The sequence below is a fragment of the Streptomyces sp. NPDC006487 genome (assembly GCF_042870555.1).
Taxonomy (GTDB): domain Bacteria; phylum Actinomycetota; class Actinomycetes; order Streptomycetales; family Streptomycetaceae; genus Streptomyces.
Genome location: NZ_JBIAHN010000006.1, coordinates 280077 through 394492, shown reverse-complemented (window position 1 = coordinate 394492; position 114416 = coordinate 280077). Strand labels below are relative to the sequence as shown.

The 114416-nt window shown below is 70.7% G+C and carries 97 protein-coding genes and 4 pseudogenes (2 of these 101 cut by a window edge); 50 read left to right on the top strand and 51 right to left on the bottom strand.

From position 1 onward, the window contains the following. On the bottom strand, window positions 1-470 hold the 5' portion of the coding sequence (locus ACFYM0_RS13010) for a glycoside hydrolase family 6 protein (protein WP_388500149.1). 502 nt of this gene lie to the left of the window's left edge; the window shows 470 of its 972 coding nt (coding positions 1-470); it begins with the start codon at window positions 468-470; its stop codon lies beyond the left edge, outside the window. A gap of 308 nt (window positions 471-778) precedes the next feature. Here ACFYM0_RS13010 and ACFYM0_RS13005 point away from each other — a divergent pair, with 308 nt between their 5' ends. Further along, window positions 779-1810, top strand: coding sequence for a LacI family DNA-binding transcriptional regulator (locus ACFYM0_RS13005; protein ID WP_388500146.1), 1032 nt, complete (start codon window positions 779-781; stop codon window positions 1808-1810). A 123-nt stretch (window positions 1811-1933) separates the two neighbouring features. Here the strand turns inward: ACFYM0_RS13005 and ACFYM0_RS13000 are convergent, their stop codons facing one another. The 4 genes from ACFYM0_RS13000 to ACFYM0_RS12985 form a co-directional block, all read right to left on the bottom strand. Further along, a complete protein-coding gene (locus tag ACFYM0_RS13000) occupies window positions 1934-4660 on the bottom strand; it encodes a beta-L-arabinofuranosidase domain-containing protein (protein ID WP_388500144.1) in 2727 nt (908 codons plus the stop codon). 323 nt (window positions 4661-4983) lie between these two features. Then, window positions 4984-6507, bottom strand: a complete 1524-nt coding sequence (locus ACFYM0_RS12995) for a glycoside hydrolase family 43 protein (protein WP_388500141.1) — start codon at window positions 6505-6507, stop codon at window positions 4984-4986. After that, complete coding sequence (locus ACFYM0_RS12990; protein WP_388500140.1) at window positions 6504-8723, bottom strand: glycoside hydrolase family 3 N-terminal domain-containing protein; 2220 nt, start codon at window positions 8721-8723, stop codon at window positions 6504-6506. The genes ACFYM0_RS12995 and ACFYM0_RS12990 overlap by 4 nt, the downstream gene beginning before the upstream one ends. 9 nt (window positions 8724-8732) lie before the next feature. Beyond that, a complete protein-coding gene (locus tag ACFYM0_RS12985; protein WP_363178598.1) occupies window positions 8733-9746 on the bottom strand; it encodes a LacI family DNA-binding transcriptional regulator in 1014 nt (337 codons plus the stop codon). A gap of 228 nt (window positions 9747-9974) precedes the next feature. Here ACFYM0_RS12985 and ACFYM0_RS12980 point away from each other — a divergent pair, with 228 nt between their 5' ends. The 10 genes and pseudogenes from ACFYM0_RS12980 to ACFYM0_RS12935 all read left to right on the top strand — a co-directional run. Next, the gene (locus ACFYM0_RS12980) at window positions 9975-11267 is read left to right on the top strand and encodes an extracellular solute-binding protein (RefSeq protein ID WP_388500137.1); all 1293 of its coding nucleotides are present in this window, start codon (window positions 9975-9977) and stop codon (window positions 11265-11267) included. A 4-nt stretch (window positions 11268-11271) separates the two neighbouring features. Further along, complete coding sequence (locus ACFYM0_RS12975; protein WP_388500135.1) at window positions 11272-12252, top strand: carbohydrate ABC transporter permease; 981 nt, start codon at window positions 11272-11274, stop codon at window positions 12250-12252. Then, window positions 12249-13079: a carbohydrate ABC transporter permease gene (locus tag ACFYM0_RS12970; protein WP_388500134.1), complete on the top strand. Its 831-nt coding sequence runs from the start codon at window positions 12249-12251 to the stop codon at window positions 13077-13079. Before ACFYM0_RS12975 ends, ACFYM0_RS12970 begins: the two co-directional genes overlap by 4 nt. A gap of 272 nt (window positions 13080-13351) precedes the next feature. Continuing rightward, complete coding sequence (locus ACFYM0_RS12965; protein WP_388500131.1) at window positions 13352-14833, top strand: non-reducing end alpha-L-arabinofuranosidase family hydrolase; 1482 nt, start codon at window positions 13352-13354, stop codon at window positions 14831-14833. Between the two features lie 111 nt (window positions 14834-14944). Further along, a complete protein-coding gene (locus ACFYM0_RS12960) occupies window positions 14945-16588 on the top strand; it encodes a glycoside hydrolase family 27 protein (RefSeq protein ID WP_388500128.1) in 1644 nt (547 codons plus the stop codon). A gap of 46 nt (window positions 16589-16634) precedes the next feature. After that, the gene (locus ACFYM0_RS12955; RefSeq protein ID WP_388500126.1) at window positions 16635-16970 is read left to right on the top strand and encodes a DUF4158 domain-containing protein; all 336 of its coding nucleotides are present in this window, start codon (window positions 16635-16637) and stop codon (window positions 16968-16970) included. Continuing rightward, entirely contained in the window at window positions 16948-17382 is a 435-nt protein-coding gene (locus tag ACFYM0_RS12950; protein ID WP_388500123.1) for an SDR family NAD(P)-dependent oxidoreductase, read from the top strand. The genes ACFYM0_RS12955 and ACFYM0_RS12950 overlap by 23 nt, the downstream gene beginning before the upstream one ends. A gap of 18 nt (window positions 17383-17400) precedes the next feature. Continuing rightward, window positions 17401-17502: pseudogene (locus ACFYM0_RS12945) on the top strand (SDR family oxidoreductase); the annotation flags it as partial. A gap of 30 nt (window positions 17503-17532) precedes the next feature. Then, window positions 17533-17970: an NUDIX domain-containing protein gene (locus ACFYM0_RS12940; protein ID WP_388500120.1), complete on the top strand. Its 438-nt coding sequence runs from the start codon at window positions 17533-17535 to the stop codon at window positions 17968-17970. A gap of 133 nt (window positions 17971-18103) precedes the next feature. Continuing rightward, window positions 18104-18208 (top strand): annotated as a pseudogene (locus tag ACFYM0_RS12935) (pirin family protein); the annotation flags it as partial. 322 nt (window positions 18209-18530) lie between these two features. On the opposite strand, the gene ACFYM0_RS12930 reads toward ACFYM0_RS12935, so the two are convergent. Continuing rightward, the gene (locus ACFYM0_RS12930; protein ID WP_388500118.1) at window positions 18531-19232 is read right to left on the bottom strand and encodes a CBS domain-containing protein; all 702 of its coding nucleotides are present in this window, start codon (window positions 19230-19232) and stop codon (window positions 18531-18533) included. Between the two features lie 230 nt (window positions 19233-19462). Between ACFYM0_RS12930 and ACFYM0_RS12925 the strand changes: the two genes are divergently transcribed. Then, window positions 19463-20551, top strand: coding sequence for a zinc-dependent alcohol dehydrogenase family protein (locus ACFYM0_RS12925; protein WP_388500116.1), 1089 nt, complete (start codon window positions 19463-19465; stop codon window positions 20549-20551). 481 nt (window positions 20552-21032) lie between these two features. Here the strand turns inward: ACFYM0_RS12925 and ACFYM0_RS12920 are convergent, their stop codons facing one another. Both ACFYM0_RS12920 and ACFYM0_RS12915 read right to left on the bottom strand, forming a co-directional pair. After that, on the bottom strand, window positions 21033-21896 hold the full coding sequence (locus ACFYM0_RS12920; protein WP_388500113.1) for a slipin family protein: 864 nt from the start codon (window positions 21894-21896) through the stop codon (window positions 21033-21035). A 160-nt stretch (window positions 21897-22056) separates the two neighbouring features. Then, window positions 22057-22686, bottom strand: coding sequence for a CBS domain-containing protein (locus ACFYM0_RS12915; RefSeq protein WP_388500110.1), 630 nt, complete (start codon window positions 22684-22686; stop codon window positions 22057-22059). A 268-nt stretch (window positions 22687-22954) separates the two neighbouring features. Between ACFYM0_RS12915 and ACFYM0_RS12910 the strand changes: the two genes are divergently transcribed. Further along, window positions 22955-23863 carry a universal stress protein gene (locus tag ACFYM0_RS12910; RefSeq protein ID WP_388500108.1) on the top strand — a complete coding sequence of 303 codons (909 nt, stop codon included), beginning with the start codon at window positions 22955-22957 and terminating at the stop codon, window positions 23861-23863. A 135-nt stretch (window positions 23864-23998) separates the two neighbouring features. Beyond that, complete coding sequence (locus ACFYM0_RS12905) at window positions 23999-25714, top strand: GAF domain-containing sensor histidine kinase (protein WP_388500107.1); 1716 nt, start codon at window positions 23999-24001, stop codon at window positions 25712-25714. Window positions 25715-25723: 9 nt separating this feature from the next. Here ACFYM0_RS12905 and ACFYM0_RS12900 read toward each other — a convergent pair whose 3' ends face one another. The 3 genes from ACFYM0_RS12900 to ACFYM0_RS12890 all read right to left on the bottom strand — a co-directional run bounded on the left by ACFYM0_RS12900 (window position 25724) and on the right by ACFYM0_RS12890 (window position 29423). After that, window positions 25724-26413, bottom strand: coding sequence for a response regulator (locus ACFYM0_RS12900; RefSeq protein ID WP_388500105.1), 690 nt, complete (start codon window positions 26411-26413; stop codon window positions 25724-25726). Window positions 26414-26456: 43 nt separating this feature from the next. Then, entirely contained in the window at window positions 26457-26942 is a 486-nt protein-coding gene (locus tag ACFYM0_RS12895) for a Crp/Fnr family transcriptional regulator (RefSeq protein WP_388500103.1), read from the bottom strand. 117 nt (window positions 26943-27059) lie between these two features. After that, a complete protein-coding gene (locus ACFYM0_RS12890; RefSeq protein WP_388500101.1) occupies window positions 27060-29423 on the bottom strand; it encodes a phosphoketolase in 2364 nt (787 codons plus the stop codon). Between the two features lie 288 nt (window positions 29424-29711). On the opposite strand from ACFYM0_RS12890, the gene ACFYM0_RS12885 reads away from it, so the two are divergent. The 4 genes from ACFYM0_RS12885 to ACFYM0_RS12870 all read left to right on the top strand — a co-directional run bounded on the left by ACFYM0_RS12885 (window position 29712) and on the right by ACFYM0_RS12870 (window position 34326). Continuing rightward, a complete protein-coding gene (locus tag ACFYM0_RS12885) occupies window positions 29712-30134 on the top strand; it encodes a DUF1003 domain-containing protein (protein ID WP_388500098.1) in 423 nt (140 codons plus the stop codon). Between the two features lie 279 nt (window positions 30135-30413). Further along, window positions 30414-31094, top strand: a complete 681-nt coding sequence (locus ACFYM0_RS12880; RefSeq protein WP_388500096.1) for a helix-turn-helix domain-containing protein — start codon at window positions 30414-30416, stop codon at window positions 31092-31094. Window positions 31095-31111: 17 nt separating this feature from the next. Continuing rightward, window positions 31112-31846: an HAD-IA family hydrolase gene (locus tag ACFYM0_RS12875; protein WP_388500093.1), complete on the top strand. Its 735-nt coding sequence runs from the start codon at window positions 31112-31114 to the stop codon at window positions 31844-31846. Next, a complete protein-coding gene (locus ACFYM0_RS12870) occupies window positions 31843-34326 on the top strand; it encodes a glycoside hydrolase family 65 protein (RefSeq protein ID WP_388500091.1) in 2484 nt (827 codons plus the stop codon). Before ACFYM0_RS12875 ends, ACFYM0_RS12870 begins: the two co-directional genes overlap by 4 nt. A 99-nt stretch (window positions 34327-34425) precedes the next feature. On the opposite strand, the gene ACFYM0_RS12865 is transcribed toward ACFYM0_RS12870, so the two are convergent. Together ACFYM0_RS12865 and ACFYM0_RS12860 are read right to left on the bottom strand one after the other, a co-directional pair. Beyond that, entirely contained in the window at window positions 34426-35298 is an 873-nt protein-coding gene (locus ACFYM0_RS12865) for a universal stress protein (RefSeq protein ID WP_388500088.1), read from the bottom strand. 38 nt (window positions 35299-35336) lie between these two features. Then, window positions 35337-35960, bottom strand: a complete 624-nt coding sequence (locus ACFYM0_RS12860; RefSeq protein ID WP_388500085.1) for a CBS domain-containing protein — start codon at window positions 35958-35960, stop codon at window positions 35337-35339. 272 nt (window positions 35961-36232) lie between these two features. On the opposite strand from ACFYM0_RS12860, the gene ACFYM0_RS12855 reads away from it, so the two are divergent. Genes ACFYM0_RS12855 through ACFYM0_RS12845 form a run of 3 tightly spaced genes read left to right on the top strand, consistent with a single transcriptional unit; the run spans window position 36233 to window position 40610 of the window. Then, window positions 36233-37135 carry a universal stress protein gene (locus ACFYM0_RS12855; RefSeq protein WP_388500083.1) on the top strand — a complete coding sequence of 301 codons (903 nt, stop codon included), beginning with the start codon at window positions 36233-36235 and terminating at the stop codon, window positions 37133-37135. A gap of 8 nt (window positions 37136-37143) precedes the next feature. After that, window positions 37144-38001: a universal stress protein gene (locus ACFYM0_RS12850; RefSeq protein WP_388500081.1), complete on the top strand. Its 858-nt coding sequence runs from the start codon at window positions 37144-37146 to the stop codon at window positions 37999-38001. Next, window positions 38001-40610 (top strand): cation-translocating P-type ATPase, encoded by a 2610-nt coding sequence (locus tag ACFYM0_RS12845; protein WP_388500078.1) that lies wholly within the window; start codon window positions 38001-38003, stop codon window positions 40608-40610. Before ACFYM0_RS12850 ends, ACFYM0_RS12845 begins: the two co-directional genes overlap by 1 nt. A 120-nt stretch (window positions 40611-40730) precedes the next feature. Here the strand turns inward: ACFYM0_RS12845 and ACFYM0_RS12840 are convergent, their stop codons facing one another. Both ACFYM0_RS12840 and ACFYM0_RS12835 read right to left on the bottom strand, forming a co-directional pair. Beyond that, entirely contained in the window at window positions 40731-41000 is a 270-nt protein-coding gene (locus ACFYM0_RS12840) for a hypothetical protein (RefSeq protein ID WP_388500075.1), read from the bottom strand. Window positions 41001-41137: 137 nt separating this feature from the next. Beyond that, window positions 41138-41734, bottom strand: coding sequence for a hypothetical protein (locus ACFYM0_RS12835; protein ID WP_388500073.1), 597 nt, complete (start codon window positions 41732-41734; stop codon window positions 41138-41140). Window positions 41735-42100: 366 nt separating this feature from the next. On the opposite strand from ACFYM0_RS12835, the gene ACFYM0_RS12830 reads away from it, so the two are divergent. Continuing rightward, the gene (locus ACFYM0_RS12830; protein WP_388500070.1) at window positions 42101-42412 is read left to right on the top strand and encodes a hypothetical protein; all 312 of its coding nucleotides are present in this window, start codon (window positions 42101-42103) and stop codon (window positions 42410-42412) included. Window positions 42413-42415: 3 nt separating this feature from the next. Here the strand turns inward: ACFYM0_RS12830 and ACFYM0_RS12825 are convergent, their stop codons facing one another. From ACFYM0_RS12825 to ACFYM0_RS12810, 4 genes are all read right to left on the bottom strand, one after another. Then, a complete protein-coding gene (locus ACFYM0_RS12825) occupies window positions 42416-43132 on the bottom strand; it encodes a GAF and ANTAR domain-containing protein (RefSeq protein WP_388500068.1) in 717 nt (238 codons plus the stop codon). A gap of 18 nt (window positions 43133-43150) precedes the next feature. Then, a complete protein-coding gene (locus ACFYM0_RS12820) occupies window positions 43151-43747 on the bottom strand; it encodes a GAF and ANTAR domain-containing protein (protein ID WP_388500066.1) in 597 nt (198 codons plus the stop codon). Between the two features lie 134 nt (window positions 43748-43881). Continuing rightward, on the bottom strand, window positions 43882-44481 hold the full coding sequence (locus ACFYM0_RS12815) for a hypothetical protein (RefSeq protein WP_388500064.1): 600 nt from the start codon (window positions 44479-44481) through the stop codon (window positions 43882-43884). Window positions 44482-44546: 65 nt separating this feature from the next. Then, window positions 44547-44930: an STAS domain-containing protein gene (locus ACFYM0_RS12810; RefSeq protein ID WP_388500062.1), complete on the bottom strand. Its 384-nt coding sequence runs from the start codon at window positions 44928-44930 to the stop codon at window positions 44547-44549. Between the two features lie 1138 nt (window positions 44931-46068). Between ACFYM0_RS12810 and ACFYM0_RS12805 the strand changes: the two genes are divergently transcribed. The 5 genes from ACFYM0_RS12805 (at window position 46069) to ACFYM0_RS12785 (ending at window position 51069) form a co-directional block, all read left to right on the top strand. Continuing rightward, on the top strand, window positions 46069-46275 hold the full coding sequence (locus ACFYM0_RS12805; RefSeq protein WP_388500061.1) for a hypothetical protein: 207 nt from the start codon (window positions 46069-46071) through the stop codon (window positions 46273-46275). Window positions 46276-46955: 680 nt separating this feature from the next. Then, window positions 46956-47402 carry a hypothetical protein gene (locus tag ACFYM0_RS12800; RefSeq protein WP_388500059.1) on the top strand — a complete coding sequence of 149 codons (447 nt, stop codon included), beginning with the start codon at window positions 46956-46958 and terminating at the stop codon, window positions 47400-47402. 1151 nt (window positions 47403-48553) lie between these two features. Beyond that, a complete protein-coding gene (locus tag ACFYM0_RS12795; protein WP_388500057.1) occupies window positions 48554-49027 on the top strand; it encodes an ATP-binding protein in 474 nt (157 codons plus the stop codon). A gap of 1117 nt (window positions 49028-50144) precedes the next feature. Further along, entirely contained in the window at window positions 50145-50462 is a 318-nt protein-coding gene (locus ACFYM0_RS12790; RefSeq protein ID WP_388500055.1) for an STAS domain-containing protein, read from the top strand. A 424-nt stretch (window positions 50463-50886) separates the two neighbouring features. Then, the gene (locus tag ACFYM0_RS12785) at window positions 50887-51069 is read left to right on the top strand and encodes a hypothetical protein (protein ID WP_388500053.1); all 183 of its coding nucleotides are present in this window, start codon (window positions 50887-50889) and stop codon (window positions 51067-51069) included. A 26-nt stretch (window positions 51070-51095) separates the two neighbouring features. On the opposite strand, the gene ACFYM0_RS12780 is transcribed toward ACFYM0_RS12785, so the two are convergent. Continuing rightward, entirely contained in the window at window positions 51096-51587 is a 492-nt protein-coding gene (locus ACFYM0_RS12780) for a DUF1269 domain-containing protein (protein ID WP_388500051.1), read from the bottom strand. Between the two features lie 250 nt (window positions 51588-51837). On the opposite strand from ACFYM0_RS12780, the gene ACFYM0_RS12775 reads away from it, so the two are divergent. Further along, window positions 51838-52284, top strand: coding sequence for a hypothetical protein (locus ACFYM0_RS12775; protein ID WP_388500050.1), 447 nt, complete (start codon window positions 51838-51840; stop codon window positions 52282-52284). An 81-nt stretch (window positions 52285-52365) separates the two neighbouring features. On the opposite strand, the gene ACFYM0_RS12770 is transcribed toward ACFYM0_RS12775, so the two are convergent. The 5 genes and pseudogenes from ACFYM0_RS12770 to ACFYM0_RS12750 all read right to left on the bottom strand — a co-directional run bounded on the left by ACFYM0_RS12770 (window position 52366) and on the right by ACFYM0_RS12750 (window position 57613). Further along, complete coding sequence (locus ACFYM0_RS12770) at window positions 52366-53625, bottom strand: arginine deiminase (protein WP_388500049.1); 1260 nt, start codon at window positions 53623-53625, stop codon at window positions 52366-52368. A 76-nt stretch (window positions 53626-53701) separates the two neighbouring features. Then, window positions 53702-55162, bottom strand: coding sequence for a basic amino acid/polyamine antiporter (locus ACFYM0_RS12765; protein ID WP_388500044.1), 1461 nt, complete (start codon window positions 55160-55162; stop codon window positions 53702-53704). 41 nt (window positions 55163-55203) lie between these two features. Beyond that, complete coding sequence (gene nhaC, locus ACFYM0_RS12760) at window positions 55204-56751, bottom strand: Na+/H+ antiporter NhaC (protein ID WP_388500041.1); 1548 nt, start codon at window positions 56749-56751, stop codon at window positions 55204-55206. 72 nt (window positions 56752-56823) lie between these two features. Then, a pseudogene (locus tag ACFYM0_RS12755) lies at window positions 56824-57000 on the bottom strand (MerR family transcriptional regulator); the annotation flags it as partial. A gap of 58 nt (window positions 57001-57058) precedes the next feature. Continuing rightward, the gene (locus tag ACFYM0_RS12750; protein WP_388500039.1) at window positions 57059-57613 is read right to left on the bottom strand and encodes a TIGR00730 family Rossman fold protein; all 555 of its coding nucleotides are present in this window, start codon (window positions 57611-57613) and stop codon (window positions 57059-57061) included. A gap of 221 nt (window positions 57614-57834) precedes the next feature. Here ACFYM0_RS12750 and ACFYM0_RS12745 point away from each other — a divergent pair, with 221 nt between their 5' ends. Further along, entirely contained in the window at window positions 57835-59256 is a 1422-nt protein-coding gene (locus ACFYM0_RS12745; RefSeq protein ID WP_388500037.1) for a KamA family radical SAM protein, read from the top strand. Here the strand turns inward: ACFYM0_RS12745 and ACFYM0_RS12740 are convergent. The 8 genes from ACFYM0_RS12740 to ACFYM0_RS12705 all read right to left on the bottom strand — a co-directional run bounded on the left by ACFYM0_RS12740 (window position 59191) and on the right by ACFYM0_RS12705 (window position 69142). Continuing rightward, entirely contained in the window at window positions 59191-60201 is a 1011-nt protein-coding gene (locus ACFYM0_RS12740; protein ID WP_388500035.1) for a hypothetical protein, read from the bottom strand. The two genes, ACFYM0_RS12745 and ACFYM0_RS12740, sit on opposite strands and share 66 nt — an antisense overlap. Before the next feature lie 96 nt (window positions 60202-60297). Further along, window positions 60298-61911 (bottom strand): phospholipase, encoded by a 1614-nt coding sequence (locus ACFYM0_RS12735; RefSeq protein WP_388500032.1) that lies wholly within the window; start codon window positions 61909-61911, stop codon window positions 60298-60300. Window positions 61912-62012: 101 nt separating this feature from the next. Beyond that, window positions 62013-62294, bottom strand: a complete 282-nt coding sequence (locus ACFYM0_RS12730) for a hypothetical protein (RefSeq protein WP_388500029.1) — start codon at window positions 62292-62294, stop codon at window positions 62013-62015. Window positions 62295-62303: 9 nt separating this feature from the next. Next, the gene (locus tag ACFYM0_RS12725) at window positions 62304-62843 is read right to left on the bottom strand and encodes an NUDIX domain-containing protein (protein WP_388500027.1); all 540 of its coding nucleotides are present in this window, start codon (window positions 62841-62843) and stop codon (window positions 62304-62306) included. Between the two features lie 94 nt (window positions 62844-62937). Next, on the bottom strand, window positions 62938-64941 hold the full coding sequence (locus ACFYM0_RS12720; protein ID WP_388500225.1) for an ATP-binding cassette domain-containing protein: 2004 nt from the start codon (window positions 64939-64941) through the stop codon (window positions 62938-62940). Window positions 64942-65397: 456 nt separating this feature from the next. After that, entirely contained in the window at window positions 65398-66555 is a 1158-nt protein-coding gene (locus ACFYM0_RS12715; protein WP_388500025.1) for a homoserine O-acetyltransferase, read from the bottom strand. 26 nt (window positions 66556-66581) lie between these two features. Then, window positions 66582-67943 carry a bifunctional o-acetylhomoserine/o-acetylserine sulfhydrylase gene (locus ACFYM0_RS12710; RefSeq protein ID WP_388500023.1) on the bottom strand — a complete coding sequence of 454 codons (1362 nt, stop codon included), beginning with the start codon at window positions 67941-67943 and terminating at the stop codon, window positions 66582-66584. Between the two features lie 632 nt (window positions 67944-68575). Continuing rightward, the gene (locus tag ACFYM0_RS12705; protein WP_388500022.1) at window positions 68576-69142 is read right to left on the bottom strand and encodes a TetR/AcrR family transcriptional regulator; all 567 of its coding nucleotides are present in this window, start codon (window positions 69140-69142) and stop codon (window positions 68576-68578) included. 101 nt (window positions 69143-69243) lie between these two features. Between ACFYM0_RS12705 and ACFYM0_RS12700 the strand changes: the two genes are divergently transcribed. Genes ACFYM0_RS12700 through ACFYM0_RS12680 form a run of 5 tightly spaced genes read left to right on the top strand, consistent with a single transcriptional unit; the run spans window position 69244 to window position 74548 of the window. After that, window positions 69244-70971: a CocE/NonD family hydrolase gene (locus ACFYM0_RS12700; protein WP_388500021.1), complete on the top strand. Its 1728-nt coding sequence runs from the start codon at window positions 69244-69246 to the stop codon at window positions 70969-70971. Then, window positions 70968-71918 (top strand): ABC transporter permease, encoded by a 951-nt coding sequence (locus ACFYM0_RS12695; RefSeq protein WP_388500018.1) that lies wholly within the window; start codon window positions 70968-70970, stop codon window positions 71916-71918. Before ACFYM0_RS12700 ends, ACFYM0_RS12695 begins: the two co-directional genes overlap by 4 nt. Next, complete coding sequence (locus ACFYM0_RS12690) at window positions 71915-72772, top strand: ABC transporter permease (RefSeq protein ID WP_388500015.1); 858 nt, start codon at window positions 71915-71917, stop codon at window positions 72770-72772. The genes ACFYM0_RS12695 and ACFYM0_RS12690 overlap by 4 nt, the downstream gene beginning before the upstream one ends. After that, window positions 72769-73764, top strand: coding sequence for an ABC transporter ATP-binding protein (locus ACFYM0_RS12685; protein ID WP_388500012.1), 996 nt, complete (start codon window positions 72769-72771; stop codon window positions 73762-73764). The genes ACFYM0_RS12690 and ACFYM0_RS12685 overlap by 4 nt, the downstream gene beginning before the upstream one ends. Further along, a complete protein-coding gene (locus ACFYM0_RS12680) occupies window positions 73757-74548 on the top strand; it encodes an ABC transporter ATP-binding protein (RefSeq protein WP_388500009.1) in 792 nt (263 codons plus the stop codon). The genes ACFYM0_RS12685 and ACFYM0_RS12680 overlap by 8 nt, the downstream gene beginning before the upstream one ends. Before the next feature lie 228 nt (window positions 74549-74776). Here ACFYM0_RS12680 and ACFYM0_RS12675 read toward each other — a convergent pair whose 3' ends face one another. Together ACFYM0_RS12675 and ACFYM0_RS12670 are read right to left on the bottom strand one after the other, a co-directional pair. Next, the gene (locus tag ACFYM0_RS12675; protein WP_388500007.1) at window positions 74777-76225 is read right to left on the bottom strand and encodes an amidase; all 1449 of its coding nucleotides are present in this window, start codon (window positions 76223-76225) and stop codon (window positions 74777-74779) included. 29 nt (window positions 76226-76254) lie between these two features. Further along, window positions 76255-77907 carry an ABC transporter substrate-binding protein gene (locus ACFYM0_RS12670; protein WP_388500004.1) on the bottom strand — a complete coding sequence of 551 codons (1653 nt, stop codon included), beginning with the start codon at window positions 77905-77907 and terminating at the stop codon, window positions 76255-76257. A gap of 303 nt (window positions 77908-78210) precedes the next feature. Between ACFYM0_RS12670 and ACFYM0_RS12665 the strand changes: the two genes are divergently transcribed. Next, window positions 78211-78672, top strand: coding sequence for a DUF3237 domain-containing protein (locus tag ACFYM0_RS12665; RefSeq protein WP_388500001.1), 462 nt, complete (start codon window positions 78211-78213; stop codon window positions 78670-78672). 83 nt (window positions 78673-78755) lie between these two features. Here the strand turns inward: ACFYM0_RS12665 and ACFYM0_RS12660 are convergent, their stop codons facing one another. Next, a complete protein-coding gene (locus ACFYM0_RS12660; protein ID WP_388499999.1) occupies window positions 78756-79169 on the bottom strand; it encodes a MarR family winged helix-turn-helix transcriptional regulator in 414 nt (137 codons plus the stop codon). A gap of 166 nt (window positions 79170-79335) precedes the next feature. Here ACFYM0_RS12660 and ACFYM0_RS12655 point away from each other — a divergent pair, with 166 nt between their 5' ends. The 4 genes from ACFYM0_RS12655 to ACFYM0_RS12640 all read left to right on the top strand — a co-directional run bounded on the left by ACFYM0_RS12655 (window position 79336) and on the right by ACFYM0_RS12640 (window position 83239). After that, a complete protein-coding gene (locus tag ACFYM0_RS12655; RefSeq protein WP_388499997.1) occupies window positions 79336-80247 on the top strand; it encodes an SDR family oxidoreductase in 912 nt (303 codons plus the stop codon). Between the two features lie 16 nt (window positions 80248-80263). Next, window positions 80264-81136 carry an amidohydrolase family protein gene (locus tag ACFYM0_RS12650; RefSeq protein WP_388500223.1) on the top strand — a complete coding sequence of 291 codons (873 nt, stop codon included), beginning with the start codon at window positions 80264-80266 and terminating at the stop codon, window positions 81134-81136. A gap of 11 nt (window positions 81137-81147) precedes the next feature. Continuing rightward, entirely contained in the window at window positions 81148-82713 is a 1566-nt protein-coding gene (locus ACFYM0_RS12645) for a long-chain fatty acid--CoA ligase (RefSeq protein ID WP_388499994.1), read from the top strand. 67 nt (window positions 82714-82780) lie between these two features. Beyond that, window positions 82781-83239 carry a MaoC family dehydratase gene (locus ACFYM0_RS12640; RefSeq protein ID WP_388499992.1) on the top strand — a complete coding sequence of 153 codons (459 nt, stop codon included), beginning with the start codon at window positions 82781-82783 and terminating at the stop codon, window positions 83237-83239. A gap of 69 nt (window positions 83240-83308) precedes the next feature. Here the strand turns inward: ACFYM0_RS12640 and ACFYM0_RS12635 are convergent, their stop codons facing one another. From ACFYM0_RS12635 to ACFYM0_RS12605, 7 genes are all read right to left on the bottom strand, one after another. After that, window positions 83309-84289 (bottom strand): Gfo/Idh/MocA family oxidoreductase, encoded by a 981-nt coding sequence (locus ACFYM0_RS12635; RefSeq protein WP_388499990.1) that lies wholly within the window; start codon window positions 84287-84289, stop codon window positions 83309-83311. Between the two features lies 1 nt (window position 84290). Then, window positions 84291-85598, bottom strand: a complete 1308-nt coding sequence (gene ligA, locus ACFYM0_RS12630; RefSeq protein ID WP_388499987.1) for a protocatechuate 4,5-dioxygenase subunit alpha — start codon at window positions 85596-85598, stop codon at window positions 84291-84293. A gap of 23 nt (window positions 85599-85621) precedes the next feature. Further along, window positions 85622-86539 carry an amidohydrolase family protein gene (locus ACFYM0_RS12625; protein WP_388499984.1) on the bottom strand — a complete coding sequence of 306 codons (918 nt, stop codon included), beginning with the start codon at window positions 86537-86539 and terminating at the stop codon, window positions 85622-85624. Window positions 86540-86541: 2 nt separating this feature from the next. Continuing rightward, window positions 86542-87231: a 4-carboxy-4-hydroxy-2-oxoadipate aldolase/oxaloacetate decarboxylase gene (ligK, locus tag ACFYM0_RS12620; RefSeq protein ID WP_388499981.1), complete on the bottom strand. Its 690-nt coding sequence runs from the start codon at window positions 87229-87231 to the stop codon at window positions 86542-86544. 19 nt (window positions 87232-87250) lie between these two features. Further along, the gene (locus ACFYM0_RS12615; RefSeq protein ID WP_388499978.1) at window positions 87251-88276 is read right to left on the bottom strand and encodes an amidohydrolase family protein; all 1026 of its coding nucleotides are present in this window, start codon (window positions 88274-88276) and stop codon (window positions 87251-87253) included. A 28-nt stretch (window positions 88277-88304) separates the two neighbouring features. After that, a complete protein-coding gene (locus ACFYM0_RS12610) occupies window positions 88305-89516 on the bottom strand; it encodes a 4-hydroxybenzoate 3-monooxygenase (protein ID WP_388499975.1) in 1212 nt (403 codons plus the stop codon). Window positions 89517-89619: 103 nt separating this feature from the next. Further along, entirely contained in the window at window positions 89620-90387 is a 768-nt protein-coding gene (locus ACFYM0_RS12605; RefSeq protein WP_388499972.1) for an IclR family transcriptional regulator, read from the bottom strand. A gap of 86 nt (window positions 90388-90473) precedes the next feature. Here ACFYM0_RS12605 and ACFYM0_RS12600 point away from each other — a divergent pair, with 86 nt between their 5' ends. Continuing rightward, entirely contained in the window at window positions 90474-91172 is a 699-nt protein-coding gene (locus tag ACFYM0_RS12600) for a substrate-binding domain-containing protein (protein WP_388499969.1), read from the top strand. Here the strand turns inward: ACFYM0_RS12600 and ACFYM0_RS12595 are convergent, their stop codons facing one another. Then, window positions 91173-93323 carry a SpoIIE family protein phosphatase gene (locus ACFYM0_RS12595; protein ID WP_388499967.1) on the bottom strand — a complete coding sequence of 717 codons (2151 nt, stop codon included), beginning with the start codon at window positions 93321-93323 and terminating at the stop codon, window positions 91173-91175. A gap of 311 nt (window positions 93324-93634) precedes the next feature. Here ACFYM0_RS12595 and ACFYM0_RS12590 point away from each other — a divergent pair, with 311 nt between their 5' ends. From ACFYM0_RS12590 to ACFYM0_RS12545, 10 genes and pseudogenes are all read left to right on the top strand, one after another. Then, on the top strand, window positions 93635-93838 hold the full coding sequence (locus tag ACFYM0_RS12590; RefSeq protein ID WP_114041062.1) for a cold-shock protein: 204 nt from the start codon (window positions 93635-93637) through the stop codon (window positions 93836-93838). A 690-nt stretch (window positions 93839-94528) separates the two neighbouring features. Then, window positions 94529-94606: pseudogene (locus ACFYM0_RS12585) on the top strand (GNAT family N-acetyltransferase); the annotation flags it as partial. Window positions 94607-95265: 659 nt separating this feature from the next. After that, window positions 95266-96519, top strand: a complete 1254-nt coding sequence (locus ACFYM0_RS12580) for an ROK family protein (RefSeq protein ID WP_388499964.1) — start codon at window positions 95266-95268, stop codon at window positions 96517-96519. A 400-nt stretch (window positions 96520-96919) separates the two neighbouring features. Continuing rightward, complete coding sequence (locus tag ACFYM0_RS12575) at window positions 96920-97426, top strand: flavin reductase family protein (protein ID WP_388499961.1); 507 nt, start codon at window positions 96920-96922, stop codon at window positions 97424-97426. Between the two features lie 44 nt (window positions 97427-97470). Continuing rightward, window positions 97471-98535, top strand: coding sequence for an ABC transporter substrate-binding protein (locus ACFYM0_RS12570; RefSeq protein WP_388499958.1), 1065 nt, complete (start codon window positions 97471-97473; stop codon window positions 98533-98535). Then, window positions 98532-99488, top strand: a complete 957-nt coding sequence (locus ACFYM0_RS12565) for an ABC transporter permease (protein ID WP_388499955.1) — start codon at window positions 98532-98534, stop codon at window positions 99486-99488. The genes ACFYM0_RS12570 and ACFYM0_RS12565 overlap by 4 nt, the downstream gene beginning before the upstream one ends. After that, complete coding sequence (locus tag ACFYM0_RS12560; protein ID WP_388499952.1) at window positions 99464-100285, top strand: ABC transporter ATP-binding protein; 822 nt, start codon at window positions 99464-99466, stop codon at window positions 100283-100285. Before ACFYM0_RS12565 ends, ACFYM0_RS12560 begins: the two co-directional genes overlap by 25 nt. Further along, entirely contained in the window at window positions 100269-101654 is a 1386-nt protein-coding gene (locus ACFYM0_RS12555) for an LLM class flavin-dependent oxidoreductase (protein WP_388499949.1), read from the top strand. Before ACFYM0_RS12560 ends, ACFYM0_RS12555 begins: the two co-directional genes overlap by 17 nt. Next, the gene (locus ACFYM0_RS12550; RefSeq protein WP_388499947.1) at window positions 101651-105562 is read left to right on the top strand and encodes an ABC transporter ATP-binding protein; all 3912 of its coding nucleotides are present in this window, start codon (window positions 101651-101653) and stop codon (window positions 105560-105562) included. Before ACFYM0_RS12555 ends, ACFYM0_RS12550 begins: the two co-directional genes overlap by 4 nt. After that, window positions 105559-106596 carry an aldo/keto reductase gene (locus tag ACFYM0_RS12545; RefSeq protein ID WP_388499945.1) on the top strand — a complete coding sequence of 346 codons (1038 nt, stop codon included), beginning with the start codon at window positions 105559-105561 and terminating at the stop codon, window positions 106594-106596. The genes ACFYM0_RS12550 and ACFYM0_RS12545 overlap by 4 nt, the downstream gene beginning before the upstream one ends. 62 nt (window positions 106597-106658) lie before the next feature. Here the strand turns inward: ACFYM0_RS12545 and ACFYM0_RS12540 are convergent, their stop codons facing one another. The 7 genes from ACFYM0_RS12540 to ACFYM0_RS12510 form a co-directional block, all read right to left on the bottom strand. Beyond that, window positions 106659-107321 carry a methionine ABC transporter permease gene (locus ACFYM0_RS12540; RefSeq protein ID WP_388499942.1) on the bottom strand — a complete coding sequence of 221 codons (663 nt, stop codon included), beginning with the start codon at window positions 107319-107321 and terminating at the stop codon, window positions 106659-106661. Continuing rightward, window positions 107318-108334, bottom strand: coding sequence for a methionine ABC transporter ATP-binding protein (locus ACFYM0_RS12535; protein WP_388499939.1), 1017 nt, complete (start codon window positions 108332-108334; stop codon window positions 107318-107320). Before ACFYM0_RS12535 ends, ACFYM0_RS12540 begins: the two co-directional genes overlap by 4 nt. After that, a complete protein-coding gene (locus ACFYM0_RS12530; protein ID WP_388499936.1) occupies window positions 108331-109209 on the bottom strand; it encodes a MetQ/NlpA family ABC transporter substrate-binding protein in 879 nt (292 codons plus the stop codon). The genes ACFYM0_RS12535 and ACFYM0_RS12530 overlap by 4 nt, the downstream gene beginning before the upstream one ends. Before the next feature lie 130 nt (window positions 109210-109339). After that, complete coding sequence (locus ACFYM0_RS12525) at window positions 109340-110008, bottom strand: hypothetical protein (RefSeq protein ID WP_388499935.1); 669 nt, start codon at window positions 110006-110008, stop codon at window positions 109340-109342. 243 nt (window positions 110009-110251) lie between these two features. Beyond that, window positions 110252-111346, bottom strand: coding sequence for a hypothetical protein (locus ACFYM0_RS12520; RefSeq protein ID WP_388499932.1), 1095 nt, complete (start codon window positions 111344-111346; stop codon window positions 110252-110254). Window positions 111347-111505: 159 nt separating this feature from the next. Continuing rightward, the gene (locus ACFYM0_RS12515; RefSeq protein WP_388499929.1) at window positions 111506-112927 is read right to left on the bottom strand and encodes a hypothetical protein; all 1422 of its coding nucleotides are present in this window, start codon (window positions 112925-112927) and stop codon (window positions 111506-111508) included. Between the two features lie 38 nt (window positions 112928-112965). Next, window positions 112966-114416, bottom strand: partial view of a hypothetical protein gene (locus tag ACFYM0_RS12510; RefSeq protein WP_388499926.1) — the end only. It continues 4360 nt past the right edge of the window; 1451 of the gene's 5811 nt are visible here — the last part of the coding sequence; its start codon lies off the right edge, out of view — the gene reads right to left on this strand; the stop codon is at window positions 112966-112968.

The window sequence follows — 114416 nt, the reverse complement described above, 5'->3', positions numbered from 1 at the left end:
TCGTGGCCGAGCGCGTCGGGTTCGAGGACGACGACGGCCGGGCGGCTGCCGATGCCGCTGGCGAAGGCGGCGATCCAGGCGTCGTACGCGGCGCGGCTCCTGGCGCCGCCGCCGGACTGGCCGGCGCAGATGTCCCGGTTGGGGATGTTGTATGCGACCAGGACCGGCAACTTGTCGTAGGAGTCCGCGCGGCCGACGTAGGCGCCGGTGGCCGCGCCGATGTCTCCGCTCCAGTTGCCGAACCAGCGGGCCGCGGGGGTGTTGGCGATGGACGCCCGGATCGCCGCCGCCCGCCCGTCGCCGGGGTTCGCGTTGGTCCACCGCAGGGCGGAGTTGTCGGGGTCGGTGTAGAAGCCGCTGGTCATGGTGGTGGGGTCGGCGGCGTACGCCGGACCGGCGTTGAGCAGGGCGAGACCGGCGGTGAGGGCAGCGGCCAGTAGGGCGGACGCGGCTCGGGCGGACTTGCGCATGGTTCTTCCTCCGGTGGGGGTGGGGAAGTGGAAGCGCTTCCAGTTTGGGTGAGGGGTCGGATCGCGCTGATGGGATGATTGGGGTCCTTACCGGGGTGTGTCAAGTGGTTGAACGCGGAATTACCGGCGTGGCCGGTATGGCGTCATTTGTTGGAAGCGCTACCAGATCGAGACCAAGGGCGGTACCCGAGAGCAGGTCCGAAGCCGGACGGCGCGTGGAATCATGGCCGCTGTTCGCGTCCGCTGTTCGCGTCCGCTGTTCGCGTCCGCTGTTCGACGTCCGAGTGAGCCCGAGGAGCAGTTCTTCGATGGAGCCGTCACCCAAGCGCATGCCCACCCTCGACGAGGTGGCCGCACGCGCCGGCGTGTCGCGCACCGCGGCCTCCCGGGTGATCAACAACGCCCCGCACGTCAGCCGCGCCAAGCGGGAGGCCGTCCAAAGGGCGGTACGCGAACTGGATTTCGTGCCCAATCCGTCCGCGCAGGCCCTGGCGAGCCGCAGGGTCGGAGCGGTGGTCCTGGCGGTCTCCAGTGACGAACCGGGGCTGTTCGCGGACCCGTTCTTCGCCGAGGTCATCGTCGGCGTCAGCGCGGCGCTGGAGCAGACCGAACTGGAACTGATCCTGCTGCTGGCCAACACCCCGCGCGGCCGGGAGAGGTTCGAGCGGTTGCTCCGCTCCCGCCGGGCCGACGGCGTCATGCTGATGGCGCTGCGGGGCGACGATCCGCTGGGACGCCTGGGAGAGGAGGTCGATCTCCCCGTCGTCTTCGGCGGGCTCCCGCTCACCGGCGAACCCACGTGGTACGTGGACGCCGACAACCGGGGCGGTGCCCGACTGGCCGCCGAGCACTTCGCGCGCACGGGCCGCCGACGGCCCGTCATGATCACCGGCCAGGTGGACGCCAGGGCCGCAGTTGCGCGGGAGCAGGGGTTCACCGAGGGTCTGGTCTTGTCCGGCCTGCCGCTTCTCGGGGTCGAGCCCGGGCAGTTCACCGAGGACGGCGGCGCGGAAGCCATGGAGCGACTGCTCCGGGCGCACCCCGATCCCGACGCGGTGTTCGCGGCCTCCGACGCGATGGCCATCGGCGCTCTGCGCACCTTGAGGGAACGGGGACTCCGGGTGCCCGAGGACGTCGCGGTGATCGGCTTCAACGACCTGGCGAGCGCCCGGCACACCAGCCCGCCGCTGACCACGGTCCATCAGCCGGTACGGGCGCTGGGCCAGGAGATGGCCAGGATGCTCGTCAGTGCCATCGAAGGACACCGCCCCACCCCGCTGATCCTCCCGACCCGCCTGACCGTGCGCGAGTCCGCCCCCGATCTGCCCGCGTCCGCCTGACCGGTGGGCGCTCCCGGGAGGGTCGGCCCGATCTGATACGAGCGCCTCGCACTCGAATTCCCTTCGCGCGAGCGGCCCGTGGCGATCGGGGATCCGACTGCGGGGGCAGCGGGGCCAGCGGGGTCAGATGAATCGCCACAGGTGGTCGTTGGTGCCGTTGTCGTCCCAGAGGACGGCCTGTGCTCCCTGGGCGGTGGAGGCGCCCGAGATGCCGAGGACACGGCTGCTGTTGGCGCACTGGATCTTGAAGGTGTCGCCGCCGCCGTGGCGCAGGCGCCACCGGCGATCGGCGGTGCCGTTGGCCGCCCACTGGACGATCCGGGCGCCGTTGGCGGTGCCGCCGTTCTCCACGCCGAGGACCTTGCCGCTGTGGGAGTTGCGTAGGCGCAGGTATCCGCCGGTGTCGACGACTGCCGTCCAGAGGTGGTCGGCGGTGCCGTTGTCGTCCCACTGGACGGCGAGGCCGCCGTCGGCGGTGGACATGTCCCGCACGCCGAGTACCCGCCCGCTGGCGACGTTCTGGATGCGCTTGGCGCCGTCGGGGACGAACTGCCACTGGCCGGCGGAGGCTCCGGTGTCGGGCACCTGTACGGCCGCGGCGCCGTTGGCGGTGGAGCCGCCTTCGATGCCCAGCAGCTTGCCGGTGTGGACGTTTTGAAGCTTGTGGTAGCCGTTGCCGGCGTCGACGACGGTCCAACGGTGGTCGGCGGTGCCGGTGTCGGTCCACTGGAGGACCGGGGCGTTGTCGGCGGTGGACATGTCCTTCACGCCGAGGACCTTGCCGCTGTTGAGGTTGCGCAGCCGCAGTGCGGTGCCGTCGGCGAGGAGGGTCCAGACGTGGTCGGCGGTGCCGGAGTCGGTCCACTGCAGGGCGAGGCCCCCGTCGGCGGTCGACATGTTCCGGATGCCGAGGACGAGTCCGCTGGCCGCGTTGACGAGACGGAAGCTGGGACTGTCGGTCCGCCAGTAGACGCTGTAGTTGAAGCCCTGGGCGTCGTGGAAGGGGGCGAGGTCGACCTTCGTCCCGTTGGCGGTGGCCGTGAAGGCGAGGGCGGTGCCGCTGGTTCGGGTGATCGAAGAGGGGTCCAGGGCCGGGAGGGAGGACAGCGTGGTGCTGCCGTGGTTGCCGGCGAGGACGGCGGGGCCGTACGTGATCGCCGCGACACCGGGGCTGTCGTTGGCGGCCTGGAGGGCCACGCGCATTGGGAGCTTCACGGTGACGGTGTCGCCCGAGGTCCAGGACCGGGTGAGCGTGGCGTAGCTGCCCGGACTGGCCGTGACGGCCTGGGCCACGCCGTTGACGCTGAGGGTGGCGCCCGAAGTCCATCCGGGGATGCGGACGCGCATCGACCAGTTCCCGCCGACGCCGCCGGTGACCTTCAGCGTCGTGGTGTCCTCGGCCGGGTAGGAGGTGGTCTGGGTGACGGTGATGCCTCGCTGGGTCCAGTCCAGGACGGAGGGGAGGAACAGGTTCACCGTGAGGGTGGTGCTGCCGTCGTGGAAGTAGATGGAGTCCATCAGCTTCGTGTTGGACTCGATGCCCGTTCCCTGGCAGCACCAGAACGTGTCGTAGTCGGTGCTCCATGTGCCGCCGCCCCACGCCGGGCCCTTGCCGCGGCGGCCGCCCGGGTTGAGGGGGGTGAAGTAGGTGACGTGCCCGTGCGGGTCGGCCGGGTTCTGGGCGCCGATGACGTGGTTGAGCAGTGCCTTCTCGTAGAAGTCGAAGTACGAGGCCCGGCCGGGGTCCAGCTGCCACAGTTCCCGGGTCAGCTTGAGCATGTTGTAGGAGTTGCAGAGCTCGCAGGTGTCGGCGACGAGGAATCCGGAGACGGCGTTCGCGGCCCGGAAGTGTTCCGCCTGGCTGTTGCCGCCGATGGCGTAGGTGTGGGAAGTGGTGCAGATCGTCCATGCGTTGGCGGCGATGTCTCGGTAGCGGGTCGTCCCGGTGGCCTTGTACTCGCGGACGGCTCCGATCCACTTGGGTACCTGCGTGTTGGCGTGCAGACCGTTCAGCTGGTCCAGGTTCGCGGCGAGGGGGTCGAAGACCGCCGCGTGGTCGAACCGCTGGGCGGTGGTCAACCAGCGTGCGTCACCGGTCTGTTGGTGGAGGTCGGCCAGCACCTCGTTCATGCCGCCGAACTCGACGCCCATCAACGACTGCATCCTGCTCTGGCTGAGCGCGCCGGTGCGCCGGTCGACCCAGTCGGCGAGCGCGAGGAGCACGTCGCGGGCCTGCGTGTTGCCGATGAGGCGCCACGCGTCGAGCAGGCCGGCCATGGTCTTGTGGACGCAGTAGTACGGGACGTTCCCGTTTTTCAGCGTGCCCGCTTCGAGGCTGGTGAAGTCGGCCTCGGGGAAGCCCGACAGGTAGCCGGCGGAGAAGCCCGCGGTGGAGTTGTTGGCCTGGCACTTGGCGAGTTCGGCCACCATGCGGTCGGCCTTGTCGCGGCAGGTGGTGTCCCCGACCGCGGCGTAGGCCTGGGCCCATGCCGTGAGGAAGTGGCCCTGCACGTGGGTGCGGAAGGGGAACGCCGGATCGTCCCATCCTCCGGTCGGGGCCGCGGCGTTGGTGGAGAGCCGGTGGTTGGAGCGGAAGTTGTACAGCAGGCGGTCGACGTCGATGAAGCGGAGATAGGCCAGGGTGCGGTTCTGATTGTCGAGCCAGCGGCTGCTGGTGAGCCGGACCTGACCCAGGTCGAACGGGAACGTCGACACTCCGAAGTCGGACCTGGCCGGGGGTGTCTGCGCCGCCGCGGAGACGGTGCCCAGTGCGGGGCCGACAGCAGCGGCCACGGCCGCGACGCCGGTCGCCTTGATCATGGCGCGGCGACTGAAGGGCGGAACCGGCATGGCGAACTCCATGGTCCGTGGGGGATGGGGGCGCCGCGCACATGGCCTGTCGGGCCTCGACCGGGGGCTGCGAGGACGGCGCGGCGGCTGCCTGCTGCGCACGAGTGTTAACGCTCACAATTGACGTGTCAATACTTTCGACGGGCGGCGGCGGCAGGGCCGTCCCGCGCACCGCGCGCAGCTGGTCCGGGCGATCGATCCGCTCCGGCGGCGTACATCGCGGCCACGTCCACCGAGGTCAACGGGGTTCGTCCGGGCGGACGCGAGGCGCGAACGGGCAGGTGGCGGAGGCTGACCACCACCTGCCCGCGGCGCCGGCGATGTCAGCGCCCGCCCGGCGGTTCCGGTGGGGCCGGGTACGTGATGTCGAAGGACGTGAAATGGGCTTGGCTGGTGGAGGGACGGCCGTTGGATGTGGCGTAGAGGCCGAGCTGGATGCTGGTGAACAGCGGGGTCAGGAAGGTGGCTTCGACGGTGGTCAGGTCCTGCCAGGCCCCATCGGGCGCCGAGTGGGTGAAGGTGTGGCTGAGCCCGCGGATGCGGACCCCCAGGCGAACGGGGCCCGGGGGGATCCGAACGCCGGCCAGGACCTCGGCCCCGCGGCGGAGGCTGAGTCCTTCCGCGGTGCGGAGGAAGAGGAGATGGGCGTCGTCGTCCAGGACCACGGCGAGGCCCGCCTGCTCCTCCGGTGCGGCGGGGGCGAAGCGCAGCTCGGTGGAGACGTCGCAGTCGGGCTGCTCCTGTGGGCGGGCCAGCAGGGAAGGGGTGGTGCGCTCGCCCAGGCGTTCGGGGCGGAGCTGGAGGCGGAGCCCGTCACCGGTGGTCCAGAACCGTTCCGGCGGCGTGCGCAGGCTGCTCCAGTCCGCGCCGAGCGTGGCGAAGCCGTCGTGGACGGGGCGGCGGAGGTCCGTGTGGGCGACGGGGGAGAAGACCGGCCAGCCCGCGTCCCAGGTGATCCGGCTGAGGAAGGTCTCGCGGCCGAGGGCGGAGCCGGGGCGGACGCCCAGGAGGACGGCCCGCCAGTCGCCGTTCGGGGTTTGGACGAGGTCGGCGTGCCCGGTGCAGGTGACCGGACCCTTGGCGGGCGGTAGCACCGGATTGCCGGGGGCGCCCTCGTAGGGGCCGGTCACGCGGGTGGAGCGGGCGGCCACCACGCTGTGGTCCACATCGGTGCCGCCCTCGGCGGTGACCAATAGGTAGGTGCCGCCGGTCTTGTAGAGGTGCGGGGCCTCCGACCATCGGGCGCCGGGGTGGCTCCCCGACCACAGGACGTACTCGGGTCCCGTCAGCCGTCGTTCCCGGGGGAGGTATGCGCGCATCCAGATCTCGGTGCGGCCCGCGGCCTCGTCCACGACTCGTGCGGCCGTGAACCAGGCCCGGTCGCCGTCTCCCTCCCCCTCCCCGTCCCCCTCCCCGTCCCCCTGCCCTTCGCCCTCGTCCGGTCCGTCGTCGAAGAACAGCGAAGGGTCGAAGCCCTCGCCCTCCAACCATTGGGGTTCCGACCACGGACCCGCCGGGTCGGTCGCGGTGACGACGAAATGACCCGGGCCGTCCATCAGCGTGCAGACGAGGTGGAAGACTCCGTCATGGTGCCGGATCGTCGGCGCGAACAGACCCCGGGAGGGCTCGCACCCGTCGAGGTCGAGCTGGGAGGCCCGGTCGAGCGCGGAGCCGATGCGCCGCCAGTTCACGAGGTCGCGGCTGTGGAAAACAGGAAGGCCCGGGAACCATTCGAAGCTGGACGTCACCAGGTAGTAGTCCGCTCCCACCCGGCAGACGGACGGGTCGGGCCGGAACCCGGGCAGCACGGGATCACCGAAGACGGGATCATCGAACAACATGGTCATGGCGCCGGGACGATCTCGACCGGAACGGACAGCACCCGGTCGGCCGCGGGGTGGCGTACGGGGCCCTCCAGAGTGAAGGAGCCGTGGAGCGGAAGATCGCCGCTGGACCGTCCGACGGCCACGCCGATCTCCCCGGGCTCCACTCTTCTGCGCAGGTCCAGCCCGGTGAAAGAGGTCCGGTCGGCATGGACCGAGAAGGTGACCCGGGCGGCTGCGCCCGGCCGCAGCTCGACCCTGGCGAATCCGGCGAGCCACCGCTGCGGCCGGACGACGGAGGCCACTGGGTCGGAGAGGTACAGCTGGACCACTTCGGTCCCGGCCACCTCGCCGACGTTGCGTACGGTGACCGAAACGGCGACGGTCCCGTCCGTCTCGGCGACGGGATCCACGGAGAGCTCCGAGCAGGTGAAGCTGGTCCAGCTCAGCCCGTGGCCGAACGGGAACAGCGGGGTCGGGTCCACCGAGCTCCAGTCGGTGTGCCCGCCTAGCCGGGCGTGCAGGTAAGTGCCGGGCTGGCCGCCGGCCTGGCGGGGGATGGAGACGGGCAGCCGCCCGGACGGTTCCGCGGCCCCGCTGATGATCCGGGCCAGCGCCGTCCCGCCCTCCTCGCCGGGGAAGAAGGCCTGCACCACGGCCGATGCGCGCTCGGCCAGCGTGCCGAGCGCGTAGGGCCGTCCGGAGACGAGGACCAGGACGGTCGGCACCCCGGAGTCCAGAACGGTGGAGGCGAGTGCGGCCTGGTCGCCGGGCAGGTCGAGGGTCTCGGCGTCGCAGCCCTCTCCGGAGGTGCCCCGGCCGAACATGCCGGCCCGGTCCCCGAGCACCGTGACGTTCACGTCCGGATCGTCCGCGGTGACCGTGAACCCGGCAGCGGTGAGCGCCTCGCCGAGCGTCGGGATGTGCAGTCCGAGGTCGCCGGGCAGCGCGACGTGGTTGGGGAAGGAGTAGCAGCCGAGGAAGGACTGGGGGTCGTCGGCGTACGGCCCGCTGATCGCCACGCGGCACGGCCGCAGCGGCAGGATGCCGTCGTTGGCGAGCAGGACGGTGGACCGTTCGGCCAGGAGCCTGGCCAGTGCCCGGTTTTCCGGCGGGTCGAGGTCGACCGGCTCGGGCTTGACGGGTTCCCAGTCGGGGTCGAGCAGGCCGAGCTCGGCCTTCTGGAGCAGGACCCGTTCCGCGGCCCGGTCGATGAGCTCCTCGGGAATGCTTCCCGCCCGTACGAATTCGGTCAGCGGCTCGCCGTAGCACCGGGCGGTGGGCAGCTCGACGTCGATTCCGGCGGTCAGCGCCAGCGCGCCGGCCGCGCCCCGCGATCCGGCGACACCGTGCCGGGACTCCAGGAAGGAGACGGCGTAGTAGTCGGCGACGACCACACCGCTGAACCCCAGCTCGCCCCTGAGCAGTTCGGTCAGCAGCCGTTCGTCGGCGGCCACCGGAACGCCGTCCACGTCGGTGTAGCTGTTCATCACCGACCGGGCGCCCCCCTCGCGCAGTGCCCGTACGAAGGGCTCGACCAGTACGTCGGCGAACTCGCGCGGCCCCGAGGAGACGGGGGCCATGTTCCGACCGCCGCGCGAGGCCGAGTACCCGGCGAAGTGTTTGAGCGTCGCCACGATCCCGGCGCCCTCCAAGCCCTGCACGTAGGCGGTGCCGATCGCTCCGACGAGATAGGGATCTTCGCCGATGCACTCCTCGGTCCTGCCCCACCGGTAGTCGCGGACCACGTCGAGCACCGGAGCCAGCCCTTGGTGGACGCCGACCTGCCGCATCCCCGCCCCGATGGCAGCGGCCATCCGGCGCACGAGCCCGGGATCGAAGGAGGCTCCCCAGGCCAGCGGCCCGGGGAAGACCGTCGCCCCGAACGTCATGAACCCGGTCAGGCACTCCTCGTGAGCGACCGCCGGTATCCCGAACCGGCCGGATCCGGTCACCTGCCGCTGGAGCGAGGCGAGCCGCTCCATCCCGGCCTCCGAGGTGATGGACGCGGTGCCGTACACCCGGGTGAGCTGGCCGAGGCCGTGGGCGGCGATGTCGTCGAGGCCGGGCGCGGATTCGCCGGAATCATCCTCCATCGGAGCGACGGGTGCGCCCGGATCCGAGGGCAGCGCCCAGAAGCCGGCGAGCTGACCCGCCTTCTCCTCCAGCGTCATCCGTTGCAGCAGATCGGCGACTCGTATGGACACGGGCAGGAGGGGGTCACGCCAGGGCTCGGTCAAGGAGTTCTCCTAGGAACGGGGCGGGGCGGTGGAGAGCCGGACCTTGAGCTCGGTCGAGAGCTCCATCCGGGGGCTGACCAGGGGCTGGCCGTCCAGAAGCTGGAAGAGTGTTCGGGCGGCGAGCCGGCCCATCTCCTCCAGCGGCTGACGCACCGTCGTCAGTGGCGGGGACAGCCATTCGCACATCGGCAGGTCGTCGAAGCCGACCACGCTGAGGTCCTGCGGGATGCTCAGTCCGCCCTGCCGGGCGGCTTCGTAGACGCCCATCGCCTGCTGGTCGCTGCCGGCGAAGACGGCGGTCGGCGGCTCGGGGAGGGCGAGCAGTTCCCGGGCGCGCTGGAACCCGCCCTCGTGCTGGAAGTCGCCGAACCGGATCAGGTCGCGGTCGACCTCGATCCCGGCCCGCTCCAGCGCGGCGCGGTACCCGTCGATGCGGGCCTGGCTGCAGAGCATCTCCTTGCGCCCGCCGATCGCGGCGATCCGGCGGTGCCCCAGCTCCAGCAGGTGCTCGGTGGCGGCGAGGCCGCCCGCCCAGTTGGTCGCGCCGATGCTCGGGACACCGTTGCCCGGCAGGTCGATCGGGTCGATGACGACGAGTGCCACCCCGGCCTGTTCGACCTGGGCGCGCTGGGCCTGGGTGACCGAGGCGGTGACGAGGATGACGCCGTCGCTGTGGTGCAGGACCGGCAGTGCGGCCCAGCTCGAAGGCGTGGCCTCGCCCGGCGGGACGAGCGATACGACGGTGCCGACGCTCCGCTGGGCGCACTCGGCTTCGACGCCGCGCAGTATCTCCACTGCCCACGCGCTGTCCAGACCGCCGATGATCAGGTCGACCAAGCCGGACCTGCGGGCCCTGGCCTGCGCGCCGGGGTGGAGGTAGTTGTGGGAGCGCAGCAGGCTCTCGATCCGTTCGCGTGTCGCGGGTGCGACGTCGGAGCGGCCGTTGACCACCTTGGACACGGTGGCCTGGGAGACCCCCGCCTCAGCGGCGATGACGGCCAGGGTCGGGCGCTGCTCGCTCAATTCTCTCCTCCGCACTGACGCTTTGTGTGAGCGATATGTATCGCAAACTTTCGAAGAGTTTCCGGTCGGCCCACCTGGTTGTCAAGCCATAAGTCGGCTGCGGCAAAGGGAAATTCGGTAAGAAGGCTTGACCGGTGGGCTTCGCGTTCCTAGTTTGTGGCAGCACCAATTCGAGAATATTACGAAACATTTTCGAAGCGAACTGGCAGTCACCACCCCGGAGGTCCCATGGCCAGCACACCCCCGAGTCGACGAAGCTTCCTCGCGCTCTCGGGCCTGACCGCTCTGTCCGTCTCGCTCACCGCGGCCTGCGGCGGCGGGGGCTCCGGCTCGGGGTCGGCGGCCGACGGCAAGGTGACCTTCGCGTGGTGGAACATCGCCACGACGGAACCGGGCAAGTCCCTGTTCCCGCAGATCTCCACGGCGTTCACGACCGCCCACCCGAACATCACCATCAAGACGACCTCGTTGGAGAACGAGGCCTTCAAGTCCAAGCTGACGGCCAACACTTCATCGGGCAAGCTCCCTGACGTCTTCCAGACCTGGGGCGGCGGCGTCCTGCGGCAGCAGATAGACGCGGGGCTGGTCGAGGACCTCACCGAGGCGCTCGGCTGGTCCTCCGAGCTCACCCCGGTCTCGCTGCAGGCCTACCAGTTCGAGGGCCGGACCTACGGGGTGCCCTACGACGTCGGCATGGTCGGCTTCTGGTACAACAAGAAGCTCTTCGCCCGGGCCGGGATCACCGCTCCGCCGGCCACCTGGGCCGAGTTCCTCGAAGACGTCAAGAAGCTCAAGGCGGCGGGCGTCACTCCGATCGCCCTCGCGGGCAAGGAGAAGTGGCCGGGCCACTACTACTGGGCCTACCTCGCGATGCGCGTCGCGGGCCTCCCCGCGCTGCAGCAGGCCGCGACCACCAAGGACTTCACCGGCGCCGGCTTCGTCCAGGCGGGCACCCACCTCAAGGAGCTGGTCGACCTCCAGCCGTTCCAGACGGGCTTCCTCGGCGCCGGCTACTCCACCCCCGGCGGTCAGGCCGCGACCGTGGGCAACGGCAAGGCCGCCATGGAGCTGATGGGGCAGTGGGCACCGTCGGTACAGAAGGACGCCGGCGGGGACCTCGGAGCGGACCTGGGCTTCTTCCCCTTTCCGACGGTCGACGGCGGTGTCGGCCAGGTCACCGAGGTGTTCGGTGGTGGCAGCGGCTTCGCGCTGCGCAAGGGCGCCCCGAAGGAGGCGCTGGACTTCCTGAAGTTCTTCGTGCTGGAGAACGAGTCCAAGCTGCTGGCCTCCAACGGCTACCTGCCGGTGGTCAAGGGCGCGGAGAGCCAGCTCACCGAGCCCAACAGAAGGGTGGTGGCCGACAGCCTGATCAAGGCGACGGGCTTCCAGCTCTTCCTCGACCAGGCCTACCCGCCTGCGGTGGGCCAGGAGGTCAACGACAGCGTTGCCGACCTCATCGCGGGCAAGAAGACGCCCGAGCAGGTCACCAAGTCGATCACCGAGGCTGCGAAGGGTGCCTAGCTCCGTGTCCACCCTGACCCAGGAGCGGACGAAGGAAGCCGTGCCGGCGCACCCGCACGCCCGGCCGGCACGCTCGCTCCTGCGCGGGTTGGGGAGCTGGGCGTCGGTCACCTGGTTCCTCGTCCCGGCCCTGGTCCTCTTCGTCGTCTTCGTCCTGGCACCGATCGTCGTCGCCGTCTACACCGGCTTCTTCAAGTGGGGCGGGGTCGGCCCCCTCGACGACTTCATCGGCTTCGAGAACTACGCCAGGCTCTTCCGCGACCAGGTCTTCCTCGGCGATCTGAGGCGCGGGCTGTACCTGATCGCCCTGTCGATCACGGTGCAGTTGCCGTTCGCGCTGTTCACCGCCGTCCTGCTCAACCAGAGGCTGCGCGGCCGGGCCGTCTACCGGATGCTGTTCTTCGCACCGTACATCCTGTCCGAGGTGGTCACGGCGGTCCTCTTCACCATGATCTTCCTTCCCGGTGCGGGCATGGCCGACCATCTCGCGGGCGCCCTCGGCCTGGAGGGGCTGCAGGGGAAGTGGCTCGCGGATCCCTCTACGGTCATGCCGACCCTGTTCGTGGTCATGACCTGGAAGTATTTCGGCTTCCACATGATGCTCTTCCTCGCCGGACTGCAGAGCGTCCCGAGCGAGGTCCTGGAGGCCGCCGCCATCGACGGCGCGGGCGCATGGCAGCGCTTCCGGCACGTGACGCTGCCGCTGCTCGGCCCGACGATCCGGATCAGCGCCTTCCTTTCGATCATCGGGGCCATCCAGCTCTTCGACCTGGTCTGGGTCATGACGGCGGGCGGCCCCAACCACTCCTCCGAGACGATGGCCATCTCGATGTTCCAGTTCGGGTTCAAGCGCTACCAGGTCGGCTATGCCAGTGCGATCAGCGTGGTGCTGTTCATGATCAGCCTGGTCTTCTCCCTCTTCTACCAGCGCTACGTGCTCCGCCGTGACCTGAGCGGGGCCGTCACCTCGGGAGGTGGCCGATGAACGCACGCAAGACGGTACGAGGCCTGTCGCTGCACGCCGTGGTCTGGCTGATCGGCGCCTTCGTCGTCGTGCCACTGGTCTACGCGGTGCTCTCCGGCTTCAAGAGCACCGGCGAGCTGACGACCAACCCGTTCGGGCTGCCCGAACAGTGGAAGGCCGGCAACTACACCGGCATTCTCGGCGACGGAATGTTCTGGCGGCAGATCGCCAACAGTGCGGGCATCGCGATCGGCACGACCTGCTGCACGGTGGCGGCCTCCGCGATGGCGGCGTTCGTGCTGGCCCGCTACGCCTTCCGGGGCAGGGAACTGTTCTACACGCTCTTCACGATCGGGCTCATGTTCCCGTTCGCCGTGGCCGTCCTGCCGCTGTTCCTGCTGCTGCGCAACTTCGACCTGCTCGACAACCCGCTCGGAGTGATCCTCCCGCAGGCGGCCTTCGGGCTCCCCATGACCATCATCATCCTGCGCGGCTTCTTCCGGACCATCCCGGCGGAGGTCGAGGAGGCGGCCATCATGGACGGCTGCGGCAAGTTCCGCTTCTTCTGGAAGATCCTGCTGCCGATGGCGCGTCCGGCACTCGGTACGGTTTCGGTGCTGGCGATCGTCGCGAGCTGGAACAACTTCTTCCTGCCGCTGCTGGTGTTCAACGACCCGAAATGGCAGACCATCCCGGTCGGAGTGCAGCAGTTCCAGGGCCAGTACTCGACCGACTACGCGCTCGTCCTCGCCTACATCGTGCTCGCCATGGTCCCCGCCCTCGCGTTCTACGCCGTCGCCGAGCGGCAGTTGATCGGCGGCCTCACGGCGGGCGCCACCAAGGGCTGACCTGCCCCGCGCGACCTCCACCCCCGAGGAGACCTTGTGAAACGTCTGATCGCACTGGCCGTGCCAATTTTGTTAGCGCTAACATCGCAGGCCGCGGCCGGAGACCTCTCTCATCTGGACCACGGCGAAGTGTCACGCCTGGAGTGCCCGGAGCACCCACGCTTCGGCATGTGCGGCCGCCTTCACACCTATCCCGTCCCAGACCCCCTGACGCGGCCGCTCGGCGGTTCGCCGGGGTCACCTCACCCCCGCCCCCCAAAGGAGCTCTTCTGATGTGGTTTCGCCATCCGCCACGGGTCCTGAGACTCGTACTCGCGGTCCTTTCGTCCTTGCTGCTCGGGGCTGCTCTCCTCGGTACCCAGCCCGCCGTCGCCGCCGCCGCGGCGACCGTCGACCCCAACGCCTCGTACGCGCTGGTCAACCGCAGCAGCGGAAAGGCCCTGGACGTCTACAACCTGGCGACCAACGACGGCGCGCGCATCACCCAGTGGAACAGGAACGACCAGAACCAGCAGCTGTGGCAGTTCGTCGACTCCGGAGACGGTTACTACCGCATCAAGTCCCGCCACTCCGGCAAGGTGCTGGACGTCTCCGGCCGGTCCACCGCCAACGGCGCCTCGATCGTCCAGTGGAGCGACGTGAACGGTACCAACCAGCAGTGGCGGCCGGCCGACAGCTCGGACGGCTACGTGAGGTTCATCGCGCGCCACAGCAACAAGGCCCTCGAAGTCCAGGGCGCCTCCACCGCCGACAACGCGAACATCGTCCAGTACGACGACTGGGGCGGCACCAACCAGCAGTGGCAGCTCATCAAGGTCGGTGCCGGCACCCCCGGCCCGTGCGGTCTTCCGTCGACATACCGCTGGACCTCAACGGGCGCGCTGGCGCAGCCCAAGGCCGGGTGGGCGTCACTCAAGGACTTCACCGTCGCCCCCTACAACGGCAAGCAGCTCGTCTATGCGACGACGCACGGCGCGGGACCGGGAACGGGCTGGGGTTCGATGAACTTCGGCCTGTTCACCAACTGGCCGGAGATGGCCTCGGCCAGCCAGAACACGATGTCGAACTCCGTTGTCGCGCCCACGCTCTTCTACTTCGCGCCGAAGAACATCTGGGTGCTCGCCTACCAGTGGGGAGGTGGGAGCGCCTTCTCCTACCGGACGTCCAGCGACCCCTCCAACCCCAACGGCTGGTCGTCACAGCAGGTGCTCTTCTCCGGAAGCATCACCGGCTCCGGAACAGGACCCATCGACCAGGCGCTCATCGGTGACGGCACGAACATGTACCTGTTCTTCGCCGGTGACAACGGCAAGATCTACCGGGCCAGCATGCCGATCGGGAACTTCCCGGGGAGTTTCGGATCGGCTTACACGACGGTCATGAGCGATACGACGAACAACCTGTTCGAAGCCCCGCAGGTCTACAAGCTTCAGGGCCAGGACCGCTACCTCATGATCGTCGAGGCGATCGGCTCGCAGGGGCGCTACTTCCGCTCGTTCACGGCCACCAGCCTGGACGGCTCATGGACGCCCCAGGCCGCGACCGAGAGCAACCCCTTCGCCGGCAAGGCCAACAGCGGCGCCACCTGGACCAACGACATCAGCCATGGCGAACTGATCCGCACCAGCGCCGATCAGACTTTCACCGTCGATCCCTGCAACCTGCAGTTCCTCTACCAGGGACGCGACCCCAACTCCGGTGGTGACTACGGCCAATGGCCCTACCGGCCGGCTCTGCTGACAGGGCAGCGCTGACCACGTGACACCGCTCCGGCTCCGATGAGGAGCCGAGCCTGAGCACCGGGTTCACGGGGTGGCCGGCCCACCCCGTGAACCCGTTCTTCGATTCACCGAGGAGCGATCTTCATGCGCAGGAAACGCAACCGCACGCTGCTGACCATGGCGGCCCTGGCCCTGGCCTCCACGCTCACCGCCGCCCCCCAGGCTCAAGCGCTCGACAACGGCGTGGGCCGCACCCCGCCGATGGGGTGGAACACCTGGAACACCTTCGGCTGCAACATCAACGAGACGCTCATTCGCCAGACTGCCGACTCGATGGTCACCTCAGGCATGCGTGACCTCGGATATCAGTACGTGGTCGTGGACGACTGCTGGTTCGACCCCACTCGCGACTCCGCCGGCAACTTGCAGGCCAATCCGTCGAGATTCCCCAGCGGCATGAAGGCGCTCGGCGACTACCTGCACACCCGGGGCCTGAAGTTCGGCCTCTACCAAGCACCCCTGGACCGGACCTGCGCCCAGTACTTCGGGTCCTATCCGGGCGCCACCGGCAGTCTCGACCACGAGGTCCAGGACGCCCGGCAGTTCGCCGCCTGGGGCGTCGACTATCTCAAGTACGACTGGTGTTCCCCCACCGGCACCATCGATGAACAGGTCCGCACCTTCGCGAAGATGCGTGACGCCCTGGCGGCCACCGGCCGGCCGATCCTCTACAGCATCAACTCCAACAGCATCCACGAGAAGACCGGCCCGCAGCGCAACTGGGGCGATGTGGCCAACATCTGGCGGACGACCGAGGACATCACCAACGTCTGGAACTCGGGTCAGACCAACGGCTATCCGATGGGCGTCCAGAACATCGTCAACGTCAACGCGCCGCTGTCGGGCTACGCCAAGCCGGGGCAGTTCAACGACCCCGACATGATGGTGGTCGGCCGGGGCGGCATGACCGACACCGAGATGCGCAGCCACTTCGCCCTCTGGGCGATGATGGCCGCTCCACTGATCGCGGGCAACGACATGCGGAACATGGACGCCGCGACCGCCACGATCATGAAGAACCAGAACCTGATCGCCCTCAACCAGGACCCGCTCGGCCTCCAGGCCACTCAGGTCAGCAACGACGGCACCCGCCGCATCCTGGCCAAACGGCTGAGCAACGGCGACGTCGCGGTGGCGCTGTTCAACCAAGGCGGCAGCGCGACGACGATCAGCACCACCGCCTCGGCGATCGGCATGTCCGGAAACTCCTTCGGCCTGCGGGAGAGCTGGACGAACGCCGTCACCTCGACCACCGGAGCCATCTCGGCGAGCGTACCGGCCCACGGCACCGTGGTGTTCCGGGTCAGCGGCGCAACGCCCACCCCCGCGTCCACGATCCAGGGCGTGGGGTCGGGTAGATGCCTTGATGTCGCCGGATCCTCCCCAACGAACGGAATCAGGGTCGACATCTGGGACTGCCACGGTCAGAGCAACCAGCAGTGGACCTCCACGGCAGCCGGTGAACTGCTGGTCTACGGAAACAAATGCCTCGACGTGAACAACAAAGGCACCGCCGACGGCACCAGCGTGCTCATTTGGGACTGCAACGGCCAGACCAACCAGAAGTGGCGTTTCAACACCGACGGAAGCATCACAGCCCTCGGTGCGAACAAGTGCCTGGACGTACCCAGCAACTCCACGGCCAACGGCGCCCACGTCCAGATCTGGACATGCAACAATGCCGCCAACCAACGGTGGACACGTCCGACCGTGGCGAGCTCCTCATGACACCCGAGCGGCATGGTCTCGAGCAGGACGCCTACGCGACCGCGGGATGACTTCGATCGAGAGCACCGCGTATCCGCGGTTCAAGCGGCTGATCACCGCGCGCGAGCTGCACGTGTTCTTCACTCCCAGCGAGGAGGAGCGGGTCTGGGGTGAGGAGGTCACGGACTCCGACGAGCATCAGCTCGCGCTGTTGGTGGCGCTGAAGTCCTATCAGCGGATGGGCTGCTTTCCGAAGGCATTCGACGTGCCGGACAGGGTAGTGGAATTCGTGCGCCGGGCAGTGGAACTGCCGGAGAGCACGTTGCCGGCGTACCCGTCGGGCCGTATGGCTGAGCGGTTGCGGTCAGCTGGCGCCTGGTGTGCTCGCCGCCTTCGAGCGTGACGGAAGCCCCGGCATCGCGGTACACGCCTACCTGACGGACCCGACCGCCGTGCAGACGATGGCGGACCTCGTGCGCGCCGAGATCGGCCCCGTCGGCATCCTCGTGAACAATCCCGGCTCCTACCCTCGGGTCCCCTGGCAGGACACCGACGAAGCCGCCTGGAACTACTCCCTCGACGTGAACCTCACCGCCCACTACCGCACCTGCCACACCCTGACCCCCGGCATGATCGAACGCCGCTGGGGCCGGATCGTGAACATCGGCAGCGTCAACGCCCGCGCCGGCCGGAGAACCTCGTTGCGTACAGCACCGCGAAGGCCGGGCTACTGGGACTTGCCCGCTCCCTCGCCCGCGAACGCCGTCCCCGCTCAGCACCTCGCGCGCCCGGAGGACCAGATCAGGCGCCAGTGAGTCCCTCGCCGTGGTCGGCCCGAGGATGTCGCGGCCCTGGTTGAGTTCCTCGTGGGCCCCTCCGTGTCGTTCATCACTGGGCAATCCGTCCACGTCGACGGCGGCCGGCTGGTGCACTGAGACCGTCAACAGGCAAGGAGACAGACCGAAATGATCGAACGAGTCCGCGCCGTCCTCGTCACCGCTGACGACACGATGCTGGTCATCCGCCGAACCAAGCCCGGCCTCCCCGTGTACTGGGTACTGCCCGGCGGCGGCGTCGAGGCCGGCGACGAGTCCCGGGAGGCCGCTCTCCACAGGGAGATCCACGAGGAGATCGCGGGGAAGGCCGAGATCGTCCGACTCCTCCACGCGATGGAGTCCGACGACGAGCGTCAGCTCTTCTACCTCGCCCGCATCGCCACCTGGTCCTTCGAGGACCGCTCCGGGCCCGAGTTCAGTGCCGAGGGCCGCGGCGAGTACGCGCTGGAGGAAATCCCGCTGACCGTCGAGGCGCTCGACGGAATCGACCTCAAGCCCGAGGAGATCGCTCACGTCCTCCGGGGTGCCATCGGCGCCGGCACCGTTCGGGCAGTGGCTGCGAAGTAGCCGCCCGGCTTTGTGAACTTGCCGTCGGGACCAACGCCGAAGTGCATCGGTCCCGACGGCGGGCGTTGGCCAAGGGATCTCGACATGCAGAAGCCCTTTGCGTTCCTGACCTGCACGAAGACGGATATCTCGTGTTACGTTCTCGAACTGGATCGGACGCTCCAACGAGGAGATCGTCCAGTTCTGCAAGGACTGGATGGAAGGCACCCGCTACGGCGAGGTCAAGGGCTACGACGGTCCTGCAGGAGAGCCGGATCAGCTTGTCGGGATCCTGTTCGGTGAACCAGCCCAGGTGCTCGGCGTGAGCACGAGGCGAGCGGGGCGAGGAGGCGCGGCAGCGGGAGGCGGGGGTGACGTGGCGGGTGTGGTGCGTGCCAGGGGGACGGTCATGGTGGAGACCTGTCCCCGGGCCGCCCGCAGTTCGACGGTCCGGTGTATCGATCGCCGGAAATGACACCTGAGTTGCATCCGATGCGCGAAATACTCCCGGTACCTCCCTCCTACTCCGGTGCGGAGAACCAAAGGGGTCCTGACCAGGTACCTCCGGTGAGGCGGAGCGTTTATGCCCCTGCCGTCTGCGCGACCGACGTGGTCAGCGCGCAGTTGACGTCGACCACGCCTTCCACGGCGCGCGCGAGACGTGCTGCCACCGGAATGAGCGATGCGTCGAGGATTCCGCCGGAGAGGGTGACCACGCCGTGGTGGACGTCGACCCGCACCCTGTGCTGTGCGAGCGGGAACAGTCGGCCGACCACCTCGCGCCGTATCTCGTCCACGAGTTCACTGTCCGGGCGCAGGAACACCTTGAGCAGGTCGGTGCGGCTGACGATGCCCTGGAGGGTGCCGGCTGGGTCGACGACCAGCAGCCGTTTGATGTGCCGTTCCGCCATGAGCCTGGCCGCCTGGGACAAGGTGGCATCGGGCCGAACGGTGACGGCGGGAGCCGTCATCAGGTCCTTGGCCAGGGTTGAGCCGGCCTTCAGCGTGTCACCGAGCCGCCGCATCTGCTCGATGAGACCGGGGTCGTGATCGCGGAACTCCTCCTTCGGGAGCAGGTCGGCTTCCGAGACCACACCAATGACCCTGCCCGCGCCCGTGCCCGTGCCCGTGCCCGCGCCTTCGCCTTCGCTTTCGATGACCGGTACTGCCGTCACTCGCCACTGCTTCATGACGGCGACGATCTCCTTGAACTCGGCGAGGGGCGTGACGCTGACGACGGTTCTCGTCATCACGTCGCGGACGAAACGTGGACTGGAGGTCATGGCGTGGTGGTCCTCAATCAGAAGCGAAGGGTTCCCCGGGCTGTCCCCGAGATCGGCGGCCGTCCCAGGTGAAGGAGACCCCGCCATCCACCATCACACGTCCTCGCCACGGGCCGGAGGGGCCTGTCGGGCCCCGGTGCGGGACCGTCCGGCCCTGTCCGGGAACCGGGCGGCGGGGACAGCCTGAGGTGACCTTTGCCGGAGCACGGGAGACATGGAGAGGTGGCGTCATGAAGGCACTCGTCTTCCAGGGACCGGGAGGCACCGCGTGGCAGGAGGTGCCGGATCCGGCGATCAAGGATCCCGCCGACGTGATCGTGCGCGTCGACGCCGTGACGATCTGCGGTACGGACCTGCACATCGTCAAGGGTGATCTGCCGGAGGTGACTCCAGGCCGTGTGCTCGGTCACGAGGCCGTGGGCACGGTGGTGGAGTGCGGAGGTGACGTCCGCTCGGTGCGCCCCGGCGACCGGGTCCTGGTCTCTTGCATCTCCTCGTGCGGCCGGTGCCGGTTCTGCCGCGAGAGCCGCTACGGCCAGTGCCGCGGGGGAGGCGGTTGGGTGCTCGGGCACACCATCGACGGCACCCAGGCCGAATACGTCCGTGTGCCGTTCGCCGACCTTTCCGTGCACCTGCTGCCGAGCACGGTCGACAGCGCCGACGCCGTCCTGCTCGCGGACATCTTCCCCACCTCCTACGAGGTGGGGGTGCTGAACGGCAACGTCCGGCCCGGGGACACCGTCGTCGTGGTCGGCGCCGGCCCCGTAGGACTCGCGGCCATCGCCACGGCCCGGTTGTACTCGCCGGCCCGAGTCATCGCCGTCGATCTCGCGCCGTCCCGGCTGGCGAAGGCGCGGGAGCTGGGCGCGGACGCGGTCGTGAACGCCGCCGAGGAACCGGAAATGCTCGTGGGCGACCTGACCGATGGTCTCGGCGCGGACGTCGTCATGGAGGCCGTCGGCGTGCCCGAGACCTTCGAGATGTGCACCCGCATGGTCCGCCCCGGCGGCCGTGTCGCGAACATCGGCGTCCACGGAAAGCCCGCGACCCTGCACCTCGAAGACCTGTGGATCAAGGACGTCACCATCACCACCGGGCTCGTGGACACCAGCTCCACACCGATGCTGCTGCGCATGCTGGCAGCGGGCCGCCTGCCGACCTCCTCGCTCATCAGCCATCGTTTCGAGCTGGGGCAGATGGAAGAGGCGTACGAGGTGTTCTCCCGCGCCGGTGAGACGGGCGCGCTGAAGGTCGTGCTGGGCGGGCCGCGCCACGACGACCTGGCCGTATCGAACCCGTCGCGCGTCCAGAAGGCATGACGGCCCTGGTGCGCCACGTCGCCGGTGCTGACGTGGGGGCCGGTCGGCCCCCACCTCGGTCCCCGTCGGCCCTGCCAAGCGAGTGTCCCACCGGGTGATTCTGGAGTGCGGACCTGCTCCGGGTCTCGCTCACGAAGAGGTGATCCACCATGCCTCGGATCCAGATCTCGGCACCCCGGCCACGGCCGCACCGCCCCCCGCCCGTCGATCTGCGTACGCCGTCGGGGCGTGTCCTGCCGTACTGAGAAGGACAGGAAGGAAGCGGGCCCATGAGCGCACAGCGGGTACTGGTCGCCTACGGCAGCAAGCACTGGTGCGCCAGGGCCGGGCCGGGGACTTCCGCGATCCTGAGCGGATCCGCGCCTGGGCCCGTCGGATCGGCGCCGCACTCGCGGCGACTCACTGAACGCGCCCCACAGCACAGCAGTCGGCGCCGCCGTACGGAGAACGTCCTCCGCACGGCGGCGCCGCCGACTTTCGGTTACGTGGTCTTGACCGCTCGCGCTCCGTTCGGCGGGGACGGACTGGGGAGCGGCGTGGTGATCTCCGCCGTGCGCGGTGTCCGGAGGGTCGCGGCCGCGGATTCGCGGGCGAGGAAGGCGCCGAGTTCGCCGATGGTGCTCATGAGCGGTGCGGGGAAGACCACGGTGGTGTTCTTGTCGACGCCGATCTCCACGAGGCTCTGCAGGTTGCGCAGTTGCAGGGCGAGGGGGTGGGCCATCATGGTGTCGGAGGCGTCGCCGAGTGCGGCGGCGGCCAGCGACTCGCCCTCCGCGTTGATGATCTTGGCCCTCTTCTCCCGTTCGGCCTCGGCCTGGCGGGCCATCGCGCGCTTCATGCTGTCGGGCAGCTGGATGTCCTTGAGTTCGACGAGGGTGACCTCAACGCCCCATTCTGCGGTGGTGACGTCGAGGATCTCGCGGATGTCGAGGTTGATGCGGTCGGTCTCCGAGAGGGTCTCGTCGAGGGTGTGCTGGCCGACGACCTTGCGCAGGGTGGTCTGCGCGATCTGGTTGATGGCCGTGCCCACGTTCTCGATCGCGATGACCGACTTCACGGCGTCGACGACGCGGAAGTAGGCGACAGCGGAGACGTCGACGCTCACGTTGTCCCGGGTGATGATGCCCTGGGACTGGATGGGCATGGTGACGATCCGCAAGGACACCCGGTGCAGGACGTCCGCGAACGGCACGATGACCCGCAGGCCCGGTGCTCGGGTGCCGACGAGCCGGCCGAACCGGAACAGCACGCCCTGCTCGTACTGTTTGACGATCTTCAGAGCCATCGTCAGCCCTATCAGGGCGACCACGGCCAGGGCGATCAGGGTGAAGATCAGGACTTCCATGAAGGCGCTCCTCACGAAGTGCGGTGGCGGAGCAAGGGGATGGCCCGGGTCCGTCTGCAGGGCGTCGCACGGGTGTGACCGGGTGCGGTGAGCCTGCCTCGCTTCCATGCTCGCGCGGTGCGGATGGGGCGGGCAGGGGCCGAACGGTCCACATCCCGCATCAGCGGCGAACCTCTTCGGCGCCCCGGTCCGGCGGTGCGGTGCGGGTGCGGGTGTCGTTGGAGTGGGCCGTGAGCCGGTCGATGACCGCCACCACACCGTCCAACTGTCCGGCGAGCCGGAGCGCGACGGGAATCTGGCTGCTCTTGGACAGGCGGCCGTCCAAGGTGACGACCCCGTCCACGACACCCACGCTCACGGCATCGGCACCGATCCCCATCGTGTCCGCCAGCACGTCCTCGACCAGCACGCGGTGTATCTCGTGGTCTGGGCGCAGAAACACGCGGAGCAGGTCCCGTCGCGTCACGATGCCGACCAGACGGTCCTCCTCGTCGACGACCGGCAGTCGCGTCACCCCGCGTCGGGTAATGAGGCGGGCGGCCTCGGTGACGGTCTGGTCGGCGTGGACCGTGACGGCCGGCGCGGTCATCAGGTCTTCAGCGGTGAGGTGGTCTTGGACGAGCAGATCGGTCCGCGAAATGACCCCGAGGACGCGCTCGTCCGCGTCCAGGACCGGCATGCCGCTGATGTCGTGTTCGACGAGCAGCGCGGCCACGTCCGCGGACGGAGTCCTCCCGAGGACCGAGACGACCTCGTCGGTCATCAGGAAGCCGACCTTGGCGTGCTTCATACTGTGGCCCTCCTGTCGGCTCCGGCCGGTGAGCGCATCGTGCGGAGCGGCCTCATCAGCCACCATCCGCCGGGTCCGCCCGCCGTGCGAGGGCCGAACGGGTCCTGTGCCGGGACTGACCGGTCCCGAGCGATGAGGGGTCGATGAGGCGGTGTGCGGCGGGCAAGGGACCTTCGGTCCCTTGCCTGGCCCCTGCGGCCCATTCTTCGCGCGGGTCGGAGTGACAGTGTGAAGACACCCCCGTCGCTGTTCGGCAGAGGAGGAAGCCATGGAAGGCTCCACCCAGTACCGTCCGGACCTCGGTTCGGTCGTCGTCGGTGTCGACGGATCGGACACCGCGCTGGCAGCGGCGCTCTGGGCCGCCGCCGAGGCAGCCCGCCGCGACAGCACCCTTCACATCTTCTACGCGGCCGACACCGCCGACGGGGTCTTCTACCTGTCGGCGGAGATCATCGAACGCGTCCACAGGGAGGGCCGTGACCTGTTGGAGCTCACGGCCGCTACGGTCTCCGGGCGGTTCCCGACCCTCCACGTCACCACGGAGTACAGCCGCCGGGACCCCGTCTCCGGTCTGCACCGAGTGGGGGCGAAGTACGGCATGACCGTGGTCGGCCACCGCGGGCTGGGCGGCTTCGAGTCGCTGATGCTGGGTTCGGTCGGTCTGAGGATCGCGGCAGCCGCCACGACCCCCGTCATCGTGGTGCGCGGCGGCGAGGACCTTGCCGAGAGCGGCGTGGTGCTGGCCGCGGTTCGCGACGAGTACGACTTCGAATGCGCGCGCCGCGCCGCCCGCGAAGCAGAGCTGCGCAAGGCAACGCTGCACCTGCTGACCGTGTGGCGCGTACCCCGGCACGCCGGAACCGACGTCACCATGCTCGCCGACGTCAACGAGTTCGCCGGCCGCCATGTCCGCGGTCTGAAGTCCGTCGCCGACCGCGTGGGCGAGGAGTTTCCCGCGTTGACGGTGAACACCGACGCGGAGAAGAGCGTGTCGGTGGCTTCGGTCCTGGTCGAGGCGTCGCGCCGTGCGGACCTGCTCGTCCTGGGAGGACGGCGATCGCCCGGGTACTTCGGGCCCACCCTGGGACGTACGACGCACAGTCTCCTGCACCACGCGCACTGCCCCGTGGAGCTCATTCCACGGCACGACGAGGAGCGGGGGAGCGACGGGGCATGACGGACATCGCTCTGAGGGAATCGCCCGGGTCCCCAGCGCCGCATGCTGATCGAGACGGCCGCAGGCCGGGCGCAGGAGGACTAGGCTGAAGACCGGGCGGGTAAGCGGAGCCCTTCGACGCCGCCGGAGGTGTCCATGGCCGGGGACGATCGGGATGGGTCGGCGAGCCGGATGCCGCAGCCGAGGCTGGACGCGCTCCAGGCACAGATCACCGACGCGCGGGAGACCCGTGACCGGCTGACGGGCCTGCTCGAGGCGGTCATGTCGCTGGGGCAGGGGCTGGACCTGGCCCAGGTGCTGCGCGGCATCGTGGAGGCCGCGGTGGTCCTCGTGGACGCGGAGTACGGTGCGCTGGGCGTGGTGGGGGACGACGAGAAACTCGCCGAGTTCCTCCCGGTGGGCATCAGTGACCAGCTCCGGGCGCGGATCGGGGTTTTGCCCACCGGACACGGACTGCTGGGCGAGCTGATCAGGCACCCGCGGCCACTGCGCCTGGGAGACCTCTCGGAGCACGCGGCTTCCGCCGGGTTTCCGGAGCACCACCCGCCGATGCGTTCCTTCCTCGGCGTGCCGATCCGGGTCCGGGACGAGGTGTTCGGCAACCTCTACCTGACGGAGAAGCGGGGCGGGAAGGGCTTCGACGCGGAGGACGAGGGGGTCTTGGCCACCCTCGCGGTCGCCGCCGGCGTCGCCGTGGACAACGCCCGTCTGTACGAGGAGGTCCGGCTCCGGGAGCGCTGGCTGGCGGCCAGCTCCGATTTCACGAGCGCGCTGCTGTCCGGCTCCTCCGAGATCGAGGTGCTGGAAGGCATGCTGGAGCGGGCCCGGGACATCATCTCGGCCGAGATGTGCGTCTTCTACCAGGTGGGGCCCGGCGGCGAGCTGCGCGGCTCGCTGGCCCTGGGGGAGGGCGCCGAAGCGCACCGCGGGATCGTGCTGCCCGGCAGCGAGGGGATCCTGGCCGCCGTCATCCTGGCACGGGACGGACTGATCACCTTGGCCGATATGGCCACCGATGCCCGGGCCGCGGCGCTGCCGGACACGTGGACGGGCTTCGGGCCGGGCGTGGCGGTCACGGTGGGCACGAGGGCGAAGCTGCGGGGCGTGCTGATGCTGGCACGGCGTACGGGGCGGTCGGCGTTCGCCGCGGCCGAGGTCGCGCCCCTGCCCGGCTTCGCGGGGCAGGCAGCCCTCGCGCTGGAGCTGGCCGACCGGCGCCGGGACACCGAGCAGGTGAGCCTACTGGCGGACCGCGACCGGATCGCCCGGGACCTGCACGATCTCGCTATCCAGCGGCTCTTCGCCACGGGGATGACCTTGCAGAGCGCCCAGCGCTTCGTGGAGCACCCGGAGGCTTCCGAGCGGCTGAGCCGGTCGATCGACGACCTGGACGAGACGATCAAGATCATCCGGTCGACGATCTTCGGACTCCGCGACCACGAAGGGGCGGGCAGCACCCCGAGACTCCGGGTCCGCGCGGTGCGAGCCGTGGGTGAGGCGGCGGCGCTGCTCGGTTTCGCGCCCGCCCTGCGGATGGAGGGGCTGATCGACACCGATGTTCCGGTGCCGGTCGCCGACGACGTGGTAGCCGTGCTCGGAGAGGCCCTGACCAACGTGGCCCGCCATGCGGGAGCGGAGCGGGCGGAGGTCGGGATCGTCCTGGCGGACGGAGTGCTGGCCGTGACGGTGAGTGACGACGGCGTGGGCGTCACGGACGGTGGCCGTCGGAGCGGTCTGCGCAACCTCGCGGAGCGTGCCGAGGCCCGTGGGGGAGGGCTGTCCGTCTCGCCGGGCCCGGATGGTGGTGGAACCCGTCTGGACTGGCGGATCCCGATCGCACCCACCCGGTGAGTTCGGCCCTCAGCGGCCGGTCTCGTCGTGCTCGCGCACCTCGGCGGCGATGACGGCGGCCTGCACGCGGCGTTCGACGCCCAGCTTGGCGAGCAGCCGCGAGATGTGGTTCTTGACCGTCTTCTCGGACAGGAAGAGCCGTTTTCCGATCTGACGGTTGGTGAGGCCTTCGCCGATCAGTTCGAGTACGGCTCGCTCGCGCTCGGAGAGCACCGTCAGTCGCTTGTCCCCGGGCGGTTTTCCGGCGGTCGGGTCCCGGAGTGAACTCATCAGACGGGCCGTCGTCGCGGGGTCGAGCATCGACTGGCCCGTCGCCACCGTCCGAATGGCGGCGACCAGGTCCGAACCCCTGATCTGCTTCAGTACGTACCCGGCCGCGCCCGCCATGATGGCGTCGAGCAGGGCGTCCTCGTCGTCGAAGGACGTCAGCATGAGGCAGGCGAGGTCAGGCATGCGCGAGCGCAGCTCGCGACAGACGCTGATGCCGTCGCCGTCGGGCAGTCGTACGTCCAGCACGGCTACGTCGGGCCGCAGGGCGGGCCCCCGGGCCAGGGCCTGCGCGGCCGTCGCCGCCTCACCCACCACCTCGATGTCAGGCTCGGAGTCCAGCAGGTCGTGCAGTCCGCGCCGGACGACCTCGTGGTCGTCGAGGAGGAACACCCGGATGGGCGCCGGGGAGGCAGCTGGTGCATCGGACATCCACGCCACACCCTCGGGTCGGATACGTCTGGGGACAATTGTCTCAGATGCGGCTTCCGCTGCCGTGGGGCGCGTACAGGTCGAGGAGCCGGACCCGGGCGGAGACGAGTCGGTGGGCGAGCACCTGCCCCACCCATTGCCACATTGCGGAGGTGAGCCCGGGGTCGGAGTCCATCAGCGCCCGCACGGCGGCGGCATCGAACTCGTCCGTGCGCACCGGCGTCATGGCCTCGGCGCCGAAGTGCCAGGTGTAGGGACGGAACAGCCAGGACCAGCCGACGAGCTCGCCGGGACCGGCCGTCTCGACCACCGCGGCCTGCCTGCCGGGTACGTGCACGTCCATGCCGACGCTGCCCGACCGGACGACCCAGAACCGGTCGGCGTGCCCGCCCTGGTTGAACAGTCGCGCGCCGGCGTCGAAGTTCGCCTCGTGGGCCAGGGCCAGCAGACTGCCGCAGTGTTCCGGGGAGAGGGCGTGGTCGAAGCGGATGGGGGAGGAGGTGAGCCGGTGGGGGGAAGAGGTGCTCATGGCGGTTCTCCGTTCGGGTCCGCTTCCACCCTCCGTCGTTGGCGGCCGGCCCGGGAAGGGCCGTTCGGTACCTTCCCCGACCCGGGCGGCCCACCCGTACCGCCCCGGGCGGGACGATCAGTAGGGCCAGGACCAGTCGGCGACTTCCGGCAGGTCGGTTCCGTGGGCGCGGATCCAGTCGTGGTGGCGGATCCGCTGGTCGCCCATGGTCTGGCGCAGGGCCGCCGCGCGGCCGGCGAGGCCGGGGACGCGGTCGATGACGTCCATGACGAGCCGGTACCGGTCGAGGTCGTTGCGTACGACCATGTCGAAGGGCGTCGTGGTCGTACCGGACTCCTTGTAGCCGCGCACATGCAGGTTGGGATGGCCGGGCCGGCGGTAGGCGAGGCGGTGGATCAGCCACGGATAGCCGTGGTACGCGAAGACCACCGGCCGGTCGGTGGTGAAGAGGCCGTTGTACTCGGTGTCGGTCATGCCGTGCGGGTGCTCCTCGTGGGGCATCAGCCGGGCGATGTCGACGACGTTGACGACCCGGACGGCCAGCGAGGGCAGGTGCTCGCGGAGCAGGGCCGCGGCGGCCAGAACCTCCATGGTGGGCACGTCGCCGGCGCAGCCGAGCACGACGTCCGGCGCGTGGGATCCGTGGTCGGTCCCCGCCCACTCCCAGACTCCGGCGCCGCGAGCCACGTGCGCGCGGGCCTCCCCGATGGGCAGCCAGTCGAAGCAGGGCTGCTTGCCCGCGACGATCACGTTCACCTGGTCACGGCTGCGCAGCGCGTGATCGGCCACCGCGAGGAGGGTGTTGGCGTCCGGCGGCAGGTAGACCCGTACGACCTCGGGGCTCTTGTTGAGGACGTGGTCGACGAATCCGGGGTCCTGGTGGGAGAAGCCGTTGCTGTCCTGCCGCCAGACGTGCGACGTGAGCAGGTAGTTGAGGGACGCGATGGGCGCGCGCCAGCTCAGCTCGCGGGCGTTCTTCAACCACTTGATGTGCTGGCCGACCATGGAGTCGACGATGTGGGCGAAGGCCTCGTAGGTGGAGAACAGTCCGTGGCGGCCGGTGAGGAGGTATCCCTCCAGCCAGCCCTGGCACACGTGCTCGGAGAGGATCTCCATGACCCGGCCGTCGCGGGACAGGTTCTGGTCGGTGGGCTCGGTCATGTTCTGCCAGGCCTTGCCGGTGACGTCGTACAGGTCGTCGAGGTGGTTGCTCGCCGTCTCGTCCGGCCCGACGACCCGGAAGTCCCGTCGTTCCGCCGTGTCCCTCATGACCTGCGCGAGGTAGCGGCCAAGGACTCGGGTCGGCTCGTGCAGGGTGCTTCCGGGCTTCTCCACGGGGACGGCCCACGCGTCCAGTGCGGGCAGGGGAAGCGAGCGCAGCAGCCGGCCGCCGTTGGCGTACGGGCTCGCGCCCAGCCGGCGCTCCCCCTCCGGTACGCAGGCCCGTACGGAGGAGACGGGGCGGCCCTCGGCGTCGAAGAGCTCCTCCGGCCGGTAGGAACGCATCCAGCTCTCCAACTGCCTCAGGTGTTCGGGGTTCTCGCGCACCCCTGCGAGCGGCACCTGATGCGCGCGCCAGGTGCCCTCGACGGGTTGCCCGTCGACGGCCGCGGGACCCGTCCAGCCCTTGGGAGTCCGCAGAACGATCATCGGCCAGGGCGCACGCTCAGCGCCCGGATCCGTGCCTGCGGCCCGGGCTTCCCGCTGGATGGCGTGGATGCGGTCGAGGGCCCGGTCCATGGCTCCGGCCATGGCCGGGTGGACGAGGGCGGGGTCGCTGCCGGAGACGTAGAGGGGCTCGTGCCCGTAGCCGCGCAGCAGTGCGTCGAGCTCCTGCTCGGGGATCCGCGACAGCACGGTCGGATTGGCGATCTTGTATCCGTTGAGGTGCAGGATCGGCAGGACGGCGCCGTCGTGGACCGGGTCCAGGAACTTGTTCGAGTGCCAGGAGGCGGCCAGCGGCCCCGTCTCCGCCTCGCCGTCGCCGATGACGCAGGCCACCAGCAGGCCGGGATGGTCGAAGGCTGCTCCGTAAGCGTGGGCCAGCGAGTAACCGAGCTCACCGCCCTCATGGACGGAGCCCGGCGTTTCCGGCGCGACGTGACTCGGCACGCCGCCGGGGAAGGAGAACTGGCGGAACAGCCTGCGCATCCCGTCCGCGTCCCGGCCGATGTCCGGGTAGGTCTCGCTGTACGAGCCCTCCAGCCAGGAGTTGGCGAGGACGGCCGCCCCGCCGTGGCCGGGTCCCCAGACGCACAGGGCCTCCAGGGAGCGCTCCTTGATCACCCGGTTCAGGTGGGTGTGGACGAGGTTCAGGCCGGGGGCGGTGCCCCAGTGGCCGAGCAGTCGCGGCTTGATGTGCTCCGGCCGCAGCGGCTCGGCGAGCAGCGGGTTGTCCATGAGGTAGATCTGGCCGACGGCCAGGTAGTTCGCGGCACGCCAGTGCGCGTCCAGCTCCGGGATCCGGTACGTGGTGGTCATGAGCGCTCCTTCAAACCGCAGGTAGGGGCATGCGCCGGTTGAGCCGATGGGTGAACCGTGCTCCTACGGGGCCGGAGGCGGGAAGGGCAGGACCGGCCCCCACATGGGGCCGGTCGGCCCCTTCTGCGCCGTCGGCGGCGGGTGGAGTGTGGGCGGCCGGGTCTCTGCCGGGTCACGCCGCCCCGGCCGACGGCGGGCTCCGGCGGTACGCGGAGAAGGGCCGATGGTTTTGAGACGATGCGGGACACAGAGCCGTGTCACGGGTGTTCGTCCCGAGGAGGCAGGCAGGTGAACGCAACCGAGGACGAGGCGCGGCACCATCCGGTTGTCGTCGCACACCGCACGAGTCAGGCCGCCGACGTCCAGTTGCGCGTCGCTGACGCGATCACGAAGTTCGCCGGCTCCATGCCGTTCGTCTACCTCCACGCGATCGGCTTCGCCCTCTGGATGCTGTTCGTGGAGGCGAATCCCTGGCCGATGCTGACGCTCGTCGTCTCCCTGGAGGCGATCTTCCTGTCGACGTTCGTGATGATCGGACAGAACCGGCAGGCAGCGTTCCAGCAGGCGAAGGCCGACCACGATTTCGTCGAGCAGGAGCTGGAACTCAAGACCAATACGGAACTGACCCGTGCCATCCACGCGATGACCACGGAACTTCACCGCCGACTGGTTCCGGAGTCAGACAGCGGCCGAGGGTCTTGTGCCCAGTGAAGAGGTCAGGTCCGCAGTGCGCATGACGGCCCCGGTCAGGTTCTGTGCAGGCCCGGTCAGCGGACCAAGACGGCCTCCCCGGACTTGGGCACGACCGCTTTCAGCCCTGTTCACGGTCGACCGTCACACCCCGAGGAGAGGGCCGCATGGGCCCGACAGGCCCTGGTAGGGGACCATCCGGCCCCTGTCCGCGCACCCGTAGCGGGTACAGCCTGAGGTTGGCGCCCAAGGCGTCGCCAAGTTCCCGTACCGGCCACGAACCGCAAGGGTGTGACGATCATGAGAGAGAGCACGGCAGATGCGTCCCCGATCAAGGTTCCGGCTGCCCGTGGTGACCTCGGACGACGCGTGAGCGCCCGCCGCGAAGAGCTGGGACTCACGCGTGAAGAACTCGGGGAGCGCTGCGGAGCCGCCGCGTCGTACATCGCCTACGTGGAGGAGCGGGCGGCGGCGCCCAGCATGGGCATGCTCGTGGGTCTCGCGGACGGGCTGGTGACCACCGTTGCAGAGCTGACCGGGAGAACGACCGACAGTCCCCCCGGCATGGGGACCGCGATGCGCGGTTCCGAGTCGACGGTGCTGAGCGAGGCCGAGTGCCTCCGCCTGCTCTCCACCCACGGCATCGGCCGGGTCGGGTTCTCCGGCATGGAAGGGCTTGCCGTCTTCCCCGTCAACTATGTCGTTGTGGGAAACGAGATCGCGTTCCGCACGGCGGCCGACTCGCGGCTCGCCGAGGCGTCCGGGACCGAGGTCGCCTTCGAGGTGGACCACATCGACGACGCGATGCGAGAGGGCTGGAGCGTCATGGCCGTCGGTGAGGTGTCCGGTGTCACGGACGGGGCGCGAGTCAGCCACCTGTATGCGGTCGCCCGCTCGCTCCCCTGGGCCGGTGGACCCCGCACGCACTGGATGTCCATTACCCCCACCAGGATGACCGGCCGTCGTGTGGGATCCGGGTGAGCGCCCCGCATGCCGTCGTGTTCGACACTGACGGGGTACTGCTCGACTCGGCGCGGCTGCACGCCGTGGCCTGGAAGACTGCCTTCGACAGCTGCCTGGATGCCTGGGCCGCGTCCGGGAACGGGCGGCAGCCTCCCTTCGACGCGGACCGCGAGTACCGTCAGTGGGTCGACGGCAAACCCCGGCTGGACGGGGCGAGTTCCTTTCTGAACTCCCGTGGCATCGGCCTGCCGACCGGCAGCCCCGACGGCGCACCGGGCAACGACACGGTCTGGGCGGTGGCCGCGCGCAAGGAGGCGGCGTTCGTCAGCACGCTGGAGTCCGGGGCCGTCCATGCCTTCACCGACGTCGCTCCGGCGCTCGCCCGGCTGCGGGCGCACGGCGTGTGCTGTGCCGCCGTATCGGCCTCCCGGCATGCCCGGCCGCTTCTCGGATCAGCCTCCCTTCTGGGCTGCTTCGACGCTGTGGTGGACGGTACGGACGCTGCCGACCTGGGGCTCGCGGGCAAGCCGGACCCCGCTCTGTTCCTCGAAGCGGCCGTACGGCTCGGGATGGACCCCACCCGCTGTGCGGTGGTGGAAGACGCCCTCGCAGGTGTCGAAGCAGGCCGACGCGGCCACTTCGGCCTCGTCATCGGCCTCGACCGGACGAAGAACCCCGACACGGCACGGGCCCTACGGGAATGCGGGGCGGACCTGGTCGCCGCCGAACTCCTCACGGTCGCCGACCTCGTCTGCGGGGCACGACCGTGACCGACTCGTGGACCTGGGAGTACGACCACTACGACCCCCCGACGGAGCGCCTGGTCGAAGCCCTGTGCACACTGGGCAACGGAAGGTTCGCCACGCGCGGCGCGGCCCCCGAGACCCCGGCGGGCCCCGTGCACTATCCCGCCACGTACGCCGCCGGCTGCTGCAACCGGCTCACCTCGCACGTGGCCGGACAACAGGTCGACAACGAGGACATGGTCAACCTGCCCAACTGGACGGCGCTGCGGTACCGGTGCATCACCGACGACGGTCTCCAGGGCGACTGGCTGACTCCCGACGACCCCGGCATGCTGCACTACAAGGTGGTACTCGACCTGCGCCGAGGGACGCTCACCCGGCACATGCTCTTCCAGGACGGCCGCGGCCGCCGCCTCGGCGTCACCCACGTCCGCGTCGTGCACATGGCAGACCCCTATCTCGCGGCCCAGCGGACCACCTTCCACGCGTACGGATGGAGCGGCCGGATCGAAGTGGAATCAGGGCTGGACGGAGACGTGGCCAACGCGGGAGTGGAACGCTACGGCGGGCTCGACGGCCACCACCTCACGGACCATCGGACGGGTTTCGCGCCGCACGGCGTCGCATGGATCGCCTGCCGCACCACCTCCTCCCGCACCGAAATCGGCCTTGCCGTCAGGACGGTCACCCGGCCTCGCGCACCCGTCATGACGAGCCACACCGCGGCCGGGACGGTGCAGACGTACAGACTGCCCGTGGCTCCCAGACGGTCCGCGACGGTGGTGAAGACCGCGGCCCTGTACACCTCCCTCGACAGGCCGGCCGGAGACCTCCTGCCGCGCGCGATCGAACACGCTTCACGGGCACCCGGATTCCCGGCACTGCTCACGTCCCAACGCTCGGCCTGGGAACGGCTCTGGGAGCAAGGCGAGTTGACCGTGTCGGGGGAGACGGGCCGGATCCTGCGCCTCCACCTCTTCCATGTGCTCCAGACGCTCTCCCCGCACACCGCCGAGCTGGACGTGGGTGTCCCCGCGCGGGGCCTGCACGGTGAGGCCTACCGGGGTCACGTCTTCTGGGACGAACTCTTCGTCCTGCCCTACGTCACGCTGCACTTCCCGGAGGTCGCGCGGGCCCTGCTCATGTACCGCCATCGACGGCTGCCGGCCGCCCGCGATGCCGCCCGGCTGGCAGGGCAGAGCGGAGCGATGTTCCCCTGGCAGAGCGGAAGTTCTGGACAGGAGGAGAGCCAGGCCCTGCACCTCAATCCCCGGTCGGGCCGCTGGCTGCCCGACCACTCGCACCTGCAGCGCCATGTCGGCTCCGCCATAGCCCTGAACGTCTGTCGTTACGGGCGGGCCACCGGGGACACCGGCTTCCTGCACGGCCCCGGCGCGGAACTCCTGCTCGAGATCGCCCGCTTCTGGGCCGGCGCCGCCGTCTACGACGCGCAACGGGGGCGCTACCGCATCCGCGGTGTGCTGGGCCCGGACGAGTACCACGACGCCTATCCCGAGGCGACGGACCCCGGGATCGACGACAACGCCTACACCAACGTCATGGCCGCCTGGGTGATCCACCAGGGGCTCGAACTGCTCGACGAACTGCCCCCCGCTCGACGGACGGAACTGACCCAGCGGCTCGCCCTGGACCGCGGCGCGCTGGAGCACTGGGAAGAGGTGTCCCGCCGCCTGTACGTCCCGTTCCACCGGGGAGTCATCAGCCAGTTCGAGGGATACGGGGACCTGGCCGAGCTGGACTGGGCGGCCTACCGTGCCCGGTACGGCGACGTGCGCCGACTCGACCGGATCCTGGAAGCCGAAGGGGATACGGTCAACCGCTACCAGGCGTCGAAACAGGCCGATGTGATCATGCTCGGTTACCTCTTCCGGCCCGCCGAGCTGTACGGCCTGTTCGCCCGGCTCGGCTACCGGCTCGACGATGCGGTCTGGCGCGCGACCGTCGCGTACTACCTGCCGCGCACCAGCCACGGATCGACGCTCAGCAGCCTCGTCCACGGATGGGTGCTGGCCCGCCAGCATGATCCGGACGCCTGGAAGTACTGCGAGGAGGCACTCCTCGGCGACGTCACGGACATTCAGGGCGGGACCACCGGGGAGGGGATCCACCTGGGTGCCATGGCCGGCACCCTGGACCTCGCGGAGCGCGGAGTCACGGGCCTGGAGACCGGCCCCGAGGGCCTGTACATCGATCCCGTCCCCCTACGGGAGATCGAGCCGGTCTCCTTCACGCTCTGCCACCGGGGCCACCACGGTGTCCGTGTCCGACTGCTCCACGGCAGGTTCGGCATCACCGTGCCGGAATCCCGCCACGGTCCTCTGGCCCTCATGCTGCCCGGCGAACAGGCCGTCGTGGTGGCGGCCGGAGACGAGCATTGGTTCCGGCTTCCCGTGGACTGGACCCGCCGCCTTCGCGGAGATCTCCCTCGTGGCCGGCCCGGCCCGAGGGGGCCGAACGCGGGTGCGTTCACTCGTGGGCGATGACGGCGACGGGCGAGGTGGCGTGGCGCAGGACCGTGTGCGCGATCGCGCCGCCTCGGAGGCCGGCCGTGACGCGCAGCACGGCGCGATGAAGCCAAGCGGTCAGTCGTGGGCGAGTACGGCGACGGGTGCGGCCGTGTGGTGAAGCACGGCGTGGGCGACCGGGCCGAGGTGCGTGCCCATGGGGGAGCGGCGGATGCGGCGTCCGATGACGACGAGGTCCGCGCCCGTGGTGGCCTGGACGAGCTCCCGTCCCGCCGATCCGATGAACGTCCTCTCCTCGAGCCGCACGTCCGGGAACTTCAGCCGCCACGGCATGAGCATGTCGTCGAGCATCTGGGCGACGGTGCGGTCGACCTCGCGCGCGACCGAGGGATTGAGGACGGGCGAGTAGCCGGACGTGGGAGGGAGCTTCCAGCCGTGCACCGCCCGCAACGCGCAGTCGCGACGCGCGGCTTCTTCGAAGGCGAAGGCCAGGACCCTGTCGCAGGCCTGGTGGATGTCGACGCCCACGACGATCTCGCGGTACGGGGTGCGGGCCGCGTTCTCGCCCCCGCCCTCCTCCGCCCGTACGAGGACGACGGGGGTCTCGGTGGCCGTGAGGGTGGACAGGCTCACGGAGCCGACGATGAAGCCCACCACACTGCCCAGCCCGCGGGAGCCGAGGACCAGGAGGCCGGCGCTCTCGGCCTCTGCCGCCAGAGCCGTGGAAGGCCTGCCCGAGAGGCGACGCGTGGAGATCTCCAGGCGGGGATACGCCTGCTTCAGCTCGTCGGTGGCGGAGCCCAGGACCTCGTCGGCCCACCGGTCGCGCGTCCCGGGGTCCAGCTCGGGTATCAGCGTGCCGGAGGACCAGTCCTCGGCATGGACGATCCGTAGAGGGGCCTGTCGAAGCGTGGCCTCGCGGGCCGCCCAGCGGGCTGCGGCCAGGCTCTGGGGGGTGCCATCGACGCCGACGGTTACGTGGTGGTTCATGACGGTGGCCTCCTCAGGCTGCGCGGGGTGTTCCGCGGTCACCAGGTGATGGGCTGCGCTCCGCGCTCCGGCGGGATCAGACGGGAGTCGTCCGTGCGGGCGGTGAGCTCGTCCACCACGGCGACGACACCGTCCAGTCGTGCGGTGAGCCGCAGAGCGAGGGGGACCTGGCTCTGCCGTTCCAGCCGGCCCGCGAGGGTCACGACACCGTCCAGGACGTGGATGTCCACCGCCCCCGTGGGCGCCCCGATGCTGCCGGACAGCACGTCCTCGCTCACCTGCCGCCGTATCTCGGCATCGGGGCGCAGGAAGACGCGCAGGAGGTCGCGCCGGGTGACGATGCCGATGAGACGTTCTTGCTCGTCGGTGACCGGAAGGCGTTGCAGGCCGAGGCGTGTCATGAGCTGCCCGGCCTCCGAGACGTTGTCCTGAGCGTGGACCGTGACAGCGGGAGCCGACATGATGTCCGCGGCCGTCAGGGCCTTGCGGGCGAGCAGATCGCTCTCGGAGACGACGCCGACCACCCGGTCGTCCTCGTCCACGACGGGCAGTCCGGTGATGTCGTAGTCGGCGAGGAGCTTGGCGATCTGTCTGAACGTCGCCGAACGGTCCACCGAGACGACATCTGCCGTCATCACCTCGCCGACCTGGGTGTGCCTCACGAGCGGGCCTCCTGTACGTCGTCATGCAGGGGAGCTGAGGGTTGGTGTGCACCACCCGTACCAGCCACCATCCGCCCCACCGGCATCCGTATCGAGGGCCGAACGGTCCCGTACGAGGGCTGACCGGGTCCGTCCGCGGAGGCTTGTGCATGTTCCCGGAGTCGGGGAGGGACCAGTCGGCCCTTGCCCTGGCCCCTATGGCCCTCGCCGACCATGCGCCCGCGATGCCAGCGTGAGAGGGCAAGCACGATGGCCCTCGATCAGGAGAAACCATGGAAGGCATCACTGCCGGTCCGGAACTCGGGACGGTCATCGTCGGCGTCGACGGGTCGGATCCCGCACGCGGGGCAGTCCTGTGGGCCGCGGCCGAAGCCGCACGGCGGGGGAGCACCCTGCACATCCTCCACGCCGCCGACACGGACAGCAGAGCCGTCTACGCATCGGCGGAAACCCTTGAACGGGTCCGCGCAGCAGGCCGCGAACTACTCGATGACACCGCCGCGGCGGTGGCGGAACTCCACCCCGATCTGCACGTCACCACGGAGTTCAGCCGCAGCGCACCCGTACCCAGCCTCCACCGGGCCGCCGGCGTCCACGACACGATCGTCGTCGGCAGCCGCGGTCTCGGCGGGTTCACCTCGCTGATGCTCGGCTCCGCCGGACTCAAGGCCGCCGCGAGTGCCACCACGCCCTTGGCCGTGGTGCGGGGTACGGACCCGCGGGTCGAGACGGGCAGCGTGCTGGCGGGTGTCCGCGACGAACAGGACCTCGACTGCGTCCGGTACGCGGCGTGCGAAGCCGGGCTGCGCAAGGCGTCGCTGCGGCTGATGCACGTATGGAACCTGCTGGAGTCCGTGGGCAACGTCGTGAGCATGCTCGACGACGTCGAGGAGATCAGCGGCCGGCACGCACAGCGTCTTACGGCCATGGCGGGCCTGATCCGCGAGGAGTTCCCGGACCTGACCGTGCACGCGGACCTGGAGAAGAGCTTCTCGGTGGCCGGTGTACTGGCCGAAGCCTCGCAGGACGCGGACCTGCTGGTCGTCGGCGGGAGGCGCTCGCCGGGCTACATGGGCCCGACGCTGGGGCACGTGACCCACAGCCTCCTGCACCACGCGCGCTGTCCCGTGCTGCTCATCCCGCGGCACGGCAACGATCAGGGGAGCGAGTCGTGAGGGAGAACATGACAGGCCGTGAGATCGTCGTCGGCATCGACCCGGTCAGGGACTGGCACATGGCCCTGGCCTGGGCCGCCGACGAGGCGCACCGCCGGGCACTGGGACTGGGTCTCGTACTGGCGGTGCCACCGCAACACGACACCCAGCACGCCGACGGGACCACGCACCGCATCGACCTGCGCCGGACCGGATCGGAAACCCTCGAAGCGGCCGCCGTGTGGACGCGCTCGCGTCACCCGGATCTCGAACCGTCCGCCCACCTGCTCGACGGGCTTCCGGCCCCCGTACTCGGCCGGCTTTCCCTGAAGGCCCCCATGCTGGTGCTCGGCTCGCGACACCTCAGCCGCACCGAGGAGTTCCTCAGTGCCGGTTCGCTGGTGGTGCCCGTCGTCGCGCAGGCACACTGTCCGGTCGTGGTCGTCGGTGATGCGGAGCACGTCAGCCAGCAGTCGCCGTACATGGTCGTCGCGGTCGACGGCAGCGAGTCGTCGAAGGCGGCGCTGGCCGTGGCCTTCGAGGAAGCGAGCGTACGCGGATGCGCCCTGCGGGCGATCTCGGTGTGGCACCAGCCCCTGCTCTCGTTCCAGGACAAGAACGTCGGTCTCCAGGCGCAGCGCCGCATGCTGTCCGAGACCGTTGCCGGCTGGACGGAGAAGTACCCGGACGTCGCACTCACCCACGAAGTGCTCGCAGGCCACCCGGTCGAGGAGCTCGCGAAGGCAGCCGAACACGCCCTGGCCCTGGTGCTGGGCCGCCGCGGTAACGGGGGCTACACCGGCATGCGGCTCGGCTCCGTCGTCCACGGACTGCTGCACCGGGCGCACTGCCCCGTCGTCACGGTCCCCGTCGCGCAAGGGGCCTGATGTCCGCGCCCGCGGCCAGCCAAGCACCCGCCGCCCCGCCGAAGCCCGGCGGACTCACGGAACGGGAAGCCGAGCGCCGCCTCGTCGAACACGGCCGCAACGAAATCGCCGCCCAGTCGCCGACACCCCTGTACGCACGGGTCTTGGCACAGCTCCGAGACCCCCTGGTCATGGTCCTGATCGGCGCGGTCCTGCTCACGATCGCCATCGGCGACCACGCCGACTCCATCGTCATCGGCCTGGTGATCCTCTTCAACACCACCGTCGGCGTGACCCAGGAGATCCGCGCCGACAACGCGGTGGCCGCCCTCTCGGCCATGTCGGCCCCGGGAGCACGCGTACTGAGGGAGGGCACGCCACGCGAAGTCCCCGCCACCGACGTCGTACCCGGTGACGTGCTCCTCCTCGGCGAAGGCGACATCGTCGCCGCCGACGCCGAACTCACCGAGGCATCGGCCCTCCTCGTCGACGAGTCCATGCTCACCGGCGAGTCCGTCGCGGTGGACAAGGATCCGGGTACGACCCTGAGCGCCGGAACGGTCGTCGTACGGGGGAGAGGCGTGGCCACCGTACGGGCGACCGGCGCGGCCAGCGCACTCGGCCGTATCGCCGCCCTCCTCGACGGCGGACGGGAGCCGACCCCGCTGCAACACCGCCTCGCCTCCTTCGGCCGGATCCTTGCCGCTGCCACCCTCGGACTCTGCCTGGTCGTCTTCGTACTCGGCCTCCTGCAAGGCCAGCCCGTCGGGATCATGGCAGTGACCGCCATCAGCCTCGCGGTCGCCGCGGTACCGGAATCCCTGCCTGCCGTCGTCACCCTCGCCCTCGCCCTCGGCGCCCGCCGCATGGCCACCCGGCACGCGCTCGTACGCCGCCTTCCCGCCGTGGAGACGCTCGGTTCCGTATCGGTCCTCGCCACGGACAAGACCGGCACCCTCACCGAGGGCCGCATGGTGGTCCAGCAGGTCTGGATGCCCCATGCCACGGCCGATCTTTCCGGCGTCGGCTACGAGCCGGAAGGCGAGGTCCTGATCGCCGGCCGACGCCCGACGCCGGCGGAATGGGATCGCCTACGGGAACTGCTGACCGCGGCGGCGCTCTGCAACGACGCCTCGATCCGGCCACCGGCGGGACTTGCCCCGCCTGACGACCGCTGGACCGCCACGGGTGATCCCACCGAGGCGGCCCTCCTGACGGCTGCGGCAAAGGCGGGCTGTGCCGATCGGGCCACCCTCCACGAAAGCCACCCGCGCGCGGGCGAAGCCCCTTTCGACAGCCTGCGCAAACGCATGACCACCCTGCACACCACGCCCGAGGACCGGGTGCTCGTGTGCCTGAAGGGCGCGCCCGAAGCGATCCTCGACCCCGCCGTCCTCGCCGACCCCACGGACCTGCTCCAGACAGCGCAACAACAGGCCGCGCTGCTGGCCGCCCATGGCTTCCGTGTCCTCGCCATCGCCTCCGGGATGCGAAAGGACATCCCGGACCTCCCTGCCGACGCCGAGTCGGGCCTCCACCTGCTCGGCCTGGTCGCCATCAGCGACCCGCCCAAGACGGAGGCCGCGGCCACGATCGCCGCATGCCGGGCCGCGGGCATCACCCCCGTCCTCATCACCGGCGACCACCCCGCCACCGCGCGCGCCGTGGCGACCCGGGTCGGACTGCTCACTGCCGGTAGTTCGCACGAGGACGTGGTCACAGGTGCGGACCTCGCCTCAGGCCGGGTCACGGACCTCACCGCTGTCAGGGTGTTCGCCCGTACGACTCCGCGGCAGAAGCTGGACATCGTAGAAGCCTGGCGCTCCCACGGCGCCGTCACCGCGATGACCGGCGACGGCGTGAACGACGGACCCGCCCTGCGACAGGCCGACATCGGCGTCGCGATGGGCGCGCGCGGCACGGAGGTCGCGCGCCAGGCCGCCGACCTCGTCCTCACCGACGATGAACTGTCCACGGTCGTCGCGGCGGTCGAGGAGGGACGCCGCGTCTATGACAACATCCGGCGCTTCCTCGTGTACGGCCTGGCCGGCGGAGCGGCCGAGATCCTCGTCATGCTCACAGGCCCCCTCATCGGTCTCCCCCTGCCCCTGCGGGCCGGACAGATCCTTTGGATCAACCTCCTCACCCATGGCCTCACCGGTGTGGCCATGGGCGCCGAACCCGTCGCACCAGGTGCCATGAACAGGCCGCCCCGCCCGCCCGGACAGCACATCCTCGGCGCCGGCGCCTGGCAGCGGCTGCTCCTCCTCGCCACCGTGGTCACCGCTTCTTGTCTCGCAGCGGCTCTCCTCGCCCGCGCCTGGAACCTGCCCTGGCAGAGCGTGCTCTTCCTCGCCCTGCTCGCCGCCCAGCTCGGAGTGGTCCTGGGCCTGCGAGCCCGCCTGCTGACCAGGGAGAACCTCTTCCTCCCCAGCGCAGTCCTCGCCTCCGCCCTCCTCGCAGCAGCGGCGCTCTACCTCCCCGCACTCCGGTCGATCCTGGAGACCGAACCGCTCAACGCGACCGGCATCGGGCTGGCAGCAGCCACAGCCCTGACCGGATTCACCGCGGCCCGCTGCGTACGGTCCGCGTTCCACACGCCGGGCGTGGGCTCCAATTCCGGCGAGTGAACCCCGGTCGGGACCGCACGCTTCGTTCGTGCGATGACGACGAGAGGCCGGCGGGGGCGGCCCGTCGGGGAGGACGGGCCGCCCCCGCCGGCTGTCAGGGGCCGGTCGGAGCGGGAGCGCTCACATGCGCAACAGGCGCAAGGTGATCTCCCGGTACTGGCGCAGGGCGAGTCGCAGGTCTTCCGTCTCGGCTTCGGATCCGAGGTTGCGGTGGGTGGAGTCGATGACGCGTCGGCGCTCGACGAGCGCTGCTGTCACGCGGGTGGTGGCGTCGGCGAAGGCGGTGTCGGCTTCGTCGACCGCTTCGCGCGGGCTCCGGACGAAGGTGCCGAGGGCGTGCTGGAGGCGGAGGGTCAGCCGGTCCCGGTCGCTCTGTGCGAGCAGCGACACGAAGGCCGGGATGTCCGCGCGGGTCTCGGGCGGCCCCTCGGGTGGCAGGGGCCGTGGAACCGGGCCCCCACGCGGATCGTGCCGTCCGGGGAGCGGACCGGGGGGCGGGAGTTGCTGTGCGCGTTCCTGGTCGTAGGTCATCGAGGGTCGCTTCCCCGGGCGTGGTCGCGCTGTGGACGGTGTCGGCCCGAGTCGGCCGGCTGCTCTGCGACCAGCGCGTCGAAGAGCTCCCCCGCCCCGGTCATGGCCCTGCGGTTCTCCTCCGTGCTGCCGCGGCCGCGGGCGGCTCCGTGCAGGGCGCGATAGCCGTCGACGTGCTGCGCGTGGTGGACGGAGAGCGCGGCGATCCGCTCTTCGAACGGCCCGTCGGCCGGGAAGCCCCGGTCCGCGGTCAATCGCGCCAGCAGCGCGTCTGCCTCGGCGACCGCCTCCTGAGGGGAATCGACGAACCGTTTCTGGATTCCGGCCCATTGGACCGCGTACTGCTCACGGGAACCCGGCGAGAGCGGCCGTTCCCTGACGGATCCGTGCTGCTTCAGGCGTTGGCCGAGTTCTCGGTCCGCGGCCTTGGTGTCCCCTTGGTGGCGGGTCACGAGGCGTTCGTACTCGGGGCCGAAGCGCCGTTTCAGACCGCCCCCCATCCGGCGGTGGCCGAGCGCGGCCAGGAGGACGGCCGCCACCACGACAAGGGTCGCGACGACGAGGGCCGCGATGATGATCACGGCCCTGGACATGGCGGCTCCCCGCTGTCCCCGGCTCGTAAGTCGTTCTGCTGCATACGCGTCGACTCTCCTCGGTTGATGGCGCGTTGGTGCCGGCAGGAGGAGGAAATCCGGAAGGGCACGGCCGGGACCTGCACAGCGGTCACAGGGGGTGATACCTGCGTTCCGCGGGGTCCGGGCGAAGCGGAGGGTCGGAAGGCCTGGCTCCGGAGCTTTCCGGGCGGTACGGCCCAACACCGTCTGGGTCAGTGAACGCCGGGGGGTGTCGCCTGTCAATGGGCCCGACGACTGTCGCTGGGCTCCCCGGGAGACTAGGCTGCGGGGTGAAGCCCTGGTCCCCGGCAGCGATGATCTGTTCCGCTGTGGAAGGGACCGCTCGTGTCCGTACTGCTTCTCGTGCTCTTGGTGGCTCTGCTCATCCTCGGCTCCTCCAACCACCTGCTGTGGGTGGCCGCTGCCGTATTGCTCTTCACACTCGTGCACCGTGGACGGCGAGGTGGCTCGGGACGGCAGGACGACCATCGGGGCTACGGCGACCGCCACGGCTACGACGACTACGGCGACTACCGGGACCACCGTGACCAGCAGCACCGCTGGGACCGCCGCTATGCCCGACAGCACCGTGGCCGCCAGGGCCGTGAAAACCGCCGAGACCGCGACCGCGACCGCGACCGCGAAGAACCGCACTGACCGTCAGATGGCCAGGTCGGCAAGGGGTTCGGTTCCGTCGATGAAAGCGCCGGCCAGGTCGGACAGGCGCCGGTTGTGCGAGCGGGCGTAGCTGCGCAGTGCGGTGAAGGCCTCCTCCATGCCGATGCCCTGGCGTTCGGCGAGTTTGCCCTTGGCCTGCTCGATCAGCACACGGCTGTTCAGCGCGGACTGCAACTGCTCGTTGAGCACCGTGCTTTGCTGGGAGGAGCGTTGTTGAAGGAGGCTGATGGTGGCGACGTCGGCCAGGGCCTGAGCGACGGGCGTGGCGGCCGGATCGAAGGGGCCGGGACGGGCGCGGAACAGGTTCAGCGCTCCGACGACCTCGTCCCGCAGGCGCATCGGCAGGGCCTGGACCGCCGAGTACCCGCTGTGGCGGGCCTGCGCGGTGAAGCGCGGCCAGCGGGCGGATTCCGTGCTCAGGTCCGGGATGGTGACGGGGGCGCCGGTGTGGAAGCACTCGAGGCACGGGCCTTCGTCGTTCTGGAGCTGAAACAGTTCGAGGAGGCGGACCTGCTCGTCGGAGGCGGCCATCACGCGGAGTTCGCCGTTGTGGTCGGCGAGGAGCACGCCGGCCGCGTTCACGTCGAGCATGCCGACACATCTGTCGGTCAGCATGCGGAGGAAGTCGATCAGGTCGAAGTCCGCGACCAGGTTGTCCGCAAGTTCGACGAATGCCTTGGCGAGGAGCTGTTCATTCATCGGGTACACCTTCTGTTGTCAGCCATCGTCGGCGGCGCTCCGTTCCTCGTCCGCGTCCCGGTCCGGCGACAGCCGCAGTCTGCGGGCCACCACATCGGCCGCCACTTCGGCGAGCCGCCGTCCGTGGGCGTAGGCGTAGGCGCGCAGACGGACGAACGCCTCCTCGATGCCCACACCGAGCTGAACGGTGAGCATGCCGGTGGCCTGGTCGATCTCGGCCCGGTAGCCCCCGAGTTCCTCCCCGCCCACCCCGTCGATCCGGGCCCCGAGGAGTACGAGCGTGGCGGTGTCCGCGAACACCATGGCATCGGCCAGTGCCGCGGAGTCCAGCTCGCCCGGCACACCGGAGTAGAGGTCCAGTACACCGGGGCTGATCCCACCGATCCGCAAGGGGAACGCGAACACCGCCACCGCACCGGCGGTGACGGCTTCCAGGGCGAAGAAGGGCCATCGGAGCCGTTCCCCGTCGGCCCGCAGATCGGGCACCAGGACGGCCGAACCGAAGGCGAAGGCATCTGCACCCGGGCCCTCGCCCAGCGTGAGCTGGAGTTCTTCGATCCGCTCGCTCACCAGGCCGGTGGCGTACAGGGGATGGCCGGCCGAGTCCTTGGACATGGCCGACACTCCTGCTCCGTCGATCGGAAGCGCGGCCACCGCAGCCGTGCATACGTCCATCACCGCGATCCGTTCGCCGCGCCGAGCCGCCTGCTCGGCGACCAGTACCCGGATCCTGGCCGACCGGCCACCCGTCACCGCTGCGGCCGCCGGGTGCCTGCGGGGAGTCTCTGGCCGGACGCACCTGCCGGCGCCCTCCCGAGCGGCAGCACCAGCGCCCGGTGCCGTGTGGTGCCGGGCGGCCTGTGGACCTCGCCGACCTCGCGCCATCCCCAGGACCGGAAGGCTGCCAGGCTCCTGACGTCGGACTCGGGTACCAGGGTGGCACCGAGCGACGCACCGTGCTCGTCCAGCAGCCGCTCCTGCAGCCGTCGGCCGAGGATGAGGGCCTGGCCGTGCGGGGCGACCACGATGTCGGTGACTGCGAAGACGCGGCCGGAGGCGGTGAGTTGTTCGATGTCCCGGGGAAAGGGGCCGAGGAATCCCCTCCACCAGGAACCGTCGCGCCGCAGGGGGAAGCCGAAGACGCATCCCAGCAAGGTGGCACGCTCCGCGACCAGCATGGCGAATCCGGGTCGCCGGACATCGCCGGTGAGGCGGTGGAGGAAGGCTTCCCGGCTGCTGTGGGCCGTACCCGCCAACAGGTGGGAGGACTCCACGTACAGGTCCGCGACGTCCTCCCTCAGTGCCTCGGCCTGCCACCGGTTCAGCCGCCGCAGGCGGATCGCGGCCATGTCCTCGGGACCGTACGGAGCTCCGCGGCGGCCCCCCTGAGAAGGCCCCAGCGGCGACGTGTCCGTCACCGCACACCACCCGGGGCGGCGGGGAGTGCAGGGACGGCGGGGAAGGCGGGGTCGGCGGGAGCGGGACGGTCGCCGAGCAGGAATCCGGAACGGGTGATGTCGATGATCCGGACCAGTGCGGGCGGCGGGTGGTGCAGCCTCAGGGTTCCTCCGGCCGCTGTGATGCGCCACCATGCGGCAAGGAGGACGCCCAGGGCACTGCAATCGCAGAAGGTGACGGCGGACAGGTCGATGTCGATGGCGCGGACGCCTTCCTGCGGGTGTCGCGCCAGTGCCGCGCGCAGCGAGTGGACGGTGGATATGTCGAGCTCACCGGCAGGAGCGATCAGTACCCGGCCGTTCTTGTCGTACCTGTGGGCGTTCGTATCGGGGACACGCATGATGGGGTGCCTCGGTTCGGGACCAGCCGGGTACGTACCGGTCGGAGCCGGACTCTCCGGCTCCTCCTGTCGCTTCCCGGTGCGGGTGTGCGCGCGGCGGGCAAGGCCGGTCCGGCAACCTGCGTTCCAGGAAGGGGACGGACCAAGCCCTCGAATGCGCCGGGGCCGGCGGATCGTGACCGGGCCGCGACGCGCAAATCTGGCAGACAACGCGCCGTCAGGGTCTGGAACGGGAACGCTCTGTTCGCAGCATAGCCCGGTGCCGGTATCAGCGGAGGGGCGCAAGCAGGCCGCTTTTGGCTGGTTGCCGACCGGCGTGTGGGCGCACCGACGCGCGCCCCACCTCGAGCCGCAGGCGCAGATCCCAATCCGGGTGCGCGGGCGTCGGGGACGCCGAGTCCGGCGCGGTCCAGGTCGGGGCCGCGAGAGGCCGGGGCCGTCTGCCTCGTCGTCATCGAGCCAGTGGCCGCCGTCGGAGAGGCAGCGGAACCCGTGGTGCTGGTTGCTGGTTGCTGGTTCACCGGGGAGGCGGCCGTGACCGCGCGGCTTCCGTCGGAGCGCTCTGCCATGGGGTGACCCGCCGGGACCGTGCGGCCGAGCGGGCGACCGTTGTAGCGGGTGGCGTAACCACCATCCGAGGTGGGCGATGGCTGCTGCTGTCAGACGGATGTTGATGGCGACGCCGGGTTGGAGGTGTGGGTGTCCTGCTGCCGGGCGGGTTGCATTCTGTTCAGGGGGTGGGATTTTCCGCCGCGGGGTGGGGATGGCTAGCTCATGCTCGATGATTTTGCGCTCCCACTCTCCTGTTCCTTCTGTGGTGCCACAGGCCGGCACGGCGATACCCGCACGGTGTACGTCTCGCAGGGCCACGTGTCGGTGACCTGGCATTCGGATGGGTGTCCTCATCTGATGGCGGACCGGATCCTGGCCGAGCGGGAGTGAAAATCCCCGCCCCCGGCTCTGGTGACGCTTGTGCCTGCCGGATCGTTTCAGCTGACGTGATTGAAAGATTCCGTTTCATGTGGCTCGGCTATCACCCCACCACGGCCTGCAACCCACTTCACCAGCTCCTTCACCGGCTCCCGCCGCGGGCGGTTCTCCCCGTCGCCCCGTCTCCATACCGGCAGTCGGTGTGAGGGTGGGGCCCTTCTACTGGTGCCGTTCGTGCCGACAGCCCCTCTACGTCACCAGCTCAGCCTCCACCCTGGTCGGCCGGGCCTGGGAGATCGACCACCAGCAGCCCGGCGATTGCGCCAACGGGCACCTGATGCCCCTGACCGGAACGGCGGCCGTCCCGGAAGATCTGCCCAACGCGCCGCGCGTCCTGAGCCTCTTCGTCCCGTGAGCCCGCCGCCAGCGCCGACACCTGGTGGACCCCGACGCCGCCGTCCGGGTGGAAGGGCCGCGGAGTGGTGACGGGTGGGTCACGGCCCGCCACGACATCCTGCGTAGGGTCGTTGGGCTGGGTATGGACCAGAGAAACGTTCCAGCGCAGCGCGGTTTCACTGACCCGCGGGCAGGCGGCGGGTGGGTTTCGGAGTCGCCGATCTACGACGCCATTGAGCGGCAGTGGCTGTGCGAGGGTCGAGAGGTTCCCGGCGGACAGGAGCCTGCACCACGAGACGGGCGCCGGCCCGCAGGTGTGGATATCTTCCACCGCGGCTGATCGGCCCCAGGCTCATCCGCCGACGGCCCCACGGCCGGGACGCTTAGCTCGAAGGGAAGGGGGGCTTGGGGGCACCCTGTTCGGTGACCCGGATGTGACGCAGATGCTGGAGCAATGGTCTTCGGCGCTGGAGAAACACCCGGCCACTGAGCGGATCGGCACTGCCGGGAACGCATGTGGAGCGTTCGTGGGAGCCGTAGGGCGCGAGGGAGAGGAACGCGGAGACCACACTGGGCCGCCGGTTACCCCGGGCCGGGATCGCTTGGCCCTGTCGCCTTCGGGTAGGCGCTGTGTGGATCGGCGGGCTTCCGCCGGCCGCAGCTCATTCGCACGTGGCAGTGCGGAGCAGGGAGTGCTCCATGATCCTCATACTCGGTCTCATCCTGTTGATCGCTGCGCTGATCCTCGCCGTGGCAGGGGTCATGGCGAATCTCGGCAGCGCCCACGAGCTCACCAACGACTTCTCCGTCTTCGGCTACCACGTCACCAGCTCGACCGGTGCGCTGTTCCTCTACGGCATCGCTGTCGGCGCGGCCGCCGTCCTGGGCCTCGCACTCGTCCTGGCGGCGGCCCGCCGGGCCTCCCGCCGCAACCGCCTCGCCCGCCACGATGCTTCCCTCACCTCGAAGCGGGAGAGCGCGGTCGTGGACCGCGAACGCGAGGACCTCATCGCGCAGCGCGACGCGGCCCGCGCGCAAACCGCCCAAGCCCTCGGCGAAGACCGCCCCACCCCGACGGCCGCCCCGGCCACGGGTCGCAGGCGCGCCAAATGGTTCGGCGGGCACAGCGATCCTCGCCGGCCCTAGGCCGCCCCAAGCCCTCTGGTCACGGGGGCGCTGACCCTTCGAGCACTGGCTGCGCCGGTCAACGGGGGAGGAGGGCGCGTACGGTCTCTACGCCCTCGGGCCCGGGCGTGAACGTTCCGTCGTTTTGTCGGGCCGTGCCTGCCCGGGCGTTGTGCCCCGCCCTCAGCTGTCGAACCCAACGACACCCGAATACCTGAGTAACGGGCACCTGGAAATCTATGTTGGTCGGAGTAGACATTGGGCTGTGTCGTGGTTATGGTTTCTCTCGTAGCCCAGAGAGACAGCAGGGCCGGGCAGAGACGAACTGCCGGGCAGTAGTACTCGCAGTACCCGCAGTACCCGTGGTTGCAGTACGTAGGACGGTGCGGTGGTGGAGTGTCGAAGCCAGAGCATGTGTAGGACGGCGACGGGACTGGCGGCCGGACCGGGTGGCCCGCGGTGATCAGGGGCCGCCATGAAGCAGTACCGCAGTTGACGCAGGTGGCAGTACCCGCAAGTGCAGTACGCAGTTCCAGTAGTGCAGGCAGCACCCAGCAGTGAAGTCGGTAGAGCAGTACCTCGGTGAAGGCGTCGGCTGCGGGCGCGCGCACCGGGAGGTTCGGCAGTGGGGTTCTAAGCCAGAGCAGACGCAGGACGGGCGACGGGGCTGGCTGCCGAAAACGTGGCGCTTGGCCAGGCCATGAGCAGGTCGAAGTACGGAAGTAGGCATCACCAGCAGTACGCATTCCCCCGCATGAATAGTTGATCACGAGGGACGAACGGAGGAGCCGAGCGCCATCAGGATCGCCCGGACGGAGTGTTGAGTCCGGGTACCGCAGGACATCGATAGTGAGGTGGTCTCCGGTCAAGCAACCGCGATCCGCGCACTCCCGACAGCTTGTGAGCCGGGTGTGTGGACACAGAAGGCCGGCGCAGTTCCAGGGCCGGCAGATGGTGTAGTAGTTCCTTCGGGGCCCTGGTGCCATAGGCACCAGGGCCCCTCCGCGAGCTCGTGGACCAGGACGGCTCCCCCGCACCTGAGGGGGAGCCGTCCTGCTGTTCCGCGCCACCCGGGCGATCGGATTTTCGTTTCGTGGCTCTCGTGTAGGGCTGCCGTTTTGGGGAATCCGGCTGAAAGCAGCCGTGCGGCTTGCTCAGGATGAGGGTGGCGTATGGCTGCTGTGGTGTTCCAAACCGAGTATGAGTTGCTGGTCAGCCGTCCGATCGTGTCGGCGATGGCCTTGGACGGCAGTGAGCCGATCGCTGGTGCCAGGCGTGCTGCCCGCAGTTTCATGACCGACGTACAGGCCGTTCACGGGCTTCCGGTGTCGGACCGTGCGATGAGCATGGTGGAGCTGGTGGTCAGCGAGTTGGTGACCAATGCCTACAGGTACGCGCCCGGGCCGTGCCTGCTGGAGCTGGAGGTGAGCGCCGGCGTCGTGGAGATCAGCGTGTGGGATACCGTCGCGCAGCTGCCCGCGGTGAGCCCGGCTGATCCTGGCCGGGTCGGGCAGCACGGCCTGGAGATCGCGATGGCGGTGTGTCGAAGTTTCGAAGTGCGGCGCGAGCCCGTGGGCAAGCGAGTGAAGGTCACCATAGGGCTCGTCGACGACCCCGGCGGGGACCCGGCCGGACGCCTCCTGTGATCGTGCCGGCCAGGCTTTTGCCGCACGAGTGAGGCAGCGGGACAGTCGGTCACGGCGCGGCTTTCGGCTCGCGATCGACACCCCGATCAGGGGGAGGCTGCGCGAAGCCCCGCCGTGGCGCAGCATCAGGTGTTCCCCGGTCTCGGATCGTCGGTGCCGGCCTCTGTCGACTGCCCGCGTGCGGTGCTCCGGCCTGCTGCCGGTCAACCCGGTCGGCCTCGATTTCCTCCCTGAGGAGCACTCGGATTCCTCATTGAGGTGTACGCAGAAATCTATGTTGGCCGAAGTAGACATTGGCCTGTCGTCTGGCTATGGTTTCTCTCGTAGCCCAGAGAGACCGAAGGCCTGGCAGAGACGAACTGCCAGGTGGCAGTACCCGAAGTGCAGGGAGTTGCAGTTCAGCAGTGCGGTGCGGTCGTGGAGTGTCGAAGCCAGGGTTGTTGTAGGACGGCGAAGGGACCGACGACCGGACCGGGTGGCCCGCAGTGATCAGGGGCCGCCGCGAGCAGTACCGCAGTCAACGCAGGTGGCAGTACCCGGCAGCGAAATAAGTGAGAGCAGCACCTTGGTGAAGGCGTCGGCTGCGGGCGCGCGCACCGGGAAGTTCGGCAGTGGGGTTCCAAGCCAGAGCAGACGCAGGATGGGCAACGGGGCTGGCTGCCGGAGAGCGGTGCTCTGAGAGGCCGCAGCAGTTCGCAACAACCAGCAGTACCCGCAGGTGCAGTACCCGCAGTACCCGCAGTACCGGTTGGGCAAGTGACCCCAGAGGGATGAACGGAGGAGTTGAGGAGCCATCAGGATCGCCCGGACGTCGTGTGAGTCCGGGTACCGCAGGACATCGATAGTGAGGTGGTCTCCGGTCAAGCAATCGCGATCCCCGCGTCCCCGACGGCACTCCGGTCGCGGACGCAGAAGGCCGGCGCAGTATCAGGGCCGGTAGATGGTGTAGCCAGTTCCTTCGGGGCCCTGGTGCCAAAGGCACCAGGGCCCCTCCGTGCGCGGAGGAGTCATTCGGCCGTCTCGATGACGACGATCACATCCCCCCGCCCATGCGATGGGCCGTATCCCTCGGCCCCCCCGACAAGCCGGCAAGAGGAGGCCCCCCATGGAACCGTGCGTGACGGTCTCACCGGACATCGACGGTGCCCGTGTGATCACCTGCACGGGCGAGTTCGACCAGGACACCCTAGAGCCTCTTCGCCAGGCCATCGCGGGCGCCCTTGCTGACCCGGTCCGCACGATCGTGCTGGACGTCAGCACGATCACGTTCGCCGACTCCTCCATGCTCAACGAGTTGATCCGCCTGTGGCGCACCGGTCGTCCCATGGTCCTGGCGGGCCCCCTGAACCCACAGATGGCCCGGCTCTTCGAGCTCACCTCGGCGGATCAGCTCTTCGTCATCGCCGACAGCGTCGAGGCGGCGCTCACCCTGTAACGACGAGCGCGCCCCACGATCCGCTGCCCGGCGGGTCGCAACCTTCGTCGCTGCGCTTCAAGGGCCTCCGGAAAGTCTCGTGGACCGAGCACCAGGAGCCCCGGTCAGATCAGTCGTCCGCGGCATCGGCCATCAGGCTTGCGCGGGGGCGCTGGCCGAACCGATCCGACTGCAATCAGGCCGGCAGCTCGGGGACGTCGCCCTCCATGAGAACTCCAATCGGCCCCGCTGGGTTTGTTGCTCGGCCCCAGGCCCTCGAACGCGCCGCTGAGAGGGGTGTGCTGATGCTGGCCTTGCCGATATCCCGCGTTGTGACGTGGGCCGGCGATGCCGTTCTGTGCGGGGTGCGGTCTGAGTACCACGCGCAGGGGGACTGAGTAGGGGCACCGTGGTACGGCGCGCCGGGGGCCTGTTCACTGGTGCCATGACCGAGACCAACCCCTCAGGCGCGTCAGGCCCTTCGGCGCGGCGCACGAAGCCGTGCCAGTGGTGTGGACGTCCCGTACCGCAGCGCTTCCCGGTGGTGCCCAAGCTCCATTGCGACACCCGGCACTGGATCAGCGATGTGCGCGCCAACTTCTGGCGCCGGTTCTGGGACAACCTCTGACTCCCTGGCCCCACTGCACAGCGCGCCTACGGCTGAGAGCCCGCGAGCTGCTCGGCCAGCTCACTCTCCTCCACGGCGCCGAGCGAGGTCTTCAACACCGTGCCGCCGTGCTGCCGCATGGCCTCGGCGAACCTGTCCTCCGACACGACCAGTCCCATGATCGCCACAGCCGCCGACCCAGGGACGAGGAGATCTTGAACGCGTCGGCGGAATTCCTGGTCGACACCCGACTTGCCGAGCTTCCCCAGCAGGCCGCCGACCGCGGCGCCGGCGACGAAGCCGACGCCGGGCAGCAGGAACAGCACGCCGAAGACGATGCCCCACACGGCCCCTGCCGCAGCCGAGGGGCCGATGAGACGGCTCGGCGTGTCCACGTGGGTCTCGCCCTGAACGTCCACCGACACCACCGCCAGCCCGCTCACGCTGACGACGTGATCCCGGTGAAGTTCCTGCACGGTGGCGTAGGCCCGCCGGGCCGTCCCCGGATCCTCGTATCCGATCACCATCAGCTCCGACATGAAAGCCTCCCGGTGTGGCGACGGGGCCTCAACGCACGCCAAGGCTTCCCGGGGGCTTCAGCATCCCCCCACCCGCCGCCGCACGCGCGTCGGGCGACGAGCTCAGCGACGGCTCTCCGCACCCGGTGATGCGAGCGTGGCGGAGACGGCGGGGCCGGAATGCCGATGGAGGGCTGCCGTGACACGCTGAAACGGGGGATCCCGCCGGTCCCGGCCCACCAGGCCGGCCCCGCAACCCATGGAGACCGACATGGTCAGTGACGCCAGCAGACCCCGAGCAGGCAATGCGCACCCGACCCCCTGGCATGCGCCCGCATCCGGCACCACCGTCCTGGCGGCAGCCTTGATGATCTTCGGCGGAGCCATGGCGCTATTCGAGGGGATCGCGGCCGTCACCCAAGACGACCTGTTCCTCGCGACGCGGCACTACGTGTTCGAGTTCAGTCTGGCTGGCTGGGGCTGGATCCACCTCATCCTGGGCATCGTCCTCGTTGCCGCCGGCTGCGCCGTCATCAGCGGAGCCCTCTGGGCGCGCTTCTTCGGTGTCGCCATCGCGGGGCTGGGCGCGATCGCCAACTTCCTGTGGCTGCCGTACTACCCGTTGTGGGCCCTGGTGCTCATCGCCGTCAACTTCTTCATCATCTGGGCACTGTGCACGGGCATGCACCGAGAGGCGGACACGGGCCCGACCGCCTGATCCGCAGACCCTCGCCGAGCCCGGTGGGGACCTGCGGTCGGGCGGATCCGACGGGCTACGCCGCGACGGTGCCGGGCGCCGTCAGAAGGAGACGGCGTCGCGGATGAGCGGGCAGGTCATGCAGTGTCCGCCACCACGCCCGCGCCCGAGTTCGGCGCCCACGATGGTGATGACCTCGACACCGGCCTTGCGCAGCAGCGTGTTCGTCTGCGTGTTGCGGTCGTACGTGAAGACCACGCCGGGCTCCAGGGCGACCGCGTTGTTGCCGCTGTCCCACTGCTGGCGCTCGGAGGCGTACACGTCCCCGCCTGTCTCGATGACCGTGAGGCGGGGCAGCCCGAGGCCCTTGGCCACGACGTCGACGAACGGGCTCGATCCCTCGTCCGTGATCTCGACGCCCACGGGCTTGTCGCTCGGGCGCAGGGAGAAGGTGTGCACCGCATCCATGATCTTGGGGTAGAGAGTGACGATGTCGCGGTCGGCGAACGTGAAGACGGTGTCGAGGTGCATGGCGGCGCGCAGCTTGGGCATGCCCGCGACGATGACGTGCTGGGCGGCGCCGTTCTTGAACAGGGAGGCGGCGACTTGGGTGATGGCCTGGCGGGAGGTGCGTTCGCTCATGCCCATCAGCACCACGCCGTTGCCGACCGGCATGATGTCGCCGCCCTCGAACGTGGCCTGTCCCCAGTTCTGTTCGGGATCGCCCCACCATACGGTGGAAGCCTTGAAGTCGGGGTGGAAGGTGTAGATCGCCTTCATCAGGAGGGTTTCGTCGTGCCGGGCAGGCCAGTACAGCGGGTTCAACGTGACGCCGCCGTAGAGCCAGCAGGTGGTGTCACGGGTGTAGAGGGTGTTGGGGAGGGGCGGCATCAGGTACTCCCGCGCACCGGTCGCCTCGCGGGCGAGCGCCACGTAGCCGGACCTGAAGTCGTCCGGCAGGTCGGCGGTCGACAGCCCGCCGATCAGGAAGTCGGCCAGCTCGCGCGGTGTGAGGGTCTCGAGGAAGGCCCTGGTGTCGTCGAGGAGGCCGAGTCCGACCTCGTTGGCGGTGATCTTCCGGTCGAGGAGCCAGGTCCTGGCCTCGGTCATGGCCATGGTCTCGGCGAGCAGGTCGTGCAGCTCGACGACCTCGACTCCGCGCTGGGTGAGTTTGTTGACGAAGTCCGCGTGATCGCGCTGGGCGTTCTCCACCCACATGACGTCGTCGAAGAGCAGGTCGTCCGCATTGGTGGGGGTCAAACGGCGGTGCGCGAGCCCGGGTGCGCAGACCAGGACCTTGCGGAGCCTGCCGACCTCGGAGTGGACGCCGAAGGCGGGCCGGGGGGTGCTGTCGGTGCTCAACGCGTTGCGCCTTTCGTTGGACGGATCGGTGATCGGAGCTGGGGGGTCCCGCTCGGGGGCCGGGGGCAGGTACGGATCACAGCTCGATCCAGCCCATGGCCAGAGCGAGCACTCCCACAAGAGCGCCGGCGATGGAGACGGCACAGATGACGGCCTCGCCGGGGGAGAACAGCCGTCGGCTCTGCTCACGCCGCGCCTTGACGAACAGGAACGTCGCCGGGGCGTAGAGGATGAAGGAGACCAGGACCAGCTTGAGCCCGGCGGCAAAGAGCAGGAACGCCGTGTACAGCGTGGCGATCACCGCGATCACCAGCTCCCCGCGCGTGCTCCGCCCGACCGTCTCCTCGCCGTCCGTGCCGAAGGCGACTTTTACGGCGAAGGCCGCGGCGAGCAGGAAGGGGATCAGGCTCAGGGCGCTGGTCAGGTCGAGTGCGAAGTTGAACGCGTCCTCGGAGAACATCGTGACGACCAGGACGACCTGGCTCAGGGACGTGGTCATCAGCAGCGCCGGTACCGGCACGTCCTCGGAGGTGGCCCGCCCCAGGAACCGGGGCATGTCCTTGTCCTTCGCGGCGACGAAGAGCACTTCCGCGGCCATGAGCGTCCAGGCCAGATAGGCACCGAGCACGGAGACGATGAGGCCGACGCTGACGAAGACCTTGCCCCACGTGCCGACGGCGTGCTCCAGGACACCGGCCATGGACGGCTGGCGCAGCTCGGCGATCTCGGCCATGGGCATGATTCCGTAGGACACGATGGTCACCGAGGCGAAGACGGCGAAGACGCTGAGGAATCCCAGGACGGTGGCGCGCCCGACGTCCTCGCGACGCTTGGCGTGCCGGGAGTAGACGCTCGCCCCCTCGACGCCGAGGAAGACGAAGACGGTGGCCAGCATCGTCCCGCGGACCTGGTTGAACAGTGAGCCGGCGTAGTCGGCGCCGCCCCAGTTGGCCGCGAAAACCTCCGTGTCGAGGCAGAACAGCGCGAGGGCGACGAAGACGAGGATGGGTACGACCTTCGCCACGGTCACGATCTTGTTGATCGCGGCCGCTTCCTTGACTCCGCGGCGGATCAGCAGGAAGAACGCCCACAGGCCGACCGAGGAGAGGATGACGGCGAGGAGCGTGTCCCCGTCGCCGAGCGCGGGCCAGATCGCGCCGATCGTCGACATGATGAGCACCCAGTAGGTGACGTTGCCGACGCACGCGCTCGCCCAGTAGCCGAAGGCGGAGAAGAACCCGAAGTACTCTCCGAATCCTGCCTTGGCGTAGGCGTACACGCCCGCGTCCAGGTCGGGCCTGCGCACCGCGAGGGTCTGGAACACGAACGCGAGCATCAGCATGCCCGTACCGGCGATCGCCCAGGCGATCAGGGCGCCCGCGACCCCCGTCTCCTGGGCGAAGCGGCGCGGTAGGGAGAACACACCGGCGCCGACCATCGAGCCGACCACCATCGCGGTCAATGTCAGCAGCGTCAACTTGACGGCCGGCCGGCCTGCGGTGGTCGCCGCCGCGTCGTTGGTCTCGGCGTTGCTCATGGCTTCCTTCGTCTACGACTCTCGGTGGTGGGAGCGGCCGGCTACTGGCCGATGGAGGCCCCGGACCCGGACCCGCCCTCGGATCCGGTCACCGGCCCGGCCTCGGGCGGTGCGATTTTCTCGATCTTGAACCCGGTGATGCCGTAGAGGACGCTCAGGGCGGGGCTGGCGTAGTTGAAGATCGCGAACGGGGCGTAGGTCAGGGTGGGGACGCCGAGCACCGCTCCCATGAACGCGCCGCAGGAGTTCCACGGGACGAGGGCCGAGGTGACCGTGCCGCTGTCGGCGCAGAGGCGGGACAGGTTCGTCGGTGCGAGCCCGCGCTTCTCGAACTCCAGACGGAACACCCGCGAGGGCAGAACGAGGGCGATGTACTGGTCACCGGCGACGAGGTTCAGGCCGAAGGCGCAGGCGAACACAGTGAGGAAGAGTCGGCCGGTGCTCTTCGCCGAGCGGATCAGTGGGTCCACGAGCCGGGCGATGAGGCCGAACTCCTCCAGCACGGCTCCGAAGGTGACCGCACCGATGATCAGCCAGAGGGTGAGGAGCATGCTGTCCATGCCGCCACGCGAGAGCAATCGGTCGATCAGCGGGATGCCGGACTGGATGGAGAATCCGTTCGCCATGGCGAGCCAGATTCCCTTCAGCGACTCGAGCACGACGCCTCCGGAGCCGGCGACGAAGTCCCGCATCACGGAGGGCTGCAGGAACGCGCCGAGCACGCCCGCGAAGATGGCCGAGCCGATGAGGGCGATCGAGGCCGGCACCTTCTTGACCGACAGGAAGGCCAGGAGGACCAGAGGCAGAAGGTTCAAGGGCGTGATGTGGTAGATGTCGCCGAGCCGGGCGAGCTCGATTTCCTCTCCGACCGGGTTGACCACGTCGGCACTCTTGACCAGGCCGATCACGAGGAAGACCGCGAAGGCGATGACGAACGCGGGAAGTGACGTCCAGGCCTGGCGTTTGATGTGCTCGTGGACGTCGGCCTTCACCATCTGAGCGGTCAGCACCGTCGTCTCCGACAGCGGCGAGAGCTTGTCTCCCAGGTACGCGCCCGAGATCACCGCGCCGGCCGTGATCGCCGTGGACACGCCGAGCATGTCCGCGACCCCGACCAATCCCACACCGATCGTGCCCGCGGTCGTCCAGGAACTCCCGATGCTCAGGGCGATGGCGCCGCAGATGACGGCCGTGGCCGCGTAGTACCAACTCGGTGAGAGCACCTGGATGCCGTAGTACACCAAGGTCGGGATCGTCCCGGAGAGGTTCCACACCCCGATCAGGGCGCCCACCGCCAGGAGGATGAACACCGCGCTGGTGATCGACGAAAGGGCGCGCCGGCCTGCCTGCTGCACCGCACTCCACGGATGGCCGTTCTTCATCGCCACCAGCGCTGCGGCCATTGCGCACAGCACCAGGGCCACCTGGACGGGTCCGTCCAGTGCGTCGAGCCCGAAGAGGGCCAGCGACCCGGCAACCAGCGTGGCCAGCACCACCAGGGGCACGATCGAGTCGAGCAGGGACGGCTCGCGCACGGGAGGCCCCGGCGCTTCGCCCTCTTCCTCGTCCCGCATCCCGGCCCCGTTCATGCGGGGGCACCGGCCGTGGTGCCGCACCCCTCCAACGAAGTGGAATATAGACCTAAATCAGTAGATATCTCATCATTGGGCGAGTGTCGGGCCGGTCTCCGGGGTGAGGTGGGGCAGAACTTCCCTGATCAGCCGCAGCGGCACGCCGGACTCCACCAGGAAGCGGATGACGGGCACGCGGTCGAGGGCGGAACGGCAGTAGTCCCGGTAGCCATTGGCGCCCCGGCCGGGGTCGATCAGCCCCTCCTCCTCGTAGTACCGCTGCGTCCCGCACTGACGCCGCCGGCTCTGGCGGCTTCACTGATCCTCATGTCCCGAGCAACGCCACGGGGGGTGCGGGATCTTCCAGGTAGGCGAGTGCCGCACCGGGGTCCTCGGCGAAGAAGACGAGGTCGGTCAGGGGGACGGGCAGGAATCCCTCTTCCTCCATCCGCCGGAACTGCGCCTTCAGGCCGTCGTAGAACCCTGCCGTGTTGAGGAGCACCACCGGCTTCGTGGTGTGTCCGTGCTTCTTGAGCTCCAGGATCTCGGTCGCCTCGTCCAGCGTCCCCGTCCCGCCGACCATGATCACGACAGCGTCGGCCCTGGCCAGGAGCAGCGCCTTGCGTTCGGCGAGGTCGCCGGCGATCACCATCTCGTCGGCGTTCCGGCGGGCACTGGCCGCCAGGAAGCCGACCGATACGCCCACGAGCCGGCCACCCGCCGTCTGGACGCCGTCCGCGACGACCTTCATCAGCCCGCGATCGGAGCCGCCCCACACCAGCGTGTGCCCGCCCCTGCCCAGGAGGTCGGCGAACTCCCGGGCCGGGCGGGTGTACCGCTCGTCGAGGTCGGCGGCCGAGAGGAAGACGCAGATGTTCATGCGGCAACAATACGAGGGGGTGGCCGATCGGGAGCCCGGCCCCGGCAGTCGCCGGATGTGAAGGGCGCAGGTGCTTCGGGCGGGGGAGGCGGGTCCTCGCTCGTTTCGGCCATGCCGTGCGCCTATCGGCCTACCTTCGGTCCCCGGGGCTCCGGCCTGCCCGATCCGCCTACGATCAAGGAACTTGCTCGGGTCGGCATCCTGGAACCGGAGGACCTCGTATGCCCTCAACACCTTCCGCGGACCTGGACACGGGAAGGTTCCGTGCTTATGGCGCCCGGCACGTGGACGAGCTGAGCAGGCGGTTCGCCATCCCGGACCACATCGCCCGCTCCGTCAAGTCCCTTGCCGCCGTGCTGCCGTTCCGCGTGAACGAATACGTCCTGTCCCGCCTGATCGACTGGGACGACGTTCCGGACGATCCCGTCTTCCAGATGGTCTTCCCGCAGAGCGGGATGCTCCGGGCCGAGGACGAGCGCCGGCTGGCGGCCCTCGCGGACGATCCCGGCGCACGGAAGGAACTCCGGCTCGCGGTCCAGCAGATCCGCGGCACCCTCAACCCCCACCCCTCGGGCCAGAAGCAGCTCAACGTCCCCACCCAGGACGGGGATACGGTGGCCGGGCTCCAGCACAAGTACCGCGAGACCGTCCTGTACTTCCCCGGTCAGGGGCAGACTTGCCACGCGTACTGCACCTACTGCTTCCGCTGGGCGCAGTTCGTGGGCGATGCCGATCTGCGGTTCGCCGCACCCGACCCCGGCGGCCTCGTGGACTACCTCGGCCGCCACCCCGAGGTCGACGACGTACTCGTCACCGGCGGCGACCCGATGATCATGTCGACCGAGCGGCTGCGCAGTCACCTCCGCCCGATCCTGAGCGTGCCCGGGGTCCGTACCGTACGCATCGGTACCAAGGCGGTCGCCTACTGGCCCCAGCGGTTCGTCACCGACGCGGACGCGGACGACCTGCTCCGGCTCTTCGAAGACGTCGTCGCCTCAGGGCGGAACCTCGCGGTCATGATGCACTTCACCCACCCGCGGGAACTGGAGACCGACCTCGCCCGCAGGGCCGTCGCCCGGATACGGGCCACCGGGGCCCTGGTCTACTGCCAGGCCCCCCTGGTCGCCCACGTCAACGACGACCCGCTCACCTGGAGCGCCCTGTGGCGCGCGGAACTGGCCGCGGGCGCCGTCCCCTACTACATGTTCGTCGAGCGGGACACCGGGCCGTACGAGTACTTCAAGGTGCCGCTCGCCCGCGCCCACGACATCTTCCGGTCCGCCTACCTGACCCTTCCCGGACTCGCCCGCACCGTGCGCGGACCGGTCATGTCGGCGACGCCCGGCAAAGTGGTCGTCGACGGCGTCACCGAGACCGCCCGGGGGCGCTTCTTCCAACTCCGCATGCTCCAGGCCCGCGATCCGCACCTGGTCGGCCGTCCCTTCCAGGCCCATTACTCGGAGACGGCCGCCTGGCTGGACGAACTCCGGCCCGCATCCGACACTCCCCCCGACATCTCCGCCGCATTGCGCGGCGCGAGCGCCGACGGCCTCCGTCGTGCTGCGGCGCCAGGATCCTCACCGCCCCGCTTCGGCGTCCGTGGACGGGGCGGCCGACAGCCCGAGTCGCCTGGCGGCGGCTGAAATCACCGCGTCGGCCAGTCCGGTGCCCGGGGCGAGGCCGGCCAGGACCGCCGCCTGGTGAGAGGCTCCGCCCGCGGGAAGCCCGGGAAGCCCGTTGACCTCCAGCAGGTACAGGGTGCCGTCGGGTGCGAGGCGGAAGTCGGCTCGCGCGAAGTCGTGCAGCCCCAGGGCCGATACGGCTGTGCGCGTGAGCGTACGGGCCTGTGCGGCCAAGGAGCCGGAAATGGGGGCGGGGACCTTCAGATGGCTCCAGCGGGACGGGTCCTGCTTGAGGGTGTAGTCGAACAGCCCCCCGTACGCCACGGTGTCCGGCATCGTGGTCTCGGCCACGGCCAGGGCTCCGCCCGCCGCCGTGAAATAGGGCACGGTGAGGTCGCGTCCCGGCACGTATTCCTCCACGAGCACTCCGTCCGGAAACTCCGCGAGACACCCCAGGGCACGGGCGTGCGCCTCATCGGGCGTGGCAGCAAGGGACAGCGGTCCGATGCCCTTGGAGCAGGACTCGTAGTTGGGCTTCACGATGACCGGAAACCGCAGATGGTCCAGCGGCGGGACCTGCGCTCCGTCCTTGACGAAGACCCACCCGGGGGTGGGAAGCCCGTGGGCCCGCAACACCAGTTTGGTGAGGTGCTTGTCCAGAGCCAGTGCGAGAGCCTGCGGCCCCGATCCCGTGTGGGCAAGCCCCAACTGGTGGTACAGGGCGGGGTAGAAGGACTGCCGCCACGGCCCGCTCCACCCTTCGGCGAGGTTGAACACCAGGTCGGAGCGGGCCGATCGCAGCCGGGCGACCGTGACGTCCAGCGTTCCGCTGACCTCCACGGCGACCGGTTCGTGGCCCAGGTCCCGCAGACTCGCCAGCAGCTCCTCCACCTCTTCGCGCGAGGTGAAGCCGCGCTGGCTCACCTCGTCACCGCGCCGCAGGTTGTGTGCAAGGGCAATGCGCACGGAAACCTCCTCAGCGGGCCGAACCCGCCCTGGGACGACCGTCGCAGGTCACTACCCAGCCCCGGCCTCACCTCACCCCCGTCACGGTCCGGGGAATCAGCCGCGGCAGACGCCGCGGGTGTGGTCGTACGTCGCGGTGGCCTGGGAGTAGCGCCACTGCGGGTCCAGGAGGTCGCTCTTCAGCTGTCCGGCGGCTGCCGGGCTCTCGACGATGTACCCGAAGTCCTGCAGCCAGGACGGATACAGGTTCTTCGAGCCGATGTAGAAGGCCGATCCGTCGACCGACACCAGCTTGTGGTGCTGGGCGTACGGCTTGCCGTCCGCCCAGGTCGGCTGGTCGGAGGCGCGGAACGTGGCCAGCTGGAGGTTCTCGCACAGAGCCGTCCGGGCCCGGGCGCCGTCGCCGGTCAGGGCCGTCACCCGGCCGCGCAGGGCGTCGCTCACCTCGGAGAGCGCCTTGATCTGCGAGTAGCCGCCGCTGCCGATCGTGCCGCGGTTGGCCGGGTCGCTCACGACGATGCGGACCTTCACACCGGAGGCGAGCTTCGCGGCGAGGGCGTCGTAGAGGCGCACGTCGTAGCGGGGCAGCGGTGGGCAGGTGGCGTGCACGTCCTGCTGGGAGATCTCGATGTGCGAGGTCGCGCTGGAGACCAGGGCGCGCAGCGCGCTCTCCTCCGGGTTGACGGTGTCGTAGTCCCGGTCGGCGTTCGTCCTGTCGTGCACCCCGATCCCGCACTTGGTGTCGCCGGCCGTGGGCAGGACCGGGCGGAAGGCGGAGGAGGGGTCGTTCTGACGGATGCCCACGCCGAGCCCGCCGACGGCCAGTGCGGGCACGTCCCCCTCGCCCCGCGGGGAGGCGGGCCGGGGCAGGGCGGGCATGCAGTCCGCGCCCGGCGAGGCGGCGAACCAGACCGAGCTCCAGTTGTTCTTGTTGCGACAGGTCCAGTCCCACAGGGAGTCCAGATAGCGGCCCGCGGAGCCGGCCGCCGGTCCGGACAGGGCGAGGTCGACGTCGCTCACCGGGTGGGACGTGTCGAGGTAATCGTCCTTCCAGCTGTTGATGCCGCCGGTGATCACCGAACTGCCGTCCACCACGACCAGCTTGGAGTGGTTCCAGGAGAAGGCGGCCTTCGAGGTGGTCATCGAGGCCACGTTCAAGGTGATGTCGCCCGCGACGGCCGGGCCGAGCTTCGTGAGCAGCTCGTCCCGGTAGGACGACGGGATCACGGTGGAGTGGTAGAGGGGCGCGGCGCCGACCATGACGCGCACCTTCAGCCGGTTGCCCTTCTGTACGGATTCCCGCAGGCCCGCGACGATCGCCTCCTGGTAACCCCCGTTGGGGAAGGGCGCGAGGGTCGATATGTCGACCGTCTGCCGGGCGTCGGAGATGTCGCGCCGCATCTTGTCCAGGAGGCGGCGCGATCCGGGCCGGTCGGCGCACACGGCGTCGCCCCAGCATCCGGGAGTCTGGAGCAGCCAGTCGGCGCCCCCGGGCTCGGACGAGCCGAGCCGGTTGCCGGAGGTGCGTTCCCAGATCGAGCCCTCCAGGCCCGGCGAGACCTGACGCAGGGTCTGCTCGACCGCGTCCAGGTGCGGAGTGGGTGCCGGCGCCTCCGAGGCGGAGGCGGGGGCGACGGCGCCGAGGAGGGACAAGCCGAGGGCGAGCGCCGTGGTGGAGACGAGTGCGGTCGTACGGACGGTGCGTGCCAATGTGGTTCCTTGACTGAGGGGGTGGCTCCGGGCCGGAGCGTGGTCCACCACGGCTCCGACCTTGATCAACTCGGGCAAGTTACCAGTGCGTAGCCCTCTGTTCACCCGCCTCGGGCGAGTTCCGGCCACCCGCCGAAGGACCGACTCGCGCGGCGCCCCGGCTTCGTCAGCCGGCCGTCCGCGGCGTCCAGGTCGTCGGCGGGGTGGCGGCGCTTGTGCACGATGAGCCGGACGAAGAAGGCGGCCATCGCCCCCACCGCTTCTTTGGCGGCCGTCGGCCGGACGGGATCCGGGGCGATGAGCGTGTTGGTCCAGGAACGGAAGTCCGTGCGCCGGTCCTCGGGGACGCCCGGGTGGTTCATCAGCTCGGTCTGGAGATCCATGGAGCCACCCTAGAAAGGCCGTTGGGGCGGGCCGGGCAGGAGGCGGCCGCGGTCGGGGCCGGCCGGGGCGTGCTGGACGGGGTCGCCGGGGTGCTGGAAGTGCACGGCGGCGGGCAGCCCGGCGAGGTAGGCGTCCAGGCCGGCCCGGCAGTACGCGACCATCGGTTCCGGCAGTCCGTCCAGGGGGTACCAGCCCATGCCGTCGCACCGGTCCGGCTCCATCACCCGGGGCCGTCCCGACCACCTCCGGACCTCGAAGAACACGCCGATCCGGGAGTTGGAGCCGACGGGAGGGCGGTGGTGCACGGTGACGGCCGCGGTGACGTCCTCGGGGTCGATGAGGACGCCGGTCTCCTCACGGGCTTCCCGGATCACCCCCTCGACCATGGTCTCGCCCGGGTCGAGGTGCCCGGACGGGAGGTGCCACAGCCCCGTCGCGTACACCGGTCCGGCGCGGCGGGACATCAGCGCCTCGGGGCCGTTCCCGGTGTCGCGGCGCAGGATGAGGTGGACGTCGACCGGCACCGTGTGCCGGGCGCCGCCGCTCACCGCTGCGCCCCGGGCCGGAGGCCGAGCGGATCGGTCACCACGGGGTCGCTCAACCGGTATCGGCCGCAGGCGGCGGCAAGCGGGTCGGACCGGGTCACGAGTGCTCCTCCGACGTGGCGTCCGCGGCGGGGGCACGCTGGGCGGGCACGGATTCCGCGAACGCGGCCGCCTGGATCAGGTAGGAGTCCCTGAAGTCCCCCGTGCCGGTCTCCTCGTCCATGAGCTCCGGGAACGTCCCGGACTCGGCGAGCCGTCCGTCCTTCATGACGTGGATGACGTCGGCGTGCCGCACCGAATGCAGTCGGTGGGTGATGAAGATGATCGTCTGGCCGGTCGCGGCCAGTGCACGGATCCGGTCGAATACCCGCTGCTCGGCGACCGCGTCCAGAGCACTGGTGGGCTCGTCGACCACCAGGATCCCCGCGCGTTTGTACCAGGCGCGGCTGATGCCCGTCAGCTGCCATTCTCCGCCGGACGCCTCTCGCCCGCCCTTGTATCCCCGGCCCAGGAGCGTGCCGAAGCCCCGGGGCAGTGCGGCGATGAACTTGTCGGCGCCGGAGAAGGCCGCCGCGTCCTGCACCGCTTCGTCCTCGATGGGGACGGTGGGCCGGCCGATGCCGATGTTGACCCGCACCGTGAAGGGCCACCGGAAGAAGGACTGCGACATGAGGGCGATGCGGGCGAAGATCTGTCCTCGGTCGGCCTTGGCGGCGTCCACGTCGTCCCACCAGATCGTGCCGCCGCCCTCGTCGGGAAGGTGCAGGCCGGCCAGGAGCTTGATGAGGGTGGACTTGCCCGAGCCGTTGGCCCCGACCAGGGCGATGACCTTGCCGATCGGGAAGGACAGGGACACCTCGCGCAGAGACGGCTGCGGGCTCTCGCCGCCGGAGCCCGGGTAGGTGAAGGTGACCTTCTCGAAGCGGACTTCCCGCACCTGCTCGGGCAGATCCTCCCCGGTCTCCGGGATGGCGCGCGCCTCGGCCTCCACGCACAGCCGCTCGTAGTCGGCGACGAAGAGCGACTCCTGGTGCAGGTCGGCCATCTGCAGGACCAGACCGTCGAGGCTGGAGGCGCCGGCGCGGATGGCGAGCACCGCGGTGCCCGCGACCGCCAGGTCCATCCGACCGCTCCACAGGAGCAGCCCCAGCGCCCCGTAGGTGAGGAGGGTCGCGGCCCCGGAGGCGCCGTCCGCGATCAGCCCGATCTTGGCGGCGGTACGGGCCAGGCGGGTCTGCTCGCGTTCGCTGGTCTCGGCCATCTGCCGGAAGTGACCGAGGAGGAAGGGCCCGACCTCGTGGACCCGGACCTCGGCGGCGGCCTCCCGCTGGGTCAGCAACTGCCCCAGCAGGTGCCCGGCCCGCGCGTGCTGTACGAAGGCGTGGAAGCTGATGTAGCGCTGCTTGGAGATCGTCAGCGAACTCCACGCGCTGGGCAAGGTCATCAGGACCAGGAGGGGCAGGAGCGCGACGTGGAGCACCGTGAGCACACCGGCGGCCGCGATCAGGGAGATCCCGGAGTTCAGGGTGTTGGTGCAGTACCGGATCATCCGGCGGGCGGAGTCGGCCCCGTAGCGGGCCGCGTCCAGCAGCCGGTGGAACTCGTCGTCCTCGATCGCCGCGAGCTCCACCCGGTGCACCAGTCCCAGGTACCGCTCCGTGGCGACCCGCTGGACCTTGGGTTCGAGTTCGCCGGTGGCCGCTGTCGACGCGGAGCGCAGCAGCGAACCCAGCAACGCCGTGACCGCGACCAGCACGAGCGACGGAACGGCCTGGGCCAGGCGCTGGTTGGTTGTGCCGTCGGCCAGGACGTGGCCCAGTACGCCGTTGACCGCGACCAGCCCGACCGCCTGGGCGATGCCCCGCCCGGCCTCGGCGCCGAGCACCACGCGCAGGGCGCGTGCGTCGGCGAGGTGCGCGAGCTTCAACCCGGTGGTGACCATGCGGGGCAAGGCCTTGGCCATGGTCACGAGGCCGAGCTTGAGCCAGACGCCTTCGTGCCGGTCCCAACCGACGTCGTACGCCAGCTCCCCACCGAACAGCAGCCGCTCCGACTCCGACACCGTGGAGGACTCTTCGTCGGTCTGCCGCCGGTCCGTCATGCGGTCCACCCCGCTTCCCGTCGTGTCGGGACGCCGCGGCGGGCCACTGGGCTCCCGGCGTCGCTCGGTTGGTCGCGGTCGGGTTGATCGGAACGAGCGGGTGCCATGCGGATACCTCTCGACAGGACGTGCCGGTGATGCCAGGCGAGGTCAACTGCATTCGTTGCGAGGTGTGTTGCCGTCGTGTGATGGTGTCGGGCTCAACGACCGGGGGCACCGGATCGAACACGCGTGTTTGAGACGAAGCGGATCCCGTACAGGAGCGCGGAAGGCTGCTCGTGCAGGGTGCATCCACCCTTGAGGCGTGCGGGTCCCGCCGGGGAGGGCACTGGCCGAAACGCCGGTGTTGATACGCGTGTGACGGGTGGGGTTACGCGGCCGACGCGGCTGAGCAAGGCTTCCGGGGGCGCTGGGCGCTGGGCGCTGGGCGCGGGGCGCGGGGCGCGGACCGGCCCGTCAGCCCCCGACGCCGGCGCGCGGATCCGGGGCGGCGTCCAGGAGCCCCCGCACCAGTGCGCCGACCTGCTCCGTCTCGAGCAGGAACCCGTCGTGCCCGTACGGGGAGCGGATGACCCGGATCCCGTCCGCGGTCGGGATCCCCTCCGCCAGTTCCTCCTGCTGGGCGAGGGGATAGAGGCGGTCGGAGTCCACCCCGGCCACCACCGTGCGGGCCCGCACCCGGCCGAGGGCCGTGCGTCGGCCGCCCCGGCCCCGCCCGATGTCGTGGGTGTTCATGGCTTCGGCCAGGGTGACGTAACTGGCCGCGTCGAACCGCCGGGGGAGTTTGACGGCCTGGTGGTCGAGATAGGACTCGACGCGGTACCGGCCGCCGAGCCAGGGCTGTTCCCCCTCCTGGGCCTCATGGCCGAAGCGGGTCTGCAGTTCCCCGGCCGAACGGTAGGTGATGTGCGCGATGCGGCGGGCGATGCCCAGCCCCGCGTGCGGCCCCCGCCCGGGCCCGGCGTCGTGGTAGTCGCCGCCCCGCCAATGGGGGTCGGCGCGGATGGCGTGGACCTGGGAAGAGGCCCAAGCGATCTGGTCCGCGCTGGCCGCCGCCGGGCAGGCGAGCAGCAACAGCGCAGCCACGCGCCCCGGTTCACCGACGGCCCACTCCAACGCCCGCATCCCGCCCATGGATCCACCGACCACCAGGGCCCACCGGCCGACGCCGAGTGCGTCTGCGAGTCCGGCCTCGGCGCGCACCTGGTCGCGCTGGGTCAGGCGCGGGAACGAACCGCCCCAGGGACGCCCGCCGGGGCCCGGCGAGGCGGGCCCCGTGCTTCCCTGGCAGCCGCCCAGGACGTTCGGCGCCACCACGAACCACCGGTTGGTGTCGAGCGCCCGGCCCGGGCCCACCAGTGCGTCCCACCAGCCGGAGGTCGGGTGACCGGGCCCGGCGGCGCCCGCGACGTGACTGTCGCCGGTCAGCGCGTGCAGGACGAGGACCGCGTTCGAACGGTCCGGTGCGAGCCGCCCCCAGGTCTCGAACGCCAGCCGCACCCCCGGCAGCACACCGCCCGCCTCCAGCGCCAGCGGTTGCGTGCGCCGGTGCCACTGGCGGCGGCCCGGCGGGTCCCCCTCCCGCCACGCGCCGGTGGCGGGAGGCGGGACCACGCCGTCCGGGGTCCCTGTGGCGGAGTTCAGGACGCTTCCTTCGAGGCGCGGAAGCCGGCCTCCAGGTCGTCCTTCAGGTCGGCGAGGTTCTCGATGCCGACGGACAGGCGTACCAGCCCCGGGGTGGTGCCGGTGGCGGCGAGCTGCGCCTCGTCGAGCTGGCTGTGGGTGGTCGAGGCGGGGTGGATGACGAGACTGCGTACGTCGCCGATGTTCGCGAGGTGGCTGAACAGCTCCAGTCCGTCCACGAAGCGCCGGCCCGCCTCGACACCGCCCCGCAACTCGAACGAGAGCACTGCCCCGGCGCCGCGCGGCAGGTAGCGGCGCGCGGCCTCGTACCAGCGGTTCGACGGCAGGCCGGGGTAGTGCACCGCCGAGACCTCGTCGCGCCGTTCGAGCCACTGGGCCAGCTCCTGGGCGTTCGACGAGTGCCGCTCCAGCCTCAGGCTCAGCGTCTCCACGCCTTGCAGGAGCAGGAACGCGGAGTGCGGCGCGATGGCGGGACCGAGATCGCGCAGCAGTTGCACGCGCAGCTTGACCGCGTACGCGCCCGGTCCGAGGGCGGACCAGTAGCGCAGCCCGTGGTAGCTCGGGTCTGGCTCGGTGAAGCCGGGAAAACGCTCGGGGTGCGCGCCGAAGTCGAAGGTACCCGCGTCGACGACCACGCCGCCGAGGGTGGTGCCGTGCCCGCCGAGGAACTTGGTGGCCGAGTGGACGACGACGTCGGCGCCGTGCTCGATGGGGCGCAGCAGGTACGGCGTGGGCACGGTGTTGTCGACGACGAGCGGCAGGCCCGCCGCGTGCGCGACGTCGGCCACGGCCCGGACGTCGAGGACGTTGCCGCGCGGGTTGCCGAGGGTCTCGGCGAACAGGGCCTTGGTCTGCGGCCGTACGGCGGCCCGCCAGGCGTCGAGGTCGTCGGGGTCCTCGACGAACGACACCTCGATGCCGAACTTCGGCAGGGTGTGCCGGAACAGGTTGTACGTGCCGCCGTAGAGGGAGGCGCTGGAGACGATGTGGTCGCCGGCCGAAGCCAGGTTCAGGATCGCGAGGGTCTCCGCGGCCTGACCGGAAGCGAGGGCGACGGCGGCGACGCCGCCTTCGAGGGCGGCGACGCGCTGCTCCAGGGCGTCCTGGGTGGGGTTGTGGATGCGGGTGTAGATGTTCCCGGGTTCGGCCAGGGAGAAGAGGTCGGAGGCGTGCTGGGTGTCGCGGAAGACGAACGAGGTGGTCTGGTAGATCGGGACCGCGCGGGCGCCGGTGGCCGGATCGGGAGCGGAGCCGGCGTGGAGCTGCTTGGTCTCGAAGGACCAGGCCGGCGTCGCGGATCCGGCGGTCTCGCTCTCGGGGGTGTGCCCTGCGGTGACGGCGTCGATGGGCTGGCTCATGGGTCTCCTCGGAAGTGCGGGTGACTCGGAGGTGCGGAACGGAGCGGTGTCAGGCGGCCGTTGGTACGCGGAAGGGAGGCGCGGCACCCTTGTGCCGGTGCCGGTGCCGGTGCCGGTGCCGGTGCGGGGGAGCCGGTGTGGGCGGCAGCGCGTCGGGGTTCACTGTGGAGCGAAGGCCCCGGCACCCGACGGCTCCCGCCCGGCGGCCGCGGCGTCCGGGCAGGACGGGACGGCGTACGACGGGTACGGGGGAGTGAGCGGTGCGAGGTGCGAGGTGCGTGGTGCGGGAGAGGGAGCGCGGGCTGTGCCGCGCGGCGCCGCGTCAGCCGGTGACGGGACAACCCGTGGTCGTGACGCGCGCGTAGTCGACGTGGCGACGGGTCACGAGTACGGTCATGCGCCCAGGGAACCACAGGCGGGGCGGGGCGCACCAGGTCTTCCGGTCAATCCGGTCAGATGTGCCGGTGCACCCCGGGCGGGGACCACGGGTCCGCCGGCCACTCGCTCCGGTAGTCCCCGGGCTGCCAACTCCGTTGGGCGTCGGCCGATATGGCGGACACCGAGGCCCGACCTCGGCAGCTCAGGCACCACCCTCGGCGGTACGGGCGCCCCCTCGGCGGTTCAAGCCTCGCTCAGGCCTCGATCAAAGCATCCACGACGGCCCTGGCGACGCGGCTCGCGCGCTCCGGCGTCCAGTGGGACGGCTCTTCCACCGATGAGACGTAGTAGCCGCGGGTCAGCAGCGAGAGGAGGTCGGCCGCGAGGCCGGCGTCGGGTACTCCCGCGGCGATGGACGCCTCCAGGAACTCCTGGCGCGATTCGCGCGGCTCGTGGTGGTCGACGCCGCCCGGGTCGGAGTGCGCCGACGAGAGCATCTCGATCCAGAGCGAACGGAGCAGCAGGTCTTCCGGCTCCGTGCTGAGGTGCCACTCCACCGTGGCGCGCAGCCGGTCCGAGCCGGTCAGTTCGCCCAGGTGGGCCTCCAGGTCGGCGCGCCAGCGTGATTCCGCGGCGCGCACGGCGTTGGTGATCAGCTCGGTGCGGGTGGGCACGTAGTTGGTGACCATGGCCGTGGACCCGCCGAGCTCCTTGGCCACGGCACGGATGGTGACGGCGCGCGCACCGTCCCGGGCGGCGACCGCGAGGGTCGCGTGGGCGATTGCCTTGCGGCGCTGGACTTCGTCGACGTCGATCGGCATGGAAGCAACCTAGCTCAGAGGGGGTTGACGCTGAACTCATCTAAATGCAACGCTGTTATATCACGTTGTTTTTCAAAGGTTTGCTTCCATGGAGGGGCTTCATGAACCTTGCCGTCCGACAGGTCACGTCGGAACCCGTCCCTCCGTCCGCACGGCAGCACATGGTCCGGATGCGCGACGGCGTGCGGCTGGCCACCGACGTGTACGGCGCCGCCGAGGGGTCGGCGCCGGCGCCGACCGTCCTGGCCCGCCTGCCCTACGACAAGAACAGCCGGTACGTCTTCTTCGACCGGATCGCGGAGCGGTTCACGGCGCGCGGGTACGTCGTGGTGGTCCAGGACGTCCGGGGCAAGTTCCGCTCCCAGGGCCGGACCCTGGGCTGGACCGGAGAGGTCGACGACGGCTACGACACCCTCGACTGGATCACCCACCAGCCCTGGTCCGACGGGATCGTGGGCATGTTCGGCGACTCGTACTACGGATTCACCCAATGGTCGGCGGTCTCCAGCCAGCATCCCGCGCTGCGTGCCATCGTCCCCCGGGTGACCTGCACCTCGAACGCCCCCGGCGTCGCCGCCTACGACTCCGGCTCGGGCCGGCAGCCCCTGTGGCTGGAGGGGGCCACGTATCAGGCGCAGGTGTGGACGGACAACGACTCCTACGAGTTCGACGTCGATCTCACCAGGCGTCCGATCGCCGCCGCCTACGAGGAGGCGTTCACCGCCATCGGGAAGCGTTCGACCGGCTTCGACCTCATCGTCGGCGGCATCCCCCTCGCCCCGTACAACGGTCCGCACCCCTACGACGCCCGCCCCGTGCCCGTGCTGCACTGCGTGGGCTGGTTCGACAACCTCGGCATCGCGCACATGCGCGACTACACGGAGCTGGCCGAGCGCCCCGGGTGGGCGGCCGTCCAGTACCTGGTCGCCGACACGATCGACCACGAGAACTACTTCCTGGAGGACGCCCCGGCCACGCCCGAGACCGACCACGGGGAAGGCGACGCCGCCCTTGAGCGCATGCTCGATTCCTACGCCGGGACCGCGATCGAGTTCTTCGACGTCTTCCTGAAGGGCGCCGCACGGCCCGACTCCCTGCCCCGGGTGCGCTGGAAGCTGGGCCACGAGGGCTGGCGCACCGCGGAGACCTGGCCGCTGCCCGAAGCCACGTCCGCCGAGATGTACTTGACGGAGCCGGCCGGGGCGGCCGGAACGGTCCCCGGGGGAAGGCTGGCCCCGGGCCGGGCCGGCCCACCGCAATCGGCCCAGTGGCGGTACGACCCCGACGATCTCGTGCCGTCCGCCGCGGCCGACACCTTCCTGCAGTTGCGCGACCACGCCGACGAGCGCCGCACCCTCGACCGGGACGACGTCCTCGTGTTCACCGGCCCCGCCTCCGACCGGCCGCTGGACCTCGCGGGCCCCGTACGCGCGGTGCTGCACGTGGACAGCACGGCGCCCACCTTCGACGTGTTCGTCCGTCTCCTCGACCTGGCCCCGGACGGCACGGCGCGCCTGATCGTGCGCGGATGCGCCCAGGCCGACAGGGCGGGCGAGCTGGACATCACCCTCGGGCACACCGGATACCGGGTGCGCCCGGGGCACCGTCTCGCGCTGATGATCGCGGGCAGCGACTTCCCGAACCACCTGCCCAACTCCGGTTCGCTGGAGAGCCCCTGGCTGACGACCTCGCCCAAGGCGAGCCTGCAGACGCTGCGGACCGGCTCCGCCCACCCTTCCCGGCTGTGCCTGACCGTCCTGCCCGACGGCTCGGCCGTGCACCACCCGGCCGCGGAGCGGCTCCGCCGTGAAGGGGGCGGCCCGAGATGAGTCTGCGATTCGCCACGACCCGGCTGGGCATGCTCGTCGTGACCGTGCTCGTCTCCAGCCTGGCCATCTACGGCGCGATGTTCCTCACTCCCGGCGATCCGGCCACGCTGCTCGTCGGCGGCAGCCGGAACCCCGACCCCGCCGTGCTGGCCCAGATCCACCGCGAGTACCACCTGGACGACCCCTTCATCCAGGGCTACTGGCACTGGCTGGGCAACTGCCTGCAGGGGGACTTCGGGAAGTCCCTCGTCTACCGCGAATCCGTCGCCGGACTCATCGGCGCCCGCGCCGGAGACACCCTCGCGCTCGTCTCCTACGCCTCCCTCCTCGTCCTCGTCGGCGGCACCGTCATCGGCACCGTCGCCGCCCTGCGCGGCGGACGTACGGAAACCCTGGCCACGACCCTGACGGCGGGTGCGATGGCGGTACCGACCTTCATCATGGCGGTGCTGCTCATCTGGCTCTTCGCCGTCCAACTGCCGTGGTTCCCCGTCTACGGTTCCGGCGAGGGCTTCGGCGGCACCCTCACCCACCTGACGCTCCCGGCCGTCGCCCTGGCGCTGACCTGGATCGGCTACGTCGCCCAGGTGACCCGTACCGCCGTCCGCGCGGAGATGCGCTCCGAGCACGTCGAGACCGCCCGCAGCCGCGGGGTCCCCGAGCGCACGGTGATCAGGCGGCACGTGCTGCACAACGCCTCGGGCCCCGTCTTCGCCGTCTCCGGTGTCGGCGTCGCCGGGCTCATCGCCACCGCGGCCGTCGCCGAGCAGGCGTTCGGCACCGGAGGGCTCGGAGCACTCATGATCGAGGCCGCGTCCAAGCAGGACATGGCCGTCGTGCAGGCCGTGTCGCTGGTCTTCGTGGTGGTCTTCGTCGTCCTCAACACCACCGTCGACCTGATCAGCGCCGCGCTCGACCCCCGCACCGCGCAGAAGGGGGTCCGATGACCACCGCCCTGTCCACCCGTCCGGTGCCCGCACGGCGCACCGGACCGCCGCGCGACCACCTGGCGCTCGCGGCGGCCTGCGTCGTCGCCCTGTTCGTCCTGCTGGCCGTGTTCGGCCCCCTGCTCGCCCCGCACGACCCCAACGCCGTCGACCCGCTGAACGTCAACGCCGGACCTTCCGCCGCCCACCTCCTGGGAACCGACGACACCGGACGCGACCTGCTGTCCCGGCTGATCGCCGGAACCCGCGCCAGCCTCTGCGCCCCCGCCGTCGTGATCGCCGTGTCCACCACGCTCGGCACCCTCCTCGCGCTGGCGGCGGCGTGGTGCGGAGGCCGGCTCGACCGGTTCGTCTCCGGAGCCCTGGACATCGTCTTCGGCTTCCCGGGGCTGATCATGGCCGTCCTCGTCGCCGCGGTCTTCGGCGCCGGACTCGTCGCACCGATCGTCGCCCTGTCGATCGCCTACTTGCCCCTGATCACCCGTGTCGTACGGTCCGCCGCGATCAAGGAGCGCCACCTGCCCTACGTCTCCGCGCTCCAGCTCCTCGGCGCGCCCACCGCCCGCATCTGGCTGCGGCACCTCCTGCCGAACCTGCTCCCGCTCGTCCTGGTCCAGGCCACCATCGGATTCGGCTACGCCCTGCTCGACGTGGCGGCGATCTCCTTCCTCGGACTCGGCAGCCAGCCCCCGGACCCGGAGTGGGGACTCATGGTCTCCAACGGGGCCCCCTCCATCCTCGCGGGGCAACCAGAGCAGTCGCTGTACGCGGGCCTCGCCATCCTGGTCGTCGTCATCGCGTTCAACCTGCTGGGGACGGGCCTGTCCCGACGTCTGCTCGGAGAGAACGCATGACTTCCACACCGCTGCTCAGGATCGACGCGCTCGGCATCGACCTGCCCGTCGACGGGGCCGCGCGCACCGTCGTCCACCGCGCCGATGTAGCCATCGACGAGGGAACGGCCGTCGCCCTGGTCGGCGAGTCCGGATCCGGCAAGTCCCTGACCGCCCGCGCCGTCATGGGGCTGTTGCCCCGGGCCGCCCGGATCCACGGAGAGGTGCTGTTCGCGGGGGAGTCCGTCCCGCGGATGAGCCCCGAGCGCCTGCGTGCCTTCCGCGCCACCGAGGTCGCCATGGTGTTCCAGGACCCCCGCGCCCACATCAACCCCGCCCGCAGCGTCGGCGACTTCCTGATCGAAGGACTCACCACCACACGCCGAGTGCCGGCCGCCGAGGCGGTCCGGAAGGTCACCGGAATCCTGCGGGAAGTCGGCATCGCCGATGCCGGCCGGCGCATGCGCCAACGGCCCCACGAGCTGTCGGGCGGTCTGCTCCAGCGGGTGATGATCGGGGCCGCGCTGGCCGCCGAACCACGCCTGCTCCTCGCGGACGAGCCGACGACCGCCCTCGACGTGACCACGCAGGAAGAGGTCATGGCCATCATCGGCGAGGCCCGCGAAGCCCGCGGGCTGGCCATGCTGTTCATCACCCACGACCTGGAACTCGCGGCAGCCGTGTGCGACCGGGTCGTGGTCATGTACGCGGGCTCGACCGTGGAGGAACTCCCCGCCGGCCGCCTGCGCGCCGGCGCCGCCCACCCCTACACGCGCGCCCTGCTGGCTTCCCGTCCCTCGGTCTCCGACACCACCGCGGAACTCCGCTCGATCCCGGGCAGACCGCTGTCCGGCTTCGAAGCGCCCGACGGATGCGCCTTCGGAGAACGATGTCCGCGCCTACGGGACCTGTGCCGCAGCGACCGACCGCACCCGAGCACCACCGCCGACACCACGGCGGCCTGCCACTTTCCGCACACACCCTCGACCGGGGAGGCCGGTAGCCGTGCTTGAGGTACGCAACCTCCGCAAGGAGTTCGGTGACTTCGTCGCCGTGGACGACGTGACCTTCTCGCTCGCGGAGCACGGTTCCCTGGCGATCGTCGGCGAGTCGGGATCGGGCAAGACGACCACCGCCCGCATGATCGCCGGGCTCGAAACGCCGAGCGGCGGACACGTCGTCGTCGACGGGGACGAGCGCCGGGCCGGGCGGGCGCGCTCTCGCGAGCGCCACGTCCGTGGCCGGCGGATCCAGATGGTGTTCCAGGACCCCTATTCCTCCTTGGACCGGCGTCAGCGCGTCGGGGACGCCGTCGCCGAGGCGGTCGCGCTGCACCGGCAGCTGCCCGCCGACCGGCTGCGCGCCCGGGTGGCCGAACTGCTCGAGATGGTGGGCCTGGACGAGCGGCAGGCACGCTCGCTGCCGAAGGCCCTCTCCGGCGGACAGCGCCAGCGCGTCGCCATCGCCCGCTCCCTGGCCGCCGAACCACGGGTACTGATCCTCGACGAGGCCATCGCCGCCCTGGACGTGTCCATCCAGGCGCAGGTCCTGGCCCTGCTCGCCCGTATCCGGGCGGACACCGGCACCGCCCTGCTGTTCATCACGCACGACCTCGGCGCCGTCCGGCACATCAGCGACGACGTCCTGGTGATGCAGGCGGGAAGGGTCGTCGAACAAGGCCCGGTCGCGGGGGTCCTCGGCGCTCCGCGGGCCCCGTACACCCGGCGCCTCATCGACTCCATCCCGAAGCCGGGCTGGACGCCGCGGAGGATGGCGGACAGGGCTGCTGCCCCCTGACGTCCCGCGTGCCGAGCCGCCCACGAGACGAAGACGCCCGCCCCGGTGAGGGGCGGCGTTTTCGTCGTTGTGCGCCCGGGTCCCGGTACCGGTCAAGCCCTTCCCGGCGAGGGTCCGGGAGACCTCGGGCAGCCGTGGGGCGCGCGGGAGGAAGCGGGAAACGGCGTGCCCCGGCGGTCTGGGAAGACCGCCGGGGCACGCCGTTGGTGTGCCGGGGACGCGGGTCGGTCAGCCGGTCGCCGCCCACGAGAGGGTCGGCCGGGTACGGGTGGCCCGGGTCTCGATCGCCGTGGCGACGTGCAGCAGCAGGTCCTCCTGGAAGCGGCCGCCGATCAGCTGGACGCCGGACGGCAGCCCGTCGCGCAGGCCGGTGGGCACGGAGACGGCGGGGAACCCGAGGACGGGTACGGCCTGCATCGGCCACTGCGAGGCCAGCAGTTCGCTCACCCGGGCGTCGCCGGCGAGGTCGGCGTCCTGCTCGAAGGGCGGCTCGGCGCAGACCGGCGTCAGTACGACCCGGTCCTGGCCCAGGAACTGCTGGAAGCGGCTGATGAGGCTGCCGCGGCGGGCGTACCCGCGGATGTACTCGGCGAGGGTGGGCTGCTCGCCCCACATCTCCGCGGCGGCGGCGAAGCAGGACGCGAGGGAGACGCGTACGGCTTCGTCGCCGAACATCTCGATCTCGGACATCATCGTCTTCAGCTCCTGGTAGATCAGGAGCGACCACAGCCGGGCGGCCTCGCCCAGAAGGGGAAGCTCGATCTCCTCCACCTCGTGGCCGGCCTCGCTCAGCCACCGGGCCGCGTCGTCGATGGCCGCGTCGACGCTGGGGTGCGGCTTGGTGCCTCCGACGGAACGGACGACCGCGACCTTGACCCGGCCGGGCGTGCCCAGCGGCGGCCGCACCGGGAGGCCCACGGGGTCGTTCAGATCCGGGCTCACCATGGCGTGCAGGCCGAGCCGGACGTCGTCGACGGTCCAGCCGAGCGCCCCGTGGACGGCCATGGTCTGGAAGGACAGCGGGCTGTCGAACTCCTCCGCGCCGCGCGGCTCCACCCCGGAGACGAGCCCCATGGTGGGGCGCAGGCCGACGGCGCCGCAGCAGTACGCGGGGAAGCGGACGGAGCCGCCGATGTCGTTGCCCTGCGCGATGGGGGTCATGCCGGCGGCGACCGATGCGGCGGCGCCTCCTGAGGAGCCGCCCGGCGTGCGGGTGGGGTCCCAGGGGTTGAGGGTCGTGCCGTGCAGTTCGTTTCCGGTGAACCAGCGCACTGCGAAGGCCGGGCTGTTGCTGCGGCCGAGCAGGGTCGCCCCCGCGTCGCGCAGGCCGGCGATACAGACGGCGTCGTCCTGGGCGACGGCGCCGGCCCAGGCGGCGACCCCGTGCGAGCTGGCGTACCCGCGCTGCGAGGTGTTGATCTTGGTGGACACCGGGACGCCGAGCAGCGGGGGAAGCTCGCCGCCCGCGGCCACCGCGGCGTCGGCGGCCGCCGCCTGGGCGAGGGCCTCCTCGGGGCGGATGTCCACGAGGGCGTTCAGCGCGGGGTTGGTCTCCTCGATGCGTGCGAGGAAGGCCTGCGCGACCTCGGTCGCCGAGAAGCTCTTCGCGCGGATGCCGGCGGCCAGTTCGGCGGCCGAGCGGTCCCACAGGGGGGTGCCACCGGTGGTGTCGGTCATCGTCGTCTCCTGATTCGAAGGGGTGGCGGTCACTTGGCGGTCCCGCCGAGGTGGGCGGCCCACGGCATGCCCATGTACGCGAAGGAGGTCGGCGCACCACTGATGCGCTCGTTCATGAACATGCGCTCGTGCGTGGTCGCCAGGAACACGGCCGGGGTGGTGGGGGTGAAGAGGGCCTGGGCCTGCGCGTACGCCGCGGCCGAGGCCGCGGGGTCGGAGGAGGTGCGGGCCTGGTCGAGCAGCCGGTTCACGTCGGGGTTGTCGTAGCCGGTCCAGTTGAAGATGCCGCGGGGGGTGACGCTCTCGGCCACGTAGGACGCCGGGTCGGGCATGGTGACGTAGCCGAAGGTGAGGATGAGGTCGAGGCCCCTGCGGACCGAGGGGTCGTAGAACAGCGAGGACATCTCGGTGGGCTGAAGCTGCTTGATCTCGATGTCCACGTCGATCTTCTTCGCCGCGGCCTGGATGAAGGTCAGGGCCTGCAGCGAGCGCTGGTCCCCGGCGGGAATGGCAGCCACGAGCGGACGCCCGGCCGGACGTGCCTGTGCGACCAGCGCCTTCGCCTTCTCCACGTCGGGCCGGGGGACCTCGGGCAGCGCCGCGTAGGCCGCGTCGAACTGGGCGGCGGCCTCGTCGCCGCTCCAGGTCAGGGGCGGGACGAGCGACTTCAGGGTGGTGGCGTCGCCCCCGAAGACGTGTCTGATCAGCGCGTCGCGGTCGATGACCAGGGACAGGGCGTCCAGGAGCTTCCGGTCGGCCGCGGGCGACTCGGCGTTGCCGGGGATCAGCAGGACGTTCTGGGTCGACGGGCCCAGGTGCACCTCGCCGTTGTCCGCCCGGGCGAGCGCGGTGGCGCTGGTGGGCGGAAGTTCGTACGTGCCGTCGATCTCGCCGGACAGCAGGGCGCCGGTCAGCGTGTTGTTGTTGGTGATGAACCGGAACTCGATCTGCTTCACCTTCGGCTTGAGCCCGGTGTCCCAGTACGCGTCGTTGCGTTCCAGGGTGATGCCGGTGCCGGACTTCCAGGACCCCAGCTTGAAGGGCCCCGTACACATCAGGCCGCCTTTGGGGCTGCCGTAGGCGGCGCCGGCCTTCTCGGCGTACGCCTTCTGGCCGACCGCGCCGAACGACGTGGACAGGGCCTTGGGGAGGGTCTGGTCGTACTTCTCGGTCCTCAGTGTCACCTGGTGGGGGCCGGTGGCCTCGATCGAGGTCACGGCGGCCAGGTAGTTGCCGTACAGGGCCTGTGTCCTCGGGTCCCGCTGTCGCTCCAGGCTGTGGATCACGTCCACGGGGGTCATGGGCGAGCCGTCCCAGAAGGTGACGTCCGGGCGGAGGTCGAGCACCAGGTTGCGGTCGTCGGTCCAGGCGACCTTCCGGGCGAGGCCGGGGCTCAGGGAGAAGTCCGCGTTCATCCGGGTCAGGGTGTCGCAGAGGTTGGCTTCGACCGTCTGGGGCGAGTAGTCGCCGATCTTGGCGGGGTCGAGGGTCGTCGGTTCGCCGTAGGGCAGGGCCCAGGCGATCCGGTCCACCTCGGAGCTGCCGGGCGCCGTGGTGGTGGTGAGACGTGCGGCCGAGGCCGTGGGGGTTGCGCCGTTACCGGTCGTCGAGCCGCTACAGGCTGTGGCAGCCAGCAGTCCTGCGCTCGTCAGCACGATCAGCACCGATCTTTTCGCAGCCATGGCTGATGCTCCTTGCCGAGGGGAGTGAGAAGGAGGGGGACGCTCGACACGGGGGTGTGGGGGAGGCCGCCCGCGAGCCGTCATAAACTAACGTCATATAACGTTGTTGCATGTCACGCTTGCATCTGGTGAGCTAGGGCGTCAAGAGCAAGACGCGACTCTCTCCCGGATCGGGCATCCGCCCCGTCGGGCCCGGCCCGGCGCCGCGATCGGCCTGACCGGCGGCGATGTCGCGCGGCCTCGCACCCTCGGTCGTCGACCGTGCGGGCCCGCCGTGCTCCCTCACAGAATCGGAGAACCGCCATGTCCTTCACTCCCGCCCTCGATTTCGCGTTCGAGATCCGGGCCGAGGTGGCCGACACGCTGCACATCGGCCACGGCGACGGGGAGGTCGCCGAGTTCACCCCCATCACCGGGGGCAGCGTGGACGGGCCCCGCCTGCGCGGCAAGGTCCTTCCCGGGGGAGGGGACTGGAGCAGTACGCGCGGGGAGGTGTGCGAGCTGGAGGCCCGCTATCTGCTCCAGGCCGAGGACGGCGCCGTGATCGACATCGTGAACCGCGGCTACTACAGCCCCAAGGCCGACACCCCGGACCAGTTCGACGGGGGGCTCCAGGTTTCCGAGGCCGGGCACTACTACCGCACGTCGCCGGTCTTCCGTACGGATGCCCCCGCCCACCGCTGGCTCGCGGAGACGGTCTTCGTCGGGCTCGCCCGCCCGGACGGCGACAATGCCGTGGTCATCCGCATGTACGCGCTCAAGTAGCGAGCCGGCCCCCTGGCCGGCGCCAGGGCCTGTCGTCAAACTCCCGTCGTCGCCCGAGGCAGACGGGAGTTTGACGACAGGCCCTAGGACAGGGATCGCCAGGCCCCGACCAGGGCCTGGCGGAGCATGCCGATCTCCTCGGCGCTCAGGCCGGCCACCATGCGCTCCTCCAGGAGGCGGGCCGGCTCCGCGTACTCGGCGAGCAGTCGCCGTCCGGGGTCGGCGAGCACGATGAGGCGTTCGCGGCGGTTGGCGGGATTGGGCTCGCGGCGGATCAGTTCGCGGCTCTCCAGTGCCCGGACCATGTCGGCCATCGACTGCGCGGTGACGAACGAGTCGCGGGCGAGCTGTGCGGCGGAGATGCCGTCGTGCCGCTCCAGCACCGTCAGGGCGGTGTACTGCAACGCCGTGATCCCGGCGGGCCTGACCAGCTCCTCCAGGCGGGCGCGGACCGCCAGCTCCGTCCGCTTGACCAGGTAGAGCAATGAGGTGCTCACGTTCGTCCTCCGGTGGTGGTGGCGGGACCTCCAGAATAGGGCATTGACAGGAATCCTGTTGATTACACAGACTGGCATTCATCAGGATTCCTGTCGATCCCGGCTCGGGCCGGCACGTCGGCGTATCCCCTTCCCCCTCTTCCCGTACCTACGAGAGGCCCCTCTCATGAATCTCCACGGCAAGGTCGCCGTCGTCACCGGCAGCGGACGAGGTCTCGGTCTGGCATACGCCCGGGCCCTCGCCGCGGCCGGCGCCGCCGTCGTCGTCAACGACGTCGACCGGGCGGTCGTCGACGCCGCCGTCGCCTCCATCGCCTCCGAGGGCGGTACGGCGACCGGCGTCGTCGCGGCGGTGGGCGACAGTGCGTCGGCGCAGCAGCTGGTGGACACGGCGGTCGAGGCGTTCGGCCGGCTGGACGTGCTCGTCACCAACGCCGGCATCCTGCGCGACCGGGTGCTGTGGAAGATGACCGACGAGGATTTCGACGACGTCGTCCGCGTCCACCTGCGCGGCACCTTCACCTGTGCCCGTGCGGCCGCCGTCCGCATGCGCGAACAGGGGACCGGCGGCCGGCTCGTCCTCATCTCCTCGCCCGCCGGACAGCGCGGCAACTTCGGGCAGACCAACTACGCCGCCGCGAAGGCGGGCATCGTCGCCATGGCCCGCACCTGGGCCATGGAGCTGGGCCGCGCCGGAATCACCGTCAACGCCGTCGTGCCCGTCGCCGCCACCGAGATGACCAAGTCCATACCGGCCTTCGCCCCGCTGATCGAGGAGTCCGAGCGCACCGGCGAGCCGCTGCCGGACTGGCTGCGCAAGGACGAGGGCCTCGGCACCGTCGAGGACGTCGCCGCGCTGATCGCCTTCCTGGCCTCGGACGCCTCCGACGGAGTCACCGGGCAGGCCATCGGCATCGGCGGTGACCGGCTCGCCCTGTGGGCGCACCCGCAGGAGAAGGCGGTCGCCTTCGCGGACGGCGGCTGGAGCGCCGACGCCATCGCCGCCGAGTGGCCGGGCGGCGTCGGAGTCGAGCCCGAGACCTACGGCATCCCCGCGCCCCAGACCCCGGGGGCCTGAGATGGGCGCCCTCGCGCTGGACCTCGAGCGGCTGACCGCCATCGACATGCACACGCACGCGGAGGTCTCCAAAGACGGCCACGGGGCGCTGAGCCCCGAGCTGTTCGGCGCCTCCGAGACGTACTTCAAGGCACACGGACACCGGCAGCCGACCATCGAGGAGATGGCCGGACACTACCGCGAACGCCGCATGGCGGCCGTGGTGTTCACCGTCGACGCCGAGCACGCCACCGGCCACCCGCGGATCTCCAACGAGGAGATCGCCGAGAGCTGCGCCGCCCACGCCGACGTGCTGATCCCCTTCGCCAGCATCGACCCCCACAAGGGCCGCGCGGGCGTGCGCGAGGCCCGGCGGCTGGTCGAGGAGCACGGCGTCCGCGGCTTCAAGTTCCACCCCAGCATCCAGGCGTTCTCCCCGAACGACCCGCTCGCCTACCCCTTGTACGAGGCCATCGAGGAACTCGGCGTGCCCGCCCTCTTCCACACCGGTCAGACCGGCATCGGCGCCGGCCTGCCGGGCGGTGGAGGCATCCGCCTCAAGTACTCGAACCCGATGCTGGTCGACGACGTGGCCGTGGACTTCCCCGAACTGAGGATCATCCTCGCCCACCCCTCCTTCCCGTGGCAGGACGAGGCGCTGGCGGTGGCCACCCACAAGCCGCACGTGTACATCGACCTGTCTGGCTGGTCTCCGAAGTACTTCCCGCCGCAGCTCGTGCGCTACGCCAACACCCTGCTCAAGGACAAGGTGCTCTTCGGCTCCGACTATCCCGTCATCACCCCCGACCGCTGGCTCGCCGACTTCGAGAAGCTCGACATCAAGCCCGAGGTCCGGCCGAAGATCCTCAAGGAGAACGCCGCCCGCCTGCTCGGCCTGCTCACCGACTGAAGGAACCGCTCGTGTTGAACCAAGGCATCGGCTCCTGGCCGGCCCGCAGGGCCCGCAAGACCCCCGACAGGATCGCCGTCGTCCACGAAGGCCGCACCTGGACCTACCGCGAGCTGCACGGACGGGTCCTGCGCCTCGCCCACGCCCTGCGCGCGCTGGGAGTGGCGCCGGGGGACCGGATCGCCTACCTGGGGCCCAACCATCCGGCCTTCCTGGAGGCCCTGTTCGCCGCCGGGGCGGTGGGTGCCGTCTTCGTCCCGCTCAACACCCGCCTTGCCGCGCCGGAGTTGGCCTACAACCTGGCCGACTCGGGCAGCACCCTCCTCATCCACGGGCCCGAACAGGCCGAGGTGGCCCGCGCCGCCGCGGCCGAGTCGGGCGTACGGCACCGGATCGCGGTCGGCGGCTCCGGTTCCGGTTCCGGCTCCGGCGAGGAGGGCGCCCTCGACTACGAGGCGCTGCTCGCGGGCGCCGCGAGCGACCCGTTGGACGAGGTCGTGGAGCCCGAGGACCCGTGCATGATCATGTACACCTCCGGGACCACGGGCCGACCCAAGGGTGCGGTCCTCTCCCATGCCAACATCACCTGGAACAGCGTCAACGTCCTCGTCGACACCGACCTGGCCGGCGACGAGGTGACCCTCGTGGTGGCCCCGCTGTTCCACACCGCGGGCCTCAACATGACCTGTCTGCCCACCCTGCTCAAGGGCGGCCGCGTGGTCCTCCTCGGCGCCTTCGACGCCGACCGCGTCCTGGAACTCGTCGAGGAGCTGCGGGTGACGTACATGTTCGGCGTCCCCACGATGTACGACGCCATGGCGGCCCGGCCCCGCTGGCAGAGCGCGGACCTCTCCAGCCTGCGCACCGTCAACTGCGGGGGCGCCCCCGTGCCCGCCCGCACCATCGCCGCCTACCTCGCCCGCGGCCTGGCCTTCAGCCAGGGCTACGGCATGACCGAGGCTTCCCCCGGGGTCCTCTTCCTGGACCGCGAGCAGACCTCGGCCAAGGCGGGCTCCGCCGGGGTGCCGCACTTCTTCACCGACACCCGCCTCGTGCTGCCGGACGGCAGTGCGGCCGGGCCGGGGCAGCGCGGCGAGATCCTGGTCGAGGGGCCCCACGTCATGACCGGCTACTGGGGTCGGCCCGGGCACACCGAGGCAGCCTTCGCCGACGGCTGCTGGCTGCGCACGGGCGATGTCGCACGGACGGACGACGACGGCTACACCTACATCGTCGACCGGGTGAAGGACATGTTCGTATCGGGAGGGGAGAACGTCTACCCGGCCGAGGTGGAGGAGGTCCTCCTCACCCACCCCGCCGTCGCCGAGTGCGCGGTCATCGGCGTGCCCGACCCGGTCTGGGGAGAGGTCGGCCGCGCCGTCGTCGTCCTCACGCCGGACGCCCGTGCCCACGAGGACGCGATCCTCGGCCACCTGCGGGGCCGGCTCGCCAAGTACAAGATCCCCAGGTCCCTCGTCGTGACCGGCTCACTGCCCCGTACGGCCTCCGGAAAGATCATCAAGCCCGCGGTGCGCGACGCCCACGCACCCGGTCCGGCCGCGCGCCCGCACCCGTAGCGGAAGCCGGGCGGCAGACGCTCAAGGGCCGTACCCATCAAAGCCCTTGCCATCGAAAGGAACTCCCATGCCCACGCTCACCCACGGCCTCGACGAACTCAAAGCCCTCAGCGGAGCCGACCTCGGCCGCACCGAATGGCTCGACATCACCCAGAACCGGGTGAACACCTTCGCCGACGCCACCGACGACCACCAGTGGATCCACACGGACCCGGAGAAGGCCAAGGACGGCCCCTTCGGGGGCCCGATCGCCCACGGCTACCTCACCCTCGCCCTGATCATCCCGCTCTTCGGCGAGCTCCTCACCATCACCGGTACCAAGATGAGCGTGAACTACGGCCTGGACAAGGTCCGTTTCCCCAGTCCCGTGCCGGTCGGCGCGAAGATACGCCTGCACGGCGCCGTCGGCACCGTGGAGGAGGTCAAGGGCAACGGCGTGCAGATGCCCCTGACGTTCACCATCGAGGTCGAGGGCAGCGACAAGCCTGCCTGCGTCGCCCAGGCGGTCTACCGCCACTACGCCTGACGACACCGGGCAGTACGACGAGGGAGCGGTACCGGCCCACCGGGTCGGTACCGCTCCCTCGTCTCTGTTTCAGCCCACGGGGCGGGCCGGGGCGTCGAGTTGCCGCTCCAGAGCGGCCAGCGTCCGGTAGCAGGCCATCACCTGGGCGATGGAGGAGTCGGGCTCGCGGCCCTCGCGGATGGCGGCGACGAACTCGCGGTCCTGGAGCTCGATGCCGTCCATCGATACGGCGACGCCGCTGACGTCGATCGGCTCGTCCTTGCCGGTGACGAGGTCGTCGTAGCGGGCGAGGTAGGTGCCGGTGTCGCCGATGTAGCGGAAGAAGGTGCCGATCGGCCCGTCGTTGTTGAACGACAACGACAGGGTGCAGAGCGCGCCGTTCTCCGCGCGCAGCTGGATGGACATGTCCATCGCGATGCCGAGCTCGGGGTGGATCGGGCCCTGGACGGCATTGGCCTGCACGATCGGGGAACCGGTCTGGTGGGCGAAGAGGTCGACGGTGTGCGCGGCGTGGTGCCACAGCAGGTGGTCGGTCCAGGACCGCGGCTGCCCCAGGGCGTTGAGGTTGGTGCGGCGGAAGAAGTACGTCTGCACGTCCAGCTGCTGGAGCGAGAACTCGCCGGCCCGGATGCGCCCCCGCACCCACTGGTGGCTGGGGTTGAAGCGCCGGGTGTGCCCGACCATCCCGACCAGCCCGCTGCCCTGCTGGGCCTTCAGGCAGGCCTCGGCGTCACCGAGGGAAGCTGCCAGCGGGATCTCGACCTGGACGTGCTTGCCCGCTTCCAGACAGGCCAGCGTCTGCTCGGCGTGCAGCGGAGTGGGCGTGGCGAGGACGACGGCGTCGATGTCGTCCATGGCCAGCACCTCGTCGAGGGTGGCGACGCCGCGGCCGACGCCCTGCTCGTGCGCGAACTTCCGCGCACTGCCGAGGGAGCCGCTCACCACGGCGGCCACCTCGACGCCCTCGATCCGCCGGAGCGCGGCGGCGTGCTTGGCCCCGAAGGCGCCGCCTCCGGCGAGGGCCACCCTCAGGGTTCGGTCGTCAGTCATGTCACTCCTTCACGGCGGGCGTCTCGGCCCCCGGGTGGTTTTCCAGGATCAGGTGGCCGACGGCGGTGTTGGACGCCGGCACGTGGTAAAAGCGGTGCTTGACCTCGGCCCGGCCGGAGCCGTCCACGTCGCTCATGGCGCCCCGGGCTATGAGCCACATGACCAGTTCGATGCCCTCCGAACCGGCCTCCTCGACGTATTCGAGGTGCTGGACCTGCGCCAGACCGGCCGGGTCGGTGATCAGGCGGTCCAGGAAGGCGTTGTCCCACGCGCGGTTGATGAGACCGGCGCGGGGGCCCTGGAGCTGGTGGCTCATGCCTCCGGTGCCCCACACCTGCACCTTCAGCGGCCGGTCGTACGACTCGATCGCCCGGCGCAGCGCCCGGCCCAGCTCGAAGCAGCGGGCCCCGGAGGGGACGGGGTACTGCACCACGTTGACGTGGAAGGGGATCACCTTGCACGGCCACTTCTCGACGTCGCCGAACATCAGCGACAGCGGGACGGTGAGTCCGTGGTCGACGGGCATCTCGTTGGCGAGCGTGAGGTCGAAGTCGCTCGTGATGAGCGTGTGCGCGATGTGCGCGGCCAGGTCGGGGTCGCCCTCGACGCCGGGGACGGGCCGGGGCCCGTATCCCTCGTCGGCGGTCGGGAAGGAGGCGCCCGTCCCGAGCACGAAGGTCGGGATCAGGGACAGGTCGAAGGCGGAGGCGTGGTCGTTGTAGACCAGGAAGACCACGTCGGGGAGGTTCTCCCGCTCCCACCGCCGGGAGAACTCGTATCCGTCGAAGACCGGCCGCCAGTACGGCTCGCCGGTCTTGCCGTGGTCCATCGCCGCGCCGATCGCCGGTACGTGGGAGGTGAAGACCGCGCCGGTGACCACGGCGTGCTCGGCCGGGGGCGCCGGGTCGGCGTGCGCCGCCTCCAGGACGGCGTGGTCGATGCGGTTGCCCTCCACGGGACGGCCGCCGCCGGCCATCATGGCGCGGTACTCCTCCTCGGTCATGCCCGTCATCGAACCGGCCATCTGCTGGAACGAGAACCCCAGGGTCGCGCCCCACTTGGCGAGGAAGTAGATGTTGCCGCCCGCACGCACGGCGGCGTTGAGGTCCCGGTCGAGCAGGGCCCGCTTCTGGTCCTCGCGCAGCGGCCAGGAGTCCAGGTAGGCGCGTTCGCCGGCGAGGTACAGGGCGCGGTTCTCCGCCGTCATGAGCGACATGCAGAACTGGTTGAGGTGGTAGCCCTTGGCGGACTGCTCGGCATCGAAGACCGTGGTCCCCGGCACCAGTTTGTACGTCTTGTCCAGCGACATGGTGGCCTCCGGTGGTGGGTGGATCAGTCGGCGTCAGGCCAGTACAGGCGCATGGGGTTGTCGACGAGGAGCCCCCGCTGCAGGGCCGGGGTGGGCGCGATGTGCGGGATGAAGTCGACGAGCAGGCCGTCGTCCGGCATGTGGCCGGTGAGGTTCGGGTGCGGCCAGTCGGTGCCCCACAGCACCCGCTCGGGGAACTCCTCGACCACGCGCCGGGCGAAGGGGACCACGTCCCGGTACGCGTGCCGCTCCCCGTCGAGGGCGGGCGGGCCGCCCACGGTGAGCCGCTCGGGGCAGGTCACCTTGCACCAGACGTCGGGCCGGGCCCGCAGGAAGCCCAGGAAGGCCTCGAACTCCGGGCCGTGCGGATCCTTCGTGACATCGGGCCGGCCCATGTGGTCGACGACCAGCGGCACCGGGATCGACAGCAGGAACTCGCGCAGCCCGGCGAGGTCGGCCGCCTCGAAGTAGACGACTACGTGCCAGCCGTACGGGGCGATCCGCCGGGCGACGTCCATCAGGTCCTGACGGGGCGCCGCGTCGACGAGCCGCTTGACGAAGTTGAACCGCACGCCGCGGACTCCCGCCTCGTGCATCCTCCGCAACTCGGCGTCCGCGATCCCCGGCCGTACGGTCGCGACGCCCCGGGCCGTGCCCCCCGACGCCTCGAGGGCGTCGAGCATGGCGCTGTTGTCGGCGCCGTGGCAGGTCGCCTGCACCACCACGCTGCGGGCGAAGCCCAACCGGTCGCGCAGCGCGCGCAGTTGACCCTCGGATGCGTCGCAGGGGGTGTACTTCCGCTCGGGGGCGTACGGGAACCGCGCCCCCGGGCCGAAGACGTGGCAGTGCGCGTCGACGGCGCCCTCGGGTACGTGGAACCGAGGCCGGCTCGGAGCGGCGTACCAGTCCAGCCAGCCGGGGGTCTTCTCGAAGGTGGTCATCCTCAGTCCTCGTAGCGCAGACCGAGCTCGGCCAGCGGGCCGCGCATCGCGTACAGGTCCAGGCCGAGCTCGCCCGCACGGAACCGGGCGCGCTTGCCCTCCTCGCCGGCCTCGCGCAGGGCCGCCGCCGCGGCGACCTCGGCCGCCCGCTCGCGCGGCACGACCACGACGCCGTCGCGGTCCGCCACGACGACGTCCCCGGGCCTGACCAGGGCGTTGGCGCAGACGACCGGCACGTTGACCGAGCCGAGGGTGGCTTTGACCGCGCCCTTGGCGTTGATCGCCCGGGAGAAGACCGGAAAGTCCATCTCCTCCAGGTCGGCCACGTCGCGCACGCCGCCGTCGATGACCAGGCCGGCGCACCCCCGGGAGCGGAACGAGGTGGCGAGCAGATCCCCGAAGAAGCCGTCCTCGCTCTCGGTCGTACAGGCCGCGACCACGACGTCGCCTTCCCGTATCTGCTCCGCGGCGACGTGGAGCATCCAGTTGTCACCGGGCTGCAGCAGCACGGTCACCGCGGGACCGCACAGCCGGGCGGCGGGGTAGACGGGGCGCACGTAGGGGCGCATCAGCCCCACCCGGCCCATGGCCTCGTGGATCGTGGCGACACCGAAGGCCGACAGTGCGGCGACGGCCTCGGGGTCGGCGCGGGTGATCGATGTGTGGACGACACCGATCTCGGTGTGTTCCATGCGTTCTTCTCCTGGGAGCTCAGTGGCCGGCCGCGGCGAGGCGGGCGGCGAGTCGGGGGTGGACGCGAAGGGCGTTGCCGCCGTAGACGGCGGCGCGTTCCTCGTCGGAGAGGTGCGGGGTGGCCTCGACGTACCGCTTCGTGTCGTCGAAGTGGTGACCGGTGCGCGGGTCGACGTCGCGGACCGCGCCGATCATCTCGCTGGCGAACAGGAGGGAACGGCTGGGAATCACCCGGGTGAGCAGGTCGATGCCGGGCTGGTGGTAGACGCAGGTGTCGAAGAAGACGTTGTCCAGCAGCGCCTCGGGATCCGGTCTGCCCAGCGCCATCGCCAGACCGCGGAACCGGCCCCAGTGGTAGGGCACCGCACCCCCGCCGTGCGGGATCACGAACCGCAGGGTCGGGAAGTCGGCGAACAGGTCGCCCTGGACCAGCTGCATGAACGCCGTGGTGTCGGCGTTGAGGTAGTGGGCGCCGGTGGTGTGGAAGGCCGGGTTGCACGACGTACTGACGTGGATCATGGCCGGTACGTCGTACTCGGTCATCGCCTCGTAGAGCGGGTACCAGCTGCGGTCGGTCAGGGGCGGCGCGGTCCACTTGCCCCCCGACGGATCGGGGTTGAGGTTGACCGTCACCGCACCGAGTTCCTCGACCGCGCGGCGCAGCTCGGGCAGGCAGGTCGCCGGGTCGGCCCCGGGCGACTGCGGCAGCATCGCGCCCATCGCGAAGCGGGCGGGGTAGAGCGCGGCGACGCGGTGGACCAGGTCGTTGCAGATCCGCGCCCAGGTCGAGGAGACGGCGAAGTCGCCGATGTGGTGGGCCATGAAACTGGCCCGGGGGGAGAAGACCGTCAGGTCGCAGCCGCGTGCGTCCATGAGCCGCAGCTGGTTGTCCTCGATCGCGTGGCGCAGGTCGTCGTCGGTGATGACCAAGTCGTCGGGGTGGGGCGCGTCCTGGGGCGCTCCGACCGCCGCGACCTGGCGGTCCCGCCAGCGGGCGAGTTGCGGCGGTGCGGTGGTGAAGTGTCCGTGGCAGTCGATGATCATGTGCGTGCTCCAGGTGGTGTGGTCGGGGTCAGCCCGAGGAGCCGGCCGGCCAGCCCGTGTACTGCTCGGCGAGGTACGTGCGCCCGGCGCGGGTGCCCACCACGTTGTCGAGCTCGCCGAGCTGGCGCCGCAGGTCGAACGGTGTTCCTCCGGCCGTCGTGTGCAGCAGCCGGGTCATCCAGTAGGAGAAGTTCTGCGCCCGCCAGATCCGTTGGAGGGCCCGCGGCTGGTAGTCGTCCAGCGCGGCCTCGCCGGCGCCGCCGAGCGCCTTCAGCAGCACGTCGGCCAGTACCTTCACGTCGTGCAGTGCGAGGTTGAGCCCGCGGGCACCGGTCGGCGGCACGGTGTGCGCGGCGTCGCCCGCCAGGGCCATGGACCCCCAGCGCATCGGCTCCTGGACGAACGAACGGAACCGCAGCACCGTCTTCTCCAGGACCGGCCCCTCATGGAGGCGGAAGCCGTCCCGGCCGGCCACGCGGGCCTGGAGCGTCTCCCAGATGCGGTCGTCCGGCCAGTCGTCGGGGGACGCCCGGGGGTCGCACTGGAAGTACATCCGCTGCACGCTCTCGGTGCGCTGGCTGATGAGCGCGAAACCGTGCTCGGAGTGGGCGTAGACCAGCTCGGGTGCACTCCTCGGCGCCTCGGCCAGGATGCCGAACCACGCGAAGGGATACTCCTTGCCGAAGCGCACCCGCCGCTCCTCGGGCACCAGATCGCGGCACATGCTGCGCGAGCCGTCCGCGCCGACCACGTACCGGGCCCGGATCTCGTGGCGGGCGCCGTCCGGTGCCGTGAAGCGGACCCGGGGAGCGGCGGTGGTGACGTCGTGGACCTCGGTGTCCCTGATCCCGAAATGGACCGTGCCGCCGTCGCGGGCCCGGGCATCGGCCAGATCGACGAACACGTCGGTCTGCGGGTAGAGCCACGCCGAGGCACCCACCAGCTCCTTGAAGTGGATGCGGTGCGGCCGGCCGCCGAAGCGGAGCTCGATGCCCTCGTGTTCGTGGCCCTCGCGCAGGATCCGGTCGCTGACTCCGGTCTCGACCAGGTCGCGGGCCGCACCGGCCTCGAGGATGCCCGCCCGCTGCGTCGTCTCGATCTCGCGGCGGGAGCGGACGTCGACCACGATCGCCTCGACTCCCGCCCGCCCGAGCAGGTGCGCCAGCATCAGGCCGGCCGGACCGGCCCCGATGACGGCGACGGGTACCGAGGCAACGGTGTCGACGGGGGCTTCGGCCATGGCATCTCCTGAGCGGCTGCGAACGTTCCGGACACCCCGAACGTTGGCAGCCGCAGCCCGTGCCGGTCGCCGGTGTTTCCGCCAGGCGGAAGCCGCTCCGGCGTCAGTCCGCCGTGCGGGCCCGCCGGCCGAGCTCGTCGGAGATCGCGTACGCCGCCCTGAGCAGCGGTTCCCGAAGTCCCCGCGCACGGTTCGCAGTACGCGCCGCCACGACGATCCCCAGGGCGGCGCTGACGGGCCCGGTCCGGCCGATCCGAACGGGCGCGGCCACCGCGACCGTGTCCTCGGAGAGCTGCCGGTCGCTGACGAAGACCTGCTCGCGGCGGATGACGTCCAGCTGGCCGCGCAGCGTCTTCGGGTCTGTGACGGTGTGCGGGGTCCAGGACCGCAACGGAGCCTCCAGGACCTCCTCCTGGATCTCCCGCGGAGCGTGCGCCAACAGCACGCGGCCCATTCCGGTGGAACCGATGGGGAAGCGGCTCCCGACCATCGTCAGCAGCTGCACCGACCGGTGCCCGGCGATCCGTTCCACGAACACGAGCTCAAGGCCCTCGCGCACGGCGAGCTGGATGTTCTCGTGCGTCGCCTCGTAGAGGTCCTGCATGAACGGCAGGGCGGTGTCCCGGAGGATCTGGGTGCGCGGGCAACCGGAGGCGATCTCCCAGAGCCTCAGCCCGACGTGCCACGACCCGTCCTCGACCCGCTCCAGAGCCCCCCACGCCGCGAGCTCCGCCACCACGCGGTGGGTGGTGCTGAGGGCCAGACCCGTCCGCTGGGCGATCTCCGACAGGGTCTGCGACGGGTGTTCGCGGTCGAAGGCCGACAGGACCAGAAGGACCTTTCCGGCCGCGGTGTTCCGGGTGGTGCTCACGCGGTCAGTCTCGCAGACCCTCTCGGGCCCCCCGGTCACGCGCCCTGCCGTCCGCCGTACCATCTGCCGGACACCAAGGAGGAGACGTGGACCAAGAGATCTCCGGGCTGTCCTCGATGGCGACGCGGCCCGTGCTCGCCGAGCTCACCGAACACATCCGGCGCGCCGAAGGGCTCGCGGTGCGCTTCGATTCCGCGGGCGGCGTCGAGATCGCGCGGCGGGTGCGCGCGGGCGCCGAGTCCGACGTGCTCGTGCTCGCGGAGGAGGCGCTGGCCGGGCTGGCCGAGGAGGGGTACGTCCTCGGTGATTCGCTGCGCCCGCTGTGGGTCTCGCAGGTCGTCGCCGCGGTGCCGCAGGGGACACCGGTCCCGCCACTGCGCTCCGAATCCGACCTGCGGGCCGTACTGCTGTCGGCGACGCGGATCGCCTACTCCACGGGCCCCAGCGGTACGGCCCTCGTCGGTCTGATCACCCGGCTGGACCTCGCCGACGCACTGGGGGACCGGCTCGTCCAGGCGCCACCGGGCGTGCCCGCGGGCAGCCTGCTCTCGTCCGGCCGGGCGGACCTGGCCTTCCAGCAGCACAGCGAGCTGATGGACCTGCCGGGCGTCGTCGTGGCCGGCCCGCTGCCGGGCGAGCACGCGATCAGCTCGACGTTCGGCGGGGGAGTCCTGGCCGTCTCCTCCCGGCCGGACGGTGCCCGCGAAGTCCTCGACCTCCTCGGCTCCGGCCCGGCATGGAAGACCGCCCGCGCCAAGGGCATGCGGGCCTTCGGGGACCAGTGATCAGTCCGCCGGCGAGCCGTCCTGATGGGCCGGTCGGACCGGTGTGTCCGCCGCGTCGGCGGGCGGGTGGGGCCGGACGTGGGCGATGACGAGCGCGACGTCATCGGTGGCATCGGCGTGGCGCAGGGCGGTCAGGAGCCGGTCGCAGGTTGCCTCGGGGGAGAGAGCCGGATCGGCGAGGAGGCGCAGGAGCAGGTCGAGGCGGTCGTCCAGAGCGGCGCCGCGGGTCTCGACGAGGCCGTCGGTGTACAGGACCAGCCGGTCTCCGGGAGACAGGTCGAGGACGGTGGTCTCGAAGTCGGCGTCGCCGAGTCCGCCCGTGCCGAGGGGCACCCCGGCGGGAAGGTCCAGCAACTCGGGGGCCCGCCCCGACCGGATCACGACGGGTGGCGGGTGACCGGCGAGCGCGACGCGGCAACGGGAACGGTGCGGGTCCCAGGTGGCGTACACGCAGGTCGCCATGGTCCCCTCCAGTTCGGCGGTGATGTGGTCGAGGTGGCGCAGGACCCGGGCCGGGGCGAGGCCGAGGTCGGCCAGGGTACGGGTGGCCGTGCGCAGTTGTCCCATGGTTGCGGCGGCATGGACACCGTGCCCCATGACGTCGCCGACCACGAGAGCGGTCTTGTCCTTGGGCTGGGGGATCGCGTCGAACCAGTCGCCGCCGATCCCGCTGGCCGCTGCCGCGGGCTCGTAGCGGTAGGCGATCTGGAGGCCCGCGGACCGGGGCGGAGGGTGGGGGAGGAGGTGGCGCTGGAGGGTCAGGGCGGTGTCGGCGGCGTGCTGGTACCAGCGGGCGTTGTCGATGGCGATGGCGGCGCGGGTGGCCAGCTCGCCGGCCAGGGTGACGTCGTCGTGGTCGAAGGGGAGCGGATTGCGGGTGCGCAGGAGTCCGAGGGCTCCGAGGACCTGCCCGCGGGCCGTCAGCGGTACGGCCAGGTAGGAGTGCGCGCCCTCCCGGGCGAGGAGCTCGGCGGCGGCGGCGTCGCGCGCGATGCGCCCCAGGTCCCGGGCGGTGACCCGCGGCACCAGGACGGGGCGCCCGGTGCTCACGCAGTGGGTGACCAGGCGCTCCGCCGGATACGTGGTGCGCTCGCCCACCGGGTCGGCGGCACGGAGCACGTCCGTCTCGTACGCCGCCGCGACGGCCAGGGCCATGAAGAGCGGTCCCGTACCGGGGCCGGGCGCTGTGGCCGCACTGCCTTCCAGGGCGGAGTCGAGTACGTCGACCGAGGCGAGGTCGGCCAGGTCGGTCACGACGAGGCCGGCGAGCTCGCGGGCCGTGCGCTCCAGGTCAAGGGTGGTGCCGACGGCCATCGACGCCCGGGCGATGAGGTCCAGGCGCCTGCGGGCCTCGGCGGCCTCTTCGGCCGCGCGGTAGCTGTCGGTGACGTCCACCACCACGAGGGCGACACCGATCACCCGCCCGCGGGGGTCCTCCAGCCTGTAGTACGAGCCCGACCAGGCGTGGTCCCGGCCCGGATCGGCGGGTGTGCGGCCGACGCCGTACTGGTCCAGCAGCGGCGTGCCGGTGTCCAGGACCCGGCGCATGGAGGCCTCGATCACGTCGGTGTCCAGGAACGGCAATGCCTCCCGGGGCGTACGGCCCAGATGCTCCTCGGCCGGCAGACCGTTGATCCGCACCAGCATCGGGTTGATCAGGACGTAGCGCAGGTCGGTGTCCAGCACGGCGAGCCCGAGCGGTGACTGCGCCACCAGCGGCACCGAGAGGGCCAGGTCGCGCTCCACGCCGCGCAGGACGGTCTCGTCGCAGGCGATTCCCAGGGCGTAGACGCCGCCGTCCTCGTCCTGCAGCCGCATGTTGCGGAATTCCACCAGTCGTGTGGAGCCGTCCTTGTGCCGCACGGGGAAGACGCCCGCCCAGGTGCCGCCACCGGCCATGACCTTGGCGAACAGTTCGAGGACCAGGCCGACGTACTCGTCGGCGACCAGCAGCTTCGCCGCGTGGCTGCCCAGCGCCTCCTCGGCCGACCAGCCGAACAGCTCCTGGGCCTGAGGGCTCCACAAGGTGATCCGGCCCCCGGTGTCCAGGACCACCGCAGCCACGCTCAGGATGTCCAGGAGGCCTCCGGGCTCGGAGGGAACGACTCTCACCGGGCCGGGATCGGCCCGGAACGCCTCGGACGCGACCATGGCCGACCTCCTTCACCGGTGCGCCGGGCCCCGGGGGCGGAGATCCAGCCACTCACTGGCCCGGAAGTGCTCCTCTCATCCTCCCCCCGCCCGATCCGGTCGGCAGTCCTGGCGTGCGGCACAGGCGTTCTCGTGGTGCGAGCGCCACTCTGCGTGTAGCGTCAGCTGCAGCTGTCATGGTTCCGAAGTACCGGTCGCCCGTGAGTGCACCTTTCACGGGCGATTTTGCTGTTCACAGTCTCTGAGGACCAGGGCGATCACCTCCGGCTCCCGCATGGTGCGGGACCGGTTTCTAGTCCTTTGGAGGACACATGGCCACCGGAACCGTGAAGTGGTTCAACTCGGAAAAGGGCTTCGGCTTCATCGAGCAGGAGGGTGGCGGCCCGGACGTCTTCGCCCACTACTCGAACATCGCCGCTCAGGGCTTCCGCGAGCTCCAGGAGGGCCAGAAGGTGAACTTCGACGTCACCCAGGGCCAGAAGGGCCCCCAGGCGGAGAACATCACCCCCGCCTGAGGCTCATCTCCTCATAGCGGACGCGCCGCGGTAACAGCGGACGCCGCTGTATGACGGCCCGGCCGGCACGGTGTGCCGGCCGGGCTTTCGTACGAGAGGGCAGTCGTCCGGATTCGGCGGATGGGCCTTGCGTCGCCACCCGCGCCCGAAAACCAGTGGACCCGTACTCCCGTGGGCCGTTAGCGTGCTCCCGCCCGCAGTCGCCCCCGGCAAGGACGTGCCGTTGTACACCAAGTGAGACACCCCGAGCGCTGAACCGTCGCGCGTCGCACCCGTGCGCCGTGCTCCTTTCCGCTGCGGTCTTCTCACTGGAACCGGTGTATCTCCATGTCACGAACCCGGGTGGTCGTTCCCACCTGCCTGCCGATCGTTCTCCGCCGTTGCCACAGGTGTCCCTCCGAGCGCTTCCGGGTGCACGGCGGATTCCGTGTCGGCGCGCACCACAAGCTCCCCGACGCCTGGCTCCGCGACCCGGCCGTCACGGGCCGAAGCGACCGGCCGGCCTGGCAGTCGCCGTACGGTCCGCCGTCCCACCGGGTGCACCGCGGCCGGTGGGCTCCCGTGCCGGGGGTGGCCCATCCCCGGTCCTCCCTGCCGCGCGAGTACCTGTGCGGCCGGTGCGACTGACCGTCGAGGGTCCAGCCGTACTCCTGCCCGGGGCGGTGGCGCCGGAACGATGGATTGCCCGCCGTGACCGATCTCGGACCCGTCACTTGGCCACCTGCGCCGATACGCACCGAGCGGCTCGTGCTCCGCACGTCCGAGGCGGCGCCGAGCAGTGGTTCGGCGTGTGGTCCCCGGCCCACCCGTCGGAGGAGCAGGTGCGGCCGGCCGGGACGTAGGGCCGCCGCCGCGAACCGCTGGAGGAACCGGAGGGCCGCCGCCGCGAGCCGCTGGAGGAACCGGAGGAGGGCCGGCGCGGTCCTTCCTGCGGCGCGAGGAACATGTACAACTCATGCCGATGTCGTGTCGGCCGGCCCGGGTGATGCCCCTGAGGCCGGCCGGCGGGGCGGCCCGTCACCCCGTGTTCGCCGGGGATTCCCGGCCTCGCGGTTGCGGACGGGGCGCGGCGCAGGCCGGTCCACGGTGCGGGCAGCCGATTGACCGGCTCGCGCCGCCCCGGCTATGTTGCGCGCCATGTACCGATCCGCGCTTCTGACGACACGAGGTCACGTCGACCTGAAGCGTGTCTGCTCGGCCGCGTGTCAGCGGTCCTGACCGTACGGCGACCGCGCGGATCCCCCGTCTTCGTCCTGCCCGCCGGCGGGCCCGGAGCCCGAACTCCCGCAGTGTCCCCGCGTTCTGGTGAACAGTGCTCCCTCCGTGGAGCTTCCCGTACACGCCCTTGCCCGGATCCGGCCGCCCATCGCGGGCTGGTCCCACCGTCCGGCGTCGTGTGCCACCGCTCAGGACCTGGAAGGCCCCCCGTGGACCGATCGAAGACATCAGCCGACCGCCTCGCTCCGCTGCGCCGTTCCGACATCCCGCCGGCCGGTGCGAACCCGCTGCGGAGGGTGTCCGGTACCGGAGCCGTGCTGGGCGCCGTCCTCGACCACGGTCCCGTCGCCCGCAGCACCATCGCCCGGCTCACCGGACTCTCGCCCGCCTCGGTCAGCGGGCACTGCGGGGCACTGCTGGACAGGGGGCTGGTCAGGGAAGGCCCCGAGACCGCGGGCCCCCGGGGGCTGGGCCGCCCGTTCATCCCGATGGAGATCGACACCAGCCGCTTCCTCGTTGCCGGGGCGCACATCGCGGTTCCCCACGTGACGCTCTCCCTGATGGACCTGACCGGGCGGATCGTCGCGCAGGAGCGCCGGCCCCACGAGGGCAGCGAACCCGGGCGGGTGCTCGCCCGGGTGGCGGCCGGATTGCCCCGGCTGCTGGCCGCGCACGGGTCCGGGCGGACGGCACTGGCCCTGGGCGTCGCCACCGGGCACTGGGTCGATCCCGAAGCAGGCACCGTGGTGCACCACCCCCAACTGGGCTGGCGGGGCGTTCCCGTACGCGACGAACTTGCCGGAGCGACCGGCGTGCCCGTGTACCTCGACAGCCATGCGCGGGCCCTCGCGCGCGCCGAGCAGCTCTTCGGTGACGTGGGCACCCGCGGCAGCGCGGTGGTGCTGTTCGTCGGCAACGTGGTCGACGCGGCGTTCGTCACCGCGGGCGCGGTGCACCAGGGGCCGCGCTTCGGCGCGGGCAACGTGGCGCACCTGCCGGTGGGCACCGCCTCCGCCGGCGCGTGCTGCACCTGCGGTACGGCCGGATGCCTCCAGTCCGAGGTCTCGGAGCCGGCCATGGTGCGCCGGGCCGCCGAACGGGGCCTGCCCGTCACGAGGTTCGCCGAACTGCTCGACCTCGCCGTCGAGGGGGATCCCGTAGCGGTGGAGCTGTTCCGGCAGCGGGCCAGGCTCACGGGCAGGGCGGCCGCGGTACTGCTGGACATGTTCGACCCCGAGGTGCTGGTCGTGGTCGAACCGGGAACGGGCCGACTGCCCTCGTGCATGGACGAGTTGCGCGCGGAGGTGGAGGCGCGGTCCCAGGTGTGCGACGACGCCGCCCGGGCCGTCGTACCGAGCAGCTTCACCGGTTCGGTGCTGGCCACGGCCGGCGCGGCCGTCGCCCTGGGCGCCCTGCACGACGACCCGCTCGGTCCGTGGCCCGCACTGGCCGCCGTGTCCTGACCGCCCGCCGCGCCGTCTCGCCGCGCCGGGGCGCTTGCCTCCGGAAACCGACTTAATTCAGAAAGTTGCATTGTTGACCGGGGCGTCTCCCGAAAGGGAGACTGGATTCATGAACAGCCCGCAGAGGAACCGACGGTACGCGCACCGCTCTTGTTGTTGTTGACACGAGAGCCGGCGGCGCTTCCACTGCCGTCCTGACGCGCTGCCCCGTTCTTCTTGCGTACGCCTTCCACGGCATTTCCGTGGCCGGACGGTGCCCACAGTGCCTTTCCGGTCCGTGCCGTGCCGCGTCCATTCTCGCCGTGCCCCGGTTCCTGCTGCCCTTTTCCGCACCGCCGTTTCCCGGCGGACGCCGCACCACGGAAACGAAGCACGCGGCGCCATTCATCCTGGGGGAATCTTGAGCATTTCTTTGTCGTCGCATCCGGCGGCGGGCCTGGTCGATCCGGCCCGCTTCAAGCAGATCTTCCGCGCCTACCCGGGCGGTGTCGTGGTGGTCACGGCCGACTCCGGGGCGGGCCCGGTCGGCTTCACGGCCACCTCCCTGGCCTCGGTGTCGATCGACCCGCCCCTCGTCTCCTTCGGCGTCGCGAAAAGCTCCTCCTCGTGGCCGCACCTGGAGCGGGCCGAGTCGGTCGTGGTCAACTTCCTCGACTCCGCCCAGGAGGCCCTGGCCAGGCGCTTCGCGACCAGCGGCATCGACCGCTTCGCCGCCCCGACCCGATGGCACCGGCTGCCCGGGGGCGAGCCGGCCCTCGACGGCGTCACGGGCCGGCTCCGCCTGGCAGTCGAACAGTTCGTGCCCGCGGGAGACGCACACATCGTCGTGGCGCGCGTCGTCGAGGCCTGGCAGGCCGAGGACGGCCGGCCCCTGCTCTTCCACAACGGCTCCTACCAATCCCTGTGAACCCCGGCGACCGGCGAGTCCCCGTCATGAGAACAGGAACGTCCATGCCCTCCCGCACCTCCTCTCCCCGATTGGGGCGCAGAGGATTCCTCACGCTCGCCGGCAGCGCATTTCTGGCTGCCGCCGGATGCGCCCCCCAGACCGAGAACGCCGCCCATTCCGGACCCGTGGGCGAGTTGCCCACCGGACCGCCGCCCGCCGGAACTTCCCTGGCCGTGGCCGTTCGGACCTCGCAGATCCAACTGGCCACCTCCGGACTGGACAAGGAACTTCCCTTCAAAGTCTCCTCGTGGGTCAACCTCAACGCGGGCCCCGACATCATCCAGGGATTCCGGGCACGCTCGATCGACATCGCGAGCAATGCGGGAATTCCGCCGATCCAGGCCGAGGCCATCGGCGTGAAGGCCCGGATCGTCGCCGTGCAGGAACGCCCCAAGCCCACCTACACGTTCGCCACCGCGCCCGGCTCGTCCATCACGGCCGCAGAGGACTTCAAGGGCAAGAAGATCGCCTTCTCCCAGGGGCAAGCCCAGGGCGTGGTCGTCCTGCGGGCCCTGAAGAAGGCCGGACTCGCCCATTCCGACGTCCGGCTCGTGGCGCTGCCGAGCACCCAGTTCCTCACTGCGCTCCAGTCGAAGCAGGTCGACGTCGCGCCCCTGGGCGAACCGACCCTGACCAAGTACCTGAACCAGTACGGGAAGGACGGCGCCCGCGGCATCCCGACCGAGGTCGTCGACCTGCTCACGGTCCTGTGGGCGCCCCTGGAAGTCCTGAACGACCCGGCCAAAGCGGCTGCCGTACGCAGCTACGTCACGCTCTGGGCGCAGGGCGTGGCCTGGGCGTGGGACAACTCCGATCAGTGGATCGACGCGTACTACGTCAAGGACCAGGGCGTCGCCGCCGCCGACGGCAGGCGCATCGTCGACTCCCTCGCGAAGCCCCGGTTCCCGGCCAAGTGGGACAACGCCATCGCGTGGGAGCAGGAGACCGCGGACCTGATGGCCGAGGGCGGCTTCGTGCCGAAGATCGACGCCAAGTCCCTGTTCGACCGGCGGTTCGAGGGACTCGCGGCCGCCGCCGTCCCGGCCGGATTCCGGGAGGGAGCATGAGCGAGGCCCTCACCGACCTGCGGGTGCAGGCACCGGCCTCCGGGGCCCTCGCGGACACGTCCGGTCCGGTGACCGGAGAGACCGGCACCGTCATCGAGAAGCCCGGCACCGAGGCTGCCCCGACCGGCGTCGCCGCGGACCCGCGCCTCGTGCGGCGGCGCCCCGCCGGCCGCAAGCCCCGGCGGCTGAGCCCCGGTCGCGGCGTCCCCTTCGGCCGGCTCCTGGGGCCCGCGCTGCTCGTCGCCGTCTGGTGGGCGGCGTCCGCCGCCGGGGTCCTCGACCCGCGCATCCTCTCCGGCCCCGGCACCGTGATCGCCACCGCCGGCGATCTCGTGGCGAACGGCCGGCTACAGGGCAACGTACTCATCTCGCTCCAACGCGCGGGCCTCGGGCTGCTGTTCGGCATCCTGACGGGTGTTGCGGCCGCCGTGATCGCAGGACTCAGCCGCACCGGCGAGTACCTCGTCGACGGGCCGTTCCAGATCAAACGCGCCATCCCTTCGCTGGCGATGCTGCCCCTGCTCATCCTCTGGCTCGGCATCGGCGAGCAGATGAAGGTCACCGTCATCGCCCTCGGCGTCGCGGTGAACATGTACATCAACACCTACGCGTCGCTGACCAGCATCGACAACCGCCACGTCGAACTCGCCGAGGTGCTCGGGCTGAGCCGGTGGCGGTTCCTGCGCAAGGTGGTCCTCCCGGGCTCCCTGCCCGGATTCTTCGTCGGACTGCGGCTCGGCGTCACCTCGGCCTGGCTGGGCCTGATCGTCGTCGAGCAGATCAACGCCACCAGCGGCATCGGCTACATGATGTTCCAGGCCCAGCAGTACGCACAGTCCGACGTGATCATCGTCGGCCTGGTGGCGTACGGGATCTTCGGCTACTCCTCCGACGCACTGGTGCGCGCCGTCGAACGGAGGGCCCTGTCATGGCGCCGTACGCTGGCGGGCTGACCGCCGAGTCCGGTACCCCGGTACGGGGCCCCGCCCCGGCCGCGGTGCGCACCCGCGGGCTGATCCGCCGCTTCGGCGACCGGATCATCCTCAAGGAACTCGACCTCACCCTCGGCGCGGGCGAGTTCACGGCGCTCCTGGGCCGCAGTGGCTCCGGCAAATCGACCCTGCTGCGCGCCGTGGCCGGCCTCGACCACGACGTCGACGGATCGGGCGGGCTGACCGTCCCCGACCGGGTCTCCCTCTCCTTCCAGGACTCCCGCCTGCTGCCCTGGCTGCGGGTGCTGGACAACGTCACCCTCGGACTGCGCGGACCCGGCGTCCGCGAACGCGGCGTACGGGCCCTGGCCGAGGTCGGACTCGAAGGCCGGGAGCGGGCCTGGTCCCACGAGCTGTCCGGAGGCGAGCAGCAGCGCGCCGCCCTGGCCCGCGCCCTGGTGAGCGATCCCGAACTGCTCCTGGCGGACGAGCCGTTCGGCGCCCTCGACGCCCTGACCCGGATCCGCATGCACGGACTGCTGCGCGAACTCTACGAACGCCACCGCCCCGCCGTGCTCCTCGTCACCCACGACGTGGACGAGGCGGTGGAGCTCGCCGACCGCGTGCTGGTGCTGGACGAGGGCCGCATCTCCCTCGACCTCGCCGTCGACCTGCCCACCCCCCGGAGCCGGCGCCACCCCGGCTTCCAGGAGTACCGGGACACCCTGCTCGCCGCCCTCGGCGTAGCGCAGCACCCGACGCCCGCCGCCGCGACCGACCACCACCAGAAGGACGAACCCGATGTCCCGAAAGCCTGAGCGCAAACCCCTCCACCTCAACGCCTTCCTGATGTCGGTGGGCCACCACGAGGCGTCGTGGCGGCTCCCCGAGAGCCCCGCCGACGGCGGCACCGGCATCGCGCACTACCAGAACCTCGCCCGCATCGCCGAACGCGGCCTGCTCGACTCGGTGTTCCTCGCCGACAGTCCCGTCCTGCAGGGCGACCCCGGCCGCCGGCCCTCCAGCAAGCTGGAGCCGACCATCCTGCTGACCGCGCTGGCCGCGGTCACCAGCAGGATCGGGCTCATCGCCACCGCCTCCACCAGCTACAACGAACCCTTCAACCTGGCTCGCAGGTTCGCTTCCCTCGACCACGTCTCGAACGGCCGCGCCGGGTGGAACATCGTCACCACGGCCGGCGCCGAGGCCGCCCGCAACTTCGGCCTCGACGACACCCCGCTGCACCACGACCGCTACCGGCGCGCCGCCGAGTTCGTCGACGTCGCGACGAAGCTCTGGGACAGCTGGGCCGACGACGCCGTCGTCGCGGACAAGGAGGCCGGGGTCCACACCCTGGCCGAGCGGGTCCGCCGCATCGAGCACCGCGGCGAGTTCTTCCGCGTCGACGGTCCGCTCAACGTGGAGCGCTCCCCCCAGGGACACCCCCTCCTCGTGCAGGCGGGCTCCAGCGAGGACGGCAAGGACTTCGCGGCACGCTACGCCGAGGCGGTGTTCACCGCGCAGCAGACCCTCGAGGAGGCGACCGCCTTCTACAAGGACGTCAAACGGCGCGCCCTCGCCCTCGGCCGGGACCCGGACGGCATCAAGATCCTTCCGGGTATCGTCCCCGTCATCGCGGACACCGAGGACGAGGCCCGCGAACTGGACGCCGAACTGGACCGGCTCATCGTCCCCGAGTACGCCAAGCGGCAGCTCGCCCTGCGGATCGGCATAGACCCCGCGGCCCTGGACCTCGACTCCGAACTGCCCGCGGACATCCCCACCGAGGACGAGATCGAGGGAGCCAAGAGCCGCTACACCCTCGTCGTGGAACTGGCCCGCCGCGAACGGCTGACCGTACGGCAGCTGATCGGACGGCTCGGCGGAGGCCGTGGGCACCGCACCTTCGCGGGCACCGCCCGGCAGGTCGCCGACACCATCGAGCACTGGTACGACAGCGGCGCCGCCGACGGCTTCAACATCATGCCGGCGGTCCTGCCCTCCGGGCTGGAGCGCTTCGTCGACGAGGTGGTCCCGATCCTCCAGGAACGCGGCCTGTTCCGCACCGAGTACACCGGCACGACCCTGCGCGAGCACTACGGGCTCCCGCGCCCCGCAGGCCATCCGGCCGACGGCTCCGCCGCGCCCGCCGGCCACCCCGGCATCGGCCTGGTGGAGGCCCGGTGACGGGCTGTCCCACCGCCACGACGCAGCCGGCCACCGCGCACGACGCGGCGGCCGGCCCCGTCGGCGGACCACCGGCCGACGGCTGGGCCCGCCGGCTCGTCGGCTACTGCCTGCGCCACCGCACCGACCTGCTGCTGGCCTTCGGAGCAGCCGCGGTGGCGGCGGTCGCCGCCGCCGTCCTGCCGCTCGTGCTGCGCCACGTGGTCGACGACGTCGCCGCCGCGGACGGCACCGCCCTCGTGCCCTGGACCGTGCTCCTCGGAGCCCTCGGAGCGGTTCGTTTCGGGGCGGCCTTCGTCCGCCGCTACCGCTCGGGGAGCCTCTCCCTCGCAGTCCAGTACGACCTGCGGGGCGACGCCTTCGCGGCCCTGCTGCGGTTCGGCGGGCCCCAGCAGGACGGCCTGCGCACCGGGGAGGTCGTGAGCAGGTCCATCTCGGACATCACCCTCATCCAGACCCTGCTCCAGTTCCTGCCCAACCTCACGGGCAACGTGCTGATGTTCGGCGTCTCCCTCGTCTTCATGGCGTGGCTCTCGCCGCTCCTCACCCTGGTCGCCCTGATCGTCGGGCCCGCCCTGTGGATGATCGCCCTGCACAGCCGCCGCACCCTCTTCCCCGCCAACTGGCACGCCCAGCAGGAGGCGGCCGAGGTGGCCTCCACCGTCGAGGCCACCGTCACCGGGGTGCGCGTCGTCAAGGGCTTCGGCCAGGAGCACCGCGAGCTGCGCGGGCTGGAGGAACGCGTCCGCGCGCTCTTCGCCTCCCGGCTGCGCGTGGTCGCCTTCACCAGCCGCTACAACCCCGCCCTGCAAGCCGTACCGGCCCTCGGACAGGTGGCGGTGCTCGCCCTCGGCGGCTGGCTCGCGATCGACGGCCGCCTGTCCCTGGGCACGTTCCTCGCCTTCACCGCCTACCTCGGCGCCCTCGTCACGCCGGTGCGCCAGGTCGCCACGCTGCTCACCGTCTGGCAACAGGCCCGGGCGGGCGCCGAACGCGTCCTGGAGATCATCGACGAAGCACCCGCGATCGACGACGCCCCCGGCGCCCACCCCCTCGGACCCGCCGCCCCGGCCCTGTCCTGGCGCGAGGTGACCTTCGGGTACGGCGGGGCCGCGCCCCTGCTGGACGGCTTCAGCCTGGACGTGCGACCGGGGGAGACGCTCGCGCTCGTCGGCCCGGCCGGCTGCGGCAAGTCCACGGTCGCCGCGCTCCTGCCCCGGTTCTACGACCCCCGGTCGGGCACCGTGACCGTCGGCGGCCACGACGTACGGACCCTCACCCTGGCCTCCCTGCGGTCCCGGATCGGCTTCGTCTTCGAGGAGAGCCTCCTCCTCTCGGACTCGATCCGCTCCAACATCGCCTACGGAAGCCCCGATGCGACCGACGCCCGGATCCGCGAGGCCGCCCGGCTCGCCCGGGCGGACGAGTTCATCGACCGGCTCCCCGACGGATACGACACGGTCGTCGGCGAACAGGGACTGACGCTCTCCGGCGGCCAGCGCCAGCGGGTCGCGCTCGCCCGCGCCCTGCTCATCGACCCCGCCGTGCTCGTCCTGGACGACGCCACCTCCGCCCTGGACGCCCGCGTCGAAGCGGAGATCCACACCGGCCTGGGCGAGGCCGGCCGCCGGCGCACCACCCTCATCGTGGCCCACCGCGAGTCCACCCTCGAGCTCGCCGACCGCGTAGCGCTGATGGACGGCGGCCGGATCGCCGACATCGGCACCCCGGACGAACTGCGTGCCCGCTCGGCCCTCTTCCGCTCCCTGCTGTCCACCTCGGACCGTCCGGAAGACACCGATGCCCCCGACGCGGGCGCCGGGGCCGCGCACCCCCTCCGCGTCCCGGTCGGCGGACTCACCGAGGAGCTGTGGCGACGGCCGGACGCGGAAGGGCCCGTACGCCACGAGGGCACCGCGGTCCGCGCCGCGAACGCCCTCGCCGCGGCCGCCGCCTCCGGCCCCGGCCGCGGGGGACCCGGCAGCGGGGTCCTCGGCTCCGCCCCGCCGTCCCCCGAGCTGCTGGCCGCCCTCGAGAAGACCCCGATGCCCGCCGCCGAGCCCGGCGTCCCGCTCGCTCAGGCCGTGGCGGGCGACCCCGCCTTCCGTCTCGGCTCCCTGCTGCGCCCCTTCCGGGTCCCGCTGCTCGGCGGGCTCCTGCTGGTCGCCCTGGACGCGCTCGCCCAGATCGCCGTACCCGTACTCGTCCGGCACGGCGTCGACAGCGGGGTCACCGGCCAGGCGCGGGGCGTCCTGCTCGCGGCGGCCGCGGCCGCGGCCGCCGTCGTCGCCGCCAACTGGCTGCTCGGCGTCACCCAGGTCCGCACCACCGGGCGCACCGGCGAGCGGCTCCTCTACACCCTGCGGGTCAAGACGTACGCCCAGCTGCAGCGACTCGGCCTCGACTACTACGAGCGGGAACCCGCCGGGCGGATCATGACCCGGATGACCACCGACGTGGACGCCGTGTCGAACTTCCTCCAGACGGGCCTCATCACGGCGGTCGTCAGCCTGCTGACCGTCCTCGGAGTCCTGGTGTCCCTGCTGGTCATCGACGCGCAGCTGGCACTGGTCCTGCTGGCCGCGCTGCCCCCGCTGATCGTCGCGACCGCCCTCTTCCGGCACTACTCCGTCCCCGCCTACCTGGAGGCCCGCGAGCAGATCAGCGCGGTCAACGCCTACCTCCAGGAGAACGTCGGAGCCCTGCGCATCACCCAGGCCTTCCGCCGGGAACAGCGCAACGCCGAGGAGTTCGCGGCCCTCGCCAGGGCGTTCGGCACGTCCCGGCTGCGGGCACAGCGGTACATGGGCACCTTCTTCCCCTTCGTCGAGTTCCTCGGCACCCTGTCCACGGCCGCCGTCCTCGCGGTCGGGGCCGGACAGGTCGTCTCCGGCGGACTGACCGCGGGCACGCTGATCGCGTTCCTGCTCTGCGTCGAGCTGTTCTTCGCCCCGATCCAGCAGCTGTCCCCGGTCTTCGACGGGTACCAGCAGGCGGTCATCGGCATGAACCGGCTGCGCGGCCTCATGCGCATGCCCGCCGGCACGCCCCCGGCGGCCGCCCCGCGGCCCGTCAGGGCGCTGCGCGGGGAGATCGAGTTCGACGACGTGTCGTTCCACTACGAAGGCGGCTCGGACCGGGACGTGCTGCACGGCATCGGGCTGCGCATCGCCCCGGGCGAGACCGTCGCCCTCGTCGGGACCACGGGCGCCGGCAAATCGACGGTGGTCAAACTCCTCGCCCGCTTCTACGATCCGGCCTCCGGAGCCGTCCGCGTCGACGGCCACGACCTGCGCGAACTCGACCTGACGGACTACCGGCGCCGGCTGGGCATCGTCCCGCAGGAGCCGCACCTGTTCGGCGGCAGCGTCCGCGACGCCATCGCCTACGGACGCCCCGAGGCGACCGACACGGAGGTGGAGGCGGCGGCCCGGGCCGTCGGAGCCCACGAGATGGTGGCCGCGCTCGCGCACGGGTACCTCACGCAGATCGGGGAACGCGGCCGGGGCCTCTCCTCGGGCCAGCGCCAGCTGCTCGCCCTCGCCAGGGCCGAACTCGTCGACCCCGACATCCTGTTGCTCGACGAGGCGACCGCATCGCTCGACCTCGCCACCGAACGGCGGGTCACCGCCGCCGTCGAGGCCCTGACCCGGCGCCGCACGACCGTGGTGGTGGCACACCGCCTCACCACGGCCGCCCGCGCCGACCGGGTGGTCGTCCTCGACGCCGGGACCGTCGTGGAGACGGGCACGCACAGTCAACTGCTGTCCGCACAGGGGCCGTACCGGCGCCTGTGGGACGCCTACCGGCCGGGCGGCGCCGACGTCCGCGCGCCGGGTCCGGCCGACACCCATACCGATCAAGCCGACAGCCTTGCCGATCAACTCGTCAACGGGAGTGCACGATGACCGACTACCGCCTGCTCGGACGCACCGGCGTCAAGGTGAGCCCGCTCGCCCTGGGCACCATGATGTTCGGGGCCCGGGGAAACACCGACCACGACGACAGCGTCCGGATCATCCACCGGGCCCTCGACTCGGGCATCAACTTCGTCGACACGGCCGACGTCTATTCGGCGGGGGAGTCGGAGACCATCGTCGGGAAGGCGCTCGCCGGAGGCCGGCGGGACGGCGTGGTACTGGCCACCAAGTTCCACGGAAGCCTCGGTTCGGATCCCAACGAGCAGGGAAACAGCCGCCGTTGGATCATCCGCGAGGTGGAGAACAGTCTGCGCCGGCTCGGCACCGACTGGATCGACCTCTACCAGGTGCACCGGCCCGAGCCCGAGACCGACTTCGACGAGACGCTGGGCGCGCTCAGCGACCTCGTCCACCAGGGCAAGATCCGCTACATCGGCACCTCCACCTTCGAGCCCTCCGCGATCGTCGAGGGCCAGTGGCTCGCCGAGCGCCGCGGCCGCGAACGGGTGGTGACCGAGCAGCCCCCGTACTCGCTGCTCGCGCGGGGCATCGAGCGCGAAGTCCTGCCCGTCGCCCAGCGTTACGGGCTCGGCGTGCTCAGCTGGAGCCCGCTCGCCGGCGGCTGGCTGTCCGGCCGCTACCGCAAGGGCGGCGACCAGCCCACCTCCAGCCGGACCGACCGGCAGGCCGAGCGCTTCGACATCGCCGACCCCGGGAACGCGGCCAAGCTGGACGCCGCCGAGGCACTGGCCCAGCTGGCGCAGGAGGCGGGGCTGACCCTGGTGCAGCTCGCCCTGGCCTTCGTCCTGGAGCACCCCGCCGTCACCTCGGCCATCATCGGGCCGCGCACCTTCGAGCAGCTGGAGAGCCAGCTGGGAGCCGACCGGGTACGGCTGAGCGCGGACGTGCTCGACCGCATCGACAAGATCGTGCCGCCGGGCACGAACCTGTCCACGCGGGACGCCGGATACGTGCCGCCCGTGCTGTCGGACCCGCGGCTGCGCCGCCGCCCGCGCGCCTGACCGGCCGGGCCGCCGTCCCCTCCCCCCGGACGGGGACGGCGGCCCGACGCGGGTGCGTGGCGTCAGCGGCGGAGCACCTTGCGGGACACCACGTTGCCGAGGAGCTGCGCCGACTGCACGAGGGCGATCAGCACGAGCACCGTCACCACCATCACCGAGGTGTCGAAGCGCAGGTAGCCGTAGGTCATCGCCAGGTTGCCGACGCCGCCGCCGCCGACCGTGCCGGCCACCGCCGAGAAGTCGATCAGTGCGACGAGCATGAAGGTCATGCCGAGGACCAGGGGTCCGAGCGCCTCCGGGACGAGGACCGTGAGCAGGATCCGCAACGGGCTCGCGCCCATGGAGCGTGCCGCCTCGATCACGCCGGGTTCGACGGACAGCAGGTTGGACTCCACGATGCGGGCGACCCCGAACGTCGCGACGACCGTCATCGGGAAGATCGCGGCGTTCGTGCCGATCATCGTGCCGACCACCCCGCGCGTGACCGGGGCGAGCGCGACGATCGCGATGATGAACGGCACGGGCCGGATGATGTTGATGAGCAGGCCCAGGACCGTGTGGACGATCCGGTTCGGCAGGACACCGCCCTTGCGCGTGGCGTAGAGGGTGAGTCCCACCGCCAGGCCGCTGACGGTCGACAGCGCCAGGGTGATCAGCACCATGTAGACGGTCTCGCCGGTGGCGTCGAGGACCTTGGGCCAGAACGTGCTCCAGTCGGCCTTCACCGGACACCCGCTTCCGCGCGGTCGGGTACGCGCAGCCCGGCGACGACGGCCTCGACCGCGCCGGCCTCGCCGCGCAGCTCCAGCGTCACACTGCCCAGGGGGCGTCCGCGAACCTCGGCGACGCCTCCGTGGACGAAGGTGAAGTCGACGCCGTGGACGCGCAGGAGCTCCGAGAGGCCCTCCAGGGCGGGGTTGCCGTCGACGACGGGCAGCGTGACCAGGTGGCCGGGGTGGCGGGTGCGCAGCCGTTCCAGGAGCCCGGCGTCCGGCGCGCCGTGCTGTGCCGAGCGGACGAAGGCGGCCGTGGTCGCGTGGCGGGGCCGTGCGAAGACCTCGTAGACCTCGCCGCTCTCGACCACCTTGCCGTCCTCCATGACCGCGACCCGGTCGCACAGGGTCCGTACGACCTCCATCTCGTGGGTGATGAGGAGGATCGTGACGCCCAGCTCGCGGTTGACCCGGCGCAGCAGGGCCAGTACCTCGCCGGTGGTCTGCGGGTCGAGGGCGGAGGTCGCCTCGTCGCACAGCAGGACCTTGGGGCGGGTGGCGAGCGCGCGGGCGATGCCGACGCGCTGGCGCTGGCCGCCCGAGAGCTGTTCGGGGTAGCGCTTCCCGTGGCCGGCGAGACCCACGAAGTCCAGCGTCTCCTCGGCGCGGGCCCGAGCCGAGGTGCGGTCCATCCCGGCGAGGCGCAGCGGGTAGAGCACGTTGCCCAGGACGGTGCGCGAGCGGAAGAGGTTGAACTGCTGGAAGATCATGCCGATCTCACGCCGGATGGGCCGCAGCCGGCGCTCGCCGAGGGACGAGAGGTCCTGGCCGTTCAGCAGCACGCTGCCCGAGGTCGGCTCCTCGAGGCCGTTGACCAGGCGCAACAGGGTGGACTTGCCCGCGCCGCTGTGCCCGACGACGCCGTGGACGGTGCCCGCCCCGACGGTGAGGCTGACTCCGTCGACGGCGCGCGCTCCGCCCGGGAACTCCTTCGCGACATCGCGCAGTTCCACGGCGGCGGTCATCGCTTCAGCTGCTTCTGGATCCGGGCCACCTCGGCCTGCAGTTCGGCGGCGGGCAGCTCGATGTGGTGGGCGGTGCCGTTGCTGGTGCGGCGGACCTCGTCCTGCACGACCTGCGACGCGTAGAGCTTGACGATCTTCTGATAGTCCGCGTCGTCCTTCCGGTCCGCGCGGGCGGCGATGACGTTCAGGTAGGGGACGGACTGCGGCCCGGCGGGATCGTCCTTGAAGAGCGCGGTGTCGGCCTTGATGCCCGCGAGTTCGGCGACGCCGTCGTTGATGATCGCGGCGTCCGTGTCCTTGAGGGTCCGGGGGGTCTGCTGGGCGTTGACCGGAGTGAGCTTGACGTGCTTGGGATTGGCGGTGATGTCGTCGGGGGTGGCGAAGAGGCCCGCGTCCTTCCGTAGCTCGATGATCTTCGCCTGTTCCAGTACGCGCAGGCCGCGCCCCTGGTTGGCGGGGTCGTTGGGAAGGGCTATCTCGGCCCGGTCGGGGAGGTCCGCGAGCTGCTTGTGCTTGCTGGAGTAGAGGCCGAGGGGGACCACCGTGGTCGCGGCGATGGGGGCGATGTCGGTCTTGTTCTCGGTGTTGGACTGGGCGAGGAAGACCAGGTGCTGGAAGGCGTTGAGCTCGATGTCGCCCGCGCTGAGAGCCTTGTTGGGCAGCGAGTAGTCGTCGAACACCACCGTCTCCACGGTGAGGCCCTCCTTCTTGGCCTCCCTGGCCAGGACGTCCCACTCCGGGGAGTCGCCGGAGACGCCGACCCGAATGTGGTGGTCGTCCGGGTCTCCGGCGCCGCAGCCGGACAGGAGGAGCGTGAGGACGGCGGCGGTGGATGCGGCGAACAGGGTACGTCGACGCGGCAGTGCAGAAATCATCGTGTGATCCATGTGCAGAGGAAGAGCCAAACGAAGGGATAGCTGGATCGTAGATCGAACTCGTCCAGTCGCCTTCGAATCTTTGGTTCAATTCACGAATCTGCAATGAATGGAAGGATCGTGTGGATCGTCAGCCCACGAACTCTTCATCCCCGTAGCGCACTTCCGCGGTGTCCCAGTCGACTCCCAGCTCCACCGTGAGCTTCCGGGCGAGGGGGAGATCGGCGAGCGGTGCGATCAGGATGAGCCGGCCGTCGACGGTGACGGAGCCGCCGCCGAGCCGTTCGCGGGCCTCGGGGTCCGCGAGGAGGGCGTCATGGAGGCGGGTCGGGCTCACTCCCGGTGCCTGGATCTCCACGGCGTCGGTGTCCGGCGAGTTCCGCGGCAGGCAGCGGAACGTCAGCACCGACTCCTGGTGGTACTGCTTGCGGATGACGCCGGCGATGTGGCGCAGCCCCTCGGGGCCGACCCGGTCGACCTCGAACTCGCGCGAGCGCTCGTAGGTGGTCTGCTTCAGCTCGCCGGACCAGAAGACTCCGTCCAGCAGGGTCGAGGAGCCGGGCTTCGCTCCGTGGGACCGGATGATGCCGCGCACCTCGCGGTCGAAGCGGTGCAGGCGCGTCCGCAGCCGGGGGTCCGCCGGGTCCGTGATGATCGCCGTGTTGTCGGTGGCGAAGATCTCCGCCGCCGCCGGGCAGCTCCGGAGCGGGGCAGGGCTCGCGTGCGCGCTCCCCGTGCCGGCCGATCCCAGCGCGAGGACCCCGACCGCGACCAGGACCCGAAAGTACTGCTGCCTCATGTTCCAACTCCCTCTCCGGGAAACGGTGGTGGTGCACCGGTGGTGTACCGGTGGCGGACGGAAGTCCACGTCACCTCGGGCAAGGAGAACCCGATCGGTCCCGCACGCGTCAGGAAGATCGCGAACGTTCACGTGATCGTCAAGAAGTGCCCGCGGGGGCCGGGCCGGGCCGGACCGGGACCGCCGCACGGGCGGTCCCGGCCGGGCGGGCAGCGGCGGGAGGGCGGGAGCCGCGCCGGCTGCCTACCGCCAGACGACCGCGCGCCAGCGGACCGGCCAGCTCCTCGAACTGCCCACGTCACCCGCGACGTTCCCGTTCGTGTTGATCGCGAGCGGCTGGGTCCTGTCGATGCCGGCGGGAAGGGGAAGGGCGGTGACCCGCCCCCGTGGGTCCCATGTCACGGCACGCTCGTCGGAGGTGCCGACGCCGGTCCCCGCGTCGTTGATCCCGTTGACGAAGACCCGGCCCGTGCCGGGCAGCACCTCGAGTTCGGTGGTGTCGTTCCCGTCCCACCTCACGGCGTGGTCGTTGACGTTCCCGACGACGACGTCGGCGTTGTTGACGCTCACGGACCGTGCGCCGATCCCCTGTGACGGCAGGGCCTCGAACCTCTTCCCGCGCGGGGCACGGACGGCCTTCCACTCCCCGGCCCCGTCGGTCGCCCGGCCGATCACCGTGCCGCGGTCGTTGATCGCGGCCGGCTCGCTGTACGAGCCCCCGAGCGAGCCGAGGTCGTGGACACGGCCCGCGGTGTCCCAGCGCACGGCACGGGTCTTCTCGCCCGGCACGAACACGTGGCCGGCGATTTCTCCCCGCTTGTTGATCCCGGTGGCCACGCCCCCCTCCGCCCTCGCGGGCAGGCGCAGTACGGTCGCCCGGCCGTCCGGGCCCCAGCGCACCGGGCGCGTGCGACCGGCCGTCGACAGACGTCCCACGGCGACGTGGGCGTCGTTGATGTCCTGGGCTTCGCCGTCGACGTAGCCCGGCGGTTCCTCGAGCCGGGTGAGGGCGCCCGACGCGTCCCATCGGGCGGCATGGCGCACGCCGTCCGCCGTGGCGGTGAAGCCGGCCACGGTGCCGTCCTCGACGATCTTGGCCGCCTGCCCGCCCGAACCTCCGCAGACGGCCTGCAGGCGGATGAGGGAGCCGTCGGCGCCCCACCGTACGAGGTAACCCTCGTCGTTCTCGTCGAGGGAGAGCCCCACGACGTCCCCGGCGTCGTTCATCGCCTGGGCCGAGCTACTGGAATGGCCTGCCAGGAGCGGCAGTTCGTACATCGAGACGGCGACGCCGGAGGGCGCGGAGAACGCGGAGGGCGCCACCATCACGGATAACATCGCGGAAATCACCACGGGCATCAAGAAGATCTCCCCTGTCTTCTCGGACTGACACGGCGCCGGACGCACTCGCCACCCCTGTTGATCCCCCGGGCGACGGGAACGGCACGACGCCCGAGCCCTGCCCCGACCGCGACCCGGAGAAACGTGCCCGGATCTTCAGGAGCACAGGACGTGCACCAGGCTCTCCAGAGCGGTGTTGTCGAGTGCGGTGCGGTGCGCGAGCTTGTTGCGGGACACCCGCAGGGTGCGCAGCCGGTTGGCCTCCGGCTGCGTGAGCCGCACGTGGCCCTGCAGGTGGGCGCGCCACATCATGCCGAGTTCCATTTCGGCCCGCTGGCCGTAGATGGCGGCGAGTTCGGGCCGGGGGAGGCGGGAGCGGATCCCGATCACCTCGGTGAACTGCTCACGGGCCTCGTCCAGCAGGGGCAGCAAAGCGTGATTCTGGGCCAGCCAGATGCGGGTGCGCACGCTGTGCTCGTGCTCGGCTGCGCCGCCGGGCCGGTGGCGCAGCCGTCCGTCCCATCGGTCCAGCCTGCCCAGATCCCATTCGGGGCGCAGCGAGGCGTTCGGATGGAGCAGGGCCGCGATGGGCTCCGAACTCCGGGGCCCGGGTACGGCGGTCCGCTCGGGCACGGTGGTCCGCTCGGGTACGGGCCCGCCTGTGAGGAGCCGCAACTGCGCGGGAAGACTGTCCGGGAGTCCGTCCCACTCCACCGCCAGCCGCGCGGCGAGGTCGAGGAAAGGCCCGCACACCTCGACCACGGTGGCCTGCGCCACCGCTTCGAGGAGCTGGTGGCGGGCGGCCGGGCCGGAGGGGAGGGGCCGGGCCATGGCGACCACGGTGGCGGTGTCCAGCCGGCCGAGGGCGCCCCACCACCAGTGCACGCCGATGTCCTCGCGCGCGATCTGCTCCGGCAGCTCCACGGGCAGCCCCGCCGACGTGGCCAGTACGAGCAGCCGGGGGCGCCGTTCGGGAGGCAGACCCGCCGCCTTGACGGTGGCGGAAAGCCGGCGCAGCAGTTCGGTCGCCGCCGTCGGAGCCGGTTCCTGCCAGCCGCGCACCAGGATCACCCGGCTCGCACCGGGGCCGCCCGGAGTGGCGGTGAGGCGGTCGAGCAGCCCCTCGACTCCGGTGTGCCCCCGGTTCTCGTCCGAGGCCTTGTCGCCCAGTTCCTTGACGATCCTGTCGGCCAGGTCGTGGAAGGTGGCTCCCTCCGGCGGGCCGTCCGGTGCCGGGGACCGGGGCCCGGGCACCGCCGCGCTCCTCGTCCGCACGGCCGAGAACCCGGACAGGCCGTCGTCGTAGTCCAGGATCGGGTCCGGGCCGTCGCCCCACGGGCTCGAAGACAGGGGAACCGGTGGGCCTGCGGCACGACTCCCGCGCGCCCCGCCGTCGCCGGGTGCGGGCACGAGGACGAAGTCGGCCAGCTCGTGGAGGAGCTCGTTCAGCAAGTCCTCGACGGCGGCCGGCTCCCCGGTCAACTGGGTCTGCGGGAAAAGGCAGAGGCAGCTCCGCCCCGACCGCAAGTCGGCCAGCAGCCTTCGCATCCACAGCCGCACTCCGGGCAGTGCGGCCACGGAGGTTCCGGCGGTCACATCCGGTTCGGGGGCGGGAATCACGAAGGGTCCGCCAGGAGCTGGAGCGCCCGGAAGGTGATCCGGTCCAGTGAGCAGCCTTCCGGTCCGTCGTCCAGGACACCGTGGTCGAGCAGCCGCCCCACGAGTGCTCCGACCTCCTCGATCTGCATTCCGGTGACGGACGAGATGTCGGCGTAGGTGCATCCCTCGCCGGGATTCACGTACTGGCTCCACTCGGTCAGCACTTCCGTCAGCCACGTGTCGAGTCCGACCCGCTTCAGGTGCGCACGGGCGAATTCGGTCTGCCCGATGAAGTCCCGGGCATCCTCCAGTGCGGACTCGAGCGTGGAGCCCTCCCGCGTGATGCGGTGCACGGTCCGCTCCAGCATGTGGGGCCAGCCACCGGTGAGTTCGATGACCCGGCGCCGCTTGTCCGGGGTGTCGAACGGACACTCCGGCCAGGCGCGGAGACTGTCCGCGGTCCACCGCTCGGGGTGCACCACACTGGTGATGAGCTCCTCCACTTGGCCGTGCTCGTCCGGATCCACGAGAAGGACGGCCGTCCGGTGGGGTGCCCCGCCCTCCGGCAAGGAGGTATGGGCGTGCAGGGCCTTCGCCCAGTCCGCCACCTCGACGGATCCGCGACCCCGGACGTCGGCCAGGATCAGGATCGGGCGGCCGTCGGCATCCTTCGTCAGGGCCTCGGGCAGGGCCCCGGGGACCGTCTCGCGGAATTCCAGTCCGCGCGCGGTGGAGTACGAGCGCACCGCAGCCTTCACCAGGGCGGGACCGTGGGCCTGGGTCAGGCAGACCGCGGCCACCCCCGGCGCCGTCACCAGATGCAACTGGTGCTCCGTCAGGGGACTGTAGCGGGCGATGCCCTCGGAGTCCGATCCGACGAAACGCCTCGAGAAGCGCGGGTTGTAGTCATAGGGGAGGTCGAACTCCGTCTGGCGCAGCTCGAGTTCGAGATCCTCTCGGGTCCCCAGCATGCTGACGACGTTCGGGCTGCGGACGGCGTACAGGCGCGCGTCGGCCAGTTGGATGAGCAGGCCCAGACCGACCATCTCGTCCAGATAGATCCGTACGTCGGTCGCGGTGAGCGAGCTGAAGCCCTCCCGCCAGCGGTCCTTGGCCGCTCTCAGCAGTTCGTCGGCGTCGTAGCCGTACCGGTAGCGGTCCTCCTGGCTGCGCAACGCGATCACCAGGGCGAGGACCCGGTAGCGGTCTTCGAGGTTGATGGTGATCCGCAACCGCTCGGCGATGTGCCGGTGAACCTGGGCGGATCCCGTCACCGACCGGACGTCCTCGTCCGTGACCGTGATCGGCCACTCGGCCGAGGCCGGCGGCTTCGCGCGGAGGGCCGCGACGAGCCGCTCGCAGAAGATCTGGACCAGGCACGCCTGGTAGTTGGTCGCGGCGAGCACGCGCCACACCAGCTCGGGACGCTCGAAGCGGTACCCGAAGGCCGCCATCGGCTCCACGACGA

Excerpts from the sequence above, each read along its gene's own strand:
- ACFYM0_RS13005 (WP_388500146.1), top strand. The coding sequence starts at position 779 with ATGGAGCCGTCACCCAAGCGCATGCCCACCCTCGACGAGGTGGCCGCA.
- ACFYM0_RS13000 (WP_388500144.1), bottom strand. The coding sequence starts at position 4,660 with ATGCCGGTTCCGCCCTTCAGTCGCCGCGCCATGATCAAGGCGACCGGC.
- ACFYM0_RS12995 (WP_388500141.1), bottom strand. The coding sequence starts at position 6,507 with ATGACCATGTTGTTCGATGATCCCGTCTTCGGTGATCCCGTGCTGCCC.
- ACFYM0_RS12980 (WP_388500137.1), top strand. The coding sequence starts at position 9,975 with ATGGCCAGCACACCCCCGAGTCGACGAAGCTTCCTCGCGCTCTCGGGC.
- ACFYM0_RS12970 (WP_388500134.1), top strand. The coding sequence starts at position 12,249 with ATGAACGCACGCAAGACGGTACGAGGCCTGTCGCTGCACGCCGTGGTC.
- ACFYM0_RS12965 (WP_388500131.1), top strand. The coding sequence starts at position 13,352 with ATGTGGTTTCGCCATCCGCCACGGGTCCTGAGACTCGTACTCGCGGTC.
- ACFYM0_RS12960 (WP_388500128.1), top strand. The coding sequence starts at position 14,945 with ATGCGCAGGAAACGCAACCGCACGCTGCTGACCATGGCGGCCCTGGCC.
- ACFYM0_RS12955 (WP_388500126.1), top strand. The coding sequence starts at position 16,635 with ATGACTTCGATCGAGAGCACCGCGTATCCGCGGTTCAAGCGGCTGATC.
- ACFYM0_RS12940 (WP_388500120.1), top strand. The coding sequence starts at position 17,533 with ATGATCGAACGAGTCCGCGCCGTCCTCGTCACCGCTGACGACACGATG.
- ACFYM0_RS12930 (WP_388500118.1), bottom strand. The coding sequence starts at position 19,232 with ATGACCTCCAGTCCACGTTTCGTCCGCGACGTGATGACGAGAACCGTC.
- ACFYM0_RS12925 (WP_388500116.1), top strand. The coding sequence starts at position 19,463 with ATGAAGGCACTCGTCTTCCAGGGACCGGGAGGCACCGCGTGGCAGGAG.
- ACFYM0_RS12920 (WP_388500113.1), bottom strand. The coding sequence starts at position 21,896 with ATGGAAGTCCTGATCTTCACCCTGATCGCCCTGGCCGTGGTCGCCCTG.
- ACFYM0_RS12915 (WP_388500110.1), bottom strand. The coding sequence starts at position 22,686 with ATGAAGCACGCCAAGGTCGGCTTCCTGATGACCGACGAGGTCGTCTCG.
- ACFYM0_RS12910 (WP_388500108.1), top strand. The coding sequence starts at position 22,955 with ATGGAAGGCTCCACCCAGTACCGTCCGGACCTCGGTTCGGTCGTCGTC.
- ACFYM0_RS12905 (WP_388500107.1), top strand. The coding sequence starts at position 23,999 with ATGGCCGGGGACGATCGGGATGGGTCGGCGAGCCGGATGCCGCAGCCG.
- ACFYM0_RS12900 (WP_388500105.1), bottom strand. The coding sequence starts at position 26,413 with ATGTCCGATGCACCAGCTGCCTCCCCGGCGCCCATCCGGGTGTTCCTC.
- ACFYM0_RS12895 (WP_388500103.1), bottom strand. The coding sequence starts at position 26,942 with ATGAGCACCTCTTCCCCCCACCGGCTCACCTCCTCCCCCATCCGCTTC.
- ACFYM0_RS12890 (WP_388500101.1), bottom strand. The coding sequence starts at position 29,423 with ATGACCACCACGTACCGGATCCCGGAGCTGGACGCGCACTGGCGTGCC.
- ACFYM0_RS12880 (WP_388500096.1), top strand. The coding sequence starts at position 30,414 with ATGAGAGAGAGCACGGCAGATGCGTCCCCGATCAAGGTTCCGGCTGCC.
- ACFYM0_RS12865 (WP_388500088.1), bottom strand. The coding sequence starts at position 35,298 with ATGAACCACCACGTAACCGTCGGCGTCGATGGCACCCCCCAGAGCCTG.
- ACFYM0_RS12855 (WP_388500083.1), top strand. The coding sequence starts at position 36,233 with ATGGAAGGCATCACTGCCGGTCCGGAACTCGGGACGGTCATCGTCGGC.
- ACFYM0_RS12850 (WP_388500081.1), top strand. The coding sequence starts at position 37,144 with ATGACAGGCCGTGAGATCGTCGTCGGCATCGACCCGGTCAGGGACTGG.
- ACFYM0_RS12845 (WP_388500078.1), top strand. The coding sequence starts at position 38,001 with ATGTCCGCGCCCGCGGCCAGCCAAGCACCCGCCGCCCCGCCGAAGCCC.
- ACFYM0_RS12835 (WP_388500073.1), bottom strand. The coding sequence starts at position 41,734 with ATGTCCAGGGCCGTGATCATCATCGCGGCCCTCGTCGTCGCGACCCTT.
- ACFYM0_RS12825 (WP_388500068.1), bottom strand. The coding sequence starts at position 43,132 with ATGAATGAACAGCTCCTCGCCAAGGCATTCGTCGAACTTGCGGACAAC.
- ACFYM0_RS12820 (WP_388500066.1), bottom strand. The coding sequence starts at position 43,747 with ATGTCCAAGGACTCGGCCGGCCATCCCCTGTACGCCACCGGCCTGGTG.
- ACFYM0_RS12815 (WP_388500064.1), bottom strand. The coding sequence starts at position 44,481 with ATGGCCGCGATCCGCCTGCGGCGGCTGAACCGGTGGCAGGCCGAGGCA.
- ACFYM0_RS12810 (WP_388500062.1), bottom strand. The coding sequence starts at position 44,930 with ATGCGTGTCCCCGATACGAACGCCCACAGGTACGACAAGAACGGCCGG.
- ACFYM0_RS12800 (WP_388500059.1), top strand. The coding sequence starts at position 46,956 with ATGATCCTCATACTCGGTCTCATCCTGTTGATCGCTGCGCTGATCCTC.
- ACFYM0_RS12795 (WP_388500057.1), top strand. The coding sequence starts at position 48,554 with ATGGCTGCTGTGGTGTTCCAAACCGAGTATGAGTTGCTGGTCAGCCGT.
- ACFYM0_RS12785 (WP_388500053.1), top strand. The coding sequence starts at position 50,887 with ATGACCGAGACCAACCCCTCAGGCGCGTCAGGCCCTTCGGCGCGGCGC.
- ACFYM0_RS12780 (WP_388500051.1), bottom strand. The coding sequence starts at position 51,587 with ATGTCGGAGCTGATGGTGATCGGATACGAGGATCCGGGGACGGCCCGG.
- ACFYM0_RS12775 (WP_388500050.1), top strand. The coding sequence starts at position 51,838 with ATGGTCAGTGACGCCAGCAGACCCCGAGCAGGCAATGCGCACCCGACC.
- ACFYM0_RS12765 (WP_388500044.1), bottom strand. The coding sequence starts at position 55,162 with ATGAGCAACGCCGAGACCAACGACGCGGCGGCGACCACCGCAGGCCGG.
- nhaC (WP_388500041.1), bottom strand. The coding sequence starts at position 56,751 with ATGAACGGGGCCGGGATGCGGGACGAGGAAGAGGGCGAAGCGCCGGGG.
- ACFYM0_RS12750 (WP_388500039.1), bottom strand. The coding sequence starts at position 57,613 with ATGAACATCTGCGTCTTCCTCTCGGCCGCCGACCTCGACGAGCGGTAC.
- ACFYM0_RS12745 (WP_388500037.1), top strand. The coding sequence starts at position 57,835 with ATGCCCTCAACACCTTCCGCGGACCTGGACACGGGAAGGTTCCGTGCT.
- ACFYM0_RS12730 (WP_388500029.1), bottom strand. The coding sequence starts at position 62,294 with ATGGATCTCCAGACCGAGCTGATGAACCACCCGGGCGTCCCCGAGGAC.
- ACFYM0_RS12720 (WP_388500225.1), bottom strand. The coding sequence starts at position 64,941 with ATGACGGACCGGCGGCAGACCGACGAAGAGTCCTCCACGGTGTCGGAG.
- ACFYM0_RS12710 (WP_388500023.1), bottom strand. The coding sequence starts at position 67,943 with ATGAGCCAGCCCATCGACGCCGTCACCGCAGGGCACACCCCCGAGAGC.
- ACFYM0_RS12705 (WP_388500022.1), bottom strand. The coding sequence starts at position 69,142 with ATGCCGATCGACGTCGACGAAGTCCAGCGCCGCAAGGCAATCGCCCAC.
- ACFYM0_RS12700 (WP_388500021.1), top strand. The coding sequence starts at position 69,244 with ATGAACCTTGCCGTCCGACAGGTCACGTCGGAACCCGTCCCTCCGTCC.
- ACFYM0_RS12695 (WP_388500018.1), top strand. The coding sequence starts at position 70,968 with ATGAGTCTGCGATTCGCCACGACCCGGCTGGGCATGCTCGTCGTGACC.
- ACFYM0_RS12690 (WP_388500015.1), top strand. The coding sequence starts at position 71,915 with ATGACCACCGCCCTGTCCACCCGTCCGGTGCCCGCACGGCGCACCGGA.
- ACFYM0_RS12685 (WP_388500012.1), top strand. The coding sequence starts at position 72,769 with ATGACTTCCACACCGCTGCTCAGGATCGACGCGCTCGGCATCGACCTG.
- ACFYM0_RS12675 (WP_388500007.1), bottom strand. The coding sequence starts at position 76,225 with ATGACCGACACCACCGGTGGCACCCCCCTGTGGGACCGCTCGGCCGCC.
- ACFYM0_RS12670 (WP_388500004.1), bottom strand. The coding sequence starts at position 77,907 with ATGGCTGCGAAAAGATCGGTGCTGATCGTGCTGACGAGCGCAGGACTG.
- ACFYM0_RS12665 (WP_388500001.1), top strand. The coding sequence starts at position 78,211 with ATGTCCTTCACTCCCGCCCTCGATTTCGCGTTCGAGATCCGGGCCGAG.
- ACFYM0_RS12655 (WP_388499997.1), top strand. The coding sequence starts at position 79,336 with ATGAATCTCCACGGCAAGGTCGCCGTCGTCACCGGCAGCGGACGAGGT.
- ACFYM0_RS12640 (WP_388499992.1), top strand. The coding sequence starts at position 82,781 with ATGCCCACGCTCACCCACGGCCTCGACGAACTCAAAGCCCTCAGCGGA.
- ACFYM0_RS12635 (WP_388499990.1), bottom strand. The coding sequence starts at position 84,289 with ATGACTGACGACCGAACCCTGAGGGTGGCCCTCGCCGGAGGCGGCGCC.
- ligA (WP_388499987.1), bottom strand. The coding sequence starts at position 85,598 with ATGTCGCTGGACAAGACGTACAAACTGGTGCCGGGGACCACGGTCTTC.
- ACFYM0_RS12625 (WP_388499984.1), bottom strand. The coding sequence starts at position 86,539 with ATGACCACCTTCGAGAAGACCCCCGGCTGGCTGGACTGGTACGCCGCT.
- ligK (WP_388499981.1), bottom strand. The coding sequence starts at position 87,231 with ATGGAACACACCGAGATCGGTGTCGTCCACACATCGATCACCCGCGCC.
- ACFYM0_RS12615 (WP_388499978.1), bottom strand. The coding sequence starts at position 88,276 with ATGATCATCGACTGCCACGGACACTTCACCACCGCACCGCCGCAACTC.
- ACFYM0_RS12610 (WP_388499975.1), bottom strand. The coding sequence starts at position 89,516 with ATGGCCGAAGCCCCCGTCGACACCGTTGCCTCGGTACCCGTCGCCGTC.
- ACFYM0_RS12595 (WP_388499967.1), bottom strand. The coding sequence starts at position 93,323 with ATGGTCGCGTCCGAGGCGTTCCGGGCCGATCCCGGCCCGGTGAGAGTC.
- ACFYM0_RS12590 (WP_114041062.1), top strand. The coding sequence starts at position 93,635 with ATGGCCACCGGAACCGTGAAGTGGTTCAACTCGGAAAAGGGCTTCGGC.
- ACFYM0_RS12570 (WP_388499958.1), top strand. The coding sequence starts at position 97,471 with ATGCCCTCCCGCACCTCCTCTCCCCGATTGGGGCGCAGAGGATTCCTC.
- ACFYM0_RS12565 (WP_388499955.1), top strand. The coding sequence starts at position 98,532 with ATGAGCGAGGCCCTCACCGACCTGCGGGTGCAGGCACCGGCCTCCGGG.
- ACFYM0_RS12560 (WP_388499952.1), top strand. The coding sequence starts at position 99,464 with ATGGCGCCGTACGCTGGCGGGCTGACCGCCGAGTCCGGTACCCCGGTA.
- ACFYM0_RS12555 (WP_388499949.1), top strand. The coding sequence starts at position 100,269 with ATGTCCCGAAAGCCTGAGCGCAAACCCCTCCACCTCAACGCCTTCCTG.
- ACFYM0_RS12545 (WP_388499945.1), top strand. The coding sequence starts at position 105,559 with ATGACCGACTACCGCCTGCTCGGACGCACCGGCGTCAAGGTGAGCCCG.
- ACFYM0_RS12535 (WP_388499939.1), bottom strand. The coding sequence starts at position 108,334 with ATGACCGCCGCCGTGGAACTGCGCGATGTCGCGAAGGAGTTCCCGGGC.
- ACFYM0_RS12530 (WP_388499936.1), bottom strand. The coding sequence starts at position 109,209 with ATGATTTCTGCACTGCCGCGTCGACGTACCCTGTTCGCCGCATCCACC.
- ACFYM0_RS12525 (WP_388499935.1), bottom strand. The coding sequence starts at position 110,008 with ATGAGGCAGCAGTACTTTCGGGTCCTGGTCGCGGTCGGGGTCCTCGCG.
- ACFYM0_RS12520 (WP_388499932.1), bottom strand. The coding sequence starts at position 111,346 with ATGTTATCCGTGATGGTGGCGCCCTCCGCGTTCTCCGCGCCCTCCGGC.